Source organism: Bacteroides sp. A1C1, from assembly GCF_004328515.1.
Classification (GTDB): domain Bacteria; phylum Bacteroidota; class Bacteroidia; order Bacteroidales; family Bacteroidaceae; genus Bacteroides; species Bacteroides uniformis.
The window spans coordinates 1,960,828-2,076,170 of the sequence record NZ_CP036491.1 but is presented as its reverse complement, the minus strand read 5'-3'; the positions used below and the strand labels follow the sequence as shown (position 1 = coordinate 2,076,170).

Sequence of the window (115,343 nt, the reverse complement as noted above, 5' to 3'; positions counted from 1 at the left end):
GGCTGCTGACGGAAGCTGCAGAAGCTCTGGGTGACCCGGAGGTCATCGGGAAATGCAGGGAAGTGGCTTTGGAACTTGCAGACGCCTCCTTGAAAGAGGGCATCAACCCAATGGGCGCCATGATGTACGAACGGCATAAGGACAAAATCAGGAAGGATGCTTCCTGGTGGTGCCAGGCGGAAACTGTGGTAGGATGCATCAATGCCTGGCAGCTGACCGGTGAACAATCTTATCTGGACAGTGCCGTCCGTACCTGGAACTTCATCAAATCACGGATGATAGACAAGGAGTATGGCGAATGGTTCAGAACCGTGCTGGAAGATGGGACTCCCCGCTACAAGGAACCTAAAGCAAGTATGTGGAACTGTCCCTATCATAACAGCCGTATGGGGGTTGAGATTGATACAAGACTGAAATGACAACCTTTTATATATTTGATATAATGAAGAATTTACGAATTTTCCAGTTGGGAATGGCTGCATTGCTGTGTGGCATATTGTCTCTGCCGCTTTCTGCCCAGACGGAAGTGATGGCATGGAGCAATATCACGGGTGTCCGTGTAGACGGTGAATTGATAGACTTTGAGTCGTCCCTGCGTGTCGGAACCTTGAAAGGAGATATGGAGATTACTGGAAAGGAGAAGCAGGTCCGTCCCGTTTTCCATCGTGAAGGGGACATGCAGGAAGTGACGACTACTCTGCGAGGTATAAAGTTCCATCAGAAAGTGACGGACAAGGGAAAAGGTCTGGTGGAGATTTCTATTGATGCGCTGTCGGACAATACTCTGAACCAGTCAGCCTATTACTGTATCGCCCTAAGTCCGGAAAACTATACTGATGTCAAAGTAAGAACAAGTGGCAGGAAGCTGACCGCTACTTCGGCCAATAGGAAGTTGGAATTCAAGTTCAATAAATCTGTAAAGGCCACGGTTGAAAAAGAATCCACCGGTACCGTAGTTTATATCTCGCTGATGCCGACTCTGAAAAAGGCTGGGAGAACTGCATTGTCCATGGCACTGCATGCTTCCGGAGTGATAGATCATAGTGACGCGGAAATTATATTGGATATGCAGAATCCGGGAAGTCTGTTTACAGGCTTTGGAGGGAATTTCCGCCTGCAGAATCCTGCTGCCGACCCTAAAGTGATAGATTACTGTCTGGAAAATTTGCGTGTAGCCTATGGACGTGTGGAATTTCCGTGGAGATTGTGGCAACCGGAAGAGGAAGCCGACCCTATTGCCACCGCACAGAATGGGGGACTGAACAAGCGGGTGGAGGAAAGTCTCCTCATGGCAAAGCGCTTGAAGGCGATGGGAATGCCGGTAATACTAAGCTGCTGGTTTCCGCCTGCATGGGCCATTGACGGAGGTCCTGCAAGTTATGCTCGTCAAGGCGGTGTCATTGCTTATCGTCTGGATAACCGGAAAAAGGAGAAGATTTATAAATCCATGGCAGATTATCTGTTGTATGCCAAACAGCATTATGGTATTGAGTTCTCCATGTTCTCGTTCAATGAATCGGATTTGGGTATTGATGTCCTCCACACTCCGCAAGAACATGCAGATTTCATTAAGGAGTTCGGTGCTTATCTGGCAGGGTTGAATCTTCCTACCCGCATGCTGCTTGGCGACAATTCGGATGCCACGACTTTCGATTTTATCCTTCCTGCTTTGAACAATCCTGAGACTCATAAGTATATTGGTGCAGTATCTTTCCATTCATGGCGTGGTTGTGATGATGTTACGTTAAAGAAGTGGGCGGATGCTGCCAAAGCGATTAATGTACCACTCTTGGTTGGTGAGGGTAGTACGGATGCCGCTGCTCATGGTTATGCCGAGATATTCAATGAGTCGACGTTTGCACTTTATGAAATCAATCTGTATACGCGTATTTGTGCCATTTGCCAGCCATTGTCCATCTTGCAGTGGCAGCTTACTTCAGACTATTCGTTGTTGTGGGGAGACGGCATTTATGGTTCCAAAGGTCCTTTGCGTCCTACGCAACGTTTCTGGAATATCAAGCAACTGGCCTCCACTCCGGCCGATGCCTTGGCCATTCCGGTCAGTAGCAGCAAGAAAAACGTAAACTGTGCGGCTTTCGGAAATATGGTGCGTGGGGAATATGCCGTCCATATGGTCAATAATGGGGCAGATTGCGAGGCGGTCATCTCCGGTATCCCTGCAGAAGTGAAGGAACTGAAAGTCTATGTGACCAATACAAAAGACTGCATGAAGGAAACTGCAGTGAAAGTGGAGAATGGGCAGGTACGGGTACACTTGCCGGCCATCAGTTTCATTACCTTATTGTCTGATAAATAGTTTTGAAATAGAATAATATAAATGATTACTAAAGAATAGTGATATGAATATAACTACATGTCTGTTTACAGTTCTGGGAGGGATGGTCACTTTAGGGCATCCTTCAGAAACTATACGTTTGAATCAGTTAGGGTACTATCCCCAGCAGGAAAAAGTAGCTGTGGTGAATACCGGTGAGGTCCGTGAATTTACCATAGTAGATGCAGCCACGGGTAATCGGGTATTTTCCGGTAAGCCCGGATATATTGCTTCATCTGCTTGGTCGGATAAGAGCAGGACGATATTGGATTTCAGTGACATCACGGCACCGGGAAACTATTTTCTGATGGTTAACGGAGATTCAGTGGCATTCGAAATAAAAGAAAGAGTACTGTCCCCTTTGGCCGATGCTGCTTTGAAATCTTTCTATTACCAACGTACGGGCATGCCCATCGAAGCGACTTATGCGGGTCGGTGGAGCCGTCCGGCAGGCCATCCCGATGACAAGGTACTGATACATCCCAATGCTGCCGGGCCGGAACGTAAGGCGGGAACGGTGATTTCTTCTCCGGGAGGATGGTATGATGCCGGAGACTATAACAAGTATATTGTGAACTCCGCCTATTCCATTGGACTGATGCAGGCGATTTATGCCCGCTTTCCTGATTATTTTATCCGTCAACAGGTGAACATCCCGGAAAGCGGAAACCACACGCCCGATTTGCTGGACGAGATGTACTATAACCTGAGATGGATGCTGACTATGCAAGACCCTGCCGACGGAGGAGTCTACCACAAGCTGACTACCCCTTCGTTCGAGGGATTCATCAAGCCTATGGAGTGTAAGCAGCCTCGTTATGTGGTTCAGAAATCAGTAACGGCGGCATTGGACTATGCTGCGGCTTTGGCGCAGGCTTCTGCCTTGTTTATTCCTTACGAAGAGGATTATCCGGGCTTTTCGACAGTGGCTTTACAGGCTGCCGAACGTGCTTACGCCTGGGCAGAAGCGCATCCGCAAGCGCTCTATCATCAGGACCTCCTCAACAAGCAATATCAACCTGCCGTGGTTACGGGAGCTTACGGTGATCGTAGTGCCGATGACGAATTCTTCTGGGCGGCTTCCGAGCTCTATCTTGCTACGGGAAAGCCCGTTTACCGGGAACAAGTGAAGAAGCATCTGCCGACTGCATATAAGACTCCTTCTTGGGGCAATACCACTGCGTTGGGCGTGTTTGCCTGGCTGCAACCGGGCAGGGAATATCAGGGTGAAGACGTGGAATTGGCAAATGCCATGAAAGACCTGTTACTGGACTATGCTGTCGAGGCTGTGCGGGGTGCTGACCGCTCTCCTTTCCATGCTCCTTACGGCAACGATGCCAAAGATTTCTTCTGGGGATGCCTTGCCGAAGGGTGTGCTAACCAAGCCACTTCACTGGTTTGCGCCTATTTGCTTACGGGCGAGAAGTCGTACCTGACGAACGCCTACCGCAATATGGACTACATTTTAGGAAAGAATGCTACGGGATATTGTTATGTTACCGGTTTCGGGATGAAGAGTCCTCTGTATCCGCACCATCGTCTTTCTACATCGGATGATATAGAGGCACCTCTTCCCGGTTTCCTGGTTGGCGGTCCCAATCCTGGGCAGCAGGATGGCATTGCTTATGCTTCCAACCTGCCGGATGAGTCTTATGCAGATGTGGAGGGTTCGTATGCTTCCAATGAGATAGCCATTAATTGGAGTGCCGCTTTGGTGGCGTTGGTGTCTTCGTTGGATGCTTTGATGTCAAAATAATGTTGCTATTCAGCCTGCTGCCTTATAAATTCGGATGGGCTGATGTTGAACTCTTCTTTAAAATGTTTGGAGAATGAAGGTGTGTCAAAATGCACACCTTCATTATTTTACGTACAAAGCCCCGACTTTCACAAGCTGGGGCTTTGTTATTACCTAAAGATTCTGTATCTTTAGGCATAAGAATTTCACTATGACAAAGATACATTTTCGTCCTTACATTCCCAACCAAACCGTTCTTTTTCCTCAAAGAATTGATGAGGATATTGCAGAAAACGATCCGGTGCGCATGGTTGACGCCCTGGTTGAGGGCTTGAATCTTGAAAGTTTCAGAAAGCTGTATAAGGAATGCGGCCGCAGCCCTTACCACCCCAAGATGATGCTCAAGGTCATTCTGTATGCCTATATGAACAACATCTACTCCTGCCGGAAAATTGAAAAGCTTCTTCACCGTGACATCCATTATATCTGGCTGGCCGGATATGAGAAACCGGATTTCATTACCATCAACCGTTTCCGCAACCGGGTGAAGAAGGAAATCAACGAGGTGTTTACGCAAACCGTACTTCTTCTCTCTTCCAAAGGCTTCATCAGCCTGAATGTGGAATACATTGACGGGACAAAGATCGAATCCAAAGCCAACAAGTACACTTTCGTCTGGCGAAAAACGGTTGAGCGGAACCGTGAACGCCTGATGAAGAAGATACATGTCCTGTTAGGGCAGATAGACGATGTCATTGCCCGGGAGAAGTCATCAGAGAACAATGAGGAGGTTGAGTTCACTCCGGCCATGCTGACTGAAATGGCAGGAGAATTGCGTCATGCATTGGAACAGGTTTCCGAGCCATCCGCGAAAGAGGAAAAGACTGAACTGAAAAAGAAACGCAAACAGCTGAAGGAACTGGAAGAACACAGGGACAAACTGCAGGAATACGACTGCCATCTGGAAACACTGCAAGAGAGGAATTCCTATTCCAAGACGGACAAGGACGCTACTTTTATGAGAATGAAGGAGGATGCCATGCGCAACGGACAGACGAAGCCCGGTTACAACCTTCAAATCGGCACCGAAAATCAGTTCATCACCGATTTTGCACTCTTCCCGAACCCTACGGATACACTGACCCTGATTCCTTTCCTGCAATCTTTTTCAAACAGGTATGACCGGATGGCCCATACGGTGGTTGCTGATTCCGGCTATGGCTCCGAAGAGAATTACCGCTTCATGTCCGAAAACGGCATGGAAGCCTACGTAAAGTACAACTATTTCCACATGGAGCAGCGGCCGAGATTCAAACCGGACCCGTTCAAGGCCGAAAACTTCTACTACAATGAAGAACATGACTTCTGCATCTGTCCTATGGGGCAAAGGATGCGGAGGATAGGCACCAGGAATGTGAAAACCGCATCCGGATATGTCAGCGAAAATGCACGGTACAGAGCTGTCAGGTGTGAAGGCTGTCCCCTGCGATGCCGCTGTTTTAAAGCAAAAGGAAACAGGACGATAGAACTGAATCATAGGCTTAGACAATACAAGCGGAGAGCCAAAGAACTGCTCTGCTCAGAGAAAGGACTGAAACACAGAGGGCAGAGATGCATAGAACCGGAAGCCGTGTTCGGACAAATTAAAAACAATATGAACTACAAACGTTTCCGACATTTTGGAAAGGACAAGGTCTTCATGGACTTTGCCTTCCTAGCCATTGCCTTCAATATAAAAAAGATGTGTGCAAAACTGACAAAAGAAGGTATGAACTGGCTGATAGGATGGTTTTATGAGCTTACTGTCGCTTTATTTAGATGCTGGAGACACATAAATCAAAGAAATCTTCGAATTATCGCAGCTTGAAGAAAATAAACCGATTTATATCGGTGATAAACAAGAAAGAAGGTGCATCGTGCATTACGACACACCTTCATATGCAATTTCCGAAACTTGCATCTGGCTTTCTGTCAAGAGTTGTTGTGCACGTTTCATACGGATGGTCCTGATGAATTCGATGGGTTTCTTTCCCGTTATCTTAATCATTTTCTTGTAGAAATAGCTGCGTGATATATTCAGGCTGCTGGCCAGCTCCTCGACGGAAAACTCGGTTTCGCTGATATTGTCCTCTACAATCTGGATGGCTTTTTCCACCAGCTGCCGGTCAAGGGGAGTGATGGTGATACGGCTTGGCTCGATTTTAATGTCCTGATTGAATATTTCCTGACGTTTGACGTTCATCTCGATAATCTTGTTGATGCGCAGCTTGAGGACTTCCATATTGAAAGGCTTGGTGATATAGTCGTCTGCACCAACGCTAAGCCCTTCCAATTGGTGTTCTTCACTTGCCTTAGCTGTCAGGAGGATAATGGGGATATGGGAGTAGCGTATGTCATTCTTGATGGTTGAACATAGTTCCAGACCATCCATCTCGGGCATCATGATGTCACTGACCACTAAATCAATATCTTCCTTTTCCAGTACATTTAGTGCATGTTTTCCGTTTGTGGCTTTTAATACATGATACTGCCTGGCAAGACTTTCAGAGAGAAATTTCAAGAAGTCGTAGTTGTCATCTACGAGTAGTATGGTGAATGGATGGGATTCTTCCTTTATTTCCGGTTCTTCGACCGGTTCTCCGTTTTTGGTTTCATTACTGTTCTGGTGCAGGGGTAGGGTAATCAGGAATACAGAACCACAAGGCTGGTTATCCCTGACACAGACAGTACCCTGATGCATCTTTACGTATTCGGAAACAATGTGCAGTCCAATGCCGCTGCCTCCGTTGCTCGACTGGTTTTTGCTCGACTGATAGAATCTTTGGAATATTTTCTCCTTGGATTTATCTTCTATGCCGCAACCGGTGTCGGTAAAGGTCAGCTCAAGATTTGTGCCTCTTACGGCAATATCCAGTGAGATGCTTCCTTTATTGGGAGTGAACTTGAATGCATTTGACAGGATATTTGTGCATATCTTGCGTATCTTGTCATAGTCGAAATCCATGAATACAGAATGTTGTGGAGCGGTAAGGCTATAGCTGATGTTCCGTTTCTGTGCTATCGGATCGAAAGAGTGGAATATTTCACTCAGAATGATAAGGATGTTGTCATGTTTGCATTTCAGGGTTTCAGCCTTGGCATCCAGCTTTCTGAAATCCAGCAGTTGGTTAATCAGTTCCAGCAGATAGTCGGCATTTTGTTTGACCATATCCAGAATACCTTTACGATATTCGGGATGGTCTACGAAAAACTCTTCAAGCGGATTGATGATAAGTGACAAGGGAGTCCGCAGTTCGTGGCTTATGTTGGCAAAGAACTGTAGTTTCATATTGTTGATTTTCTGCTGCCTTTCATTTTCCATCTCGATGGCTTGCATGATTTGTTTCTGCTTTTGGCGTAAGCGCAGATTGCGGATAATGGACAGAAGGATACACAAAATGATACCGGTATATATGGTATAGGCCCACCAGGTGCGCCACCAAGGAGGGAGTATCTTTATTTTCAGTTCCTTGATGTTGGGGCTCCATATGCCTTGTGAGTTGCATGCCTTGACGGATAAAGTATAGTTTCCGGCAGTCAGCATGGATAGGTTTACTTTGTTGTTTTCGGCATAAATCCAGTTGGAATGAATCTTATAGGCATATTTTATCTTATCCGTTTCCACCAGGTCGAGAGCGGAGAAGGACAGAGTGAATGAATTTTCCTTTTCAGTGAAGGAAAGGTGTTGTGCACATTCAAGTGAGCTGCCGTTCAGGATGTCCGGATGGGGCATTCCGGATTTGAACTCAATACCGGTAAGGTAAATGTTGGCATCATAACTTGTGGTCAGGATGTCTTGTGGAATGATAGTCTGGTAACCTTGAGGAGTACCTATCAGTATATTGCCGTTCTGCAGTTTGAGGATGGCGTGGACATTGGTATCGTTGCATATCAGTCCGTCGCTTACGGAGTAGTTCACGATGGTGTATGTATCGTTTGTTATTTTGATTCGTGAGATGCCGTTGTCGGTGCCAATCCACATTTGGTTGTTGTTGTCTTCCGTGATGGCTCTGACGAGATTGGCGGCAAGCCCGTTTTTCTGGTCAAGGAAGTAGATGGAGTCGTTCTTCTGGTTCCATATGCTCAGTCCGTGTGGATGTCCTATCCAAAGAAGGTCCCGGCTGTCCTTATAGACAGTGAGCATATTGTTCTCCTTGAAACGGCTGGCTTCGGCGTATATATTATAGGCTTGGGTTTCCGTATCGATAATAATGAGTCCTCCTCTGGTTGCTACGTAAAGGGTGCTGTCTTTGTCATAGTACATATCACGGACAAAGAATTCTCCCGGACGGTACAAGATGATGTCAAACTGCCCGGTTTCCGGATTTAACCTCTGTATATATCCTTTCATGGTACCTATCCAGATGTATCCGTGTTTGTCCACCTCTACTGTATACACATTGTTTTCGAGAAGCTGGCTGTTGCTTACCGTGTATTGTTTGATTTGCCCTTTCGAGTAGCATAGCAGTCCTTTCTGGAAGGTGCCTATCCATAGGCGGTTTTTGGAGTCGATGGATAAGTCGACTACAATATTGGCGGGAGTTGCTATCTTTTCGTATGAATCGGTCACCAGTGAACGTCGGATTAGTCCCGTACCGTCTGTTCCGTAGTAAATGGATTCCTGGCTTGTGTCTTCGCAGAAGGTTAGGATATCATCATATTCCAGGGATTTGTTGCATAGTATGATTTGAGACATGGGGCTATAATAGGAAATACCGTGTTTGAAATTCCCTATGTATATGGTTCCGTCTTTGTCCCGGTAAATGGTATTCAGATTGTTGCTGGCAATGGTGTGCGGTTTCAATGGATTGTGCACCAAGTTGGTAAGAAATTTGGTCAGGGCGTTGTAAACGAACAACCCCATATGGCTGGTAAGTATCCATACGTTGCCGTCTCCCAGGTCGAGGATGCGTTGCACGCGATTGTACTGTATGTGAGTGTTATTGTTCAGGCTGATGTTCTCCCATTGCTGTGTAAAACTGTTCTTGTGCAAAAGCAGGCTGTTTTGGAAGGTGTATACCCATAGGTTTTCGTTTTGGTCTATGTAAATGTGTGGCTCATGATTCTCCAGCAAAGGTCTATAGATGGCGGGAATGGCTATTTCCTTGACTTCGGAAGTCTGCTTGCTGATACTGTATAGGATACCGTTGGAGTACATTATATAAATGAACTGGACACCTATATAGAGGCTTGAAATCTTTTCAACTGCCAGTGGATAGGCTTTGATGGAGCTGTTGTCCATGCTTCGTATGTAAAGTTTGGAATAGTCGTAGGCCCAAAATTCATTCTTGGAGGTTTTTCCCATCCTCAGAATGTTTTTACTGGGGATTTGCAGCCCATCGAGTATGGGTTTATAGTCATTGTCGAATTTACCGGTCTTATAATTATAGATACTGTAGCCGCTGGAAGTCCTTATCCATACATTGTCGTCCGGTCCTTCGAAAATTTCGCTGATGGCATCGTCCGGCAGGTTGGAGTTGTTCTGGTAATACTGCTGGAAGGAGTAGCCGTCGTATTTGTTGAGTCCTGATTCTGTCCCCACCCAGAGGAATCCCCTATTGTCTCTGTAGATGCTTCGGATACTGTTGTTGGAGAGTCCTTCTGTTGTAGAGAGCTGCTTGAACATGACAGCCGGCGGGATTTCCGTTGAGTTACTTTGAACAGTAAGGAGAAAGGTCAGGTTGCATATAAGGAATAGGAGCAGTTGTTTCATGTATTTTCTTTATTAGAAGGATTAACAATATTGTAACTGCAAACTTAAATATAATCCTCCGAACGAGCAAGGGAAGATTTGCGTATTCGCGTGGGATGATATCCTCCGTTTGGTGAAAAATAGTATGCATTTTGTTTCCAATGACCCTATATGGGTTCTATGAAACAAAACCGGATATTAAAAGACATTTTTAAGGCATCTGTGTTTCCTTTAAGAAAAATACATTTGCAGGCAAGATCATTTAAATCCTAATAGTATGAAGAAAGAACTTTTAGCAGTGGCGATGCTGTTGTTTGCCGGCGGCAATCTGTTGGCACAGCCACATGTCAATGACGGTACTTCGTATCTGATGAACCAACCTCTGGACATGAGTACCGATTTCCGTGACTTGAGTAATACTTTGTTTTTTGCAGATCACCTGGAGTCATTCGATGCCAAGTCGGGTGAAGGGCTGGTGAACTGGAAACGCGGGCATCTGATGCCCCGTCAAGCCTTCAATACCAACGGTGCACAGCCCCGTAAAATGAGAATGCTCGATTTTCCTTTCACTGCCTATGAAAATGACCCCAACCTCAAATTCAAGATTGACTTTGTAACTCCGCGTACGGTACGTATCCGTATGCTAACGACCCCGGTGGAACCTAAACCTGCCGCTTCCATCATGTTGGCAAAGGAACCGGGCAGGGATGGAAGCTGGAAAGTTGCCGAGACGAATGACAAGATTGTCTATTCCAGTGACTATGGAACCATTCAGATTAACAAGAATCCCTGGAGAATCGTCTTGAAGGATAAAGCCGGACGTATCTTGAGCCAGACTGCCGCTTTGAGTGATGCGGACTCTACGCAGGTAAAATATACACCGTTCTGTTTTGTGAAGCGGGGAAGTGACAATGCCCGCCGCATCAATCCGGTATTTACCTTGACTGCGGATGAAATGATTTTTGGTTGCGGAGAGTCTGCCACTGGGCTGAACAAGGCCGGACAAAAGGTGAACTTGTTTGTTACAGACCCACAAGGGCCTGAGACGGACCAGATGTACAAACCGATTCCTTTCTTTATGAGTAACCGGGGATATGGCATGTTTATGCATACATCCGCTCCCGTGACTTGTGATTTTGGTGCTACCTATATTGGGCTGAACAAAATGTTCATGGGTGACGAGAACCTGGATTTGTTCGTTTTCTTCGGCGAGCCGAAAGATATTCTGGACGAGTACACCGATTTGGTAGGAAAGCCGGGCATGCCCCCCTTGTGGTCTTTCGGTACGTGGATGAGCCGTATTACCTATTTCAGTGAAAAGGAAGGTTATGATGTAGCGGCCAATATCCGTAAGAACAAGTATCCGTGCGATGTTATCCATTTCGATACCGGCTGGTTTGATGTGGACTGGCAGTGTGACTATAAATTCTCCGAGAACCGTTTCCAGAATCCACAGCAGATGTTGAAGGATTTGAGGTCACAAGGTTTCCATGTATGTTTGTGGCAGTTGCCTTATTTCACTCCTAAAAATCGTTATTTCTCTGAACTGATAGAGAAAGACATGTATGTGAAAAATGGAAATGGTGAACTTCCCTACGAAGATGTGGTGCTCGATTTTTCCAATCCGGAAACCGTAAAGTGGTATCAGGACAAACTGGCGGGATTGCTGAATATCGGTGTCAGTGCCATTAAAGTAGACTTCGGCGAGGCTGCTCCACTGAACGGTATTTACGCTTCCGGCAAGAGCGGATGGTATGAGCATAACCTCTATCCGGTGCGTTATGATATGGCAGTGTCCGAGATAACCAAGAAGTTGCACAACGAGAATATAATGTGGGCACGTGCCGCATGGGCCGGTTCCCAGCGTTATCCATTGCATTGGGGCGGTGATGCTGCAACTACGAACACGGGACTGCTAGGTACGCTTCGTGCAGGCTTGTCCTTCGGCTTGTCCGGTTTCTCCTTTTGGAGCCATGATATGGGTGGCTTTGTAAAATCCACTCCGGAGGACTTGTATTGCCGCTGGATACCGTTCGGTTTTCTTACTTCCCATACCCGCGCGCATGGGGCACCTCCGACAGAGCCGTGGTTGTACGACAGCAAGCGTGTGCAGGATGTCTTCCGCAAGAGTGCAGAGATGAAGTACCGTCTGATGCCTTATGTGTATGCTCAGGCTAAGGAATGTACAGAAAAGGGCTTACCGATGCTAAGAGCCTTGTTTGTAGAATTCCCCGATGATCCGGGAGCATGGAAAGTGGATGACGAGTATCTCTTCGGTTCGCAGATTCTGGTTGCCCCCTTGCTTGAATCCGGTATGACGGGCCGCACAGTTTACCTTCCCGAAGGAAAATGGATAGACTACCAGACAGAGAAAGTCTACGAAGGCGGATGGCACCGGATTGAAGCAGGCAGTCTGCCGATAATCATGCTGGTACGTGACGGTTCGGTACTTCCTCATCTGAAGTTGGCGCAGTCCACTGCTGAGATGGATTGGAGCAAAATGAGCCTGAAGGTATACAGTGCTGACAAGAAGCAGGCGGAAGGATTGGTTTGTCTACCTGCCGACAACCGTATTCAGGTTGTGAAAGTGGATTGTGGAAAGGCCAAACCGCAACTGTTGAACCAGGTTGAAGGCACTTCCCTGAGTTTCTGAACTTAATCTTTGAAAATCTATATTGAATTCACCCCTGTCGGTATGGAAGAGAAAGGGATATAGTTACCGAAATCTGTGCCACTATGGTGGCACAGATGTGCCTTCCCAATGGCACGGCAGTGCCTCTATAGTGGCACAAAATTGTGTCGCATATCTTTTTCCCGATGTGCTTATGACCGGGGTATTTGTTAAACCTAAGTATTTAGTATTTATGAGAAATGTGATGAAGTATTTGGGTATCATGTCAGTATCGCTGGCATGTGCCGGACCTCTCTTTGCAACAAGCGTACAGCCGTTTGCAGGTGTCACTGTCGTACAGCAGAGTGTAGTTACTGTGAAGGGCCAAGTGGTGGATGAGAAAGGCGAGCCCATCATCGGTGCCAATGTCATTGTGGAAGGTACGACAAACGGTATGATTACCGATTTGGACGGTAACTTCTCCTTGCAGTGTCCCGTAGGTTCTACGCTGAAGACCAGTTACATCGGTTATCTGGCGCGAACGGTCAAAGTAACCGGGAATATGAATGCTCTGAAAATTATTTTAAAGGAGGATACCGAAACCTTGGATGAGGTAGTTGTTGTGGGCTACGGTACGATGAAGAAATCCGACCTCACCGGTTCTGTGGCTTCCGTGAATGCGGAGGAAATGATGAAGCGGAATCCGGTGAACTTGGGACAAGGTTTGCAGGGAGCTGCGGCAGGTGTATCTGTCATCCGTTCTTCCGGTGACCCGGAAGGAGGTTTCTCCATCCGTATCCGCGGTGTGGCAACCGTGAATGGCTCTGCCGACCCACTCTATGTAGTGGACGGTGTGCAGGTGGGAACTTCCATCGATTTCTTGAATCCTAATGATGTAGAGTCCATCGAAATTCTGAAAGATGCTTCGGCTACAGCAATCTATGGTACCCGCGGTGCCAATGGTGTCATTATGATTACTACCAAGAGCGGCGGTAAGGGTAAGGCAAAGGTGAACTTCTCGGCCAACTATGCCCTTCAGTTCAATTCGAATAAGATTGATGTGGCTGACGCGGACTTGTTTGCAAGCGCTGTACGTTCCGCCGTCAAGAATGACGGTATTGCCATGACCAATCTGGCGTATGGCGAGGATTACATAGGCAGACTGAACAGCATTGACTGGCAGGACGAAATGTCACGCACGGCATTACAGCAGAACTATAATCTTTCTGCTTCGGGAGGCAGCGAAAATACCCAGGCCAACTTATCTCTGGGTTACTTGAACAATCAAGGTATCGTGATTGAATCGAATTTTAAACGCTTGACGGCACGCGCTAATATCACCCACAAAGTGAAAGACTTCCTGCATGTAGGCTTGAACTTGAACTATGCGCATTCGGAAAAGATGGGAGGAGGCAACTTGAGAAACTATGCACAAGCCATTCCAACCATGGATTATGTAGAGGACGGTGTTTTCTATTCCATGCCTATTGTGTTGCCCGACGGTACTTGGGGACATTACAAGAAAGAAGGTAATGGGGATGTGAACAAGGGAGCTGACAATCTGGTTGCTGCTGCCAAGACTGCCGACAGCATCAATAAATGGGACCGTCTGCTCGCCAGTGCTTTCCTGCAGCTCGATTTGTACAAAGGATTGACTTTCAAGACCATTGCCAGCTATAATTATTATACCAGAGGTTATAATGGCTATACGGCTTACAATGACAGAACTTTTGGAACTCAAGACCGTAAGGACTCGTTCTCGCTGAATCAGAGCCAGTCTACCTCACTTGGTCTGGAAGCGTTCTTGAACTATGACTGGTCCAATGAGCACCACCGCGTAAGTGCAATGGCCGGTTTCTCTACCAGTGATACGAACGGTGCCTGGCTGAATTCCAGTGCCAACGATTTCCCGGCAGATAACATCCGCCAAATTTCATTGACCAATGATCCTTCTTCCAAGCAAACGGATGGCGGGCTGGACCTGAAGACAAGATTCCTTTCTTACTTCGGCCGTCTGACTTATACTTTGAACGACCGCTATATTGTGACTGCAACGGTACGCCGCGACGGTTCTTCGAACTTTGGTGCAGGCAATCGTTACGGTACATTCCCTTCCGCTTCTGTAGCTTGGCGTCTTTCCGAGGAAAAGTTCATTAAGGATTTGGAACTGTTCAGTAACTTGAAGTTGCGTGCCGGATGGGGACAGACTGGTAATGCGGGCAATGGTACCAACTTGTCCATTGCACAGTTGTCTTCGGCAAATGCAATGTACTGGTTCTTTAATGGTTCGAGTGTGATTAACGGTGCCGGTATCGCCCAGCAGAAAGAAATTGATACCAACTTGAAATGGGAAACCAATGAGCAGACAAATATCGGTATTGACTTTGCCTTTATGAACAATGAGCTTTCTTTCTCTGCCGATTACTTTATCCGTGACGCAAAGGATCTGCTTCTGTATCGCCAGATTCGTCCTTCTACCGGTTTCTCCAATGTCTATACTAACGCGGGACATATCCGTAACTCAGGTTTCGAGTTTACTGCTGCGTGGAACAAGAGCTTCAGCGATTGGAATATCGGCATAAGACTGAATGGGTCTACTCTGAAGAACGAGGCTATTGAAGTCGGCGATCCGATATTCAGCAAGTCAGGTTCAGCACAAGATGGCGACAACTGGGACAACCACTCCATTACACAGAACGGCTATCCTGTAGGTTCCTACTATGGCTGGAAGGTAGAAGGCATTTTTAGAACCCAGGCCGAAATTGATGAAATGAATAGGCTGGCGGTTGAAAAGGGAGTTGAAAGTGGTGTATATCAGGACAAGACTACTCAGCCCGGCGACTATAAGTTTGTTGATTTGAATGGTGACGGGCAGATTACCGATGCCGACCGTACTGTTATAGGCAATGGATATCCCAAGTTCACTTACGGAATGAACCTTACCGCTTCCTGGAAAAACTTTGATTTCTCGATGAACTTGTACGGTGTAGCCGGTATGGATATCCTTTCTTATTCTTCGGCCCGCTTGACCTCTGTCTATGCACCCGACGGCGGTTATCAGAATGTACTGAAGGAATATATCAATAATGCATGGTCATCTTCGAATACCGGTGCCAAATATCCGCGTATCACCAAGACAGACTATAATAAGAACATGCGTGTGTCCGACGCCTACATCCAGAAGGGGGATTATCTGAAGATTTCAAATATTCAGATAGGATATACATTCCCGAAGAATGTGCTGAAACCGGTGAAAATGGAAAATGCACGCGTATTTGCCAGTGTCGACAATGTATGTACCATTTCTTCGTACAATAAGTTCGGCGATCCGGAAGTCGGTGACTCCAATGTATTGTATTCGGGATTTGACGGAGGACGTTATCCGTTCCCGATGTCGGTTACTTTCGGTCTGAGTGTACAGTTCTAATACTAACGGATAAAAAATATGATTATGAAAAACTTATATAAACTGTTGATCGGTGTGCTGGCCTTAAGCACCGTAACGTCTTGTGACGATTATTTGGAAGTGGATCATTACGATATTCTTCCGGCGGATTTCATGTTTAAGACGGAGGAGAATGTCCTTTCCGGATTGAACGGACTTTATGATACCTTTTATACGGACCAGCACGGTTCCGGTGATGACGAGACATGGGGATTCAAGCCTCAGGTATTTGCTGCCAACCATTCTACGATGGACTGTCAGGCTTCCGGTTGGGATGCGGAATGGCAGCGTCATGCCTGGAAACCCGATAAGGGTTCCCTGGAGACTGCATGGCGGATGAGTTATCGTGCAGTGGACCGTGCAAACCGTTTCCTGGCTGGCCTGGAGACAGCGGATGCCTCTATATTTGCGGACAGCAATTCCAAGACCGTTTATGAAGCGCAAGCACGTGCCATCCGCGGTTATAACTACCTTTACCTGACGAAACTTTTCGGAAGGGTACCGATGTTGCTTACCGGTGAAACCTATACTACTTCGGTAGGAAAGGCACGCCCGGAATCCGTGGATGAGACTTATGCGGCTATCGAGGAAGATTTGTCTTTTGGACGCGACCATCTGGATTGGTTACCCATGAATGGTGAATACGGACGTATAACCAAGGGGTTCTGCAAAGCTTATTTGGCCGAGCTGTATATGTTGAAGAAAGACTTTACGAAAGCCAAGACGGAACTGAAGGATATAGTGGACAGTGGAACCTATTCATTGGAGCCCTGCTTCGGTAACCTTCATGCCTGGGATACACATTGGACCAAAGAGTCCGTATTTGAGGTGATGTATCATGAACAAGGATATATGGGTTGGGGAGCCGATTCGTCTTCAGATGCCATGATGTGGTACGGATATATGTGCGCGGCACCCGAATGGGGAGGCTGGGGTTCTCTCTGTCTTTCTTGGGAGTTTGTACGTTCCTTTGAACCGGGTGACAAACGCCGCCAGTACTCTGCTGTTGCCAAAGGGGATACGCATCCCATTACCGGGCAGACTGTAGGGGTGACAAGTGGTTTTGACGGTCTTTTCCAAGGCTCCGAAAATATGCCTACTGTTTATTCCTTGAAATACTGGAGATGCAAGCCAGGTGAGAACAACAAAGTATTCAATCCTATTTCATTGACTCTGAAGCGTTATGCAGGCATCATGCTCGACTATGCAGAATGTTGTTTCGAGACAGGTGACAACGCTACCGGATGGAACATGATACGTCAGATACGTAACCGTGCTTGGGGTAATTTGGAGATGGGAGCGACGATGATTGACCTACCCGCCGACATGTTGAATACCCAGACGGTGGAAGTGCCGGATGCAGAGACCTATTATACAAGCTATAAAGCAGCCAAAGGCTATACTTCTCCGGTATGGAAGGTGGCGCTGATTATAGAGCGTCGCCATGAATTCAATGCCGAGTTCTCGCTTTACCATGATTTGTGCCGTATGGGTATGTGCAAAGAATGGTTTGCCGCCGAATATCCGAAGACAGCAGCCAACTCTTCACAAGAGGCTTGTCTGCAGACTGGTGACTCATTCCGTTTCTTTGAGCACGAGGCTTATCAGGAAATCTTCCCGATTCCGACGAATGAGATTCTGACCAACCCGCTCATCAATCAGGCTGACCAGAATCCGGGATATTGATAAATTATAAATAAACACTTAATAATAAAATATTTGTGAGTGAAATGTCAGGCACCAGTAGTTGTTGTGATAGACGTCAGCGTCTGTCGTGATGAAAGCCGGTGTCTGACATGACAAACACCAGTACTTGAGACGACGAACACCAGTCTCTGATAAACGGGGAATTATACAAGGAAAAGTTTGATGGTTTTAGAGAATAATTATGGAAAGGAAGATGTTTTATTGGATAGCACTGCTGGTTGCATATTGTCTGGCAGGTTGCCGGTCGCATTTAGGGGAGACAGATATGCAGACACGCATGCGTACAGAGATTGTCACGAATGTCAGAGACAGCGTGTTGCCGTTTTGGATGGATTATGCAGTGGCTCCCGACGGCGGTTTTTATGGAACTGTATTGCGGAATGGTACTCCGGTAGTGGATGCTCCGAGAGGAGGGGTTCTGAATGCCCGGATTCTGTGGAGTTTTTCTGCCGCATACCGTACGTTTAAGGATGAGGCTTATCTGAAGCTTGCGGATAAATCGCAACGCTACTTCATTGATACATTTATAGACAAGGAACATGGTGGGGTATATTGGCTGGTCAATCCTGACGGTGAGGTGCTGAATGCTTCCAAATATACGTATGCCATGACCTACGCCATCTATGGGCTGGCTGAACACTATCTGGCAACAGGTAACAGCGAGAGTCTGGATATGGCTGTCGGTTTATATCATACCTTGGAGGAGAAAGGCCGTGAATCGCAATATGACGGTTATGTGGAATCTTTTACTGAAGATTGGAAACAACTGGATAATTATGATAACAATGCACCCAAGACTATGAATGCGCATTTGCACGTGCTGGAGGCTTATACCCTTTTATATCAATGCTGGAAAGACGACGGACTGAGGAAACGACTCAAGTTCTGCACCGGGTTGTTTATGGACCGTATTTATGACTCTTCAAGGAGGCATTTTAATTTGTTCTTTGATAATGCATGGAACAGTCTGGTTGAGATGGACTCTTATGGGCATGATGTGGAGGCGGGATGGCTGCTTTGTGAGGCTGCCCGTGTGTTAGAAGACCGGCAACTGATGGATAGGGCGAATCGGCTTGCGCTGGATGTGACGGATGCTTGCTTGGCGGAAGGACTGAGTGACAAAGGGTATATGATGTATGAAAAGAAGGGCGGAAGAACAACCGGGCATGCCTCATGGTGGGGCCAGATTGAAACGATGATAGCTTGTGTCAATGCCTGGCAAATCAGCGGGAATGACGTTTATCTGCAATCGGCCGATACGGTTTGGACTTTCGTAAAGGACTGTATGATAGACCGGGAATACGGTGAATGGTACAGTGATTGTTTTGATGGAGAACCCAAGAAGGATACTCCCAAAGTGAGTATGTGGCGTTGCCCGTATCATACGGTACGCTTGGGAGTGGAAATACATAATCGTTTAAAATAGTATTTATGAAGAAATTTATAGCAGGTGCAGCATCACTGATGCTTTGTATGGGGCTGCACGCCCAGGATTTCAGAATCAATCCATCGGGATATTTTGAGAATGGCGGGGCCAATGTGATGGTGTTCAGTGACGTCTACCCTGAAGGACACCAGGGAGGACTGACCCTTGTTTTGAATGGAGACCGCAGGGCTGCCAATGGAGATGTGCGCTTTGAAATCTCGCAAGGGCAGTGGCAGGGATTGCCCAAGATGAGAAGCCGGGTGGTGGATGAGGCTGACAATGAAATCCGTGTCACATTGAGTTATCCGGATTCGGCCAAACATATGGCAGGCTTTAATCCGATGCTTTATCCGGATTTTGTTTTTGGCTATACCATTAAGGTCAAAGGCGAGAAGGATTATCTGGTATTGACCGTTGATTTGGACCAACCGGTGCCCGAGCGGTTTGCCGGCAAGTTGGGCTTTAATCTGGAATTGGTACCTTCCACTTTGCTGGGCAAGCCGTGGATTATGGACAACCGGACGGGAGTCTTTCCCCACCAGGCGATGGGGCCCACCATGAAACAGTCTTCCAACATGGAGCATATCGGAGATTTCAACCCTGGCGGGAAAGCTGATTTGGACCAGTTGCTGTTGGATAGAAAGACTTATAACCCGATGATTGCCGATGATATCGTCTCTGCTCCTTTTGCCGAGGGGAAAAAGTTTGTACTCAATCCTCAGGATGATTTGGCAAAGATTACGATTGAAAGTGAGAAAGGAGACTTGCTGCTGTATGATGGAAGGATAAATCATAACAACGGTTGGTTTGTGCTCCGTTCGGAGTTCCCGGCAGGGACAAAGGAAGGTGCGGTGAAATGGATAATCCGTCCGACAGTCACTAAAGACTGGCGTTATGCACCGGTGGTGCAAGCCTCTCAAGTAGGTTACCATCCTGGACAGAAGAAAGTAGCTGTCATAGAGTTGGACAAACGGGATACAGACTTCAAGCAACCTGCCCTTTATCGCATTGTTGCCGATGGCAGGAAACTGGTAAAGCAGCAGGCTGCCAAGGATTGGGGAGATTTCCAACGTTACCACTATCTGCAGTTCGACTTCACGGAAGTGACGGAAGAAGGGCTCTATCAGGTGATGTACGGCGATGCTGCTTCTCCGGTGTTCCGCATTGCCAAAGATGTGTGGGACAAGGGTATCTGGCAGGCAGAGGTGGAATACTTCTTGCCGGTACAGATGTGCCACATGCGTGTGAACGAAAAATACCGTGTATGGCATGACTTCTGTCATCATGACGATGCACGTATGGCCAAAACCGATATCAACCATATAGACGGATATACTCAGGGAACCTCTACTCTTTGTAAGTACCAGCCGGGTGATTTGGTTCCAGGGCTGAATGTGGGTGGATGGCACGATGCGGGGGACTATGACTTGCGTGTGGAATCCCAGGCAGGCGAGGCCTATATACTTGCCATGGCTTGTGAGAACTTTGGTGCCTATTGGGACGAGACTTCCATAGATTTTGAAAAGAAGATAGTCGAGATTCACCAGCCGGATGGAAAGAATGACTTGTTGCAGCAGGTGGAAAACGGTGCTTTGACGATAGTGGCGGGTTGGAAGGCTCTGGGGCGTCTCTACAGAGGGATTCTGTGTCCTACCGTACGCCAGTATGCACACCTGGGTGATGCGTCGGCCCATACAGACCATGTCAGTGGGACTGCAGACGACCGCTGGGTGTTTACGGAGGACAACCCTGGTAGGGAACTTCAAGTGGCTGCCTGGCTGGCAGGTATTTCACGTGTCTTGAAGGGACATAACGATGCATTGGGAGCGGATTGTCTGGAGATAGCCCGTGAATTGTTCAGGATTACCCGCTGCGACAACAACCGGGTGCTGACAGCCAAGATACATGCTGCCGTAGAACTTTATCTGGCGACAAAGGAAGTGGAGTACCGTGATTTCGTTTTGCAGCAGCAGGATTTCATCTGCAAGAATATCCGTCAGACGGGTTGGTTCATCGGACGTTTCGACAAGGCTGTGGGAAATGCACGTTTCAGCAAGGCTGTTCGCAAAGCACTGCCGGAGTTGCAGGCTATGTATCAGGAGTATAGCAGTAAAACTCCGTATGGAGTGCCGCATGACAGAGGTAACCGTTCTTCCGGTTCATGGGAACCCCAGCATCTGGGCTACAATTACTGTTACCTGCATGCTGCCTATCCTGACTTGTTTGCACCGGACTATATTTTCAATGCTGTCCAATACCTGCTCGGTATGCATCCGGGACGTAATCAGGCAGCGTTTGTAACGGGAGTCGGTGCCGAAACGATGAAAGCTGCCTATGGTGTCAACCGTGCCGACTGGTCTTATATTCCGGGTGGAGTGTCTCCGGGTACAAATCTGATTCGTCCTGACTTGCCCGAATTACTTCATTTCCCGTTCTTATGGCAGGAGGGTGAGTACTGTTTGGGCGGACATGCTACGTGGTTTATGTATATGGTATTGGCATCTCAGAAAATATTGAATGGTAATGAACAGTAAAATAAAGGTAGATAAGTTTGTAATTGTAGCTTTTCTGCTCTGCATGGTCTGCACTATGGTCATGCAGGCAAAAGCTTATGACAATTTTAAGGTATCGGTCTATGTACGTGCCTACGAGGTAGACAAGATGAAGGACATCCATTGGCTGGATTCGACTTGGAATGTGATTTCACAACAGTTGGAAGTGGACAAGATTTATCTGGAAACACATCGTGATTTACTGATTGTGGATGACGCCACCCTGGAGCAAGCTAAGAAATTTTTCCATGACCGGGGAATAGAGACTGCCGGAGGAATTACCTACACCATCAACGAGGCAAACAGTTTCGAGACGTTCTGCTATTCCAATCCCGAGCATCGTGAGATGGTGCGAAAGATTGCAGAACATACGGCAAAGCACTTTGACGAGTTTATTCTGGATGACTTTTTCTTCACCAGTTGCAAGTCGGACATAGAGATAAAAGCCAAAGGTGCGCAGAGCTGGACGGAATACCGTTTGAAGCTGATGACTGAAGCCGGGCGCGACCTTGTGCTGAAACCTGCCAAGAAGGTGAATCCTCGTGTAAAGGTAATCATCAAGTATCCCAACTGGTACGACCATTTCCAAGGTTTGGGCTTTAATCTGGAGGAAGGTCCCCAACTCTTTGACGGTGTCTGGACGGGTACCGAAACAAGGGACCCTGCCGGCAACCAGCATCTGCAGAATTATCTAAGCTATAATATTATCCGCTATTTCGATAATCTGCGTCCGGGCTACAACGGTGGAGGATGGGTGGACTCCGGTGGACTGAATCTAGGCATGGACCGCTATGCTGAGCAGCTGCATCTGACCATGCTTGCCAAGGCTCCCGAAATCATTCTCTTTGCCTATAACCAGCTTCTGGGCGTGAAGTTGTCTCCCAGGTTCCGTACCCCTTGGCAGGGCATGGGCACCAGCTTTAATTATGATGAGATGACTGCCCCTATCCGGCAGAAGGACGGAACTTCCATAGAGCCTACCACCATGGCACGCATTGCGGATGTTGTATTGAAACAGACTGATAAACTGATAGGTAAGTTGGGTAACCCCATTGGCATCAAGTCCTACAAGCCTTTTCATGTGGCGGGTGATGATTTCTTGCAGAATTATCTGGGCATGATAGGTTTGCCGATGGATATACGTCCCGTTTTTCCGAAAGACCAACAAGTGGTGCTGCTGACTGCCCAGGCGGCTCAAGCTCCGGAGCTCATGACCGACATTAGGAAGCAATTGCAAAGCGGACGGGATGTGGTGATTACAAGCGGCTTGCTGAAAGCCATTCCTGAAAAAATTGCCGAAATAGTAGAGTTGCGTTGTACCGATTTGAAAGCTCTTGTCAATGATTTTGGCCGATACGGACAAGCCGGACGCGATTTATTGATACCGCAGGTTCAGTATTATACGAATGATGCTTGGGAAGTAGTCAGTGCGGGCCGTCCGTTGACGGGAGGAGTATCGGGGTATCCTATTTTGTTGAGAGCTCCCTATGCCGCCGGCAATCTATATGTATTGACCATTCCCGATGATATGGGAAATTTATATGATTTCCCGGCAAAAGCCTTGAATGAGATTCGCCGCATTATGAGTAAGGATATGGATGTCTATCTGGAGGCTCCCTCCAAAGTCGGATTGTTTGTGTATGACAATAAAACACTGGTGGTGGAGAACTTCAATGATGAACCGGTGGAAGTGCGTATTGTTACCGATGATGAGGTGACGAGGTTGGAAAATCTGGAGAATGGGGATATTCTGGCTCCCCTTCCTGCCGAACCCGTACAGAGCAGGCGTCCGGTGACACCAAAGAACTCTTTCCGTTTGTCATTACTGCCCCATTCGTATAAGGCTTTCCAATATAAATGACGGGTAAGAAGATTGTCGGATAGTTATTCGGAAGGGTAACGGGAGGTCGGTTCTACAATGGGCCGGCCTCCTTTGCTTCCAGTCATCCGTGAGAATGCTTGTGTTCTTTCAATATCCTGTGCGGCAGTGTCCCGTGCCCCAGCAACTCTATCGGGCAGTTGAAGTTGCGTTCCAGCCATTCTTCCGTAACGCCGGTATCGGGATGGTAGTCCAGGGTTTCGTTGACGCAGGCAATGGACTTGACTTGCTGCAACACCGTGCCGATGTCGTGGCTGACGAGAATAATGGCGCAATCCTTGTTTATCTCTGCCAGCAGTTCGTAGAGGCGGGCTTCGAAACGCTTGTCGATGTATGTGCTGGGTTCGTCGAGAATCACCACCTGCGGGTCGGAGATGATGGCACGGCCCAGGAGGGCACGTTGCAACTGTCCGCCGCTCAAAGCGCCGATGGCACGCTGCTCCATGCCTTCCAGCCCCATGCGGGCTATCACGGCAGAGGCTTTCTCGCGGTGCCGGGCGGTGAAGCGTGAAGCCAGCGGCTTCTTGCTGCTGAGTCCTGAAAGGATGACCTCCTCTACGGTGATGGGAAATTTCCGGTCGATGCTGCTGTACTGGGGCAAGTAACCCATAGATAATTGACAATTGACAGTTGATGATTGACAATTGGCAATTTCGGAGGGGGATGGGGGGCAGGAGTGATATAGAATTTCCCCGGCGGTGGGTTTCAGCAGTCCCAGTATACATTTGATAAGGGTAGTCTTTCCACCACCGTTGGGACCGATGATGCCCAGAAAATCACGTTCGTAGATAATCAGGTTTATATCATGCAGTACGGTCCGGTTATCGTATCCGGCGCTGAGGTTCTTTATCTCTATAATGGGGGATGCAGGCATAGCTTCTTCTTCGTTAAATGGACAGAATCATCGTTTACTCTTTTACAAGCGCTCTGGCGGTATTCATCATCTCCTCCTCCCAGTCGTATGAGAGGGGATTGATAGCCACCACCCGGGTTCCGGTCTGCTGGGCGATAAGGTCGGCATTGCGGCGGTCGAATTCCGGCTGTACAAAGATGATGCGTACCTTCTCCTTCTTGCAGGAGTTTATCAGGTTCTTCAGATGGGTGGGAGAGGGTTCCTTTCCACCGGCTTCGATAGGAATCTGGTGCAGGTTGTAGTCGCGGGCAAAGTAGGAAAGTGCCGGATGATAAATCATGAAGGCACGGTCGGCATTCGGACTGGAAAGCATCTGGCAGATGAGGCTGTCCGTATGCTCTATCCGCCGGATGAGTGCGTTGTAACGTTCCATGTAGGCGTTTTCATTGGCTTTGTCTATGGTGCAGAGTGCATTCAGAATGTTCCCGGCAATGATTTGGGCGTTGATGGTGGAGTTCCAGATGTGGGGTTCCACACCACCGGCGTGCGTATGGCCTTCGTGTACATGTCCGTCTTTATGGTGATGCGCATGGGTCTCGTCCAGAATAAGTTCCACATTCTCGGACATGTCGAAGAATTGCAGGTGGGGAGCATTGTCCGTCAGTTTTTCCGTCCATGTCTGTTCGAAACCGATGTAGCCGATGCGGAAATAGGCCTTACTTTGCGCGAGGTCGACGAGCTGCTGGGGCGTGGGGTCGTAGGTTTCCGGACTTGAACCTTTGGGCACCATGCTGACGACGGTGAATTCATCGCCGGCAATGGCTTCGGTGAAATACCGCAGCGGCTCGATGGTGACGGTAATCACGGGTTTATCGTCATTCTTCTTGTTCTGTTGGCCTCCTTGCTTGCACGAGAAGAGCAAGGTGGCTATGAGGAGTAAAAAACAAAACTTTTTCATTTACAATTTACTATTTACAATTTACAATTTGGCTGCGCTGTGGCAGGGGGCATCAACTATTCATTATCAACTATTCCTTATCCATTATCACTTCCTCTTTCCTTCCCCTCAGTATCTCCCGTTTCCCTCCGGGGGACCTGGGAGACGCTCTACCTTGAATCCTATGGCTTGCAGCATGCGACGTACTACTCCTTTGGCGCAGTAGGTGGTCAGCACGCCATCAGTGCTCATGGCGGCATGGATATTCCGGAAGACTTTTTCCTCCCACATTCCCGGTTGCTTTTCGGGTGCAAAGGCATCGAAGTAGACAACATCGAACGGAGATTTATTAATCATTAACAAACTGTCAATGCTTATTGTTTCGACATCTGCCTGCACTTTTCTCAGTGTGAAATAAGGAGTTATGGCAACTTCTTCTTCCCACGCAGCCCGATGCAGTTCCTCGAACAGAGGATTGTCGCTATATTTTAGCGCATCCACCTCCGGCCATGCAAGCGGATAGAGTTCAATACCGATATAGTGCACAGGTCTCTTTTCCTTTTCGGCAGTTTCCAGTGTAAGCAGGGCATTCAGTCCGGTGCCGAAACCGATTTCAAGGATATGCGGGCGGGCAGTAGCGGATGCTTTCAGTCCCATGTCGATGAAGATGTGCTGTGACTCTGTACGTGCCCCCTTTACCGAATGATAATGTTCATTCAGTTCCGGTACAAACAGTGTCGCACTTCCGTCTTCCGTCTTCTCTATGATTCGTTGCATCACTTCTGCTTTTGTTGAATGTTTTTATTTAGTTTAATTCTCTGTGATTCATCGTGTTGTTGCGCCTATATATCCAGCGTGCTGCATCTATACATCCAGCACGTTGCATCTATACATCCAACGCGTTGTATCTATACATCTATTGCTCAAACTCACTACATGTCAATAATTCATCATCGAAATGGCTCCTTGCAGTGCCCACAGCATAGCTATGTAGCGCACCAGTTTCCCTGCAAACATGGACGTGGTGGTCAGCATCAGATTACTGCGCATGAAGCCCAGTGCAATGGCTATGGCCTCTCCCACAAAAGGCAGAAAGGCGAAGAAAGCCATCAGTGCCCCTTTCCCTTGGAGGAAATGCTGCATCCGTTCTATCTTTTCCCTTTTTACCTTGAAATATTTCTCAATCCAGTCTATACGTCCCAGACGTCCCATGTAGTAGCACGTCATGCCTCCCAGCGTATTTCCCAAGGTGGCGGAGAGTACGCACAGTGCCGGGCTCAGACCGACCTTGACCAGTGCTACCATCACTATCTCGGAACTGAACGGAATGATGCTTCCTGCCAATAGGGCAGAGATGAACAGACCGACATATCCCCAGTCAATCAGCAGCTGTACGAGTGTATCTACAAAAGCGTCCATATATTGAATCCTAATAGAATGAATAATCCGATAAATGCACAAATGAAGAATATATTGGAACTGCGGCTATTTGTCAGTACAAACAAGTGTCCCGCCAGGATGCTGACACCGATGAGCAGGAAGGACATCAAGTGGACACTCAATGCCGGTTGCAGTCCGATATAGACAAAGATGCAGAAATTCAGCAGGATGAGGAAGTGTAGATAGCTCCGGGTGCGTATCTTGTCTTCATAGCCGGCAATGAGACAGTGTGCCGCGCTGACGATGAACAGAACAAGGAGATACCCAAGGGTGGCGAGTTTCCACGGCTGATAGTCGAACCGGATGGGAGCGAAGGTCACCAGCTCGCGGAAGGGCTGGCAGAAGAGTTCCATTTGCCCGTAGTAGAGGGCGTGTCCCAGCAACAGCCAGTAGGGTACGCTCCATCCTACCAAGGAAGCAAAGAAACTTTTGGGTTGGAGAGACTGGAAGTTGTAGGCGCCTATCCAGAAGATAGGGACAAACAGCATGAGCTGCGGAAAAAGCAGGCTGCCCAGTCCGATGAAGACAAAGGCGTGGAAGAGACTGCCCGTGGGCCGTGCCTGCTGGTAGCTCCTGAAGAGGAAAAACAGTGCCACCAGGAAGGAGGCGGATGCCAAGTCTCCCGCATACAGCATGTGCAGGCTGGGGCAGACGGATATCAGCAGGAAGTAGACAGAAGTCTGTACCGATGCCCGCATCCGGATGATGGCGAACGTATTGTTGAGCTGTATCAGGAAATACCCGATGACGGCATACAGAATAAAGCTGAAGAGACGGTTTGCCCAGGTGGGGATGCAGAAGTCGCAGAATGTTTCCCAAAGGGAATATCCGCTTTGCTGTGTCTCCGTCTCGGGCAACAGAACGGCAGTCAGTATCCAGCAGGATACTGAAATCAAGATAGCGGCGGGTAGTGTGAACCGCCCTGCCGTTATCCGGTTCTGGAATCTCTTCGTTCTCATTTATAAATCAAATCCTATATCTCTTCTGAAATATTTCTTCTCGAAGTCTATCATGTCGGCCACGCGGTAGCTTTTCTGCAAGGCTTCTTCCTTCGTTTCACCATAGGAGCAGACGGCGATGACACGGCCACCGGCGGTTACGGTCTGTCCGTCCTTGGTGGCTGTTCCGGCATGGAAGAGGATGCTGTCTGTTTCGGCAGCCTTCTCGAATCCGGTCATCACCTTGCCCTTTTCGTAGGCTTCCGGATATCCTCCGCTCACCAGCATGACGCAAGCGGCTGTGCGTGGGTCGAATTCCAGTGTACGCTGGTCGAGGTCGCCCTGGGCAACGCCTTCGAGTAGGTCTACCAGGTCGCTCTTGATGCGCAGCATCACACTTTCGGTTTCGGGGTCGCCCATGCGGACGTTGTATTCAATGACCATCGGTTCGCCCTTCACGTTGATAAGTCCCAGGAAGATGAAGCCTTGATAGCCGATTTCTTCTTCCAGCAGACCGTTTACGGTAGGTTCGATGATGCGGGTGCGTACTTTTTCCATAAATGTTTCGTCGGCAAAAGGTACGGGAGTAACACTGCCCATACCGCCGGTGTTGAGGCCTTTGTCGCCTTCGCCGATACGCTTGTAATCTTTGGCTACGGGCAATACCTTATAGTGGCGGCCGTCTGTCATCACGAATACGGAACACTCGATGCCGCTGAGGAACTCTTCAATGACTACCGTGGCGCTGGCATCGCCGAACATGCCGCCCAGCATTTCCTTCAGCTCTTTCTGAGCTTCTTCCAGTGTGGGGAGAATCAGCACGCCCTTGCCTGCACACAGTCCGTCGGCCTTCAGTACGTAAGGCGCTTCGAGGGTTGCGAGGAAATCGAGTCCTTCTTGTAAGTTGTCGGCGGTGATGCTCTTGTAGCGGGCAGTGGGGATGTTGTGGCGCATCATGAAGCCTTTGGCAAATTCCTTGCTACCTTCCAGTGTGGCACCTTTGGCGGTGGGGCCGATGATGTCGATATGGCAAGTGGCAGGGTCTTCCTTGAAACTGTCGAAGATGCCTTGTACCAGCGGGTCTTCGGGGCCCACAACAATCATGTCGATTTCTTTCTCAAGGGCAAAAGCCTTGAGTGCGGGAAAGTCTGTCGCCTTCAAGTTCACATTCTCGCCTGCTTCGCTTGTACCTGCATTGCCGGGAGCAATATATAGTTTCTCTACTTTCGGGCTTTGGGCAATCTTCCATGCCAGAGCGTGTTCGCGGCCACCGGAGCCTAATAATAATATTTTCATGGGTTCATTTACAATTTACAATGTACAATTTGTCTGTGCTGTGGGGCATCAGGTAAGTTGTACAGATTGTTATACTTAATGATTTATTCTCTCTTTTATTCTCTTCTTTCTTCTACCATCTACTCCCTATTTGCACGCCCGCACTGCATAGCAAATTGTACATTGTATATGGTACATTGTACATTAAAGATATTCTTCAAAATATCTTGTTATCTTCTCGTGCAGATGCACACGGTCGCGTCCCAGGACGTTGTGCTTGTGCGTGGGATAGATAAACAAATCGGGATAGGTACGGGCATCCACGCACGCCTTCATGAATGAAAGGGTGTGCTGCGGCACGCAGGTGTCGTCGTGGTCGTCGTGTATGATGAGCAGATGTCCTTTCAAGTTACCGGCAAGGTTTTTCAGATTTGTCTGCTTGTAGCCTTCCGGGTTCGCTTGCGGAGTGTCCATATAGCGCTCACCGTACATTATCTCGTAGTATCCCCAGTCGATAACCGGTCCGCCGGCAACGCCTACCTTGAAAATTTCGGGATAGCGCAGCATCAGCGCCGTAGTCATGTGTCCTCCGAAGCTCCAGCCGTGCACGCCGATACGCTCTTCGTCCACATAAGGCTGGCTTTTCAGGAATTCTACGCCCTTCACCTGGTCTTTGCCCTCTTCGATGCCCAGCTGGCGGAAGGTGGCGTTTTCAAACTCCAGTCCACGATTGCTGCTGCCACGGTTGTCGAGGCTGAATAGGATATAGCCTTTGTTTGCCATGTAGATGTCCCAGCCGCGGGCATCGTTCATCCAGCCGTTCGTTATCATCTGGGCGTGCGGGCCGCCGTATACGTAGACGATGGCGGGATACTTCTTTGCCGGGTCGAAGTCGGCAGGCTTTATCAGGCGGTAGTACAAGTCTGTCTTGCCGTCTGCGGCTTTGATGGTGCCTACTTCTATGCTGGGCATTTCAAAGCCTTCGTAGGGGTTCTTGGCTGTCAGCAGTGTGTGTTCCCGTTGTTTCTTCGGGTTGGTGGACATCAGTTTTATGATACGGGGGCAAGTGGGCGAAGAGGCATTGTCGATGAGGTAAGTTCCCATGAAGCCGGAGATTTGTGCCGAGTGCACGCCGGTTGGGTCTCCTATCAGGCTGCGTTTGCCATTCTTCAGGTTGACAGCGTAAAGGTTGCTCTGCAAAGGAGAGATTTCCGTACTCTTGATAATGAGCTCTTTCGTGTTCCGGTTAAAACCTACGATGTCTTGTACAAGCCAGGGGCCGGAGGTGAGTTGCTTCAGCAGTTCCCCTTCCGTATTGTATAGGTACAGATGGTTGAAGCCGTCACGCTGGCTTTGATAGATGAACTTGTGGCTGTCCCATGGCAGGAATAGAATGGGAGATTGCGGCTCCACATATTTGGGATGTCTCTCTTCGATGAGCACTTGTTGCAGCTTTCCGCTTTCAGCATCGTATCGGCACAGTTTGGAGTGGTTTTGGTCTCGGTTTAGCTCTATCAGATAGAGGCTTTTGCCATCCGGTGCCCAGGTGATGTTGGTGAAGTAGCGGTCTTTTGGGTCGCCCATGTCCAGGTAGATGGTCTTTTGAGTAGCCGGATTGTAGATGCCTACCTTTACCTGATGGCTGAGCATGCCGGCCATAGGGTAGCGTATTTTATCCACCAGCGCTATTCTTGCCGTGATGTCAACCAATGGATAGGGGGTGACCATGCTTTCGTTCATTCGATAGAAAGCCAGCAGGTCTCCAGCAGGATTCCAGAAAGTGCCTTTTGAAATGCCGAATTCATTGCGGTGCACACTTTGTCCGCAGACGATACCTTCCGGTTCGTTGGTGACTTTCAGGGTTTGCCCGTCACTGGTCATCACATAGAGATTATTGCCGATAGTATAAGCCAAATGGCGGCTTACCTCGTTCCAATCCTCATTTGCGGCTTGGGCGGGGCAAGGCTGGCTCCAGATGACTTTTTTCTTCTTCCAGTCGACGAGGGCACGGTACTTGCCGGTGTTCAGCAGCAGGAGTGGGTCTATTTGGACTTGAATACCCTGATTGACGCCTCGGGGTACGTTGACAGCCTTTGCAGCATGAAAGTGACGCAGTTTTCCAAGTCCTTTTTCTTCCAGCAGCGCGTTGGCTTCTTCCAATGTGATGGCAGTGAATTTCTCTCCGGGCTTGGCACCTAATCCTTTGACAGCCCATGTACCTTCTATATTGTCGATGCCAAGTTCCAGACAAGCGGCATCGCCCCACCACTGGTACCACTTGTTTTCGGCAGTATGGTAGGTTTCACCTCCGGGAATAAGGTCTTCCAGGGTCGGCTTTTTCAGTTCTTGTGCCATGACGTTTGTTGTAAACAGAGCAGGCACTGCCATTAGCAGTGCAAGAATGCTCTTACTTATTTTCTTTGCATTCATTCTCCTTGTCATTGTTCGTGTTATTCTTCTTCCTTCTTTCCCGCCTCTCTTCTTTTTCTTTCCGGGTAAGACTCACCCGACTTTGTTCTGCGTTCTCCACCGAATTCGCGTCTTTCCCTCGGTCTGAATTCCCGTTTTTCCCCGTCTTTGAACTCTCTTCTTTCACGCGGACGGAATTCTCGCTTTTCGCCGTCCTTGAATTCTCTTGTTCTGCGTTCACCGTTGAATTCGCGTCTTTCGCCACTGAATTCACATCTCTCTCCACTGAATCGGGGACGGAATTCGCGTCTTTCTCCGGGTTTGAACTCTTTCCTTTCTCCTGAAGCCGGACGAAATTCTTTGCGCTCCTTGCTCAACTCCTCGCCTTCGGCACGGAATTCCTTGTACTTTCCGTCGAAGATTTCGTACTGGCGGAATTCACATTCCAGTGCACCGTTGAATAAAGGTATCTTGGAGGTGGCTTTTAGCCCGATTTGGTCGAAGCACTCTTCGCGGTAAGATAGAACCCATGCAGTGTTGCCCGTAAAGGCGTGTTTCAGACGCTCGCCAATCATGGAGTAAAGTCCCAGCAGGTCGTTGGTAGAGATACGCTCCCCGTAGGGTGGGTTGGTGATGATGATGGATTTCTCCGCAGGTTGCTCGAATTGCTGGAAGGGTTGCAGCTTCAATACTACATCCTTGCTTACGCCGGCAGCCTTTATATTGTGTGTGGCAATTTCGTTTGCCTTCGGGCTGTTGTCGTAACCGTAAATCTTATGTGTGAATTCGCGTTCCTGACTGTCGTCATTGTATATCGTGTCGAACAGCTCTTGGTCAAAATCCACCCACTTCTCGAAAGCGAACTCCTTGCGGAATACGCCCGGAGCGATGTTGCGTGCAATCAGCGCCGCTTCGATGGGAATGGTTCCCGAACCACACATCGGGTCTATCATGTCGCATTCGCCACGCCAGCCAGTCATCAATATCATGCCGGCGGCCAGCACCTCGTTCAGCGGGGCCTCTACTGCTTCCTGGCGATAACCGCGGCGGTGCAGCGATTCGCCGCTGGAGTCGAGAGACAGCGTACATTTGGTTTCGGCAATGTGTATGTTCAGCAGCACGTCCGGTTTGTTGACACGCACGCCGGGACGTTCGCCGGTCTTCTCGCGGAAATAGTCTACGATGGCATCCTTCACCTTGTAGGAAACGAACTTGGAATGACGGAACTCTTCACTGAATACAACCGCGTCCACGGCAAAGGTCTTGTCCGTATCCAGATAGTCTTCCCATCGGATGGCTTTAATCTGTTCGTAAACCTCGTCGGCATCCTTGGCTGTGAAGTGTTTGATGGGTTTCAGTATCCGGATGGCTGTACGCAGGCAGAAGTTGGCTTTGTACATCATTTCCTTATCACCACTGAAAGATACCATGCGGCGGCCTATTTCTATTTCGTTGGCGCCCAGTGCAGTCAGCTCTTGTGCCAGTACCTCTTCCAGTCCTTGGAAGGTTTTGGCAATCATTTCAAAAGATTGTTCGCTCATCTATTTATTTACTATTTTACTGTTTTTATTCTATTGTTTATCAGTAATTTGCCTCCCGTTTGTTAGGCACTGGCGTCTGTTGGCTCAGACACCGGTGTTTGTTGTGTTGGACACTTGTGTCTGACGTGACAGACACAAGTGCCTGACAAATGCAGCAATATTGCCTTTTAAACGAGGTTTGAGGCTTCTCATTTCTTCGCCTTTGTCTGTACAATTCTCGCTCCTGCCGGAACATCCTCCGTCACCCAGATGTTGCCGCCCACAGTGGCTCCTTGTCCGATGGTGATACGTCCCAATATGGTGGCGTTGGAATAGACTATCACATTGTCTTCCAGAATGGGATGGCGGGGAATGCCCTTGATGGGCTTGCCGTCTTCGTCCAGCGGGAAGCTCTTGGCACCGAGGGTCACACCCTGGTACAGCTTTACGTTGTTGCCGATGATGCAGGTCTCGCCGATTACCACACCCGTACCATGGTCGATGGTAAAATAACCGCCTATTTCCGCTCCCGGATGGATATCGATTCCTGTTTCACTATGCGCCATCTCGGTGATGATGCGGGGAATGAGGGGGACACCCAACTTGAGCAGTTCGTGTGCAATGCGGTAGTTGCTGATGGCTCGGATGGCCGGATAACAGCTGATGACTTCGCCGAACGACTGTGCGGCGGGGTCACCATTGTAGGCAGCCTCCACATCTGTGGCAAGCACCCGTCTCATGGCCGGCAGGTTGCTGATGAATTTGGCAGCCAATAAAGCGGCTTCTTCCCGTTGGAGCTCGGTACAACAATTGCATTCGCCATCGCCTGCAAAGCAGAGTCCGGCAAGGATTTGTTCGGTCAGCAGGTCGAACAAGCGCTCCACGTTGACACCGATATGGTAAGTCACCGTGCGGCTGTTGACCGTGGAATTTCCGAAATATCCGGGGAAGATGATGGCCCGCGCCAGTTCGATGATGTCGCGCAGCGCTTTTGCCGAAGGCAGCGGATTGCCGTCCGTATGCTGGTGAAACAATCCCTTGTATGATTCGCTTTCCGATAGCTCATCGACTGCTTGTGTCAAAATGTGGGTAAAGTTGAGTGGACTCATTATGATATCCTTAAGTTTAAAAGTGGAGGCAAAGATAGGAAATACTCGTCAAATATCCTACATATCCCTCATTTATAGTACATATTTACCATATTTGTGGTATTTCCCACGAACCGATTTTGCGCTACTTTTGTCTTGTAAGAAATAACGTACCTCATTCCACTCCGGATTGTTAGTCTTTTCCCTTAGGGGGAATGAGGGTTTTTAAAACAGTTGGATTATGAAGAAGATAGCAGAACGCCTTACCGACCTGGTAGGCAACACTCCCTTGTTGGAGTTGAATAATTATAACAAGAATAAAAGTTTGAAAGCCCGTGTTATCGCCAAATTGGAATATTTTAACCCTGCCGGTAGCGTGAAGGACCGCGTGGCGCTTGCCATGATAGAAGATGCCGAGGCAAAAGGGCTGTTGAAGCCCGGTGCTACCCTCATCGAACCTACCAGTGGCAATACGGGCATAGGGCTGGCTTTTGTAGCCGCCGCCAAAGGTTACAAGCTGATACTGACAATGCCCGACACAATGAGTCTGGAGCGCCGCAACCTCTTGAAAGCTCTCGGTGCGGAACTGGTGCTGACTCCGGGTGTTGACGGTATGAAAGGCGCCATAGCCCGTGCCGAGGAACTGAAGGCCGCCAACCCCGGTTCGTTGATTTTGCAGCAATTCGATAATCCTGCCAATCCGGCAATGCACGAGCGTACTACGGGACAGGAAATCTGGCGTGATACGGACGGTCGGGTGGATATTTTTGTGGCAGGTGTAGGTACGGGAGGCACGGTGAGCGGAGTGGGCGCAGCCTTGAAAGCCAATAACCCGAAGGTAAGGATTGTGGCTGTGGAGCCCGAAGATTCTCCCGTACTTTCCGGCGGAAAGCCCGGTCCCCATAAAATACAAGGTATCGGTGCGGGATTTGTGCCGAAGAACTATAACAGTGCCGTGATAGACGAAGTGCTGCAGGTATCCAATGATGATGCCATCCGTACGGGTCGCGAACTGGCGAAGTATGAGGGATTGCTGGTCGGCATCTCTTCGGGGGCTGCCGTTGCTGCGGTTGCCCGCCTGGCAAGGTTGCCCGAAAATGAGGGCAAGACGATTGTCGCGCTGCTGCCCGATACGGGAGAACGGTATCTTTCGACGCTGTTGTATGCGTTTGAGGAATACCCATTGTAAGAGCAAACATTTCTGCCGGTTATCCGCTCCATCAATGTGGAGCAGGTAGCTGGCAGATGGTATTTATAGTTCGCTTGGTCTTAACCCGAACGACCGGCAGCTCATTTTCTCTACTTTCACTTCCCATATCTTGACATTGCGTACGGCAGGTTCGGCATATTTGCATTCATTCTCCGTGTATTGCTTCATCAGCATGTCGAGTACGCGTCGCTTCTCTTCCATGTCTTCCACGAAGTGTACTTTTCCATGGCAGATGACACTGCGCGACTTCATGCTATAGCTGCATGCCACTTGCCGGTGCATATAGACCAGTTCGTGTCCTTCGCAGAAGGTGATGCAAACTTGCGGGTGCTTTGTTATCATCTCCACTTTACTACCTTCCGGGCCGGAATGCAAGTATATCACTCCGTCTTGATAGGCAAAGTTCATGGGAACCGCATATGGGTTTCCTTCAAGGTCTGTGATGCCCACTATGCAATATGGACATTTGCGGATAATTTCCTCAATCTGTGTAGGGTCCGTAATAGTAATCGTCTTCATCGTGCAGGTCTCATCCCCGGTCTCTCTCTGAAAGAAAGGGATCGGGGATGATTTTAAATTATAGGGTTATTCTATACCAGTGCAAAATCCAGTTGTTTCTTCTCCAGATTGGCGCGTGCCACTTTGACGGTGATGGCGTCTCCCAAGCTGTATATCCGGTTTTTACGGCGCCCGCGTAGGCAGTAGTTCTTTTCGTCGAATTCGTAATAGTCATCGTCGAGGTCACGGATGGGAATCATGCCTTCGCATTTGTTTTCGTTCAGCTCCACGTAGAGGCCCCATTCCGTTACACCGGAGATGACACCGTCGAAGGTCTGTCCCAGGCGTTCGGTCATGAACTCTACTTGCTTGTACTTGATGGAGGCGCGTTCCGCGTTGGAGGCTATCTGCTCCATGTTACTGCTGTGCTCGCAGAGGGCTTCGTATTTCTGTTCGGACACGGTGCGGCCTCCCTGGTCCAAGTACTTGGTGAGCAGACGGTGCACCATCATATCCGGATAGCGGCGGATGGGCGAGGTGAAATGGGTGTAGTAATCGAAAGCCAGACCATAGTGCCCCACGTTATGTACGGAGTAGCGTGCCTTCTGCATGGCGCGGATGGAGACGGTTTCAATCAAGTTCTCCTCCTTCTTGCCCTGGATGTCATCCAGCAGGTGGTTGATGGATTTGGAAATGTCGGTCTTTGTGCCACTGGTGCGCAGCTTGTAGCCGAAACGGGCGATGAACTGTGCCAGGTTGTCCAGCTTTTCCGGGTCGGGGAGGTCATGGATACGGTAAGGCAGCACTTTGGCTTTCTTGCCTTTGGGCACACGGCCTATCTTTTCGGCTACGGTACGGTTGGCAAGCAGCATGAACTCCTCTATCAGCTTGTTGGCATCTTTCGACTCCTTGAAGTAGACGCTGACGGGTTTGCCCTTCTCGTCAATTTCGAACTTCACTTCGTAGCGGTCGAAGTTGATGGCTCCTGCCTTAAAGCGGTTCTCACGCAATATTTTGGCAAGCTTATCCAGTTGGAGCACTTCTTCCTGGAAGTCTCCTTTGCCGGTTTCTATAATCTCCTGGGCTTCTTCGTAGGTGAAGCGGCGGTCGCTCTTGATGACGGTATGTACCACGCGTGAGTTCTTCACTTCGCCTTTTTCCGTCATTTCAAAGATGACAGAGTAGGCAAGCTTCTCTTCGTCGGGGCGGAGTGAACAGATGAAATTACACAACCGTTCGGGGAGCATCGGGATGGTGCGGTCTACGAGGTAGACGGATGTGGCACGCTTCTCGGCTTCCTTGTCTATGATGCCGCCCTCTTTCACGTAATGGGTCACGTCGGCGATATGTACGCCCACTTCCCAAAGTCCCTCTTTCAGTTTGCGGATGGAGAGGGCGTCGTCGAAGTCCTTGGCATCTTTGGGGTCGATGGTGAAGGTGGTTACGCCCCGGAAGTCCTCGCGTCGGGCTATTTCCTCGGCGGAGATTTCGGCGGGTATCTTGTCAGCGGCTTTCTCTACGGCGGCTGGATAGACATAAGGCAGCCCGAATTCCGCGAGGATGGCATGCATCTCGGTGGTGTTGTCTCCGGCGTGTCCCAGGATGTCGATTACCTGACCGATGGGGTTTTTGGCTTTGTCGGGCCATTCCACCACCTTTACGATGGCTTTGTCGCCCGTTTTGCCGCCTTTCAGTTTCTCTTTGGGGATGAAGATGTCGTTGGCAAGCGTACGGTTTTCCGTTACAAGGAAAGCGTATGACTTGGCAACTTCCAGGGTACCCACGAAGGTGTCGTTGGCACGTTCCAGTATCTCGATGACTTCTCCTTCGGCTTCGCGTCCGCGGCGCTTGGCATAGAAGGCGATACGCACTTTATCATTGTTCATGGCATGTGCCGAGTTGCGTTCGGCTATGAATATCGGTTCACCTCCATCTTCGGGGATGAAGGAGTTCTTGCCATTGCTTTTGCGCTGGAAGGTTCCGGTCATTTCCACACCGTGGTTGTTCAGCTTGTACTTGTGTTTGTCCACTTCTGTGATATAGTCGTCCATTGACAGTTCGGACAAGATATCCATACACAGCATCTTCAGCGGATGTGTGGTGAGGTGAAGTTGTTCAAAGATGTATTTCAAGGATAATACTTCGTCTTGCTTTGTGTGGAAGAATTCAAGCAACACTTTGACGAGTTCTTTCTTCTTCATGCGTTTGCCGGCTTTCTTTTCTTTCTTTTTGGCCATAATGATAATGAATTAATGTGCACATTGTTCTCTCTTGCAAAGTAAACAAATAAATACGTTCCTTCGTTCACTCAGACTTCAAAATATTATCATTCTATTGAAAATAATGAAGAGACGACAGATTGTAATGGATTTATGTACTATATTTGCACAAAAAGCGAGATAGGCTGTACCTTAGACGAAAAGCAGATGGAAATGCAAACTCTGAACAAAAAAGCAGATGCCACACGGGAAAAAGACATTTACCGGGTGACGGTTGTGGGAAGTGTGGTAAACTTTCTCTTGCTTGTCTTCAAGTTCTTTGCAGGTATTGTGGGGCACAGTGCCGCCATGCTGGCGGATGCGGTGCATTCTTTGTCGGATTTCATTACAGATATTATTGTCATTGTATTTGTGCGCATCTCAGCAAAGCCCGAGGATGAGGGGCACGATTACGGTCATGGCAAGTACGAGACGCTGGCAACTGCCATTATCGGTGTCTTTCTGTTGTTTGTGGGATTCGGCATTTTCTGGAACGGGGCTTCCTCCATTTACCGTTTCCTGCAAGGCGGTTCTTTGCAGGAGCCCGGTATGCTGGCGCTGGTGGCTGCATTGGTATCCATCGTTTTCAAGGAAGTGCTTTATCAATATACCGTTTTCAAGGGTAGGAAGTTGAATTCGCAGGCGGTTGTTGCCAATGCCTGGCATCACCGGAGTGATGCGCTTTCATCCATAGGCACGGCAGTGGGGATAGGTGGAGCCATTCTTTTGGGTGACCATTGGCGGGTGCTGGACCCGGTGGCGGCGGTTATTGTCAGCTTCTTCATTATGAAGGTGGCTGTGCAATTGTTGATACCGTGTGTGGACGAACTGTTGGAGAAATCATTGCCTGCCGAGGTAGAGGATGAGATAATAAAGACAATTCTCTCTTTTCCCGGTATCAGCTCGCCGCATCACCTTCGTACGCGTCGCATCGGCAGTTATTGTGCCATCGAGGTGCATGTGCGTATGGATGGCAGCATCTCGCTGGAGGAAGCTCACGAGACGGCAACGGCGGTGGAGAACAAGTTGAAAAGGCAGTTCGGCAAAGGAACACTGGTCAGCATCCATGTGGAGCCGGTGAAGAAGAGTAACGAGGCGACAAAGTAATAAAGGAGCGCCAAGGTGACGGATTGGATGAAAAGTAATCGGATGAAAAGTAATTAGTAATTTGTAACTGAAGAAGTGGAATCGATTTTAATTACAGGAGCAAGCGGATTTATCGGAAGTTTCATCGTGGAGGAAGCGTTGAAGCGCAAGTTCGGTGTGTGGGCGGGTGTACGCTCGTCCAGCAGCCGCGAGTATCTGCGTGACCGCAAGATACATTTTCTCGAACTGGACTTTGCGCATCCCAATGAACTGAGGGCGCAGCTTTCGGGACATAAAGGGACCTACAATAAGTTTGATTATATTGTTCATTGTGCCGGTGTGACGAAGTGCGTGGACAAGAACGAATTCGATTTGGTGAATTACCTGCAGACCAAATACTTCATCGATACGCTGAGGGAGCTGAACATGATTCCCAAGCAGTTTATTTTCATCAGTACGCTGAGTGTGTTCGGTCCGGTACGCGAGAGGACCTACGACCCGATTATGGAGAGTGACCCCCCTTCACCCAATACCGCCTACGGGCTCAGTAAACTGAAAACAGAACTTTATTTGCAGAGTATTCCGGGTTTCCCCTACGTCATCTACCGGCCGACGGGTGTATACGGGCCGCGTGAGAAGGATTATTATCTTATGGCAAAGTCCATCCGGCAGCATACGGACTTTTCTGTGGGCTTCCGCCGCCAGGACTTGACGTTTGTATATGTAAAGGACATCGTGCAGGCCGTCTTCCTCGGGATAGAGAAGCAGGTGTCCCGCCGCGCCTATTTTCTGGCTGACGGGAAGGTGTATAGTAGCCGTGCTTTTTCCGATTTGATAAGGAAAGAATTGGGCAACCCGTTTGTTATTCGCCTGAGATGTCCGTTAATTGTATTGAAAGTCGTATCTTTGCTCGCTGAATTTTGGGCGAAGCGGCAGAACAAGACCAGTACGCTCAATTCGGACAAGTATAGAATAATGAAACAACGCAACTGGCAGTGTGACATCACACCGGCCGTCGAGGAACTGGGCTTCAGTCCTGAGTACGACCTGGAACGGGGTGTAAAGGAAACCATTGCCTGGTATAAGGATAAGGGATGGCTTTAGATTTATTTAAAAGGGTAGAAACCCGTAAGGGGCTTTTTGCGGTAGAGAAGATTACGCTGATATACAATTTGCTGACTTCCATTCTCATTCTGTTTCTTTTTCAGGAAATGGATCATCCGGTGCAGATGCTTGCAGACCGTGTTGTCATTGCGGGTATGACGTTCCTGCTGATGTATCTTTACCGGCTGGCACCCTGCAAGTTCTCTGCCTTTGTGCGCATAGCCATCCAGATGTCACTGCTTTCCTATTGGTATCCCGACACCTTTGAGTTCAACCGGATATTCCCCAATCTCGACCACGTGTTCGCGTCGGTGGAGCAGTGGATGTTTGGCGGACAGCCTGCTGTGTGGTTCTGTGAAAGGTTTCCGCAGATGTGGGTGAGCGAGCCGTTCAATATGGGATACTTCTTCTATTATCCGATGATTCTGCTGGTGGTGGTGTGGTATTTCCTTTATCGTTTCGACCTTTTCGAGAAGGTTTCGTTCGTCATCGTCACCGCTTTCTTCATCTATTACCTTATTTATATCTTCGTCCCCGTTGCCGGGCCGCAGTTCTACTTCCCCGCCATTGGAAGCGACCATGTGGCGCAAGGTATCTTCCCGTCCATCGGTGACTATTTCCATCACCATCAGGAACTTCTTCCCGGTCCGGGCTATGAGCACGGCTTCTTCTACAACCTGGTGGAGAGTTCCCAGCAGGTGGGTGAGCGTCCCACGGCTGCTTTTCCCAGTTCGCACGTCGGAATGTCTACGGTACTGATGATTATGGCATGGCGTGGCAGCAAGCGTCTGTTTGCCTGCTTGTTTCCTTTCTATCTGCTGTTGTGCGGGGCTACGGTCTATATCCAGGCACATTACCTGATAGACTCTATCGTGGGTTTCGTATCGGCTTTCGGCATTTATATCCTGGCCACGTGGATGTTCAAGCGATGGTTTGCGCAGCCGATGTTCCGCTAGTCGGGCACGGTGATTATCTTTCCACTGTCTGTGGGCAATACCAATGTACGCGGATAAACTTCTGCCGGAAGTGAATGCTGGAAGTTTACGATGAGCTGTTTGAGCAGTTTTTTCTTTTTCATAAAGACATATTTATGGGATTCTTTCTTTCTTGGGAAGACGAATATAGGGACTTGTTTCTTTCTGCCAAAGAAACAATGTTTTTTTTCTTGCCTCCTTGTTGGTAAGGTTTTGCCTTCCCATTGGCAAGGCTTTGCCACCGCGTTGGCAAAACTTTGCCATAGGCATGGCAAAAGTTTGCCAAGGGCAAGGCAAGTGGTTGGCAAAATTTCTTGCTGACAGACAGTGAGTTATGCGGATGGCAACAAAGCGTGTCATCTGCGTCTGAATAGCCCCCCTCTCAGAAGCTATTCAAGAAGGGGCGTGAGGATGATTGCTCAAATGTCGGACTCGATGGTAAAAATCGTATGCGGTTTTCTCCTATGGCAGCAACGGTTCTATCTCTTCGAAGATGCGGTACAGTTCCTCCTTCGTCTCTGCCCGCAGCATGGCTATCCGGGTGTCGCGGAAATTGGGAATCCCTTTGAAGAGCGGGCTTGCTGCCAGGTGGCGGCGCACGTGCAGTATGCCCCGTCGTTCATCCAGCAGGTTGACGCTGTCTTCCACTTCCTGGCGGAGTACGTTCAGCCGCCATTCGGAACTCAGCGGAGGGAGTTCTTCGCCCGTCTCCAAATAATGCTTCACTTCCTTAAAGAACCACGGGCGGCCGAAGCTGGCACGGCCTATCATGATGGCGTCCACACCGTAGAGGTCGAAGCATTCTTTGGCCCGTTGGGGAGTGGTGATATCACCGTTGCCGATGATGGGAATGTGCATGCGTGGGTTCTTTTTCACCTCGCCGATAAGTGTCCAGTCCGCCTCGCCGGTATACATCTGGGCGCGGGTACGGCCGTGGATGGTGAGGGCGGCAATGCCGCAGTCCTGCAACTGCTCGGCAAGGTCTACGATGATTTTACTGTTGGCATCCCAGCCCAGGCGGGTCTTCACGGTGACGGGAATCTTCACGGCATCTACCACGGCACGAGTGATTTCCAGCATCAGCGGAATGTTCTGTAGCATACCGGCACCGGCACCCTTGCCGGCAACGCGCTTCACGGGGCAGCCGAAGTTGATGTCCAGCGTGTCCGGATGTGCCTGCTCCACAATGCGGGCGGCTTCTACCATGGTGGCGGTGTCCCGTCCGTATATCTGTATGGCTACGGGCCGCTCTTCATCGCTGATATTCAGCTTCTGCTGGGTCTTGCCTACGGAGCGTATCAAGGCATCGGCAGAAACGAACTCGGTATATACCATGTCTGCTCCGAAGTGCTTGCACATCAGGCGGAAAGCAGGATCGGTAACATCCTCCATCGGGGCGAGGAATACGGGGCGTGGACCCAGGTCTATATCTTTAATCTTCATAATCTAAGCGGATTTGTCCGCAAAAGTACAGAAAAAAGCCTACCTTTGCATACTCTAATTCAAAAAGAAATGATGAAACACTCAATCAGTGACTTCGAAATCATGGCACCGGTAGGCTCGCGCGAATCTCTCGCAGCAGCCATACAAGCAGGTGCCGACTCCATCTATTTCGGTATCGAGAACCTGAACATGCGTGCCCGTTCGGCAAATACCTTCACTATCGACGATTTGCGGGAAATAGCCCGGACGTGCGACGAACATGGCATGAAGAGCTACCTCACCGTCAATACCATTATATACGACCATGACATTCCGCTGATGCGTACCATTGTAGATGCGGCAAAGGCGGCAGGTATCTCGGCTGTCATTGCCGCCGATGTGGCAGTGATGAGCTATGCCCGTCAGATAGGGCAGGAGGTACACCTCAGCACACAGCTCAACATCAGCAATGTGGAAGCCCTGCGCTTCTATGCGCAGTTTGCCGATGTGGTGGTGCTGGCGCGTGAGCTGAATCTGGAGCAAGTGGCAGAAATCTACCGCCATATCCGTGAGGAGAATATCTGCGGTCCCAGCGGAGAGCAGATACGTATAGAGATGTTCTGTCACGGTGCCCTTTGCATGGCAGTCAGCGGAAAGTGTTATCTCTCATTGCATGAAATGAACCACTCCGCCAACCGCGGTGCCTGCATGCAGGTATGCCGCCGCAGCTACACGGTGCGCGACAAGGAGACGGATGTGGAATTGGAGGTGGACAACCAGTACATCATGTCCCCCAAAGACTTAAAAACTATCCACTTCATGAACAAGATGCTGGATGCAGGTGTTCGTGTTTTCAAAATTGAAGGACGTGCCCGCGGACCCGAGTACGTGCGCACGGTAGTGGAGTGTTATAAAGAAGCCATTCGTTTCTATCTGGACGACACGTTCACCGATGAGAAGATTGCCCGGTGGGACGAACGTTTGAAGACGGTCTTCAATCGTGGTTTCTGGGACGGCTACTACCTGGGACAACGCTTGGGCGAATGGACCAAGAACTACGGTTCTGCCGCTACGGAACGTAAAATCTATGTGGGTAAGGGTATCCGCTACTTCTCAAACATCGGTGTGGCGGAGTTCCTGGTAGAAGCAGCCGAAGTGAGCGTAGGCGACAAGTTGCTGATTACGGGTCCCACAACGGGTGCCGAATTCGTCACTTTGGACGAGGCACGCGTCGATTTGAAACCCGTGCAGACTGTAAAGAAAGGCCAGCATTTCTCGATGAAATCGGTGAAAATACGTCCCAGCGACAAACTCTACAAGCTGGTCAGCGTAGAAGAACTGAAGAAGTTCAAAGGCTTGGATGTGGAGAAACAACGTGGCTAAGTATCAAATAGTAAATAGTCCAATAGTAAATATGAATTATATCTATGAACTTCCCATGAAGGTGCGCGACTATGAATGCGACCTGCAAGGCATCGTCAATAATGCCAATTATCAGCATTATCTGGAGCATACGCGCCATGAGTTTCTGTTGAGTGCCGGCGTCAGCTTTGCCGGACTGCACGAGCAGGGGGTAGACCCGGTAGTGGCACGTATCAATATGGCTTTCAAGACTCCCCTGAGGAGTGGTGACGAGTTTGTTTCCAAACTTTATATGAAGAAGGAAGGCATCAAGTACGTCTTCTATCAAGATATCTTCCGTGTTTCCGACGGTAAGGTCTGCCTCAAAGGCGTGGTAGAGACCGTGTGTGTAGTCAATGGCCGGTTGAGCGACAGCGAACTGTTCGACCGCCTTTTTGCCCCTTATCTCAACCCGTGTAAGTCCGTGTAATCTTTGGTGGAATGAACAGTGACGAACGGATTTGCAGTATAGCTCTCACACTTTGCCCCGGTATAGGACATATCGGGGCAAAGCGTTTAATAGAGGGTATGGGCAGTGCTGCCGAAGTATTCAGTCGGCGGAAGGAGCTTCCCGAAATCATGTCCGGTGTGAATCCGGGGGTAGTGACGGCTCTTGATTGTCCCGCTGCCTTTCTGCGTGCCGAGCAGGAGATGGAGTTTGTAGAGAAGAATCGTCTTTCCTGCCTGACGTTGAAGGATGAGGCTTACCCTTCGCGCTTGCGTGAATGTGAAGATGCGCCGATTGTACTTTTCTTTAAAGGAAACACCGATTTCAACCGCCTGCATGTCATCGATATGGTAGGTACACGTCGTGCCACCGATTACGGCAAGCAATTCTGTATCGACTTCCTGCGCGATTTGGCCGTTCTTTGTCCCGATGTGCTGGTAGTAAGCGGACTGGCCTACGGGATAGATATCCATGCCCATCGGGCCGCTTTGGCAAATCATCTCCCTACCGTTGCTGTCCTTGCTCACGGACTGGACCGCATCTATCCGTATGTCCACCGGAAAACAGCCATCGACATGCTGGCACAAGGCGGACTGCTGACCGAATTCCTTACCGGGACGAATCCGGACAAGCATAATTTCGTCAGCCGCAACCGTATTGTGGCGGGTATGAGTGATGCTACCATTGTGGTGGAGTCTGCCGCAAAGGGAGGTTCCCTTATCACTGCAGAGTTGGCGGAGGGATATCATCGTGACTGTTTTGCTGTTCCGGGACGTGTTACGGACGAATCTTCCATCGGTTGCAACCGGTTGATACGCGACAACAAGGCTGCCCTTATCCAGAATGCGGAAGAGTTTGTGCAGATTATGGGCTGGTCCGTAGCGGAGCAGCCTGCCCGGACAGAAGGTATTCAGCGTAATCTCTTCCCGGAACTGACGGAAGAGGAGGAGCTTGTTGTACGCATCCTTATGCGGCAGGGAGACCTCCATATCAATGCGATGGTGGTGGAAGCGGATATACCCGTCAACCGGATGAGTGCCTTGCTTTTTGAACTGGAGATGAAAGGAGTGGTCAAGGCAATGGTGGGCGGTGTCTATCATTTGCTGACCTAAGCGCAGCAGGTCTCTTGCCTTATATGGACGGTTGCCCGTATTTCATGATGAACTTTTCCGGATGGTCCGTCGCTATGATGTCTACCCCCAGGTCGACCGCCTTCTGGTTCTCTTCCGTCTTGTCGTCCAGCCCCAGGACAAGTGCCAGTACCTGCAGGTTGTGCTCGCGGCATTTCTTTACGAATTGCGGGGTAAGGGAGTCAATCCAGACGACAGCGATGTCGGGATGCAGTTCCTTTACGACATGCTCTATGTCCTTTTCACTTTTGATGTAGGCTTGCAGGGTTCTTACCTCGGGTGCCATTTTTCTGAAGCATTTGGCATGATACTCCTTGCTGAAGGTGAAGTTGCAGTTTTCCAGCATGCCTTCGTCCTTTATCAGATTCAGTAATTGGTGCAGACCGCCGTTGCGGTAGTCGATGGTGATTCTTAAACCGTGCTCTTTGGCCTTGCGTAGCAGGTCGGTAAGGCGTAGTACCCGTTGTCCGGCAAATCGGGGCGCAAACCAAGAGCCGGCATCCAGTGTGTCGATGTCGGCGGACAGCCATTGGGAGATGGCGCCGGTACCGTTGGTGGTACGGTCGAGGGTGGAATCGTGCAGTACGTAGAAGACACTGTCCTTACTGATGCAGACATCGCATTCTATATTGCCTACACCGTATTTGATGCACGAATCTACGGATGCCATTGTGTTTTCGGGAGCAATGGTGGCCGCACCACGGTGTGCGCTGGTCAGGGGTATCTTGGTGGTGGCAGGCCGTTGGGAACATCCTGCGGTAAGTAGGATTATGGAAAGCAATGCGAGTACCGGTTTTTTCATAATGGGCTCAAGTGGTGATGTTTTCTTCTTTAACAGTTATAAAAGCCATCGAAGATAGCTATTTTTTGTCATTCGGAGAAACGTATGGGTATAAAAAAAGGAGTACCGCCGTACTCCAACCTTTGTTAACCTTAAATCTAATACTATGAAAAAAATCACATTACAAATGTAAGGTTTCCATTGTTATCTTCCAAATTTCAGAATGATTCTGCTACTTCTTTTGTATTTCTTTCACTGAATTTTACTGTTTTCGCACACGGATTGACTTTTTGAGAGAGTATGGAAAGAATCTATTCACAGCGTCCCGGATAAGGCAAAAGTTGCAAATCTGTTTCAATCGTTTCACAGAACCTTTCAGCCTTTGAAAAGAGTGATGGAAAGTGGATTTTATTCGGTAATTATCTTCTACTTTTGTTTGTATACAACGCGAAATTATGGGAAAACGCATTCTTATATATGTTCTTTGGCTACTCCTTTTTTGCATGATGTCGGGGCAGGTAATAGGGCAGAATAAGTCGGCGGAATCTCATAGCCATACTTGTAAAACGGTGCTGGCGTTAAAAAATAATTTGCTTTACGACCTGGCCTTGGCTCCGAACATAGAAGTGGAGCTGCCATTGAGAAAGAGGTGGTCTTTGAATGTTGAGTACAAATGTCCTTGGTGGTCTGACAGCGGATGTGGTTTCTGTTATCAGTTCCTTTCGGGAGGGACAGAGGTACGTTACTGGTTGGGAAACCGCTATACGCATGGAATATTGTTCGGACATTTCCTGGGAGCATATGCCGAAGGAGGTACCTATGATTTTCAGTTGAAAAAGGAGAAGGGATACCGGGGGAAGTATTACGCTGCTGCTGGAATAACTTATGGATATGTGCGTCCACTGGCTCGGCATCTGGCGATTGAATTCAGTGTGGGTATTGGATACTTGGATACGGAGTACCGGAAATATACTTCTTATGGAAATGACTTGGTTTGGGTCAGGAGTGGAAAGTATCGCTTTATCGGGCCGACAAAAGCAAAAGTTTCTTTGGTGTGGCTTCTAACGTCGGGGAGATGAGTGGTATGAAAGATGCACGGCATATGATTCTCTGGCTGTTCTTCGGACTGTTGCCAATGCTGGGAAGCTGTGACTTCCGCGATATGCTGGATGATTATCCCGTTAGCGGAGTACAGATTAAACTGGATTGGAAAGGGGTGACGGATAAGCTGCCGCAGACCATGCGGATTATCTTCTATCCGAAAGATACTCAGAGGAGAAAGGTTGAAAGTTATCTGCCTGCCGAAGGGGGTGAGGTGAAGGTACCGCCGGGGAGGTATGCGGTGGTGGCCTATAACTTCAATACGGAGAGTATACAGATACGGGGCGACGAGAGTTATGAGACGATTGAGGCTTTTACAGGACACTGTACGGGGCTGGATATACACGAAGATATGGTTTGGTCGCCCGACCCTTTGTATGTGGTGGCTTTGGACGAGGTGGAAATAAGGCAGAGTGATGTGGCGCTTCCGTTGGACTGGAAGCCGGAAGCGGTAGTGGACCATTATTCCTTTGATATAAAGGTGGAAGGATGGGATAGAATATTGAGCATCATCTGCCATGTGGACGGCTTGAACGGAAGTTACTTTATAGGCAACCGTGCTTGCCATTTGAGCGAGGTACCTATATGTGTGAATACAAAGCGTGAAAACGGGCTTTTATGGGGGTATTTCTCCAGTTTTGTATTACTGAAAGATGCCAAGACCCGTGCGGATAGTCCTATGTTGCTGACATTGAAGATTGTGAAACGAGATAAAACGGTTCAAGAGGTGAAGGTGGATATCACGGAAGTGATTGAAACAGCTCCTCCCTCGGGAGGAGGCGAAGAAGAACCTGATGTGGGCGTTCCTGGGTCGGAAATCCATATCGAGGTTCCCGTACCGGAGGACAAGGTTGTGGTGGATGATTTGGAACCGGGAACCGATGAAGGAGATGGAGGGATTGGTGGCGATGTGGATGATTGGGATGATGAGACGGATGTGGAGCTACCGGTGAATTGATAGCAAACAGACAAATAAATATATTAACTTTAATAACAGACAATTATGAAGAAGGTTTTATTTTTGGCTTTGGCTGCAGCAGCAGTAATGAGTTGCTCGGAAAGTGAGGAGATAGAGAATGCCGGACAAAAGGCGGAGATTAAATTGGGAACAGTAGTGGGTAACACTACGAGAGCCGCAGTGACTGATTTGCCGGAATTGCAGAAGGTAGGGTTCACTGTGTATGCTTATAATACGGGAGCAACAACAATGGCCTCTGTTGCGACTTTTGATGCAATGAAGGAATTCATGGCAGATGTTAAGGTAACTTATAGTGCTCCCGACTGGAGTTTGACTGGGGGAACATATTATTGGCCAATGACGGATAACTTGCAGTTCTTTGCTTACGGGGATCCGGGTACCGGGGCCTTGACGTACAATCAACCGGCTGCTGGTGCTATATATCCTTCCATTACTTATACGGTAGCGGATGTAGTTACCCAAACGGACTTGGTAGCCGCGAAAGCGACGGATGCAACCAAGGCATCAAATGCCAGTGGGGTATCTTTGAAATTCGGCCATATACTGACGCAAATAAATTTCACTGTCAAGGCAGCCGACGCTTTGACTTATAAACTGAAAACACTTACAATATCCGGTGTGCACAATAAGGGAACTTATGGTTTTGATGATTCAACATGGAAGTCACAGGAAGGAACGGCTACTTATGCACATACGATTGACGGTGGTGCATTGGAAGTGAATACAACGGGTGTGGAAGTGAATACAGCCTGGATGTTGATGCCCCAGACGTTGGATACGAACGCCAAAATCAATGTTGTCTATGACATCTATGAGAAAGACGTTCTTCTTGATACTGTAACTTCCGCCATTGACTTGGATGGTACACAAGCCTGGGGTGAAGGCAAAAAGATACGTTATACGCTGACGCTGGCCAATAAGGCGGCAAAAGTAACCTTTGTACCTGAAGTTGGTCCGTGGAGTACGGCTGATGATACGAATGTGGAAAAATAAAAGGCAGTATCCATAATTTTGTGTAAATAGAAACGGGTACTGTCCGCAAAACTGAATTGCTTCTATTTTATTCATTCCCCGAGACTTCTTTATGAAAGTTTTCGGGGAATGTTTCTTTTATGAGTATTATTTATCTATTTTTGTCACTGCAACAAACAAACAAATCTACTTGCCGATGCCCAACTCTTCTGCTTGCGGAGGTAAAAAACAATGCGCTCAATGTCCCAAGGCTGTGGACAATGCAATAATATATGCTTCTCACCCCAGAGGATTCCATCTGCCGGCACGGAAGTGTGAGGAAAATATTGTAATTTTTCTGCTGCAAGGAGAAGTGCTTGTTAACAGTAAGGAGTATGCGGGAACTGTGTTGCATGCAGGTGAGTTCATCCTTCAAGCCATTGGTTCAAAGTACGAAATACTTGCCATGACGGATGTGGAATGTGTTTGTTACCGGTTCAGTAAGCCTGAATTCTTCTGTGAGGACCGGTATAACCATATCATGAAAGAGATTACCCCTCCATTGATATTCTGTCCTTTGACCATTACTCCCGAATTGCAGCTCTTTCTGGAAAGTTCCAAGGCCTATTTGTCCGAGGAGAAAATTTGCCGGGAAATGCTTTGTTTCAAACGGAAAGAACTTGCTTTCATTCTTGGAAATTATTACTCCGACTATGAGCTTTCCATGCTGATACATCCTCTTGCCCAGTATACTAATTCCTTCCATTACTTTGTCTTGCAGAATCATGCCAAAGTCAAGACAGTAGAGGAATTTGCCCAGCTGGGAGGATATACAGTGGCTACTTTCCGGCGTATATTCAATTCTGTTTTTCATCAACCGGTGTACGAGTGGATGATGGAACGGAGGAAGGAAAGTGTGGTTTATGAACTTCGTTATACGGATGCTTCCATATCAGAGATTTGCTATAAATATGGCTTTGAATCGCTGCCTCATTTTTCCAATTTCTGCAAAAAGAATTTCGGGGCTTCTCCCCGTAGCTTGCGTGCCGGCAATTTATCTGAAGTAAGCGGCATGTCATAAAAAAACTCCTCCGGCGGTTTCCCGGCAGAGGAGTCTCTTGTGATATTAATCAAATATAGTGAAAGCTGAGTGATAAATCTGAGCTTGCTCAAAAGGTTTATCCGAAGCGCATCCTATATTATTTGCAGAAAGACCGGATTAGTCTTTCAGTTTCGCAATGATAAAGTCGCGGTTCAAACGAGCAATGTTGCTGATGGAAACATTCTTCGGGCATTCTGCTTCGCACGCACGGGTATTGGTACAGTTACCGAAACCGAGTTCGTCCATCTTGCTCAACATAGCCTTGGCACGGCGCAATGCTTCCGGTTTGCCTTGGGGCAACAGGTTCAGCTGGCTCACTTTGGCAGAAACGAACAGCATAGCAGAACCGTTCTTACAAGCAGCCACACAAGCACCACAACCGATACAGCTGGCAGCATCCATAGCCTCGTCAGCGATGGGCTTCGGAATCAGGATAGCGTTGGCATCCTGGGGAGCACCGGTACGTACGCTGACGTAGCCGCCTGCCTGCATAATCTTGTCGTAGGCCGTACGGTCGACCATCAAGTCCTTGATAACCGGGAAACCGGCAGAGCGCCACGGTTCAACAGTGATGGTATCGCCGTCGTTGAAACGACGCATATAAATCTGGCAAGTCGTAGCGCCGGTTGCAGGACCGTGGGGGTGTCCGTTGATGTAGAGCGAACACATACCGCAGATACCTTCGCGGCAGTCGTGGTCGAATACAACCGGTTCTTTACCTTCAGAAATCAGCTGTTCGTTCAGGATATCCAGCATTTCGAGGAATGAGGTATCGCCCGGGATATCTTTCATTTGGTATGTTTCAAAAGCGCCTTTTGCTTTCGGACCCTTCTGGCGCCATACCTTGAGCGTAAATGATATATTTTTATCCATTTTCTTTAATTCTTTAAATGTTCAACTTCCCGATTAGCTCTTGTAGTTACGAGTCTGTACCTTGATTGCTTCGTAAACCAGCGGCTCTTTCAGCAATACCGGTTCCTTTTCGTCAGAACCCTGATATTCCCAGCAAGCCACGTAGAAGTAGTTTTCATCGTCACGTTTGGCTTCGCCTTCTTCAGTCTGATATTCTTCACGGAAGTGACCACCGCAGCTTTCGTTACGGTTCAGTGCATCGTAAGCAACCAGCTCGCCCATAGTGATGAAGTCGTACAGACGGATAGCCTTGTCGAGTTCTACATTCATACCTTCCTTGTCGCCCGGGATGAACAGTTCTTTCTCGAACTCCTTGCGGACTTCTTTCAGCTTCTTCAGACCTTCCTTCAAGCCTTCGGCCGTACGTCCCATACCTACATATTCCCACATAATGTGGCCCAGTTCCTTGTGGATAGAGTCTACAGACTTCTTACCCTTGATGTTCATCATCCAGTCAATCTTCTCCTGAACGGCCTTTTCTGCAGCTGCAAATTCGGGCAGGTCGGTAGAGAAACGGGGAACTGTAATCTGGTCGGCCAGATAGTTCTGGATAGTGTAAGGCAATACGAAGTAACCATCGGCCAGACCTTGCATCAGGGCGGAAGCACCGAGGCGGTTTGCACCGTGGTCGGAGAAGTTACATTCACCGATGGCGAACAGTCCCTTGATGGAGGTCATCAGTTCGTAGTCAACCCAGATACCACCCATGGTATAGTGGATAGCCGGATAAATCATCATCGGGTTTTCGTATGGGCTGACATCAGTGATTTCTTCATACATATCGAAGAGGTTGCCGTAACGTTGTGCAACGACATCTTTACCCAGGCGGTTGATAGCTTCGGAGAAGTCAAGGAATACGGCAAGACCGGTGTTGTTCACGCCGAAGCCCTTGTCGCAGCGTTCTTTGGCAGCGCGGCTGGCAACGTCACGCGGAACGAGGTTACCGAATGCCGGATAACGGCGTTCCAGGTAGTAGTCGCGGTCTTCCTCGGGAATATCTTTTCCTTGCAGTGTACCTTCCTGCAGTTTCTTGGCATCTTCCAGCTTCTTCGGAACCCAGATACGCCCATCGTTACGCAGAGATTCGGACATCAAAGTCAGTTTGGACTGCTTGTCACCGTGAACCGGAATACAAGTGGGGTGAATCTGTACGTAAGCAGGGTTGGCAAACCAGGCACCTTTACGGTAGCAAGCCATTGCAGCAGAGCAGTTACATGCCATTGCATTGGTAGAAAGGAAGTAGGTATTGCCGTAACCACCGGTAGCGATTACCACAGCGTGGGCGGCAAAACGTTCCAATTTACCGGTAACGAGGTTCTTTGCAATGATACCGCGGGCACGTCCGTCAATGAGGACAACATCTTCCATTTCGTAGCGGGTGTACAGTTTTACGGTACCTACGTTCACCTGGCGGCTCAATGCAGAGTATGCACCCAGCAACAGCTGCTGTCCGGTCTGACCTTTAGCGTAGAAAGTACGTGATACTTGGGCACCACCGAAAGAACGGTTGTCCAGTGTACCGCCGTATTCGCGGGCGAAAGGAACACCTTGTGCAACGCATTGGTCGATAATATTGTTGGATACTTCAGCCAGACGGTAAACGTTGGCTTCGCGGGCACGGTAGTCGCCACCTTTTACTGTATCGTAGAACAGACGGTACACAGAGTCACCGTCGTTTTGGTAATTCTTAGCAGCATTGATACCACCTTGTGCAGCGATGGAGTGTGCACGGCGCGGAGAGTCCTGGATACAGAAGTTGAATACTCTGAAACCCATTTCGCCCAGAGAGGCGGCAGCACTGGCACCGGCAAGTCCGGTTCCTACTACGATGATGTCCAGACGACGTTTGTTGGCAGGGTTTACTAATTTTTGGTGAGCCTTATAATTGGTCCATTTCTCAGCCACCGGTCCTTCCGGTATTTTAGAATCTATCTTAGTCATAATGCAATTTACAATTTAGTCATTTACAATTTGAATTTAGCAAGCGCCGCACAATGATTTTGCAAAGAATACGACAACTACCAGAGCGAAGCAGAGGACAACGATAGTAGAATAGATGTTGGAGATACATTTCCAACGGTTAATCCATACTTTGTTGTTCCAGCCCAAAGACTGCATGGAGCTCCAGAAACCGTGAGTGAGGTGGAACCACAATGCGCCCAGCCAAACAAGGTAAAGCACTACGAATACCGGATTGCTGAAGGTGTTCTGAATGTGATAGACACCGTTGGCTGCATATGCCAGCGTGAGGGTGTCGGCATGCATGCCCATGTTGTGCATCAACTCGGGAAGCTGCATTTTAGCCCAAAAGTTTACGAGGTGCAGGCCCAAACCTACGATTACGATGATACCCAATACGAGCATGTTTTGAGAAGCCCATTCCACAGTCTTGGGCTTTTCCGTAACGGCATAGCGTTCGCTACCACGTGCCTTACGGTTCTGCATAGTCAACCAGAAAGCGTAGATGATGTGGATGATGAATAAGGCAGCCAGACCTACCGTAGCCACCAATGCGTACCAGTTTGCTCCCAAGAACTCACAAACCATGTTGTAGCCATTAGCCGAGACTAATGCAACCAGGTTCATCGCCATGTGAAATGTCAGAAACAGGACAAGGGCGATACCGGTAACGCTCATCACCACTTTCCTTCCTACAGATGAATTACTTAACCACATAAATGATTGAATTTAAGTTATTTAATAGTTTGAAAATTTGTTCTATCAGGATACTTCTGTAAATGTTTCGCAAAAATAGGAGAAATCCAGCGATAAAGCAAGCGATTAAAGAAATAATTCCGTAATCCGGCAGGATGCGAAGTTTGCGGACAAGTAAAAGGTTTACTCGTCCTCCTGGTCTTTGCCTTGCTCTTTGCAGATAATGGAAATCTTTTCTCCGTTTGCCAAACGTTTTCTCAGGGCGCGGGGTGTGTCTCCGAAAGAGTCTTTGCAGAAGTGGGCAAAGTGGGATAGGGAATCAAAGCCATAGCGGGCGCTGATGACTGAAATGCGTTGTTTGGTATATTGCAGGTCGTTCAGAATTCCTTCGCGTTTCTTGTCCAGAATCCACTCATATACCGGGACCCCATACATGTTTTTAAACATACGGCGGAATGTGGTGGTGGTATATCCGCCGAGGTGGGCAAACTCCTCCACATTCTTCACTTTGTCGTAGTTCTGCATGACGAAATACTGGAAGCTTTCCGTATAAGTACTGATGGGGTAGAAAAATGTACTGATTTGGTGTAGTGGATAGTAGCATGTTAATATGTATGTCAGTTCCTGGCATTTCATTTCAATGTATTTGCTGCACGCATAAGGCTGCTCGTTGAGGTAGCAGGCAAGGCTTTTCAGAAGTCCTTCGAGCATGGGAATTGCTGTAAGCGGGGTGTAAATCAGAGGGGCTTCCGAGCGTTTCAGTATCTCTTTGTAACGCTCTTCGCAAATTAGGGGGAGCTCGGTGAACCAATAGACAATATATTCCACTTCGGTTAGAGCCAAGAGCTCTACTTTGGAGCCGATGGCTTGCAGGATGAGCTGGCGACTTTGGAGAGTGGTGCCCGGATATTCGTTACTGTTTACAAGTAATTCGCCTTTCAGCATAAATATCATGCAGTTCTGTGTGCACTTTTCAGCAGAGAAATGTTGTCCCTTGGGATAGTGGCGGTAAACCAATACTTCTTCTGATTTTTGAGGACATACCACACAATCAATCTGTCGGTTGCAGTAAGTTTCCAGTCTCATGAAATGATTAGCAAATTATTATAAATGTGGCAACAAAGATAGAATTTTTTTGTGAAAACTCTATCTATTTGTCCTATCTTTGCGTCAAACTAGTATAAAGGACTTATGAAAAAGGCTGTTTTTTTTGTATATTTTATCTGCCTTGTTGTATCCGGTCTTTCGGCACAGAATTGGGATATCAACACTTTGCACCGGGTTAACAGTTGGGATGGCAAGTTTGTCCGTAACTATAATAAGATAATTTCACGTTCGGAGCCCTATATTGCTGTCGGTGTTCCGGTGGCGATGGCCGTTGCCGCTTGGATAAAACATGATAAGGGTTTGCTGAAAGATGCGGTCTACGTAGGTACAAGTGTGGCGGGGGCTTTTGTTGTGACTTATGGAATGAAGTATCTGGTGGGTCGTGAACGTCCTTATGATAAATATCCCGACAGAGTACATGCGTATAGTCATGAAGGCAGCCCGTCTTTTCCTTCCGGGCATACGGCAACGGCTTTTGCCCTTGCCACCTCGCTCAGTGTGAAGTATCCTAAATGGTATGTGATAGCTCCGTCTGCCTTGTGGGCTTGTTCCGTGGGAGTTTCCCGTATGAACGAGGGAGTGCATTATCCGTCGGATGTATTGGCGGGGGCTGCAATCGGTGCAGGATGTGCTGTGGTCAATATCTATGTCAACAAGTGGCTGAATAAATGGCTGTTTGGAGAATAATTTTAGGCGCGGATTACGCGGATTTAGTTTACGTATTCCGCATAATCCGCGCCTAATGTCTGTTTCAAGCCGGCTATTGGATAATGGCACTGTAAATGTCGTCATTCAACACTTTTAGAGCTTGCTGTACGCTCTGGTTCGTGTTGTTCATCACCTGGAAGTATTCGTTCATGTCCCATAGGTCACGGGCAATCAAGGCTTTGAGTTGTGTCTTGATGAGCGGTAGGGATTGGTGGTACTGTTTCTCGTCAAACTTGATTTTCTCCTTGTCGGCAAGCGCACGTATTTCGGCAAGGAAGTTATCGTCTATCTCGAATTTCTCGTTGAAGGCTTCAAATTTCTTGTATTTGTTCTGCAGCTCCTTCCGGTGTTTCTCGATGTAGCCGGTAGTGGCTTTGATAACCACGCCTTTGGCTACGAGATTGCGGTGATAGTCTGTGTACTGGGTAGTGTCGATGGGGACGAAAAAGTCGGGCATGATACCTCCACCTCCGTAAACGGTACGCCCCATACGTTTGGTCTGCACTTTCAGGGAGTCGGCAAAATGGATACTGTCCGCATGAATCATTTCTCCATGATTGAAGCGGTCTATCAGTTCCTGATTATATTTATCCTGACTGTTTTCTCCACTCAGACGACCATCGAGGTTGGCGGTACTGTCGTAAGGCTTCTGGATGCAACGCCCCGAAGGGGTATAGTAACGGGCTATGGTCAGACGAATCATGGAACCGTCCGGCAGGTCGATAGGACGCTGTACCAGTCCCTTACCGAATGTGCGGCGCCCTACTATCACACCTCTGTCCCAGTCCTGAATGGCCCCGGTCACGATTTCGCTGGCAGAAGCGGAGTACTCGTCCACCAATACGATGAGGCGTCCGTTCTTGAAGTTGCCCGTACCTTTGGCAAAGAAATCACTGCGGCGCGAAGCCCTTCCTTCGGTGTAGACAATGAGTTCTTTTTGCTTGAGAAACTCGTTGGCAAGGTCGATGGCGGCATTCAGATACCCTCCTCCGTTTCCTTGCAGGTCGAGGATTAGGTCTTTCATCCCCTTTTTCTGCAGGCTTTTCAGGGCTTCTGCAAATTCTTCAGCAGTGGTTGCTCCAAAGCGGTTGATGCGTATATAGCCAATTTTGGGTTGTATCATGTAAGAGGCATCCAGACTGAGGATGGGAATTTTGTCACGTTTTACGTTGAAGTACAGCTGGTCTTCCACGCCACGGCGTACGATGGTCAGTTTCACTTCCGAGTCTTTCGGTCCGCGCAGGCGGCTCATAATATCTTCCGTGCTCATTTTTACTCCGGCAATGGCACTGTCGTTGACGGCTACGATACGGTCACCGGCAAGGATACCCACTTTCTCGGAAGGACCGTTGCTGACGGGTTGTATCACAAGCAGGGTATCTTCTATCATCTGAAATTGTACACCGATGCCCTCGAAATTGCCTTGTAACGGCTCGTTCATTTTCTTTACTTCTTCGGCATTGTTGTAGGTGGAGTGCGGGTCGAGTTGTGCCAGCATCTTGATGATGGCTTCTTCCACCAGCTTGTCTTCATCCACCTTGTCCACATAGAGGTTGGTGATGGCAAACTCTGCCATCTGTAGTTTGCGCAGGGCTTCATTATTCGGCTTTTGCGCTTGCGCCGTCATCGCGCATATACATATTATAATAGTAAATAGTTTCTTCATCATCTCCATTTTAATTCCTAATCCTTAATCCCTAATCTCCATTCCTTCCGGTATGAACATGCTGATGTCCTTGCCGTATTGCAGCAGTTCGCGCACAGTGGTGGAGCTGACGCAGGTAAGTTCCGGCTCGGTGAAGAGCAGGATGGTTTCTATGCCGGTCAGTTTGCGGTTGATGTCGGCAATGGTTTCCTCATATTCGAAATCCTTGACGGTGCGTATGCCGCGTATAATTAGGCTGACATCTACCTGCCGGGCAAAGTCGATGGTCAGGCAATCGTATGACTGCACAATGATGCGCGGCTCGTTCCGGTAGTAGTCCCGTATCATCTGTTCGCGCTTTTCCAGGGGGAAATACGTGTTCTTGTTTTCATTGATGCCGATTCCTATAACGATTTCGTCGATGAAAGTTAGTGCACGGCTCACTACCGAGGAGTGTCCGATAGTAAATGGGTCGAATGTTCCCGGAAAGATAGCTCTTCTCATGATGCCAAGTCTTCTTCTATAACCAAGTTGTTGATAATAAAGTTTTGCCGTTCCATGGTATTCTTACCCATGTAGAATTCCAGCAGTTCCTTTACGAGGTCTGTCTTGCGCAGCGACACTTGCTCCAGACGCATGTCCTTGCCGATGAAATGCTTGAACTCGTCTGGCGAGATTTCTCCCAGACCTTTGAATCGGGTGATTTCGGGGTTGGGACCCAGTTCTTCAATGGCTTTCACACGTTCCTCCTCAGTGTAGCAATAGCTTGTCTTCTTCTTGTTGCGCACGCGGAAGAGCGGAGTTTGCAGGATGTATACATGTCCCTTCTTTATCAGGTCGGGGAAGAACTGCAGGAAGAAGGTGATAATCAGCAGGCGGATATGCATGCCGTCCACATCGGCATCGGTGGCTACGATGACTTTGTTGTAGCGCAGTGTTTCTATGCCGTCTTCTATATTCAAGGCTGCTTGGAGCAGGTTGAATTCTTCGTTTTCATAAACTACTTTCTTGGTGAGTCCGTAGGTATTTAGCGGTTTACCACGCAGGCTGAATACTGCTTGGGTATTCACGTCACGGCTCTTGGTGATGGAGCCGCTGGCAGAGTCTCCCTCGGTAATGAAGATACAGGAATCGGTTTCCTGATCCTTGCCTTTACCGTCACTCAAGTGGTAACGGCAGTCGCGCAGCTTGCGGTTGTGCAGGTTGGCTTTCTTGGCGCGCTCGCGTACCAGCTTGTTGACGCCGGCAATGGCTTTGCGCTCTTTCTCGGAGTCCTGTATCTTTTGCAGCATCACTTCGGCCACAAGCGGGTTCTTGTGGAGGTAATTGTCCACTTCCGTCTTGATGAAGTCTCCTACGTATTTGTTTACTGTGGGGCCGGCGGGCTTGTGCTCCTGCGGCGCGGCAGGCCACATGTTGTTGCTGCCCAGTTTCGTTTTGGTCTGGCTTTCGAACATGGGTTCTTCCACGTCGATGGCGATGGCGGCTACCAGTCCGTTGCGTATGTCGGCATACTCCTGGTTCTTGTTGTAGAATTCCTTGATGGTACGGGCAATGTGTTCCTTTAAGGCAGTCTGGTGTGTACCGCCTTGGGTGGTGTGCTGCCCGTTGACAAAGGAGTAGTACTCTTCACCGTATTGATTGGTATGTGTGAAGGCAATCTCGATGTCCTCTCCTTTCAAGTGGATGATGTCGTAAAGGCCTTCGCTGGTCATGTTGTCTTTCAGCAAGTCCTCCAGCCCGTGGCGGGAGACGATGCGCTGTCCGTTGTAAATGAAGGTGAGGCCCGTATTCAGGTAGGTGTAGTTGCGCAGCAGGGTTTCTACGAACTGGTTCTGGAAGGAATAGTTGTAGAAGAGCGTGTTGTCCGGTTCAAAGAAGATATAAGTTCCGTTTTCTTCTGTCGAGTCTTCGGTCACATCACTCAACAGCGTTCCTTTCTCGAAGATGACGGTACGTACTTTGTCGTCGCGGTAGCTGCGTACCTCGAAACGGCTACTCAGCGCATTGACCGCCTTGATGCCCACGCCATTCAGTCCGACACTTTTCTTGAAAGCCTTCGAGTCATATTTACCCCCGGTATTCAGTTTGCTGACTGCCTCTACCAGTTTGCCTTGCGGGATGCCTCGTCCATAGTCGCGCACGCTGACGCGCAGGCCGTCTTCTATAGTCACTTCTATACGCTTTCCGGCACCCATCTTGAACTCGTCGATGCTGTTGTCCATCACTTCTTTCAGCAACACATAGATACCGTCGTCGTTCTGTGAGCCGTCGCCCAGACGGCCTATGTACATACCGGAACGGACACGGATATGCTCCATGTCGTCCAGGTGGCGGATGTTGTCGTCGGTATATTCTACGCTGGAAACGGGGCTCTCTGTGATATTGTTGTCTGCTTCTTCCAGCGGCAGGGTCATATTGTTGTTATCTTCCATAAGTACGTTATTCCTTCATATTGCGCATTGCGACAAAGGTAATGAGAAATTCGGGGGTTCGCAAAAAAATAATGTCTTTTATGGACTTCTGACAAGCTTATATTCTGGATTTAGAATTTATTTTATTCCCTTCACAAAGCATCTTCTCCGTTTGTGCTGTTCCGTCTTGAAGTACTCCCATTGCGCTTGTACTTTGCCGTTCAATTCCAGCTCCGGATTACTTTCGGCATACTCGAAACCAAGTTGCTGATAGACGGGGATAAGGTCGGAGAACAGCAGTGCATTGACGCCCTTGTTCTGATATTCCGGTTTTACGGCAACCAGCAGCAAGTCGAGCATTTTGGGATATTTCTTCAAGAAGATGGTCTTGGCCAGGTGATACCAACCCATAGGAAGCAGGCGCCCGTGGGCTTTTTGCAACGCTTCGGCGAGGGATGGCATAGAAATGCCTACGGCAAGCAGCTGGTCATCGGCATCGGTAATCAGTGTCACCATGCGAAGGTCGAGGATGGGCAGGTACATCTTGACGTATTGGTCAATCTGCCGTTGGCTCAGTGCAGAATAACCGTAGAGGGGCTGATAGGCTTCGTTCATCAGTTCGAAGATGGCCTGACCGTAGTCTTGGGCAATCTTCTTGGCCGATGTGTATTTCTTTATCTTGAGGTTATACTTGCGCTGGATGAGGTCGGAGATGCGCTTGTGCTTGTCGGGTATGGCATCCGGAATGTAGATTTTGTACTCCACCCAATCGGCATCCTTCTCAAATCCCATGCGCTCCATATGTTGCGGATAGTAGGGATAATTATAAATGGTGGCCATGGTGCTGAGCTGGTCGAATCCTTCGATAAGCATACCTTCGGCATCGAAGTCTGTGAATCCCAGCGGGCCTTGTATATGTGTCATTCCCCGTTCTTTTCCCCATTCTTCCACGGTGCGAATCAGGGCATCGGAGACTTCCGCATCGTCGATGAAGTCTATCCAGCCGAAGCGGACTTCTTTTTTGTTCCAGGTTTGGTTTGCCTTGTGGTTGATGATGGCAGCTACACGTCCTACGATTTTACCTTCCCGATAAGCCAGGAAATAGTCGGCTTCGCAAAATTCGAATGCAGCGTTTTTCTTCTTGTTGAAGGTGTTGAGCATGTCATCGAAAAGGTCGGGGACGGAATAAGGGTTGTTTTTGTATAGCAGGTAGTTGAAACGGATAAAACGCTCCAGCTCCCGTCTTGTGGTTACTTTCTTGATTGTAATTGCCATAGTTGTTCAATATTGAGGTGGCAAAGGTAATGCAAACTGAGAGTAGAACAAAATAAGCTTGCTTATTTTTTATGCCGAGGTGCAGCATACCTTATTTAAAGATACATGATAATCTTTAAAATACCGCGTAGGATGTCTGTAAATTTGCTGTTAGAGGTTGTATATCAGTACAACTGTGTAGGCAATGTAGCAGAGAATCAGAATACTTCCTTCCAGCCGGGTGATGATGCGTTTCCCGAAAAAGATACCGAACAGCCAAAGCAGGAGGCTGGCCCCAACAAGTACCCACAAATCGAAATTGGTGATGCCCGTCAGACGCAGTGGAGTGATGGAGGCCGAACAACCCAGCACAAAGAATATATTGAAGAGATTGCTTCCGATGACGTTTCCGATGGCTATTTCGGGGTTTTTCTTCAAGGCGGCTACGATGGAGGTGGCAAGTTCGGGCAGTGATGTGCCGCCTGCTACGAGCGTAAGGCCGATGATGGATTCGCTGACACCCAATCCGCGGGCTATGCCGCTGGCGCCGTCTACAAAGAAATTACCTCCGATGATGAGGCCGGCAAGTCCGCCGAGAATGTATAGGGTAGACTTCCACGCGGGTAACAGTCTGATTTCGTCTTCTTCCTGCAGGGGTTCCTTCATACTTCCATCCCTTTTTGCGATGGCAAAAGTATAGCTCAGGAAAATGGCAAAGAAGCATAGCAGCAACAGACCGTCGGTGATGCTGAGTATGTTCTCCCCACTGCTGTTCAGAAAGACGTCGTTGGCACAAATCAGCAATGCGATGGACGAAAGGATACAAAGAGGGATTTCGCGCTTCAGCGTATTGCGGGTGATGGCTATCGGGGCAAAAAGGGCTGTACAACCCACAATCATCAGAGTATTGAACGTATTGCTTCCCACCACATTGCCTATGGCAATGTCTGCACTGCCTTTGAGAGCAGAGGATATGCTGACGGTGAGTTCCGGTGCGGAAGTACCGAAGGCAACAATGGTGAGCCCGATGACGATGGACGGTATATGGAAACGTTTGGCAACGGATGCGGCACCATCTGTCAAGCCATTGGCACCCAAAAGAATGAGGAGCAGTCCTCCGACAAGAAACAATATATCCATAAGTATGTCAATTTTGAGTACAAAGATAATGCAAACCGGATATAGAATTTTCATGTTTGCATGAAAAAGTTATGTTGATTAGGATAGGAAGTTAAAAACATTCTGTATGTTTGGAGCATTTATTGGGTATGTTTGCATAATTAAAGAATCAAATCAAGAAGTTTATATATGAAGGTTATCCGTGCTTTCTGTCTTTGTTGGCTGTTGATGCTGGCGGACGGAGTGTCAGCTCAGTTGGTAGATAAAGTGCTCAGTGTTTTAGGTGAGGATAGTGTGGGGAGTGTTACAGTGGCAAGGACTGACTCCGATTCGATTCAGTTGTCGCTTGTCCGGCAGGAGTTGGAAACAGCCCGGCTGAATGAGGCGAACCTGCGGATGGAAATGGAGCAGATGAAGTTGGCGGGCTATGCGGCCGATTCGGTGAAGCTGGCATTGCAGAAACAACGCATTGATTCGTTGCGGACGGTGACACCGGGTATTCCGGTGGTGGTGGAGAAGGACACTTTGTTCTATCTGTATGCCAAGCGTGGAGGGCATACGCCCCAACAGCGAGCCAAAGATGTAAGCAACGTCATCGAAGCATTGGGTACGCGTTTCAATCTGCGTCCAGACTCTGTTTATTTAGAGAGTACGGATATTGTTACAGACTTGATGTATGGCGAAAAGGTCATCATTTCCTTTACCGATCAGGATGCTTTGTGGGAAAACTGTACCCGCGACCAGTTGGCCGCCAGCAAGAGGCATGTCGTGGTGGACAAACTGAAAGCCATGCAGAAGGAGCATAGCTTGTGGCAGTTGGGTAAGCGTATCTTGTACTTTATCCTGGTGCTTGTGGGACAGTTCTTCTTGTTCAAGTTTACCAACTGGCTGTTCAGAAAGCTCAAACTACGCATCCAGAAACTGAAGGATACCAAACTGAAACCGATCTCCATTCAGGATTATGAATTGTTGGATACGCAGAAGCAGGTCAACCTGCTGGTGTTTGCTGCCAATCTGGTGCGTTATGTGGTCATGCTGTTGCAGTTGTTGCTGACAGTTCCACTGTTATTCTCCATTTTCCCTCAGACCAAGAGTTTGGCTTATACATTATTCTCCTACATCTGGAATCCTATAAAGGTCATTCTGAATGGAATAACCGACTATATACCCAATCTGTTCACTATCTTTGTGATATGCTATGCGGTGAAGTATTTAGTCAGACTGGTGCGCTATCTTGCCAATGAGGTGCAGGCTGAACGGCTGAAGATAAACGGCTTCTATCCGGATTGGGCCATTCCTACCTATCACATTGTGCGCTTCTTGCTTTATGCGTTTATGATTGCCATGATTTACCCTTATTTGCCGGGTTCCAAGTCGGGAGTCTTCCAGGGAATCTCTGTGTTTGTCGGCTTGATTGTTTCGCTCGGCTCCAGTACAGTTATCGGCAATATCATTGCAGGGCTGGTCATAACCTACATGCGACCTTTCAAGCTGGGTGACCGCATCAAGCTGAACGACACTACGGGCAACATCATTGAGAAAACGCCGCTTGTCACCCGCATCCGTACCCCGAAGAATGAGGTGGTGACCATTCCGAACTCTTTCATCATGTCTTCCCATACGGTCAATTACAGCCAGTCTGCCCGTGAGTATGGATTGATTATCCATTCGGAGGTCAGTATTGGCTACGATGTTCCGTGGCGGAAGACACACCAGCTGTTGATAGAGGCTGCATTGAATACCCCTGGAGTGATAGATGATCCCCGCCCGTTTATATTGGAAACTTCCCTTCAGGATTATTATCCGGTTTATCAAGTGAATGCCTATATCAGGGATGCCAACAGCCTTAGCCAGATTTACTCTGATTTGCATCAGAATATCCAGGATGTTTTCAACGAAGCAGGCATCGAAATCATGTCTCCTCACTACATAGCTACGCGTGACGGCAGTGAGACGACCATACCCAAGGATGACTTGCGGGATAAAGGGAAATCATGATTTCCCTTTATCCCGCAAGTACAAGCTTTTTCGTATTCGGTGATAATATTACAGTTCATCTATTATCTCCTGCAAGATCCTTTTCTGTTTTGTTTTGAAAACTTTTCGATGTATTCTTCAGTGTGACTGTATTTTCTTCAACATTTCCGGATTTTCTGTCGCGAAGAGTTTAGTAGGTTATTTGCTGCGCGTCACCGTGTGCAGTACATTTCCTTTCTTGTCAATCATGCGCAGTTCCAGTGTCTTTTTGCTGGCCGATACAATGGAGAAACCCGGTTCGGGGCTGCAGAATACGGTTCCTTCGATGGGCTTCACCTTGCGGGCGAGCGAACCGGCGGAATTGGTGATATAGTCGATGTCGCTGCCTGCCACGCGTACATGCTGGAAGTTGTGGATGTGCCCGCAGATGTACATATCCACCTTGTGCTTGCGCAGAATGGGATCGAGGCGTGCCTGCATATCCGCGCGTTCGCTCTCGTCCTTCGGGGTTTCGGCATAGATGGGATGGTGTCCGGCAACGATAACCCAGTCTTCCTTGGCGGCGCTCAGTACGGAGTCCACCCAGGCAAGTTGCTTCCGGTAGTCCTGCTTGCAGGCATCGGGATAGGTATCGCTTTCATTGCGGTATTTGTCAATCATCGGGGCGGTGTCTACCCAAAGGATGCGGATAGTAGCGCCTTTATCCTCGAATGTCTTGGTATAATAACGGGCAGGCATTGTCCAGCGGCGGCTGACGTTACTGTAGTCGAGCACAGCTTGCGTATTGCCGCGGTATTCGTGGTTGCCCAGCAGGGGGAACCAGTCTATCATCAGCTCCGGATGGCTGTAGATAAGTTCGTAGTTGGTCATCCAAAGAGGGTCGTTCACACTGCGTACACCTTCAAAATGGTGTACATCGCCGGTGGCAAGTACGAATTCGGGGTCTGCGCCGTTCTCTGCCATCTGTCCCATCAGTTCGGCAATGGGTTTCTGGTCGTAGTAGCCGTTGCGGCCGAGGTCGTTGGCTACGTAGAAGTTGAACTTCTTGTCGAAGATGGAGTAATCGGTAATTTGGGCAATAGCCGCGTTGCCGAGTAGGGCAACCAATAATAAAAGGAATAGTTTCTTCATAATCAGTCATCATTAAAAATTAATCTTCACTCCTGCATTCACTTTCACGCCGTAGTATTCTGCCTGCATGGTACGGTCTTTCGTGCCCTGGTAGTAGCGTAGTGGCTGGTTCAGCAGGTTGTTGGCTTCGGCGTAGAAGGTAGTCTTGAATTTCTTTCCGAAGGTATAGCTCGCGTTTACGTCCATATAGTTCACTTTGTCGTAGTAGCGGTCGTAGAAGGTGCTTTCTCCCATTTCGTCGATGAAGTCGGAAGCGAAGTTATAGCTCAGACGCAGGTTCAGGCCGCCTTTCTCAAAGTATAGGGAAGCGTTTGCGGTATGCTCTGGAGAACCTGGCATGCTCAAGTCTTTCTCATTCTCGCGGCCTTCGAAGTTGAAGTCTTCCACACGGGAGTGGGTGTAGGTGTACGTTCCGTAGAAACCTACACATTTCAGAGCGGGGGCAATAAAGCTGAAGTCGCGCTGGTAGGATAACTCTACTCCTACCAGGTTGGCGTTGCCTGCATTCTTGGGCTGGGTGAAGCGGGTGTAGGTGTTACCCTGGTACTCGTAGTTGGTGCTCACCTGGTCTACGATGAAGTCGTCTATCTTCTTGTAGAAGATGCCGGCGCTTATCAGACCGATGCTGCGGAAGTAATAGTCGGCACTCAAGTCGAAGTTGTAGGAGACGGTAGGTTTCAGCTCCGGGTTTCCGATGGTGATTTCGTTGTCGGAACGCTTGATATTCACACTGGGCACGAGGGCCGAGTATTTGGGGCGTGACAAGGTTTGGGTAAACGAACCGCGCACTTTGAAGTCATCGTTTACATTCCACTTGGCGAGCAGCGACGGCAGGAAGTTGATGTAGCTGTTGCGCTGACGGTCGGTCTTACTGGTGAGGTCTTCGTCGGCATCGTAGGTGCGTCCCGTATAGGCAAGGTTGGTGTTCTCTATGCGGAGTCCGGTCATCAGTTCCACGTCTTTTGTCAGTTTTTGGTCGAAGCGGAGGTAGCCGGAAGTCACGGTTTCGCGGGCATCGAAGTTACCGGCAAGTTCTTCCTGCACCTGCTCTTTCTCAAAGAGGGAAGCGTTGTTCAAGTCTAAAGAGCCGGTGTATTCCTTGCTAGCGTAGATGCCTGCCTGGTATTTGTTGTCGGGCATGAAGTTCTTGTTGGTTTGGTCCACTGTATTTGCCAGGCTGTTTGTCATGAAGGCATCCTCGTCCAGAGGAGAGTATTCGTAGAAGTCCACTTCTTTATCCTTGGTCTTGCGCACCACCTTTGCGCCGAATTTCAGTTTGTTGCCGTTCTTGAAGGGAAGTTTGAAGTTGGCGGAGAACTTCAGGTCTTGCTCCTTGATGTCTTCCTGCTGTTCCGTCAGCTCTTTCAGGCTGAATTCATCGTTCAGCGTCATGGTAGAGCCTGCTTTGGGGTTGGCAAACGGTTCGCGTTCGTCGCTCAGGTCCATGTCGAACTTCTGCTTTTTCAGTTGGAAGTCGATGTAGCGTTCGTTGGGACGTTCTTCGCTGGCTTTGGCATAGCTGGCGTGCCAGTCCATGGAGAGTGAGCCGAAGAGGTGTTCGCCGCCGAGGGCAAAGTCCATGGTGCGCTGGCGTTCCAGGCGGGCGTTGCGGTTGTCCGGCGTACCGGCTTTGGTCTGTATGCGTACGGTGGCGTTGCCGTCGGCATCAAGGTCTTTCAGCGTGGTGCGGTAGCGGTTCTCCCAGTCGTTGCGGTTGTTGAAGATGCCTTTGAAGGTCAGTTTGTGGTTGGCGTTGATGTCCCAGTCCAGTGCGGCAGAGTAGCTCTGGCGTTCGCGGGTGACGTAGTATTGGCGGATTTGGTAGTCGTTGACGTACGTCTTGCCGTCATCGTCCTGCTCCCACACGAATTCGGTGTCGTAGGAGCCGGAAGGCGAGTTCTGATAGGAGGCCGATACAATCAAGCCGAGTTTGTCGTTGAAGAAACGGTCGCCGTAGGTGAATCCGAGGTTCAGTTGCGCCTTTTCGCTCACCCAGTTGTAGCCGGTTCCGGCAGTGGCGGCAATGGTGCGCTTGTAGGGGGAGTTCTTGGTGACGAGGTTGATGCTGCCGCCGATGGCGTCGCCGTCCATGTCCGCAGTGACCACCTTGTTTACTTCGATGGTCTGAATCATATCTGCCGGAATGAGGTCGAGCTGTACGTTGCGCGTATCGCCTTCGGCAGAGGGAACGCGGTTGCCGTTGATGGTGACGGAGCTGAGGTCGGCACTCGTGCCCCGCACTTGCCCGAAGCGTGCCTCGCCTTGGTCGTACTGCACGTTGATGCCGGAGATGCGTTTAAGGGCGTCACCGATGTTGGAGTCGGGGAACTTGCCTACCTGGTCGGCAGAGACTACATTTGTAATCCCCATGTTGTTTTTCTGTGAGTTGATGGCACGGCGCTGTCCCTGGAAGGCGCCGCCTACCACCACTTCCTGCAACTCCACACCTTCGTTTAGCACGACGTCTTTCTCCAGTGTGCGGCCTGCGGGGATGGTGATTTTCAGTTCTACGGGCGAGTAGCCCACGTAGCTCACCTTTACTGTATAGGTTCCCGGGTCAAGGTTAGAGAAAGTGTAGAAGCCGTTGACGTCGCTCGTCACGCCAGTGTGTAGTTTCTCGATGTAGATAGAAGCGCCCGGAAGAGTCTGTTTAGTGGCGTCAATGATACGCCCGCGTACAGTTCCTTGTTTCGTGACATTTGCTTTTTCGTCGGCCATGGCTGTATTGCCGGTGGCGGTGAATAAGAGCAGGAATAAGAATGCTCTCAAGATCTGTTTCATAATTGTTATTATCTGTTAATAATCTGCCGCAAAAGTAGGAGGTTGCCGTTACGCGGATTTTGCAGAGAGTTGAAGAACAGGTAACGATTCGGTTACAATGAAGTTACATAAGCTCTTGGAGGTAGTACTCTTTCGGCGCTATCTCTTTTTGTCGTCGTCTGGCAGACTAATGCTAAGGATGCACGAGATGCGCATCTCAGACTGCATGAGATATACATCTCGAACAGTATGAGATGTACATCTTGTGCAAGGAAAGATATAGGGTTTGGTGTCTTATCCGGTAGTCTGGCAGCGGATAAGTACCTTCTTTTCGTCTGCCAGGGTAGTGGCAAAGAGATAAGAGTCTCCCCCTTCGGCCAGTTTCAGCCGTTTGCGCAGTTCGGCAACGGTGGCGGGAAAGTTGCGTACGGTGAGGTTCGCCTTTTTCTCGGCAGCCAACATCTCTTTCATTTCTTTCTTGCTGAAGCCGCAGGAGGAGGAGATTCGGAACTTGCGGCCGGGGAAGTCGGGAAGGAGGCTGTCCGAAGTGTAGAGGTGGCTGTTGGGATGCAGCTTTTTAACCTTATATAATAAGGAAAGGCTGCGGAACGCTCCGGCTTTCAGCACGGAGGCATTCGGTTCGTAGAGGTACGATTTCAGTTGAGGAGTGTAGGGGCATGCACACTCTTTCTCTTGCCCGCGGGTGAAGACAAGGGTTTGGGGAGCCGGGGCGGAGGTGAAGTTGACGCAATGGATGGGGACGTCGTCTGTTGGCAGGCTTCCGCCTTGTCCCAGCAAGAGCAGCAGCTCCTTGCATTCGTTGCCTACGGAGACGATGTGTGCCTGGCGGACATGTTTCAAATCGTTCATGGCAAGGGTGAGGTCGAGCATGGGGGAGAGTTTTATCAGTACGTGCCGTGCCTTCCGGAGCAGCAGGTCTTCCAGGGTGGCTACATCGGGTTCGCAGTCGCCGATGGCTATGGTCTTTCCGCCGTGTCCGTCGCGGCGGGCAGGGTCTATGAATATGCAGTCTACGGGTTCCATCTCTTGCAGATGGCGGACGCTGTCTGCGTGGCAGACGGAGATGTGATTTAGGCCGAGGGCAGGAAAGTTGTGTGCGGCTATCTGGCAGAGGGCTTCCTGGCGCTCTACGTAAGTGGCGTGCCCGAAGCAGCAGGAGAGGAAGGAGCAGTCGATGCCGAAACCTCCGGTGAGGTCGGTAAAAGTGGCGGCTGGTGCAGGGGCGCTGTCCTTCGCGGGATGCTCTTGTTTTGTGCATAGCAGGTTAGCTATGATCTCCGCTTTATACTGTGCCGTTGCTTGGGAGGAGCATTGCTCCAATGAGAGGTGGGCGGGGTAGAGGATGTCGTCGTTCTTCGCCCATGCGGGTATTTTCTCTTTGGCAACCTGCCAGCCGGAAATTTGTGTGATGGCAGCGGGTATGTCTACCGAAGGGTAGCGGCGTGCCTGCAAAGCAAGGCTGCGCACGTCGTCGCGACGATGCTCGCGAATGAAACGGAGGGTGTCTTGGGATAAAGGCATGGCTTGGCTTATTTATTCTGATGCAAAGTTATCTCAAAAAGGGCAAAGTAAGGCATGAATTCGTAGCTTTCTGTCTGATTATTTTTCAGACACAGATGACGCTGATTACGCAGATTAAGAAGATTAAAATCCGTGTCATCTGCGTCAAAGCGATAGCAAAATTAAGTTTTCGGACAAGCTGGGGGTGAGAGTTAAGGGATGACCCGGTATCGCTCCTTCGCCGTCTGCCTGCCGACGCGATTGAAGTGCCACCATTCGCTGGATAGCGGGCGGAATCCGGCTTCTTTCATTACCTGCCGGAGCAGCAGGCGGTTTTCACGTTCTTGTTCCGTCAGCTTGCCTTGTGCCACGAGCGTGGCTTCTTCCGTGATGTGGGCTTCCTTGCCCAGATGGTCTATCGGGGTGCCCATGGGCAGAGGGGTTCCTTTATCGTCGAGTATGCTGATGTCCACTGCCAGTCCGTAGTTGTGCAGGCCACCGCCGCGCGAGGGGTTGGAGACATAGATGTATTTGGAGGTTCCTTTCACTACGTCCCACATCTTCTGCTGTACGGACAAGGGGCGTGCTGCGTCGTAGACGATGAGGCTGTAGCCGGGGCGCCGCTCTTTCAGCAGGCGTTGTGCCTGCTTCAGGCTTTTCATGGCATCGGGGTGCAGGTAGGCTTCTTTCAGGTCTTCGTACAATAGGGTTCCGGTGAAATTGTCGGCACGGGTGTACATCAAGTCGATGGCGATGCTGCTGTCCGCTTCGGCGATGTTGACGAAACCGAGGGAGTCCAGGTAGCGGGCTGTCAGGCTTTTGGCTGGAGCCGGAGGGACGGATGCCGCTACGGTGTCGGCGTACGGGATGGTGGCTTCCGTATCCGGGTTTTGTATCTGCTTTGGCGCTTGTTTTCCGCTACAACCGTATAGTGAGCAGCCAAGCAGCAGATATAACGAGTAAAAAAAATATCGTTCCATCTTACAAGGCGTTCTTGGCGGTAAGGATTGATTTCATCAAGGCTATGTCCGAATGTACTTCTCCCTGCATCAGGTATTTGTTTTTCCGTTGGCAGGTGGCTTCGTAAATCTCCTTTGCCTTTGCTGTGTCCTTGTCCCGGTAGAGCGCCAGGGCGCAGAGCAACCGCTGTTTGGAAGAGGTCACATCCTTGTATTGCCGGATGTAGGTATCCAGCTCATCGGTATATAATTCTTCTGCCCGTGCGGTCCTCTTTGTCACCAGTGCGGTGAAGAGCAGCTCGCAAGCGTTTTCCTTTATCAAAAGTCCGATGACTTCGTGCCGGTGACTCATTATTTTCTCGAATGCATTGTAGGCGGCTTCCCATTCTTCGCAGTCGAGCAGGCGTGAGGCGCTCATCAAGGCTATGGTGACCTGCAGGGCATCTTTGTAGTTGATGTCTTCCGTTTGGCTGAACCATTCGGCAGGCATGTCCTTAGGACGCATGCCCTCTTGCGCCAGTGCGTTGATGCGCAGCTGGGTGACCAGTGCCTGCTTGCTCTTGCTGTCCTTGAGAAGCAGGCGCATGTTGTCGGCATCATTGCCGATGCCGCCCATCTTCATGGGGATGCCGTTCATCCCTGCAAGGAGAATGCCAATTAGAGAGAGCATCAGAAGGAAGAATTTCAGCAGGTAAGGCAGCCCGTCTACGGTCAGCAGGGGGAGGAAGGCAAGGATGGCGGTCAGCAGGTTGGCAAGCACTCCACCCAGGTTGTACAAGGTGGTCGGGATATCTTCAAGAGTCCTTTCGGGTGGGGTAAGCAGGCATTGGCCTCCCGTTCCGGTAAGGCTGAAACGCTTGATGCATAATTTCCCGTCTTTCCGTATGAAGGTAAGGTTGAAGATGCGTAAGGAGACGAAGCGGTAGCCGGTTGCCAGTCCGCAGACAAGATGCCCGCCTTCGTGCAGAAGCACTTGCAGGAAGATGGAGAACAGCAGAATCAGTATGGCTAACAAGGAAACTCCTACTGTCTCCAGCATGCCGGTTTCGGCAAACTTGCTGTGTAAACCGTCGAACGAGTCTCCCAAAACTAGGACTCTTACACCTATTACTCCTACGAAACCGATGCATGCCCCGACCATGAATCCTCCGGCCAATTTAAGTACTTTCTTCATCCTGATATCTTGATAAATGTGTTTGCCGGCAAAGGTAAAGGATTTTATCTGAAATGCAACAGCTTGCCCCATGTATCATAAAAAGAAAGAGATTGTGATTGCCACAACCTCTTTCCGTCACCTAAACCCACTACGCAGGCTACAGATAGGGAATTATAGTAATATAGATACCCGTAATGATGGCTTCTTGCTTTTCTGTCCTTATCTTAGGGTATACTTTCCCAAATCTTTGTTATGTTCGTAATATTTCCGAGTATATCCTATAGATTCCATCTTCTCTTTATTGACAGTTTAATAATCTGCATTTTCGAATTCCACAATATGAGGCAGTATTGGAAATCGGTTATCATGATGCTGGTTTATTCTGTGCTTTTATCAGTAACCAACTACTGACTCGCTTTTTCAATATTTTTGCATATGATAGTTGCGTTCTTGGTATACTCTTTGTCAATCCCATTATGCTGGCAATGGTCGTTTTAAATTTCGAACATTCTGCTCCGTGCCAGCATGCAGGCCCCAACTACTCCAGCCTTGTCTTTTAGCTTGGAAACAGTCACCGTGGCGTCTTTGTTGACCAGATTCAATGAGTATTTCCTTATTGCCGTTTTGATAGGCTGCACTATATAGTCTCCTGTTGATGATAGTGTACCCCCGATTATTACTAGTTCCGGATTGAATATGCTTATTAATCCAGCTATTTGCCTTCCCAGTTTTTGGCCTATTTCTTCCACTATCTCAATGCATAGCAAGTCCTCTTTATTGACTGCGGTGATGATTTCATCCAAGGTGGGCGGATTTTCTGCAGTCCGTTTTGATAGTATGGAACTTTCTCCGCTACCGATTCTTTCCAACAGGATGCGGTGTAGTGCCGATCCTGAGGCTTCCGTTTCCAGGCATCCTTTTTTGCCGCAGTGGCACAGTATTTCATTATCGAAAACATTGACATGCCCGAATTCTCCGGAAAATCCAGATTTTCCCGTGTATACCTTCCCGTCTATGATGATGCCGATTCCGAGTCCCCAGCTTATGTTGACAAAGATGATGTCCTTTTCCCCTTTGACGCATCCTTGCATATGCTCTCCATAGGTCATGGCCCTTGTGTCGTTGTCTATGCAGACCGGGTATCCTATCTTTTCATTCAGTACATCCGCCAAAGGACGCTCTGAAAAGTTGAACATGCTGAAACTATATCCTGATTCCGGATTTACTCTTCCGGAGATGTTGATGCAGATGTTCATTATCTTCTTGTCGTTGATTTCCGTTCCCTTTATGAAGTTTCGGATGAGTGCACACAGTTCTTCCAAAGCTTCCTGTGTATTTTCGAACTTGTATGGTATGTTCATCTTGATTTCCACCATATCCCCCTTGAAATTGATCAGTCCAATGTTTATGGCAAATTTCTTAATGTCCACTCCAATGAAGTATCCTGATTCCGGGTTGAGTCCGTATAGGCTTGGATGGCGGCCGCTACTGGTCTCCAGTTTCCCATAGTCGTTTATATAGTTGTCCTCACACATTTCATTGATGAATTTGGTGGTTGTGGGCACACTCAGATCGAGTTCCTTGGCCAAATCGGTAATAGTGGAGCTCCCATTATATATATAATGTGTGATGATCCTTTTTTTTAAGAGTGCATTCTTGCTCCCGGTTTCCATTTCTTTTAATAAGTTCTGTTTCATATGTATGTATTTTTATGTTATTTACTCTATTTTGTTTATTATATTAATAAATGCGGATTTATTATTCTGAAATATTATGTATTTGATTTGTTATTATGTAAATTGTTTTGTAATTACGCGTTAATATATATTAATTGTAGGTTATATATTAATTAAATACTTTATTAAGTCTTGCAAATATAATAAATATATCTATATTTGCAGCGTGATAATTGAATAATAACAATTAATATCTAAAACAATGAAAAACATAATTGATTTTTTATCTTAAAAAAGTGTATTCGATAGGTTTAATATATAATGGTTGATCTTAATTTTATTAATAATGAAAACACGCAGGGATTTTTTAAAGAGGACCGCTTTGTTCGGTGCGTCTGCATTCATGGCCCCTTCATTGTTGGGGCGAGAGGGTGATGGGGATTGCTTCTTTTCTCAAGAGTCTGCCTCTTCCATGCTAGTTCCCATGGGCGATGCACTTAAAATTACCGGCACGTTCTTGGATGAGATATCCCATGATATTCCCCATCAGAATTGGGGGGAAAGGGAATGGGATCAGGATTTCCGGTATATGCAGAGTATTGGAATTGACACGGTCATAATGATCCGGTCGGGTTATCGCAAATTCATTACTTATCCTTCGGCGCATTTGCTGGGCAAAGGGTGTTATATGCCTTCCGTCGATTTGTTGGACATGTTCCTTCGGCTGGCGGGGAAATATCACATGAAGTTCTATTTTGGTTTATATGATTCGGGCAAGTACTGGGATACCGGTGACCTTTCGTGGGAGGTTGAGGATAACAAGTATGTGATTGATGAGGTGTGGAGCAGGTACGGTGAGAAGTACAAGAGTTTCGGCGGATGGTATATCAGTGGTGAGATAAGCCGTAAGACGAAGGGTGCCATTGATGCCTTTCATGCGATGGGCAAACAATGCAAGGATGTCTCCGGCGGTTTGCCGACTTTTATTTCTCCGTGGATTGACGGGAAAAAGGCCGTGATGGGTACAGATAAGTTGACAAAGGAGGATGCGGTTTCTGTTCAGGAGCATGAAAGGGAGTGGAATGAAATTTTCGATGGCATTCATGATGTGGTTGACGCCTGTGCTTTTCAGGACGGACATATCGATTACGATGAACTGGATGCTTTCTTTACGGTGAACAAAAAGCTGGCTGATAAGTATGGCATGAAATGTTGGACAAATGCTGAAACCTTTGATCGTGACATGCCCATCGACTTTTTGCCTATTAAGTTTGACAAGTTACGGATGAAACTGGAGGCTGCCAAGCGAGCCGGTTATGATAAGGCCATCACTTTTGAGTTTTCTCATTTTATGAGTCCTCAATCAGCATATTTGCAAGCAGGACACTTGTATAATAGGTATAAGGAATATTTCAATATTAAGTGATTATGAATTTTATGCTCAGATTGTTTTGCAGTTGTTGTCTGTTCTTGGTTGTCTCAATCATGCAGGCTGCAATTTATCCAGATCCCGTTGAAGGCGTGGTGACCTGTAAAGGCAAAGGGCTTGCTGGTGTTGTGGTGACAGATGGTTTTGACGTGGTGCTGACTGATGCTCAGGGCCGTTATGAGTTGCCGCGCAACCGGGATGCTCGGTTTGTATATCTTTCCACGCCTGCAGGTTATCTGCCGCAAGAGGGTGGTGGGCATATCGCTTTCTTTTTCCCGCTTAAGAAAGGCCGTTTAAAGTATGATTTTGAATTGAAGAGGAATCTGAAAGATGATATGAAGCATGTGTTTATGGTACAGACTGATGTGCAAGTCAGCTGTCAGGAGCATTTAGACAGTTATCGTTCTTATGTAGGTAAGGCACGAGCCTTTATGGAAAAGTATGCCAAGGAGCGTGATGCCTTCGTGTTGGATTGTGGTGACATTGTGGGTAATACTCCTGGTTTATACCCAGATTACATTCAAGTGTCTGGCGGTCTGGGATTGCCTGTTTACCGTATCATAGGAAATCATGATATGGAAATGGGTGTACGTTCTTTTGAACATTCATACAAGACCTATGAGGACTATTTTGGTCCCATTTATTATTCTTTCAATCGTGGAAAGGCACATTATATTATACTAGACAATTGTTTTTATATCAATAGGGATTATCGTTATATAGGTTACATTGATGAACGTACACTGCAATGGATAGAGAAAGATTTGGCTTTGGTGCCGAAAGATCATCTGGTATTTGTAATGATGCATATTCCTTCCAGCACTACCAAGGACATCAAGTTCAATGCCTTGCTACCCGACGAGACAAGCAATGCCAATAGTCTGTATGATTTGCTGAAAGACCATGAGGCACACCTCATTACCGGACATACCCATGTGAACGGTAACGTGGTGTTCAACGACCGGTTAATGGAACACAATACAGCTGCTGTATGTGCAGGTTTTTGGAAATCCATGCTTTGTTCTGACGGTACCCCCCAAGGCTTTGGACTTTATGAGGTAGATGGTAATCAGGTGAAGTGGCACTACAAAGCGGTAGATTATCCGCTGGAATACCAGTTTCAGGCTTATGCTCCGGGTAGTTCGAAAGAGTTTCCCGAAGAAGTGCTGGCCAATGTCTGGAATTGGGATGAGCAGTGGAAGGTAGAGTGGTTCGAGAATGGTACTTGTATGGGTGAGATGACCCGTTGTAAAGGTTTGGATCCGGCTGCTGTAGAAGCTTTTTCCGATCGTGAAAAGATGGGTGCACTCTGGGTGAATGCTTTTCCTACCAATCATTTGTTTAAGGCTGTTCCTAAAGATAAAAAGGCTCGTATAGAAGTACTGGTGACCGATCGCTTCGGTACTGTTTATAAGCAACTTGTAAAAGAATAATTTGAATTTAATCGATAATTTTTATACTATGAAATCTTCGGTCAATATTGGTTATGTAGTTTTCTTGTCTGTTGTGGCAGCTTTGGGAGGATTTCTTTTCGGATATGATACAGCAGTCATTTCCGGTACCATTGCCAAGGTAACCGCTCAGTTTAATTTAGATACCATGTCGCAAGGGTGGTATGTGGGCTGTGCGTTGATAGGTTCTATTGTAGGAGTGCTCTTTGCTGGTATTTTAAGTGACAAGCTTGGTCGTAAACGTACCATGATTCTGTCGGCCATACTCTTTTCTATGTCTGCTATCGGTTGTGCGGTATGTGCAGATTTCAATCAGTTGGTGGTTTACCGTATTGTCGGAGGTGTAGGTATCGGTGTGGTTTCCATTGTATCCCCTCTTTATATATCCGAGGTATCGGTAGCTCAGTATCGTGGACGCTTGGTATCACTTTATCAATTAGCGGTTACCATTGGCTTTTTAGGAGCTTATCTAATGAATTATCAGTTGCTTATGTATGCTGAGACCCATGCAGGAGCTGCCGATAGCTGGTTTAACTGGATTTTTGTGAATGAAGTATGGAGAGGAATGTTGGGAATGGAGACTTTGCCTGCTTTGCTGTTCTTTGCCATTGTCTTCTTTATTCCGGAAAGTCCGCGTTGGCTGATTGTCCGCAATCGTGAAGAACGTGCGGTCAATATTTTGGAGCACATTTACAGCTCTTCCAAAGAAGCGTTGGTGCAATTGAACGAAACGAAGTCTGTTCTTACTTCCGAAACCCAATCAGAGTGGTCCTTGCTTTTGTCGCCGGGTATTATGAAAGCCGTTATTATTGGTGTATGTATAGCCATCCTCGGACAGTTTATGGGAGTGAATGCAGTCTTGTATTATGGTCCTTCCATCTTTGAAGGGGCTGGCCTTTCCGGTGGCGATTCCTTGTTCTATCAGGTGTTGGTGGGGCTAGTCAATACCCTGACTACTGTACTGGCTCTTGCCATTATTGATAAAGTGGGTCGTAAGAAATTGGTGTATTACGGTGTTTCAGGCATGATTCTTTCATTGGTATTGATAGGCTTTTATTTTATTGCCGGAGAATCATGGGGTATTTCAAGCCTATTCCTGCTAGTTTTCTTTTTGTTCTATGTGTTTTGCTGTGCGGTTTCCATTTGCGCAGTCGTGTTTGTATTGCTTTCCGAAATGTATCCAATCCGGGTGCGTGGGCTGGCCATGTCCATTGCCGGTTTTGCATTGTGGATAGGTACATACTTGATTGGGCAGCTTACCCCCTGGATGCTCCAAAATCTTACCCCCGCCGGAACATTCTTCCTGTTTGCTGCCATGTGTATTCCCTACATGCTGATAGTTTGGAAACTGGTGCCGGAGACCACCGGAAAATCATTGGAAGAGATTGAACGTTATTGGATGAAAACAAAAAATTGACCTTAATAATAGATATGATGAAAATTAGAAAAATTTTATTGAGTGGTTGTTTGGTGGCAACTTTATGCTCATGTGGTGGTTCTCAAAACGAGAATTTGAATCTTACTCTATCAAAAGATGCTCTGTTTGATAAAGTAAAAGGTGCTTGGGCCGGTCAGGTTATCGGCTGTACGTATGGAGGTCCTACAGAGTTCCGCTATCTGTCTACTATGATTCCGGATTCGATAGTGATGCCTTGGGGACCGGGTGAAATTAAAAAATGGTACGATGGTGGTGGCGGCCTTTATGACGATGTATATGTCGACTTGACTTTTGTGGAGACTTTTGAAAGATGCGGTTTGGATGCTCCGGCCGATTCTTTTGCCACAGCCTTTTTGGCTAAAGAATACCCTTTGTGTCATGCCAATCAGATGGCCCGTTACAATCTTCTTCATGGCTTGACTCCTCCCGCCAGCGGGCATTGGAAAAATAATCCCCATGCCAATTGTCTGGATTTTCAGATTGAAGCGGATTTTGCAGGTATCATGGCTCCAGGTATGGTAAATAGTGCTACTGAAATTTGCGATCGTGTAGGACACATCATGGCGTATGGCGATGGCTGGTATGGTGGTGTATATGTAGCAGCCATGTACTCTTTGGCTTATGTGAGCGATGATGTTGAGTATGTTGTGACGGAGGCGTTGAGGTCTATTCCTCGGGAAAGTCGTTTTCATGCATGCATGGCTGATGTTATAAATTGGCATAAACAGTATCCAGAGGATTGGAAAAAATGTTGGGAAGAAATAGAGAAAAAATGGGGATCCAATGATATTGCTTGTCCAGATGGGGTTGAGATGCCTTTCAATATTGAGACTTATGTGAACGGTGCATATATCATTTTAGGGCTTCTCTACGGGCAGGGTGACTTTGAGAAGACGATTGATATTTCTACACGTGCCGGTCAGGATTCAGATTGTAATCCGGCTTCTTCCGGGGGAATTTTGGGAACAATGATTGGGTATAATCGCATTCCTGAGAAATTCAGAAAAGAGCTGACTGTAGTCGAAGATATTCCTTTCAATAATACAGTGAGCTTTAATAAAGGATGTGAATTGAGTTTTGGGCACGCTTTACAAATGATAGAAAAAAACGGTGGAAAAGTTGGAAGCGATGAGGTGACTATCTGTTTTCAAGAACTGGAACCTGCACAATTGGAGATTAGCTTCGAAGGCTTGAAAGTTGATAAAAAAGTGGTAGTGGAGAATTGGATTGCTAATTTCCCGACCTTCGAATTTGAAGGTGTGGGGGCTGTCATTAAAGGTGAATTGAAAGGTGAGAATGTGCCCGAAGATTACGTTGCTGAACTGGAAGTGTATTTCAATGATAGATTGATTGAGGTATGCAAGCTTCCGCTGAAGTATAATCACCGTAAGCATGAGTTGTTCTTTAATTATGTACAGTCTTATGGCAAATATACCGTGACTTGTAAATGGGTAAACCCCGTTGAAGGAGCAGATATTTGGGTAAGAGATGTAATTTCTTATACAACAGATAAATAATGTGAATGTAAAGGGCTGGTTTAGATGCATGCCGGATAAAAAACGTTCCCAGCCCTATTTAAAAAAGAATGAAGATGATGGATTTTAAGAAATTGGCGAATCAGTATAAGGACGAACTTATGAATAATGTTCTTCCTTTTTGGTTGAATCATTCCCAAGACACCGAATACGGTGGCTATTTTACTTGTCTGGATCGGGAGGGGAATGTTTTCGACACGGATAAATTTATCTGGCTGCAAGGCCGGGAAGTATGGATGTTCTCCATACTTTACAATAGGGTGGAGAAGCGTCAGGAGTGGCTTGATTGTGCCATTCAGGGTGGTGAGTTCTTGAAGAAATACGGGCACGATGGGAATTACAACTGGTATTTTTCATTGGACCGTGCAGGACATCCGTTGGTAGAGCCTTATAATATCTTTTCATACACTTTTGCAACGATGGCATTCGGGCAACTGAGTTTGGCCACCGGAAATCAAGAGTATGCAGATATAGCTAAAAAGACTTTTGACATTGTTTTGTCGAAAGTTGATAATCCGAAAGGAAAATGGAATAAGCTTCATCCGGGAACAAGAGATCTTAAAGGCTTTGCTTTGCCTATGATTCTATGTAACTTGGCATTAGAAATTGAGCATTTGCTTGACGAGGATTTTTTGGTGGAAACAATGGATACGTGCATCCACGAGGTGATGGAGGTGTTCTTGCGTCCGGAACTTGGAGGACTTATTGTTGAGAACCTAAATGGTGACAATAGTTTGGTAGACTGTTTTGAAGGACGTCAGGTTACTCCGGGGCATGCTATTGAAGCCATGTGGTTTATCATGGATTTAGGTAAGCGGTTGAAACGCCCGGAATTGATAATGAAGGCTAAGAACACGGCTTTGAAGATGTTGGAATATGGTTGGGATAATGAATTTGGCGGTATCTATTATTTCATGGATTGCAAGGGATGCCCCCCCCAGCAATTAGAGTGGGATCAGAAACTTTGGTGGGTGCATATAGAGACGCTGATTTCATTGCTTAAAGGTTATCGGTTGACCGGAGACGAAAAATGTTTGGAATGGTTTGAAAAAGTACATGGTTATGTATGGACGCATTTTAAGGATCAAGAACATCCGGAATGGTTTGGCTATCTGAATCGTAGAGGTGAAGTTCTGCTATCTTTGAAGGGTGGTAAATGGAAAGGATGCTTTCATGTTCCCAGAGGACTTTATCAATGCTGGAAGACCTTGGAAGAGATCGTTTGGGATAAGCAATAATGAAAACTAACTCAATTGTTCGATTTTAAATTCTAGTTAAAATGAAAAACAAGTATTTTTGTTGGCTATTCTTATTATTCACTTTGGTAAGTTTAGGTGCAAGTGCCCAAGTGAAGGTAGAGGGTAGTGTATTCGACGAGATGGATAATCCGTTGATAGGTGTATCTGTTTTTACAGAGAATCGCAAGACTGGTGCAGTGACAGATGTGGATGGTCATTTCACGATTACTGTGCCCAATACTAAAGTGTCGTTAATCTTTTCTTATGTGGGATATACTACTCAAAAGATTGCTCTGAAAGATAGAAAGCTTTTGAAAGTGGTTTTGAAAGAGGATTCCGAATTGTTGGATGAAGTGGTGGTGGTAGGCTATGGTACACAGAAAAAAATCAGTGTAACAGGTTCTATTGCTCAGGTTGGTAATAAAGAATTGAAAAAAGCTCCGAGTGGAACTCTTTCTAATATGTTGGCTGGTCGTCTGCCGGGTTTGATTACTAAACAGAGCAGTGGTCAGCCGGGTCAAGATGGTTCTAGTCTGTATATTCGTGGTGAAGGTGCTGGTGATGGTAGTGCGTTGGTAGTAGTGGATGGAGTGATTCAGGATTATTTCCCAAATTTCAATGCCGATGAGGTAGAATCAGTTACTATTTTGAAGGATGCTACTGCGGCTGCTGTGTATGGTGTGCGTGCAGCTGCTGGTGTTATTTTGGTTACTACTAAGCGTGGTTCTATCCAGAAACCTACTGTAACTTTGAATTCATCGGTTACATTGAGTCAAAACACTAGCTTCCCGAAGTTCTTGAATGGTCCAGATTATGCCTATTGGTACAACAAGGCTCAGTTGATGGATGGAGTAGCTGAAGAAAACCTGCGCTTTTCTCCGGAAGATATAGAACGTATCACGAATCCTGGCCCGGATGAAGAAATTTATGGTAATACCGATTGGTTTGATATGCTTTTCAAAAATGTGGCTCCTACTTATACAAATACTGTATCTGTTTCAGGCGGTAATGAACGTGTTAGGTTTTTTGCTTCTTTGGGTGCGTTCAATCAAGAAGGCGTTGTGAAGAATACTTCTTATGATAAGTATAACTTTCGTTCTAATATTGATGCCAAAGTAACAGAAAATTTGGATTTTTCATTGAACTTATCTGGTTTTGTTGATGATCAACGTTCTCCAGGTGCTTCTGTAGAGCCAAATGCATATGCAGGTGTTTTTGTGCAAGCTATGTTGTCTTATCCATATTTGAAGCCATATACCAAGGATGGTATGCCTATTGCTAGTTACAATACAGATGGACAAGGAAATAACAATCCGATTGCTGCAAGAGACTTGTCTGGTGAACGTTCAAGTAAGAGTACAAAATTCCAAGGCGATATTTCTTTGAAATATAAATTACCTTTAAAAGGTCTTACAGCTAAATTGGATGCTGCGTTTTTGAAGAGTCATTCAATGACTAAAGCCACTATGACACCGTACGATGTTTTCTCATGGAATCAAACTACGCATCAAGGTAAAGTGGAAAAAGGTCGGATTTGTTCAATGGCATCTGTCTCACATTGGTATGGTTCACAACAGCGCTACACTATCAGACCTACTCTTGAGTATAATAATAAATTTGGCAAGCATGAAGTATCAGGTTTGTTCTTGTATGAATTTGCACGGGAAGATTATGAAGGAATTTCTGCAGGTAGAGAAGACTTTCCCATAACGGATATCATGGATATGAGTTATGGTTCTAAGGTTATTGAAACATTGGTAAAAGGTAGTCATAGTATTGATAAACGCGCAGGCTATGTAATGCGGTTTAATTATGGTTATGATGAGAAGTATTTGTTCGAATTTACAGGTCGTGTCGATGCATCTACAGCTCTTCCAAAACGTAATCGTTGGGGGGTCTTCCCAGCGGCTTCTATTGGATGGCGTGTTTCTCAAGAAGATTTCTTTAAAGAAGCCGTGCCATTTATGGATAATTTGAAGATTCGTGCTTCTATAGGTCGTCTAGGAAGTGACAGTTCTATCGAAAGTACAATGACTTATTTCTCTACAGCTTCATTGTCTGCAGACCCTGTAGTTGTATTTGGAACCAATGCTTTGAAGGATATGGGTATGAGTGGTCCGATTTGTCCGGACTTAAAATGGCAGTTGACTGATACCTATAACTTCGGTATTGAATCTAGCATGTGGAATGGACTGTTAGGGGTTGAGTTTGATGTTTTCTACATGAAAACTACTCGTTCTTTGGAAACGCAGTCAGGCCTCTTTCCACCTTCTTTGGGATCTTTCTATCCTGCTTATATCAATTATGGTTCGCATGATAACCGTGGTTTTGAATTGGTATTGACTCATCACAATAAAATCCGTGATTTTAACTATCATGTAAGAGGTAATTTGTCTTGGGCACGGAATAAAATTCTGAAAGTTACTGAGGATGCTAATATCCCAACTTATAAGCGTCAGACAGGTCAGCGTTTGGGACGGTATTTGGGCTTTGTAGCTGAAGGTTTGTTCCAATCAGAGGAAGAAATTGCTCACAGTGCTGTTTTTGAAGGTTCTACTGATACCAAACCCGGTGATATCAAATTGAAGGATATCAATGGCGATGGTCAGATTACTTGGGATCAAGATATGGTGCCTATTGGTCGTAGCAGTACGCCGGAAATGATGTTTGGCTTGAGCTTAGGTGCTGAATGGAAAGGATTTGATTTTAATATGTTCTGGCAAGGTGCTGCTATGTTCGATGTGAATTTGTGCGGTATTTACGGTAGTGGTGTCCGTGATAATACTTTCTATACAAAGCCGTTTTATGATGATGGTAATACCCCATATTATTTGGTAGAAAATTCTTGGCGGCCTGATAATCCCAATGCAAAATTTCCTCGTTTAGGGATTGCATCGCGTGAAAATGGTGGTAGATTCTCCTCTTGGTGGGTGAAAGATGGTACATATTTGCGTTTGAAATCTTTGCAATTAGGATATACACTTCCTAAAAAACTAACAGAGAAAGCTGGATTTAAAAGTATTCGTGCTTATGTGAGTGGTGGTAACTTGCTTACATTCTGTGGATTGGATTATATGGATCCTGAGATGCCTGGGGTAAACCAAGGGTATTATCCACAACAGCGTACGTATGAATTTGGTTTAAATATTACTTTCTAAAAACTTGATAAGATGAAATCTATAAAGAAAATATTTACGGTATTCGCATCTACTTGTTTGATTTTATCTAGTTGTGATATTGATCCTATACTGACTAAGCAATATCCTTCTGATATTATTTTTGCCAATGAAACAAACTTGAATACCTATATAAATGGTTATTATTCATTGGTGGGTGGATATTATGGCCTAGGTGAAGAGGCTAGTACTGATATATTAAAAGTAAATAATCCTACAGACGATTATAATTCATTTGTTTTTGGATCGATGCCTATAGGAACTACAAGTAATCTTTTTGATACTTGGGAAAATGGTCATACGTGGCAATTGTCTTGTACTCGTTTTTTGGAAAATTTAGCTAAGAATAGTTCTAATTTTTCCAATGATGTACTTATTCAGGCCGAGGCTCAAGTGCGTTTTTTTCGAGCAGTAACTTGCTTTAATTTAGCAAAACGTTATGGTGGACAATACGTTGTCTATAAGCAATTACCAGAATTAGGTGAAAAGAATCATCCTCTTTGTTCTCCAGAAGAAGGTTGGCAGTTCATCTATGATGATTTGAAATTTGCTGCCGATAATTTGCCAACCAAAGAAAAAGTGGAGTTGGGGCGTTTGACTAGCGGAGCTGCATATGGTATGTTGGCACGTGCTATGTTGTATGCAGAGCGGTGGAAAGATGCTTCCGATGCTGCTGCTCAAGTGATGAGTCAAGACTATGAATTGTATGAAGATTATGGTAAGTTATTCAACAATTCTCGTCTGGAACCCGTGAAAAATAAAGAGAGTGTGATCGAATTTGGCTATTTAAAGAATAGATTCACTTATTCTTTTGACTATTATTATTGTCCACCTAGTGATGCTGGGTATGCACAGATTTCCCCGACAGAAGATTTGGTATCTTCTTATCAAATGGCCGATGGTCGTGATTTTGACTGGAATAATCCTGAAATGGCAGCTAATCCGTATGAAGGTCGGGAACCTCGTTTTTATGCCAGTATTCTTTATAATGGTTGTCAATGGAAAGGTGAAACGCTTTACACTTATGAAGGCAGTGTGGACGGTTTTGGCTTAGGCGGTGGTACTACTTGTACCGGCTACTACATGCGTAAGCTGTTGAAAGAAGGAATTCAACCTAAAGGTTGCAGTTTTTCTGATCAGTCTGATTTGACCTACTATTATATGCGTTATGCTGAAGTCTTGTTGATTTACGCAGAAGCAATGGCCATGCAAAATCAATTAGAACCAGCTTTGGATGCTTTGAATCAAGTGAGACGAAGAGCCGGATTTACTAAGGATTTGACGGCTTCAACGAAGATTGAATTCATGAAGCTTCTTCGTCGCGAAAGAATGGTTGAATTAGCTTTCGAGGGTCATCGTTTTTGGGATATTCGTCGTTGGAAACTTGGAACCACTTTGTTGAATGATGTTAATATGCATGGTGTGAGACCTATTAAAGTTGCTGAAAATCAATTTAAGTATGAAGTAGTTGATATTGATGGAGGCAAGAAAAGAGTTTGGTATGACCGATATAACAGATTTCCAATTCCTATTGAGGAGATTCAGCAAAATACGTCTATTCAGCAGTTTGATGAATGGAAGTAATAATAGTAGAGTGTATTAACAGAAAAAATAGATTACAATGAAAATATTAAGTAAGCTATCGGCAATTGTTTGTTTGTGTTGGGTGGCTATATCATCATGTGAGTCTCCTGATTACGAAACAGGTCATATCGCTCAAGTTAGTGGTCTGACAAGTGTTACCATACAGGTGCCAGGTAATCCGGCTAAGTATAATGCTACTAAGGTCGGTCCTTATGCCGAAAATGAAGAAATCATAGTCAAGGTACCTACTACGGACGAGAATCCTTTAGATGTGACTCGTCTGGTATGTACAGTAATTGTTGAACATAATTGTTATGTGACTCCTGCTGTCGGCGGAGAAATGGATTTCACAGAACCTTATCCCATTACAGTTGTAGATGCATTGGGTAACGAGCATCACAATACGATTAGGGTAGTGCCTACTCCTCCGAAGACTAAGTATGCTAAGTTGTGGGGACAGAGTGGAGAAACAATGCAGGCTACTCATAATCCTACCGGGCTAGCTTTGTGGAAAGACTATTTAGCTGTACAAGTATATGATGGTAATATTAAATTATATAATCGTGAAACGGGAGCTTTTGTGAAGGATATTGAGTCTGCAAGTTCTTTTATGATGCGTGCTCGTACTGATGATGCAGGACATCTCTTGACTAATAGAGAAAATGTGTATAGTGCAGGTTTCATGGTTTATCTTTATTCTGAAGAAACACAAGAACATATTAATATCTTAAACTATACAGCGGATGATGGTTGTCCGGATGACTTGGGACATAACTTCAGTGTCAAGGGAGATGTTACCAAAGGTATTGCTTACATTTATGGTACCTGTCCAAACAAAATGGAAGTATATTATTGGAAATTGGTTGACGGACAGTTGGAGACTCCTGCTTCTAAACCCAATATACTCCGTTATGGTCCTGCTGGTGGCAATTGGACCTCTGCTCCGATGATTGAACGTGCTACTTTGGACGATGATTCTGATCACTATATTGCTGTTAATCGTCGTAGCGGTAATCCGGAAGAGCATCCAGAACTGATGAGTAAGTTCAGTATGTTTACCTCTTCATTTGAAGTTACTAGTTTGAATCAAGATAACCACTTCTATCGTATTTTAGGATTTGATGTATTCAATGTAGAAAACGATACATATTTGGCCTTGGTCGATGAATATGCTGATCCATGGTCGGGTGGTCCGTCTACATTGCGAGTATTTGATATTACGAATCCGGAACATATGGAATTAGGACCCAATGATGCAGGTTATGATAGGTTCTGTCTCTTCAAAGGTGAAGATACCCCTGGATATACGACCAATTATAGTGACTGGGGGGATGTAGCTACCAAGATTGAACCAACTGCTACAGGTTATGATATTTACATAGCTACAGGTTTAGTTGGTTCTTCGGCTGCTGAAGCTCATGTACGTGTCTACAAGATGACTTGGTATCGTCAATGACCTTTATTTAGTAAGTAGTCAATAGGCGGGAGCTCGTCTTTTCAAGTGGGCTCTGCCTATTGATTCTTTTAAAATAGATAATGATTTTGCTTTATTGCACCTATTTATAACCGATGAAAAAATGATGTGTAAGAAAATACTTTTTTGTTTGTGTGTGTTATTCAATGTTTATACGGTTTGGTCACAACAGAATAACTTAAAATTCAATCGTGACGGAAAATTTAAGGTGGTACAGTTCACCGATGTACATTATAAATACGATGATCAGGCAAATTCCCAAAGAGCTGTCGATTGTATAAATGAAGTCTTGGATGCAGAACATCCGGATTGTGTGGTTTTTACGGGCGATGTTGTTGTTTCTAACGAAGCTTTAAAAGGCTGGGACATTGTATTGGATTTGTGTATCCGTCGTAATATTCCATACGCTGTAGTTTTTGGTAATCATGATGATGAATATGATCGTACCCGTCAGGAGTTGTATGATTATATATCCAAAAAGAAAGGTTGTCTGATGCCGGAAGGTCTTGGCGTAGATAACTCGGATTATGTTTTGCAAATTAAATCTTCTAAAGAGAAGAACAAAGATGCAGCCTTATTCTATTGTATTGACTCACACTCTTATACAAAGATAAATTCTGTTCCGGGTTATGACTGGATTAAATTTAATCAGATAGCTTGGTATCGTGAGCAAAGTAAGAAGTTTACAGAAAACAATGACAGTACCCCCTTGCCTGCATTGGCTTTCTTCCATATTGCTATTCCTGAATTTAAAGATGCATTGATGGAAGATAAAAACCGCATGTTTGGTTGCAAGGCAGAAATGGTATGCTGTCCAACTACCAATTCCGGCTTTTTCACTTCTGTAAAAGAATGCGGTGATGTAATAGGTATTTTCGTCGGGCATGATCATAATAATGATTATGCAGTTACATATAAAGATGTCTTATTAGCTTATGGTCGTTACACGGGTGGCAATACAGTCTATAATGACTTGGCTTTTAATGGAGCTCGCATTATAGTACTACATGAGGGTGAGCGTAAGTTTGATACGTATATCCGGCTTGCCAATAATGAGATTGAGTCTGCTGTAACTTACCCAAGTAGTTTTTATTGATTTAAGTATTGCAAGCCTGCGAATATAGAATGATTATTTAGAGAACAAAAGCATAAAATAATAAATTATGAAATATATATTTTTAATTCTTTTCTCATTACTGTCGGTCTTCTACACACATGCAGATGAGCGAGTGGGATTGACGTTGATTCCTCCCGGGAAAATATCAAATAAAATTAATTTGGATATCCGGGGAGGAATTGTAAACCATGGTAATTCTTTACGGACCTATCGTGTATCTTTGTATTGGGGTAAGGAAAAAACATCCGCTTTACTGTGTGATACTACTTTGCAGATAGCTGCAGGACAGTCGGACATGGTTAAAATTGTACTTCCTATGCAAGATAAAGTCGGTAAGCATAAAGTTATTCTGAAGGTTTCTGACGGAAAACGAGTGTATCGGAAGGCTCAGCATGTAGAGGTTATCAATTTGGATACTCGTTCTATACAACAGATTTCCGGTGCATGGACGGGTATTTATCATTGGAGTGAAGAGGAAGGTAAGCACTGGAATCAAGATATCAAAAAGATGACCGATGACCATTGGAGAGAGATGATTCGTTCCATGCACAAGATTGAGATGGATATGGTGGTAATTCAGGAAGTATTTCGCCATCAAGCTTATATCGGAAGTTCTACTACCGTTGAGGATTATCCGGGGAAGGCTTTCTATCCTTCTAAATTATATCCCGGCCGTATGGACATTGCAGCTGAAGATCCTATCGAAGCCATTCTCTCGGAAGCGGATAAGCAAGGAATGCAAGTATTGATGGGGGTTGGTATGTTCGCTTGGTTCGACTTTACCCCCGAGTCCTTGGAATGGCACAAACGGGTTGCCAAAGAACTGTGGGATATGTATGGGCATCATGAGTCTTTTTATGCTTTCTATGTATCCGAAGAAAGTGGTGGGGGCCTAAATAACTGGGAACCAGATCCACAACGCAGTAAGGAAAGAAAAGTTGAAATAGTACATTTCTTCAAGGAATTTAAGGAGTTTTGTAGTGCTTTAGCTCCTGAGAAACCCATAATGCTTGCCACTAATAGTTTTGATGTCCCTGTTGGGATGGATACTTATCCGGAATTATTGAAATATCTGGATATTCTTTGTCCATTCGGCTTTGCACGTATGCCGGCAACCGATATAAGCGGCAAAGAGGCTGCCGATTTGTTGCAGAAGGTTTGCGATGAGGCGAATGCGCACTTGTGGTTCGATCTTGAGGCTTTTCTATTCAATCCGGACAATTCTTTGTATCCCCGTCCTATAGAGCAGATTATTCATGATTTGAATCTGTTTGACAATTTCGAGAAGATCCTTTGCTATCAGTTCCCCGGTGTTTTCAACGATCCGGAGATGTCTATCCGTGTGGGCGAAGCGCGTACAATCAACTTGTTCAATGGGTATATGAGATATTTGAAAGAACTGAAATATAGGAATAAAACACGTAAATAAAAAGAAAGTGATGAAGCGCTGTTATCTATACCTGTTTATCCTAATAGAGATGTGTTGCCTGTCGGAGCTTGCTGCTAAGAGTTGTGGCAAGGTTTTCAAAGGGAATGATCCGGCCGTGAGATATGTTGGCAGAACGCTGGTTTCCTCGGACGGGTCGGTATCTTTCGATTGGGTGGGCACCTATTGGGAGACTCGTTTTACGGGCGGAAGACTCTCTTTGATAGTCTCTGAAACCGGAACAAGCTACTACAATGTGTTTGTGGATGATGAACTGCACCGGGTTGTAAAGGTGTGCGGGACAGATACTCTAATTAATGTGGTGTCGGGGATAGATAAGCGTCTTCATAGCTTGAGGATGCAAAAACGTTCTGAGGGAGAGTTTGGAAAGACAACCATCCACCGATTTGTGCTCTCTGCTTCGGGACAGTTGCAGGCAAGTCCTACTGTGCGTACCCGTCATATTGAGTTTATCGGCAACTCGCTTACTTGTGGGTATGGGGTGGATGGTAGGCACCGTGATGAGCCTTTTGGGGTGGAAACGGAAAACTGTAATCATGCCTTTGCAGCCATGGTAGCCCGCTATTATGATGCCGATTATACGTTGGTTGCCCATTCGGGCAGAGGAGTAGCCCGTAACTACGGTGATTCGGTGAGGGTGTCGAAAGTAACGATGAAAGACCGAATGCTAAATACTCTTGATGAAGACCTTACTGTTAAATGGAATTTCACGGGCTATCGACCGGATTTGGTGGTTATAAATTTAGGCTCGAACGATTTTTCTACAGAACCGCATCCTTACAAGAGAGAGTTTGTAAAAGCTTATATGCAGATAATAGCACAGTTGCGCGAGCATTATGGGAATATTCCTATTCTCTGCCTTTATCCGGTTGCTATGCAGGCTCCGGTGTTCAGTTATTATGAAACAATAGTGTCTGAATTGAATGATCCGAAACTCTTTCTGCTGAGGCTGGATGAAGGACTTTATAACAGGACAACAGATTTGGGTGCAGCCTGGCATCCCGGATACAGTGGACATAGGAAAATGGCTATGTGGATAATTCCTTATATCTCGACCCTCATGGGGTGGGAATTGGCTGATAAAATTATTGAGTAAAACAGAAAAAAAGAACAAGAGATGAGAAGACGTGATTTTATAAGATATTTAGGCTTGGGAAGTGTGGCTGTGACCATACCCGAAGCTATGCATGCAGTTCCTGCTGCCGCCACCACATTGTGTTCGGACAAGAAGACCAAGCCTATTTCGGGCTCTTGGTTTGAATTTCAACATTCGGCAGCCGAAGGCGGGTATTGGAATGAAGCATTGGCCCATTTTACTGCCGACCAATGGCGCAGGAAGGTGTTTGAAATCCGTGAGGTCGGTATGGAGTATTTGGTTTTGATGGGAGTGGCTCGTGCCGGCAAACCCTTCTATCCTTCTAAAATTGCTCCTCGGATTCCAATGGGGTGTGATGACCCGCTGGAAGCTGTCCTTTCTGCGGCAGATGAATGTGGTATCAAATTTTTTGTCAGCAATGATTTTTGGGGCGATTTAGATGCTTACAACATGATGTTGGACAAGGGAGTACAGACAGTTCGTTTCCAGGCGATGGAAGAGATAGCTGAGAGGTACAGTCATCATGCGTGTTTTTATGGGTGGTATTTTCCGAATGAAGCCATGCTGCAACCTTATTTTGTGGATGCTTGTGTGAACTATGTCAATGAGACTGCGGCATTTGCCCAACGCCTGACGCCCAATTGTGTGAACCTGATAGCCCCTTATTTTATCAAGGAAGCCCGTTTTGATGATCATTTTGTTCGTCAGTTGGAGAAGATGAATATTGATATCATAGCCTATCAGGACGGGGTGGGAGTGAACCATACTTCATTGGAAGACTCGGCCAAGTTCTATGAAATATTGTATAAGGCGCATGAAAAAGCTTGCAGGGCTCGTTTGTGGGCAGATGTCGAATTGTTTTATTTTGAGGATGGAACCGGTGGTAATTTGCTTCCTGCTGATTTTGGCAAACGCATTATCAGGCAGCTGGAAGCTGTGTCCCCTTATGTGGATAAGGTGCTCTGCTATCAATATTTGGGCATTATGAACAAACCTGATACAGATATTGTGGCAGGGCATCCGGATTCTATAAAATTATATGAGCAATATACAGAATGGTATAATCATTATCAAAAGAAGTGTGAATGAAAAAAGTGTTTCTCTTGACTTTATTGGTTCTGTTTGGTACCTTTGAAGTAAAAGCTGCTTTTAAAAAGAACGAAAAGAGAATTTTGTCAGAGCAAGTGCTGAAGGATAAGGTGAAAGGTGCTTGGGCCGGGCAAACGTTAGGGTGCAGTTATGGTGGTCCCACCGAATTCAAATTCCTGGGAACTATTATTCAGGATTATATTCCCATTCCTTGGAATGAACACATGGTGAAAAAATGGTACGATAGCTTTCCGGGACTTTATGATGATGTCTATGTAGATTTGACATTTGTCGAAGTCTTTGAAAGATGCGGTTTGGATGCTCCGGTGGATTCGTTTGCCGTTGCCTTTAAGCGAACGGAATATCCCTTGTGGCATGCCAATCAGGTAGCGCGCTATAACCTGCTGCAAGGAATGAAAGCTCCTCAGAGCGGGCATTGGAAGAACAACCCTCATGCCCATTGTATCGATTTCCAGATTGAGGCTGATTTTGCCGGAATTATGTCGCCTGGGATGCCCAATCAAGCGGCTGAAATTTGCGATAAGGTAGGTCACATCATGTCTTATGGCGAAGGTTGGTACGGGGGGGTGTATGTTGCAGCCATGTATTCTTTGGCCTATGTCAGTGATGATATGGAGTATATTGTGGAAGAAGCCCTTAAAATCATACCGGAGGAAAGCGATTTTCACAAGTGCATGTCCGATGTCATTCGTTGGCACAAGAAATATCCCAATGACTGGAAGCGTACTTGGTTTGAACTGCAGAACAAGTGGAGCGAAGAAATCAGTTGTCCCGAAGGCATCCACAATTCTTTTAATATCGGTACGAAAATCAACGGGGCCTACATCCTTTTAGGATTGCTCTATGGAGAGGGTGATTTTACAAAAACCATTGATATCTCTACCCGTGCTGGGCAGGATTCTGACTGCAACCCGGCATCGGCAGCAGGTATATTGGGAACCATGATAGGTTACAGCAACATTCCCGAATACTGGAAAGGGACTTTGTATGAGGTGGAAGACCGGCCTTTTTCTCATACAGACATAAGTCTGAACAAGGCTTACGAAATGACTTATAAACATGCTTGTGATATGCTCCGGAAGCATGGAAATGCGAAAATAGGGAATGCTTTTGAAATCAAGCGGGAGGATATTCGTCCTGTTGCGTTGGAAGTGGCCTTTGAGGACCTGAAAGTTAGTGGCAAACTTACTGTTGAAAAATCGATAGATGAGGTGAATTCATTCACTTTCGTAGGCACAGGTCTGGTGGTGAAGGGGTACGTCGCAGGTGCTCTTCCGACAGACTATACGGCCGAAATGGAGGTGTATATAGATGGGAAATTGCATGAGACCACTGCTTTGCCTCAGGAACTCAATCACCGGAAGTGCGAGTTGTTCTTCTGCTACGACTGTCCGGTGGGTAAGCACGCAGTGACTTTTAAATGGAAAAATCCCGTGTCCGGCGGAAAGATATGGATTACCGAAATTATAACCTATACAACGAAATGACAGCCATGAAAAAAAGAATGATTCTGGCAACCTTGTCTTCTTTGTTGCTATGTATGGCAGCTTGCAGCAATAAGCAGCTCCCCACAAGCGAGGATATCTTGACAGAAGCTCGTGCTGTGAAGACATTGAACGCTTATGATGAGATGAATTGTGTGGTGTATGATATGAAGGTAACTCCTGCCTCGCCTAAAAGTTCGATAGACCGTTTTGTCAGTGATGACTGTGTAGAAGGTGCAGGAAGTTTTGAAATCAGATACTCTTTTTCCGGCAATTCTTCCGAAGCGGAATCGGTGTATATCCAGCAAAGTGGTGGAGACTACCGCAGTGATTTATCTTTTCATCCTCTGGGACTTTCCATTTGGGTGAAGGGTAATAAGAACAACAAGGGTACATTCCGTTTTATGATAATTCAAGATGCAGGCATGTTCACCCAGGGGACACTGCACGACAAAGGGCGCTGGCAATTCTTTGAATATGTGGACAAAGAGGTGTTGACTCAAGAAGAGTGGACTCGGGTGGTGATGCCATACGAAGCCTTTACTTTTGTCAAGGGACATGATATGGGGGATAATAAACTGATGCTGAACCGCTTTGAGGGGTATCGGATAGAAGTGACCAATGATGAGGGTGTAATGTGTACCGGTTCGTTCTGCATTGACAATCTGGAGCAGTTGACTTCTTATGCTCCCGAGTTCAAAGGGACTCCAAAGTTTTCCAGTGTGTTTATTCAATTGGACGGGGTATATGAAAACACCGATTGGGATAAGGAGTTTAAAGCAAGCCAAGAGGTGGGCATTGATACCTGGATTATACAGTATGCCGAGGGGTTCAATGACCGTGCAGAAGAAAAAACTTCTTTTTATGCTCCAACAAAACTTCCTTGGGTCACGAAACAATATGATATCATGAACCGGCTGTTCGAGGCTGCCAAGCAGAATGGAATGAAGCTTATCGTAGGGCTTTATCCCGGTGATTATAGCAAAAAAGACACTGCAAGCCCCGAGCAATACGACTTCCTCGTAGAGCGGAACAAGCAGGTCTTTGATGAACTGTTTGCCCTTTGGGGAAATCATCCCTGCCTGGATGGTTGGTATATAACGGAAGAGTTTCACGATGGCTCCTATCCCGTGGGGTGGCAGCAAGAACCTTCACTCTCCATGCTGGCCAACTATTTGCAGACGGTGGCGGCTTATATAAAGTCGAAATCTCCCAAGGAAGTCTGCATCGCTCCTGCCTTGTGGCGTGGCATGCCGGCCGATCTTTGTGGGGAGTGGTTCGGTAAGATATTTGCCCAAACACCCGATATTGATGTTCTTTATCTTCAGGACATAGGCGGACGTTGTCTGGTGGACTTTGATGTGGATCTGCCCAATTGGTTTGCCGAAATAAAGAAAGCTTGCGATGCCAACGGAGTGATTTTCGGGGTAGACATCGAGTCGTTTAAGGAATGCTGGTGTCCGAAGATTACAATGCGTACCAAGCCTTGGTCAGAGTTGGAAGAACAATTAAGGGTTGCCGGAATGTTTACCGATCATATTACGAATTTCAGTTGGGCTACCTTTAAGCCGGGAACGGACACTTATGAAGGTTATAAGAGGTATATTGAAGGAAAATGACCTATTGCTGATGCAATAAAATAGCTCATTAGCGGAATTGGTAGTGTTTAATCAATAAAAAACAAATATTTTTTATGAATCAGTTCATCAAAGAAATACAAGAACAACCGGAAATGTTGGAACGTACTCTTGGCTATTATCATTCAAGAGAAGGAAAGGAGCGTTTGGATGCTGTCTGTACTCTGTGGACAACCGGTGACTATGACAAAATAGTACTTACCGGTATGGGAAGTTCTTATTTTGTATCGCAAGCTGCCGCGACCATGATGACCGCTTATAATATACCCGCTTTTGCTATCAATGCCGGGGAGCTATTGCATTTTCAGTCTTCAGTTCTGACAGAGCGCACTTTATTGGTTGCCATCTCACAGTCAGGCGAGAGCTATGAGGTGATTGAACTGCTTAAACAACTTGGTGAACGGCATCATTCACGGTTGACAGTGGTTGGGGTCACAAATGAGTCTGGAAGTTCTTTAGCGGCGATGGCTACTCTCAGTCTGCTATGTAAGGCTGGGAGGGAGGAAATGACATCTACGAAGACATTTATCACCACCTATCTGGTAGTGTATCTGCTTGCAGGAGCATTGGATGGTCGCAGGGTGGATAATGCTCTTTTAGATAGTGTCGTTCGGGAAGTCGGTCTTCAGCTTGAGAAAGGGGGGATTTATTTATCCCGTTCGGTCGCTTTTTTAAGTGGGCATCCGTTTGTTCAAGTGATAGGCAGGGGTACGGTTTTTGCAAGCGCTGCCCAAACCGCCCTGATGTTTATGGAGGCTACCAAGACTCCGGCTTCAGCTTTGTTGGGCGGTGAGTTTCGCCACGGCCCACTAGAGATGGTAGGCCCTGGCTTTATCTGTATCATTTATGCGCATTCACGGTCCGGTGTTTATCGGCAGAGCATCAGGCTTATGGCTGATGTTCTGTCTTTTAATGGTAAAGTGATCCTGGTGTCGGATATCTCCTCCGGCATTGAAAGTGTGAATTTGCTGGAAATCAATGTTCATTGCGGAGACCCTGATTTGTTTGCAATTCCGTCCATTGTTCCTGTTCAGCTGATAGTGAATGCTTGGGCGGAAGAAATGGAACTAGTGCCCGGCAGTTTTACACATGGTGCTAAAGTGACTTCAATAGAATAATGATGGGACGAAGAAAGGTAGCCATAGGAGTCGATATCGGAGGCACAAAGATCAGTGCGGGTATTGTTGGCGGAGAGGGATTGGTTTATGCTTCTCCCCGTACTATTGCAACTAATCCGAAAGAACCCGGCGAAGTAATTATTGCCAATTTGTTTTCTCTGTTGAAAAATATTCTGGCTGATGCTGCGGATTACGATATTCAGGGCATTGGTATCGGGTGTACCGGACCTCTCGATATAGGTAAAGGTATACTGCTGGATGTTGAGAATCTTCCCACTTTGAACTATTTTCCGTTGAAAGACACCGTTGAACAAGCATTTCCGTTGCGGGTGATCCTTGATAATGATGCCAATGCGCTGATTTATGCAGAGGCATTATGGGGAGCGGGTCGGAATGCCGGTTCAGTCCTGGGTTTCACTTTAGGAACGGGGATAGGATGTGCTTGGATTAATGGAGGAAAAGTATGGCGTGGGCATTCCGGTTGTGCTGGAGAAGTATGGACTTCACCTTATAAAGAAGGGATATTGGAAGATTATGTATCCGGCAATGCCGTCACCCGTCTTTATAAAGAATATACAAAGGAGGAGTTGCCGGCTTATCGTATAGCCGAACTGGCACGGTCCGGTGATAAAATGGCTTTGCAGGTATGGGATGCTTTTGCCCAGGCATTAGCTCATGCTTTGTCATGGACAGTGAATATTACCGATCCCGAAATTGTCATCATAGGCGGATCTGTTCTGAAATCTTCCGATTTATACTGGGACAAGGCAGAGTGGCTATTTCGTAAATTCATTTGTCGTTCAGCAGCCCGGCATACTACTTTGCTGCCTGCAGCCTTGGGAGACAATGCCGGATTTATTGGTGCGGCTGCATTAATATTAAAATAACAAGAAACTATGAGAAAACTCTTTTTTATACTGTTGATATGTAACATGTTGTTTGTCAATGCCCAATCTCTTGAACTGGAGAACTGGAAGATTATCAATTCTTCCGAGCTAAACGCCGGAGCTGCTGAGGTTTCGCAATTGTCTTATCCCACTGCCGGATGGTATCAGGCCACTGTGCCCACTACCGTGTTGAACGCTTTGGTGAAGGAAAACGTATATCCTGATCCGAGAATCGGCCTGAATAATTACCTGATTCCGGATGTGTCGGATGAATTTAATGCCCGGATGGATCTATCTAAATACAACTACCTGAAAAGTGGCCGTAATCCTTGGCAAGATCCATACTGGTATCGTACGGAAGTCGTTCTTCCCAAATCATATAAAGGCAAGAAGGTATGGCTGACCTTGAACGGCATCAACTACCGGGCAGATGTCTGGGTAAATGGTCGTCAGGTTGCTGATAAAAAAGATATTGTGGGTATGTTTCGTCGCTTTAAACTTGATATAACCGGATATGCCCGTGCCGGAGCCAACAATTGCATTGCGATAAAAATTTATCAGGTGGATCATCCGGGCGTCCCGACTCCCGGCACCCAGTTGAAAGTATTCGGTCCTGTACGCGGACATTCCTACGATATCTTTAAGGATGAGACATTGAAGATATCCGGTGGCTGGGATTGTGCTCCCGTGGTTCGCGACCGGAATATGGGTATCTACCAGAAAGTGATAGTGGAAGCCACGGACGAGGTGTTGATTGAAAATCCTTTTGTTATCACTACTTTACCAAAGTCCACTACCATGCCTATGAAGGTTGACACTGGGCTTGCAAAGGTCAATATTAAACTTGAAGTGAGGAATACTTCTGCAAAGCTTGTCGAGGGAAAGGTGAATGCTTGGATTACATTACTCAACGAAGTCAAATTTCCCACTTATACCAAGCATATGGAGGGATACCTCAAGCCAATCAAGCTGACGAAGAAAGTAGCCCTGCGTGCCGGTGAGAGAAAAGTAGTGGAACTGACCCCTGAGGACTTTCCTTCCTTGCTGATAGAAAACCCGTATTTGTGGTATCCGAATGGGTATGGCGAGCAATACTTGCATCACATGAAACTGTCTTTTAGCATCGGTGGAAAAGTGTCCGATACCAAAGAGTTTGATTTCGGAATCCGTGAGGTGGCAAGTGGACTGAACCGGGTGGGAGATGAATGTGGTCGTGTATATTATGTGAATGGCAAGCGGATATTCTGTAAGGGCGGTTGGATACAGCCGGACATCTTGTTGGAGGAATCTGAAAAACGTATCTATGATGAAGCCCGCTTGATGGCAGAGGCGAACATCAACCTGATTGGCAGTGAAGATATGCCGTCTCCTTCTGAAACCTGGTTTGAAAGTTTTGACAAATATGGCCTGATGTGGTGGCATGTTTTCTATCAATGTTTCCGTATGACTCCCGGAACTGAAACTGCTGACAATCCTCTGGATCATGGTCTGGCGGTGGCAGGAGTGGAAGATATGATGCTCCGCTATCGCAATCACCCTTCTATTATTTCATGGATAGGAGCCAATGAGGTCTTGATGAATGAAAGCTTGTACAAGCTGACCAAGGAGAAAGTGAGGAGTATCGATACTACGCGTGTTTATCTTCCGACTACCAGTTTTCATTGGGATGTAGACGCCTTGACTCCTTATCTGAAAGAAGATCTGCCAACAGGTACGACGGATGACGGTGCGCCCGACTATAATTGGGCGCCTTCTTCCTACTTCTTTGATAAAGTGCGTGAGGTCCATTTGCAGATGTTCCGCAATGAACTGGGGATGCCTTCCATGCCGACGTACAACAGCCTCCGGAAATTTATTCCTACCGCGGAGAGTACGGCTAATGTAAACAGCCCTATTTTCCCATTGGATAGCATTTGGGCTGAACATGGTGCTTGGGATGTAAGTAATTATTGCTATCGCTCTTATGACAATGCCATTCGCACAATGTTCGGTGATCCGAAGACGGCAAAAGAATATGCCGACAATGCCCAGTTTCTGAGTGCCGATGGTTATCGCGCTATGTTTGAAGCGGCTAATCACCGGATGTGGGATATTACTTCCGGTGTGATGATTTGGAAGATTAATTCTTGCTGGCCCGATGTGTGCTGGCAGATATACGACTGGTATCTGGCTCCCAATGCTTCTTATTATTTTGCAAAAAAAGCTATGGAACCGGTGCACGTACAGTTGAATGCGAATGATTTCAGGGTTTCTGTGATTAATGCCTCCCATCAGACACTGCAAGACGTGAAAGTGACGGCTAAAGTTATCAACAATGACATGGAAGTGGCTTGGGAGGACTCCCAGCGGATAACTGTTTCTCCCGATTGCTATCAGGAGATTGTTACGGTGCCCCGGTGTGGAAAATACTCTTATAATTACTTTGTGAAGCTGGAGCTGCATGATAAATACGGTAAACTTCTGTCCGAGAACCTATATTGGTTCTATTCCCAGCATATGGATTTCTTTTGGTTCACTTCTATGGAGAAACCGGAATTGAAGGAGGAGGTTGAAGTTACCAAAGAGGAAGGGGAATATGTCTTTTCTATTTGTTTGAAGAACGAATCGGATCGTTTGTCCCATTTCAATCATCTGACTTTGCTGGACGTCCGGGGTAAGGAGATTAATCCGGTATTCTGGAGTGACAATTTTATTACGCTCTTTCCGGGAGATGAAAAGGTAATAACGGCTCGTGTGGCAGTATCCGATGCCGGAGATACACCTCCTGTGTTCTTCCGGGCACGATGATGAATAGATTGAATTTATTTATAATATAGTGTTATGAAAAAAATTATAGTGATTGGCAGCTCCAATGTGGACATGGTGGTGAGAACTTCTCATCTGCCTGCTCCCGGTGAGACGATTCTGGGAGGGGAATTCTTTATGAACCAGGGTGGAAAAGGAGCAAATCAGGCTGTTGCAATAAAGAGATTGGGCGGCAATCTGATATTTATGGCAAAATTGGGGAATGATGTATTAGGTCGGCAATCTGTCGGTTATTTTAAAAAGGAAGGAATTGATACAAGATATATTGCTCTCGATGAAGATTCTGCTTCCGGAGTAGCTCTGATCAGCGTGGACGATCATGCGGAGAATAGTATTGTAGTGGCATCCGGTGCCAACATGTTGTTGAACGAACAAGATGTGGATAAAATGTTGGAGGAAATGTGTGAGGGAGATATCCTCTTGATGCAATTGGAAATTCCGCTTCAAACAGTGGAGTATGCTGCCAGAAAGGCTTTCGGGAAAGGAGTGAAGGTGGTGCTGAATCCGGCTCCTGCCCGCAGTCTTCCCAAAGAATTGTTCCGGCATCTGTACATGGTCACTCCGAACCGCATCGAGGCGGAGATGCTTACGGGCATAAAGATTGCCAATGATGCCGATGTTGAGAAAGTGGCGGAAGAGATTTGCGCGATGGGGGTAAAGAATGTAATTATCACTTTGGGTTCGAAAGGATGTCTTATAAGGGAAGAGGGCGTTTCTTATCGTATAGATGCTTTCAAAGTGGAGCCTATTGACACTACAGCTGCCGGAGATACGTTTAATGGGGCTTTGTGCGTAGGATTGTCAGAGGGCATGGACTTGAAACAAGCTGCTGTGATGGCTTCAAAAGCTTCATCCATAGCTGTAACCAGAATGGGAGCCCAGTCTTCTATTCCTTACCGTGAAGAGTTGTAATCATTAAAAACAATATTAAATATCACGATTATGTTTATAGTTGAAAGTTACGGATTGGCGGTAGCGTTGTGCTGGGTCACGATGTTATGCTGGGGATCATGGGGAAATACTCAAAAATTGTCAGCCCAAACATGGCGCTATGAATTGTTCTATTGGGATTATGTGATTGGTATACTTCTTTTTTCTTTGGTTTGGGGCTTGACACTGGGCAGCATTGGAGAAGGGGGACGCGGATTTATGCAGGACTTGCAGCAAGTTGGTATGGAGAATTTTTGGAGCGCTTTTCTGGGTGGCGTCATATTCAATGCCTCGAATATATTGTTGTCGGCTTCCATGTCGTTGGCTGGTATGTCGGTTGCTTTCCCGATAGGGGTGGGGTTGGCGTTGGTATTAGGCGTATTTGTCAATTACTTTAGTGTACCGAAGGGGGATCCTGTCACTCTTTTTGGGGGTGTCTTCTTGATTGTGTTGGCCATTGTTTTTAATGGGATTGCTTCCAGTAAAGTTTCTGAAGTATCAGGTCAGACTGTCCGAAAAAGAGGAGTTCTGATCGCTGTCTGCGCTGGTATTCTGATGGCGTTTTTCTATCGTTTTGTCGCCGCTGCTATGGATTTGGAAAATCTGGAATCGCCTGCTGTTGGTATGATGACTCCGTATTCTGCCTTGTTTGTGTTTGCAATAGGTATCTTTATCAGTAACTTTCTATTCAACTCTTTGTTAATGAGGAAACCTTTTACGGGGGTGCCTGTGGCTTACAGTCAATACTTCAAAGGAAATATGAATACTCATTTGGTTGGTATTTTGGGGGGTGCCATCTGGGCGTTGGGAACAGCGTGCAGTTATATTGCTGCCGGAACAGCCGGTGCTGCCATTTCCTATGGGTTGGGACAAGGGGCTACGATGGTTGCCGCATTATGGGGGGTGTTTATTTGGAAGGAATTCAAAGGGGCTTCTAAATCTACTAATCTATTGATTGCCTTGATGTTTATTCTCTTTATTTTAGGTTTGGCGTTAATTATTACGTCCGGTGGCAATTGATCTTTTATTAATTAAAAAAATGTGTATATTATGAAGAGGATTTTTCTGCCAATCCTATTGGGGGTACTGATGATATCAGCCGTACTGCCGTCGGCAGTAGTTTTTGCTGGCAATGATGTTCCTGGCCGACAGAGAAAACAGAAGGTGAAGGAATCTGTTTTGAGGGTGAAGCCCATTACTGGTACTTGGATAAATCTGGCATATAAGGATGTACGTAATAGATATACCAATCCGCAGAGTTTTGATAATACGGATCCGGAATTATGGAAAGCTAAAGTGCGGGAACTGTCAGCTATGGGCATTGAATATCTGGTATTCATGGAAGTTGCCAATGAGAGTAAGGCTTATTATCCCTCTCAATTAATGCCCTGGTGGTATGATAAAGATAAACAGAGTCCTGTGGAAGCCATTCTTGATGAGGCTGCCCGATATGACATGAAGGTTTTTATGAGTACTGGATGGGCAAAAGACCAGGATGATAATTTGCAGGATCCTGCTATCAAACAACGCCAATTGCAAATTATGGAGGAACTGGCCGTCTTTTATAAAAATCATAAAGCCTTTTATGGCTGGTATTTGCCGGTAGAGGATTGTCTTTGCCCCATTTTTGCAGAACATGCTGTACAATCGGTTAATGCATTGACCAAAAAGGCAAGAGCATTGACTCCGGATAAGAAGACACTGATTTCTCCTTATGGTATCGGACTGTCTGATTTTGATAATCCGGAGTATGAGAAACAATTGGCAAAGCTGAAAGTCGACATCATAGCCTATCAGGACGAAGTGGGCTGTGTACGCGATAAATTCATGTTGCCTCGCTTAAAGAAGACTTGGAAACGGTTGAGAGACATCCACAACCGTCTGAATATTGAGATGTGGGCCAATTGTGAGACTTTCACTTGGGAACAGGGAACCAACGACCGTTCTTCGGCCTTGATTCCTGCCGCTTATCCGCGTCTTTTATCTCAACAAGTGGCTGCTTCTGTGGCAGGGGTTGACAGGATTATCTCATTTATGGTTTGTGGAATCATAGAAAGCCCCACGTCAACTTATCAGTTGGGGCAACCGGTGTGGTCACATAAAGTATACAATGACTATATGGCCTGGAAAAGGCGGATTGGCTGCTGGCAATTGGCCGAAGCTGCCTTTATGGAGAGATTGGCTAACGGGGCTACCATTGACATGGTGTTGGGAAAAGCGGATTTGAAGGCATTGCTTGATGGCAGGGTTGCCGAGGAAGACAGTAAAGATGCCCGTTGGGTGAAATTCGAGAAAGGTTATCATGAGCTTGTGGTAGATTTGCAGAAAAAGACCAGACTACGGAAAGTCATGCTTCGTATGCTGGACTATAATTTAGATGGAATAGGTATGCCGCTGAAAGTTTATCTGTTCACTTCGTTGGATGGAAAAGAATATAGATTAGCTTCTATCAAGGATACTCCCCATTTCCCGAACAATCGGCATGATGCATGGATTGAAAACTTGTTATTTGATCAATTGGATGAAAGCATCCGTTATATGAAGGTGGCTTTCGAAGCTTCGCAACAAGTGTATATGGATGAGTTGTTTGTTAATCCGGTGATAAAATAAAGACCAGTTGAGATGAGAGTGAGTTTGTGTTTATTAACGGTGTGGCTGTTTCTTGCTTGTGTAGGCCGCGGGGAAATTGTACCAATTCCTTCTTGGTCAAAATCGATGGCAAAGGAGAAATATATCCTAACCCCCAAAGCACCTGAGGTTCCACAGATTAATAGTCTATGGTGCAGCCTTGGAAATACAGAAAAAGTCTCTGTTCGTGATTTGTGGCATCAAAAGGATTTAGGGGAGTATAAAGGGGGATTTTGGACACAAGTCCCTTATCATGGAGTTACTTTTGTAAAAAAAATCACTCTTGTAGAGTGAACTGAAACTTTAAAATAAATAGTATGGAATTTGCTTTGGATAGATGGATTACCAAGCATAATGCTTGGATTGATGTTTTTGGACCAAACTACATGAGGTGGATATTTCGTGATGTGAAAATGACTATTTTGTTTTTGGGGCAGTTTCTCTTTGGTAAAGTGTTGCAGGTGTTTAAGGCAGGTGTGTTATTGGGAGCAGTGTCTTGCATACTATTTGTGCCAGGGCTAAAGGCAGAAAATTCTAGGCCATTTGTGATACCGGCATTACAGGAGTGGAAAGGCGGGGATGGCTATTGGCGCTCATCGTGTCGGTTGGTGTTGGACCCCCGCTATGCAGCAGAACTCAATCCGGTGGCAAACACATTTGCCGAAGATTTAGCAGTGATGTTTGGCAGGAAATATAAGGTGGCGGAAGGCGTTTCTGCCTGCTCGGGAGATATTTTTTTGACTTTGGCTGGAAAAGAAACAGAAGAGAATCGGGAGAAGTATTATTTGGATGTGTCTGATCGGATGGTGTTGACGGGTGCAACGACGCAGGCAGTGTTTTGGGGAACTCGGACCATTCTTCAAATGATGGAACAGTATGATGGGGCGGTGCCGCAGGGAGTGGCTGTAGATTGGCCCAATTATCCTAAGCGTGGATTTATGTTGGATGTAGGACGTAAATTTGTCCCCATTGGCTTTTTGAGGGATTATGTGAAGATAATGTCCTATTATAAAATGAATTGTTTCCAGATTCATTTGAATGACAACGGCTTTAAAAAGTTCTATGGCAATGACTGGTCGCAAACACCCGCAGCTTTCCGATTAGAAAGTACCGTGTTTCCGGGATTGGCCACGGAGGGGGCTCATTATTCAAAAAAAGAATTTGTTGAACTTCAGATGTTAGCCGAGCAGTATGGAGTGACTGTCTTGCCGGAAATAGATGTGCCTGCGCATTCATTGGCCTTTACGCGCTATAAGCCGGAAATTGCTAGTAAGGAGTACGGAGAGGATCACCTGGATTTGTTTAATCCGGAGACTTATTTGTTCTTGGACAGCTTGTTTGCAGAGTATTTAGGTGGAGAAAATCCGGTGTTTAGGGGTAAAGAAGTGCATATTGGTACAGATGAATACGATAATTCGGATCCTAATGTTGTTGAAAAGTTTCGCTTTTTTACTGATTATTACATTAAATATGTGGAGGGTTTTGGGAAGAAAGCGGTGGCATGGGGTGCATTGACGCATGCCAGAGGAGATCTTCCTGTGAAGTCTGACGAGGTACTATTGGACATTTGGTACAATGGTTATGCCGATCCCTTTGAAATGGCCGAATTGGGATTTGGATTGGTGAATGTGGCATGTAGCCAATTGTACATAATACCATTGACGGCACTCTATTACCACGATTACCTGAATATAGAGTGGATTTTTAATAACTGGGAACCCTATATGTTTGATGATAGAATATTTAGTCGGAATGATAGGCGTGTGAAAGGGGGAATGTTTGCCGTATGGAATGATTACATTGGAAATGGGATTACTTTCAAGGACATTCATCATCGTGCGTATCCTGCTATGCAGACATTAAGCTTGAAAATGTGGACCGGTGCTGTGGATGATTTGTCTTTCGCACGGTTTGATTCTTGCCGTCGTGCTTTGTCGGAAGCTCCGGGAGTGAATATTGGAGCAAAGGTAAAAACGATGGATGGGAAAGTGCTTCAAGTCTCGAAGTTGAAAAGGAATCAAAAGCTTTTGATAGAAGAAGTAGGGTATGATTATGAAGTGGCTTTTGATTTCACTGCAAAATCCGCAGATAAGGGCAGTGTGCTTTTTAAATCTTCCAATGCCATTTTGTATCAGAGTAGCCCAAAGTCTGGAAAATTGGCATTCTGGTCAGATGGTTATTTAAATGAGTTTGATTATATGTTTCCTATCGGTCAACGGGTACAAATTGTGATTAAAGGTGACCATACCTCTACAAGTTTATACATTGATGGAAAACTACATCAGACTTTGGATAAAAAGATACTTTATAAAATTGGCGAGGAGGTGGTGTACTACCAGTCCACTCTTGTTTTTCCATTAGCTTTTACTGGAAATTTTAGTGGGCAATTGTTAAATTTGAAAGTACTGCAAAAGTAATTCGAGTTCATGTTACAAGGATCCATTTTAGGTTATTCTTTGCCTTTAATTTGTTGTAAGAATTCATTGGTGGACACTAATGCTTTTTCATCTTTGAAGCATGTGGAAGTTGAAAAAGGATAGTGATAATTCCCTGATTTATATTCAATGGTTGTAATATATCCTGACGGAGATTATGGTGAAAATATTTTGCTGGGTCATACCAAAAGGCCTGGTTGGATATAATGATTAGTGCTAAAGTGCAATTATTAAGCCTGCTTTAAATTTCACTTTTAGCCATTAGCTTGTTACAACAGATATGTAATAAGATGTAAAGTGAAACTTAAAGTAGGGCTCATTGATTATTCTACATGTTGCTTTGAAGTACTTATGCAGAAAACAACTTCTATTATATTCATTCTTCTATGCTTCTTGTCAAGTTGTAGCTTCGAATCTAAAACAGAATTTCCAGCCTTTGATAAGGAGATTAGAGTAGATGGTGAGCAATCTGATACAGAATTGCTGATTAATATGGGATGGATTGACTGTGTTGATACATTCTTGGTAATGACGCATGTCGCCCAAAATGATTTTTGCCATGTATATTCCATTCCTTCGGGTATGAAAAAAATCCATACTTGGGGTTCATTGGGAAATGGTCCTGGCGAGTTCCTACAGCCAATAATTACATACGCTCACGAAAACACCTTCGGTTTGAATGATGTCAATATACAAATGTTGGCAGTGATGTCTCTAAAAGGCAACGGAAATGCTATTGAAATTGAAGAGCTGTCCAGAAAAAAAACTCCTTATAAGCGTGTGCAAGGTGAGCTCAATCCTGCAGATTATAATTTCGTACGACTGGATGAACAGCATTTTGTCTCCCTATTGTGCGGAAAGGACGGTAGTTTCTTTTCCTTACTGGATGCCAATCTGCAGCCTTTACAGAGGTTCGGCGAATCTCCGGTGGGGAACAAAATTTCTGTCTAGTCTTCACGGATGAATTTGAAAGGTTATCTGTCGGCGCATGACGGGCATATGGTGTTTGCGCCTAGCAAACTGCCGTATCTTGCTAAATACCACCTGGAAAATGGAACCATGGTAAAAGACTGGAACTTTTATTTTGATCGGTCTTTTTATGAATGTAAAGACTATAACCTCTTGTTTAGTAAGGCAAGAAGCTTTGGGCAGGTGTTGGATTTGGCAATGGATGACCAATATATCTATATTTTGTACTTAGATCAACTTTTAAGCGAGTATGACTATAATGACCCGCAAAAATCCATGGCGAACAAGGTGCTGGTTTTCAATTACTCGGGAGTACCCATAGCCAAGTTGATATTGGATAAACGAATCTATCAGATGGCTTTGTGTACAAAATTGCATAAGATTATCGGGCTGGGGAATCTGCCAGAACCTGCATTTGTTTCGTTTGATGTCGTTTTTTAGATATATAGTCTAGTATTTCCCTTATACACTAGAAATAGGATAGCGTATAATTATATGTTTTAATTTGTATATAACTGATATCCATTAAATTACTGAAGTGTTGATTTGATATCCTTTTTAGGCATTCTACCTTTGAAGCATGTGGAAGCCGAAAAAGGATAGCGACTAATTATAGCTCAGTAGATTTTTAGTGGGGAATTATTAGCTTACTTGCCAAACACGTACTTCGCAACCTTAGTATTAGCCTTGTTCTCATTTACGAAATCACGTTCAATATAGATGTCCGTTACTTTCATTGCATCGTCAATATGGTTAAGTGCTGCATGGACTATATATTTATCAATGCCAGCTTTATTAAGTGCAATGGTAGCCCAACTATGCCTTGCTGCGTAGTATTCCAAATCGTCAATTTCTAATATTGTACAAATTTCTTTTAAGCCGTAGTTGATAGCCTTATTGAAATCCTTCTCGTCAGCATAGTATTGATAGAAATTGAAGAGACGTTTACCAGTCTTATCCTTGTACTTCTCAACAAGAGGCAGGATTAATCTGGGTATGTCAACCTTCATTTGAGCCTTATCCAATCTACGGTCTTTCGTCTTGGTACGATTATAGACGATTGTATAACCTTCCATTTCAGTGGCATTGTAAAGGTCTGCTGAATTGATTCCCATAAGACAGAATGATAGAATGAAACAATTCTTTGCCAAATTATAATGGCAGGTAGATTTGTAGCCTTTCTTCATATCTTTATAGGGTAGCTTCCATAGCTTCTTTATAATATCTGCGGATATGGCTCTCTTTCTTGTTGCTTCCTGCTTGGGTATTTCAAGTTCCATGAAGGGTGAGTTGGGGATTAGGATTAAATTCTTCTCCTTCTTATTGTATTTCTTCTTGGCTTCATTGAATAACTTCTTAATGCTTATCAAATATAGAGAGAGTGAACGATTGGAAGGTACCCGTTTACCCTGCTGCATTAATCTTTTAGTCCGTATCTCACGTTCTTTATTCAAGAATGCTTTAAAGCTTTCTAAGAAGTCAAGGGTAATCAAATTAATATCCAATTCCTCTTTACCTATGAAACGGACTAAGGCATTAATGGCAGTGGTGTAGTTAGGTGCACCTTTGATAGTGGTTGAGGCTATCCACTCACGACTGAACTTTATAAAGTCAATGGTTTGTTGCTTCTCTTGTTCTCCGTTTAAGAACTCAATTATCTCATCTAACGAATAATGATTTTGGTCTAATTGCAGTTTGAAACACTGTTCTCTGTAATAAAGTACCAGTCTATCTATCGCTCTCTTAATGGAAGTGTCCTCTTTAAATTTGAGGGATTTAGTTAGGTCTTTTGAAGTTATAAATAGATTAGTTGATAGTCTTTTAACCTTACGGTCTAAAGTAAATCTAATCTTAACATTGTACGTTCCGTCAACTTTTAGTTCACTCTTCTTGATTTCAGCTTTGATAGTCAGCATGTTAGTAATGTTTAAATCAGTCAACAATTAGTCAACAAATACCTAATACAATACTAAATATAACCAAGCAACAGACCCTTAATCGGAGGTCTCCATGAACTAAAAAAGGCTCTATCTCGTTAGAGATGAGCCTTTTAGTTTGTGGACCAGCCTGGGCTTGAACCAGGGACCTCCAGATTATGAGTCTGTTGCTCTAACCAACTGAGCTACAAGTCCGATGCATCCTTGCTTGGATAGCGGGGACAAAAGTAGCATTTTCTATTGAAATATGCAAGACTTTTGGATAAAATTCCTTATAACCTTTGTCCTTAGAACTTATAAATTCGTTTTGGATTCTTGGGAAACCAGCCTTTTTTCACTCGTTCTTCCTGCTCGAATATCTCCTTGATGGTCCAGAACGAGGAAAATGCAAAGACGCCCAAAAGGGAGGCTATCATGATGTTCTCCGTATAAAGGGAGGCAATGATGCCGCCGATGCCGAGTAAAAGGAAAATCCACCAGCACTTGGTGCCCCAATAATATTCGGCTTTCACAACTATGGGGTGAAACAAGCCGATGATGAGGAATGTGCAGATACCTATGACAAGGCCCGACAGATGATATTCGTTCAAGAAATCCATTGTTGTTCGTTATTTCTCGGGGCAAATAGGAATCTCCTTCTTGATGCTCTGTTCCAGGGAAATCAAGGTCTCGGTAGCGGTTACGCCAGGAATCTCCTGCATCTTGTTGTTCAGCAAATCCATCAGATGCTCGTTGTCGCGGGCATATACCTTGGTCAGCATGGTGTACGGACCAGTGGTGAAGTGGCATTCTACGATTTCGGGAATCTTGCCCAGCTCAGCAACTACCGTCTTATACATGGAGCCCTTTTCCAGCTTGATTCCTACGTAAGTGCAGGTTCTGTATCCAAGGGACTTGGGATTTACATGATAGCCTGAGCCAACAATAACGCCAAGGTCAATCAGGCGCTGTACACGTTGATGGATGGCAGCACGTGACACGCCACATTCAGCAGCTACGTCCTTGAAAGGGATACGGGCATTTTGGGAAATGATTTCCAGAATCTGCCGGTCAAGATTGTCTATTTTTTCCATAATAGTAAATAAGTAAAGTTCTTGTTGTTATCAAATAGTAAGCAAATATAGGACTTTATTTTAATTTATCTATAAAAAGGGACGGAAAAATGAATAAAAGTGAGGGGTAACGATAAGGCGCGGATTACGCGGATTTCACGGATTTAGTTTACCAAATCCGCGTTATTCCTCGTAATCCGCGCCTAAAAGAAGTATCAAGAGGGTTTTGCCCCTCCTTTCGGATTGTTACATTACTTCTCGATACCCAGCAGTTCCACTTCGAATATCAAAGTAGAGAACGGCTTGATTTGGCTACCGGTTTCTCTTGAACCGTATGCCAGGTCGTAGGGGATATAGAGTTCCCACTTAGAGCCGACGGGCATCATGGTGAGGGCCTCTGTCCAGCCTTTGATTACCTGGTTGGCACGGAAAGTAGCAGGTTCGTTGCGCTTGTAAGAGCTATCGAATTCTGTTCCGTCAATCAGCGTACCTTTGTAGTTTACTTTCACCTTGCTGCTGTCAGCGGGAACGGCACCGTTACCCTTGGTGATGATTTTGTATTGTAGACCGCTCGGAGTAGTTACTACACCTTCTTTAGTCTTGTTCTCAGCCAGGAACTTTTCACCGGCAGCTTTGTTGTCAGCATACTTCTCTGCAGTCGCTTTTTCTTTGATGGCATCCATCTGAGTGCGCATGTACTCTTGAGCTTTCATCATATCCATGGCACCACCCTTGCCAATGACACCTGCGACGAAACCTGCCAGCATATTTTCGCGGCTGATGCTTTGTGTAGAGTCATTACCGAAGATTTGCTGGTTGAAACCTTCTACCCATTGCTTGCTGACCATCTGGCCTACTTGCAGGCCGGTCATGTAGGCCACGTCTTTCTTATCGATTTTGGCTGCACCCTCGTTGAAACCTTTTAGGAATTCTGACATCTGGGTTGAGTCAATGCCTTGTTGTGCAAGATACTGGTCCAAACCTTCTGTACGTGCCATACCGATGGCGTAAGACAATGAATCGATGTCCGTCTTTAAATCAGCTTTCGGACTTTGAGCAGTACAAGATGCCATGCCGGCAGCTACTGCAAGAGCCATGAGAAATGTTACTTTTTTCATTTTGCTTTTACTTGTTGTTTATTTAGATAAAATTTTCTGTAATTCAACTTCGAATATGAGCGTGCTGTGGGGGGGAATCATCTCGCCGGCACCCTGCGCTCCGTATGCCAGATCACTGGGGATGTAGAGTTTCCACTTGGCACCTTCGGGCATAAGCTGAAGGGCTTCCACCCAACCGGGTATCACTTGGTTTACACCGAACGTGGCAGGCTGGCCGCGCTTGATGGAGCTGTCGAACAGCGTTCCGTCAATCAGTGTGCCTTCGTAGTGGCATTGTACCTGGTCGGTTGCTTTGGCATAGTGACCGACGTTTCCTTCTGTGATAACTTCGTATTGAAGTCCGCTGGGAAGCGTAACAACTCCCTCGCGTTTTTTGTTCTCTTCCAGGAACTTTTTGCCGGCTTCTATGTTTGCTGCGTTCATCTTCTCCTCCAGTTCGGCGAAGTACTTGTTGACGATGTCACGGGCTTCTGTGTGGCTGATTGCCGTCTGGTTGCCCTCCAAAACGTCTTTGATTGCTTGTGCAAAGTCATCTACTGCAATGCCTTTGGCACCCATGCTTAAAAGATTCTGACCTATTCCAAGGCCGATAGCATAACTGAATTTATCCATAAGATTCTTTTGTTGACGACCGGATTGGTTTCTTTTCCAGTCTATTGCAAATTTACGAATGGCAAAAGTACGTCTTTTATTTGAATGATAAGACTTTTAAGTATTTAATTTTTCTTATTTATATCACAACTTGAACATTCTTCTTATATTTGTCTTACTTTAATAAAGGAAAGGAGCAGAAAATGAAGAACTTGGTCATATTGTCGGGTGCCGGTATGAGCGCCGAGAGCGGCATCAGCACATTCCGTGATGCGGGCGGACTGTGGGACAAATATCCGGTGGAGCAGGTGGCGACTCCCGAGGGGTATGCACGTAATCCGGAACTGGTCATTAATTTCTATAACGAACGTCGCAAGCAGTTGCTCGATGTGGTGCCGAATGCCGGGCATCTGGGCGTTGCCGACCTGGAGAGGGATTTCAATGTAACGGTCGTCACCCAGAACGTAGATAATCTGCACGAGCGTGCCGGCAGTACGCACGTGATACACTTGCATGGGGAACTGACGAAGGTTTGTTCCAGCCGCGACCCTTATAATCCGCATTTCGTCAAGGAACTGGCGCCGGAGGAATATGAAGTAAAGTTGGGCGACAAGGCGGGCGACGGTACGCAGCTCCGCCCGTTCATCGTGTGGTTTGGCGAGTCGGTGCCGGAGATTGAAACTGCCATCCGGTATGTGGAGCAGGCGGACATCTTCGTCATCATCGGCACCAGCCTGAACGTTTATCCCGCTGCGGGACTGCTGAACTACGTGCCCCGTGCCGCCGAAGTGTATCTGATAGACCCCAAGCCGGTGGACACGCACGTCATGCGTCCGATACATGTCATTCAAAAGGGAGCTTCGGAAGGGGTAAAAGAGTTGAAGGCGCTGCTTGCAGCTACCCAGCCTCCTTTGCCTTAGGACTTAATCTCCTACGTCTTAGGACTTAACCCCTCACGGTATAGGACTTAATATGCAGAACATCCGGATGTCTTTCTCCAAAACACCCGGATGTTTTACCCAAAAACATGGGGATGTTTTGCCCCATTACATCCGGATGTTTTAGGTGAAAACATGGGGATGTTTTGGGTACTCACTCCTATACTGTAGGGAGCTGGGTATAGGGGGGGATTCCCACAAGGTATAGGTCTTGCGGGAACAAAGTATATTTGCCCTCGAAACTTGTGCTATTTCTTTATCACGGCCCGTAATACGAACCAGGCATGATGGGCTATGGTACTCGCCAGTCCGTAATGCCGCGCCATGATGCGGAAGCGTTCGCGCAGGGATGCTTGCCGGTTCTGGGTGGTCATTCCCTCTTCCAGATAGTCGATGAGGGTGAGATGGGTATTGTGCAAGGTCCGTGCCTTCTTCATCACCTGGATGCACCAGTCGAAGTCGGCGGAGAAGCGGTATTGCAGGTCGTAGGGTTCTACAAGGGAAGCTTTGGCAAAGAAGGCCTGATGGCAGACCAGCATGCCCTGCTTGAAGCTTCGCCAGGTAAGCACTTCCGGGGCGGCGAGGCGGCGCATGCGGATGAAGTGGCCTTCCTTGTCCACCAGCTCCGTTTCGCCGTACAGCACGTCGGGTAGTTCGTTGCCGGAGATGGAACGCACCATCTGCTGCAAGGTGTCGTCCTCGTGGAAGCTGTCGCCGGCATTGAGGAAGCAGAGGTAATCGCCGGTGGCAAGGCGGATGCCTTTGTTCATGGCGTCGTACAGTCCCTTGTCCGGTTCGCTCACGATGCGGGTGATGCGGTCGCGGTAACGGTCGATGATGGAGAGCGTGCCGTCTTTGGACGCACCGTCCACAATGATGTATTCCACGTGGTGGTAGGTTTGCGAGATAACGCTTTGAATCGTGTCCTCCAGTACCGCTTCGGCGTTGTAGGTCACGGTGATGATGCTGAATTTCGGGGTGGGGTGGTTATGCATTTCTTCCGGTCACTTTGTTGTAAAGGTCAATGTATTTCTTGGCGACGACGTTCTCCGAATAGTGGGAGATGGCTTTCCGGCAGGCTTGTTCCGAGAGGCTGGGGTAGTCGGGTTCGGTCAGCGTCCAGTAGATGCCGTTGGCAAAGTCTTCCGAGGATTTGTATTGTGCCACGTAGCCGTTGTGCAGATGGTCTATCATCTCAGGGATGCCGCCCACGTTGAATCCGACGCAGGGAATGCCGCATGCCATGGCTTCCATGATGGTGTTCGGCAGGTTCTCTTCCAGCGAGGGGGTCACGAAGATGTCCACGGCATTGTAGATGTTCACCAGTTGGTGTTCGTTGCTGACGAAGTTCAGCGGGTAGACTTTGAATGGAAGCAGGTTTTCCAGTTGTTGCGATTGGTTGCCGAAGACGACGACACCCAACTGTTCCCGGAGTTCGGGATGCTTGTCAGCCAGCAGTCGGCACGATTCTATCAGGTAGTCGATGCCTTTCCGTTTGTCCGTAATCTTCACCGAGCCGAACAGCATGAGTTTCTTGTCTTGCGGCAGTAGGCAACGGCTGCGGGCTTCCTGCCGGTTTCGGGGCTTGAAGAGATTGGTGTTGATGGGGTTGGGGATGCATGTCACGGCATGCCCGCAGAAGAGGGCGCTTGTCCGGGCACGTTCTTCCAGCCAGCGGCTGCAGGTGACGAAGTTGATGTGACGGTTGCGATACAATGCCTGCTTTTTGTGGAAGATGCGGTAGGAAAGGTCACGTTTGCCTCCACCTCCGTGGATGAAGGGGCAGTTGTGGCATTCCTGCTGGTAGTGGGTGCACTCGCGGGCATGGTGACAGATGCCAGTGCAGGGCCACATGTCGTGCATGGTCCAGACGACGGGCTTGCCCGAGGCGAGAATCTTCTCGATGTTCTTCAGCGAGAGCATCCCTTGGTTTATCCAGTGCAGATGGATGACGTCTGCTTGCTGGAATTCGGGCAGTGAGGTGATGTCTGTCCCCGTGTTGGCAATGTCTACGGCAAAGATGTTCTTCTTGTTGAAGCGGTTGGCGCTCCAGATGACGATGCGCTCCCAGACGAACTTCCACACCATGCGCCAGTTATGGTCCAGTGACACAACGGAGATTTGGTCGGTCTGCTTGTCGCGTACCAGCAGCTTGGCTTTGATGCCGTGGTTCTTGAGTGATTCCATCAGACGGCTGGCGGCGATGGCTGCGCCGCCGATGCGTTCGGATGTATTGATAAGTAGTACTCTCATGACTGTTGTTCGTTTCTTCTTTTTTGAATGTTTTTTCTTGTTACAGATGCCGGTCTTGTTTCATCCATTTCCGGATACGCTTTTGCAGCGTTTGCCATATGATGGTGAAGTTGCCGTACCGTAGGTTCAACGCCAGTTCCTCGAACGACCGTGCAATCTTTATCCAGGGATGCCGCCATGCCATGATGCGGTAAACGCTATCCTTGTAGGCTGTGTTCTCGATGACGTGACGAGGGTGCTTCAGTGGAAACTCCACTTCGTGGCGTTTCATGGTGAAGATGCGGCGGTAACCGCGCGGCATGGTGTGCACGGAGCCGGCAAAGTGGGTGGAGTCGGCAGTGGCTCCCAGATTGTTTATCATGTTGCGGGTGGGCACGATGCTCAGACCCGAATTGAACAACATGGAAGCGTGGAAGATGGTTTCGTAATAGGCTTTCCCGTGTTCGCGGTGGCGTTGGCACATGTAGATGAAGTCTTTGCGGTAGCGCCGTGTGTGGATGAGGTTCTTCAGTTGCCGCATGTTCTCCTTGTCGTCCAGGAAGGTGTAGAATTCATCCCATTGGTCCGTCACCCGCCGCCAGCTCGCCCATCCCCAGATGGAGAAGGTGGTGGCGAAGAAGTAGTCGGAAGTGATGTCGGGTGTAATCTCCTCGTTGTTGAATCCGGCAATCATGCTGATGCGTGTGTCGTGCTCATACTTGTCGAGCAGTTCCTTGCAGAAGCCGAAGAAAGAGACGGCGGGCACGTCGTCATCCTCAAGCACGATACATTTGTCCGACAAGGAGAATGCCCACTTCTGTGCCATGTATTCCGATGGGTCGCAGCCGTAGTTCTTCTCTTGGTAGTTGTGGTGTACTTCGCATTCCCAGTCGATGTCTGCCACTACTTTGCGACAAGCTTCTATGCCCGGCATGTCACGCTCGCCGCGCGGGCCGTCCTGATAGAGAAACAGTCGTGCGGGGCGTGCTTTCTTCACTTGTTCGAATACTTGCGCCAGCAGTTTGGGGCGGTTGAAGAAAAGAATCAGTACAGATACATCTACAAGGGCTGGTTTCATGGCAATTTTGTTGGATTAGGAGGTGGCTATATGGTCATTTGGTATGTTGAAAGAAAGAACTGCCGGATAATGATTGTTTATCTTGTCCT

Annotated in this window: 86 protein-coding genes, 1 tRNA gene and 2 pseudogenes (2 of these 89 only partly in view); 48 read left to right on the top strand and 41 right to left on the bottom strand. The window is 46.9% G+C overall.

Annotation, left to right across the window (positions count from 1 at the left end; translation table 11 throughout):
• The 4 genes from EYA81_RS08475 to EYA81_RS08455 all read left to right on the top strand — a co-directional run.
• Positions 1 to 419 carry the end of an AGE family epimerase/isomerase gene (locus tag EYA81_RS08475; RefSeq protein ID WP_131225632.1) on the top strand. It extends 835 nt beyond the left edge of the window, so 419 of the gene's 1,254 nt are visible here — the last part of the coding sequence; the start codon falls outside the window, past its left edge; it ends in the stop codon at positions 417 to 419.
• Positions 420 to 442: 23 nt separating this feature from the next.
• Positions 443 to 2,317: a hypothetical protein gene (locus EYA81_RS08470; RefSeq protein ID WP_242672418.1), complete on the top strand. Its 1,875-nt coding sequence runs from the start codon at positions 443 to 445 to the stop codon at positions 2,315 to 2,317.
• Between the two features lie 43 nt (positions 2,318 to 2,360).
• The gene (locus EYA81_RS08465; protein WP_131225630.1) at positions 2,361 to 4,091 is read left to right on the top strand and encodes a glycoside hydrolase family 9 protein; all 1,731 of its coding nucleotides are present in this window, start codon (positions 2,361 to 2,363) and stop codon (positions 4,089 to 4,091) included.
• Between the two features lie 190 nt (positions 4,092 to 4,281).
• Positions 4,282 to 5,937, top strand: coding sequence for an IS1182 family transposase (locus EYA81_RS08455; RefSeq protein ID WP_118434923.1), 1,656 nt, complete (start codon positions 4,282 to 4,284; stop codon positions 5,935 to 5,937).
• A 54-nt stretch (positions 5,938 to 5,991) separates the two neighbouring features.
• Here EYA81_RS08455 and EYA81_RS08450 read toward each other — a convergent pair whose 3' ends face one another.
• A complete protein-coding gene (locus tag EYA81_RS08450; RefSeq protein ID WP_242672417.1) occupies positions 5,992 to 9,822 on the bottom strand; it encodes a two-component regulator propeller domain-containing protein in 3,831 nt (1,276 codons plus the stop codon).
• A 256-nt stretch (positions 9,823 to 10,078) separates the two neighbouring features.
• Between EYA81_RS08450 and EYA81_RS08445 the strand changes: the two genes are divergently transcribed.
• The 6 genes from EYA81_RS08445 to EYA81_RS08420 all read left to right on the top strand — a co-directional run bounded on the left by EYA81_RS08445 (position 10,079) and on the right by EYA81_RS08420 (position 23,403).
• Positions 10,079 to 12,454 (top strand): TIM-barrel domain-containing protein, encoded by a 2,376-nt coding sequence (locus EYA81_RS08445; RefSeq protein ID WP_131225628.1) that lies wholly within the window; start codon positions 10,079 to 10,081, stop codon positions 12,452 to 12,454.
• Between the two features lie 211 nt (positions 12,455 to 12,665).
• The gene (locus EYA81_RS08440) at positions 12,666 to 15,839 is read left to right on the top strand and encodes a TonB-dependent receptor (protein ID WP_229078291.1); all 3,174 of its coding nucleotides are present in this window, start codon (positions 12,666 to 12,668) and stop codon (positions 15,837 to 15,839) included.
• 24 nt (positions 15,840 to 15,863) lie between these two features.
• A complete protein-coding gene (locus tag EYA81_RS08435; protein WP_008662437.1) occupies positions 15,864 to 17,543 on the top strand; it encodes a RagB/SusD family nutrient uptake outer membrane protein in 1,680 nt (559 codons plus the stop codon).
• A 202-nt stretch (positions 17,544 to 17,745) separates the two neighbouring features.
• Entirely contained in the window at positions 17,746 to 18,990 is a 1,245-nt protein-coding gene (locus EYA81_RS08430) for an AGE family epimerase/isomerase (protein WP_131225627.1), read from the top strand.
• A gap of 5 nt (positions 18,991 to 18,995) precedes the next feature.
• A complete protein-coding gene (locus tag EYA81_RS08425) occupies positions 18,996 to 21,524 on the top strand; it encodes a glycoside hydrolase family 9 protein (protein ID WP_129643477.1) in 2,529 nt (842 codons plus the stop codon).
• The gene (locus EYA81_RS08420) at positions 21,514 to 23,403 is read left to right on the top strand and encodes a hypothetical protein (protein WP_181757399.1); all 1,890 of its coding nucleotides are present in this window, start codon (positions 21,514 to 21,516) and stop codon (positions 23,401 to 23,403) included. Before EYA81_RS08425 ends, EYA81_RS08420 begins: the two co-directional genes overlap by 11 nt.
• An 82-nt stretch (positions 23,404 to 23,485) precedes the next feature.
• On the opposite strand, the gene EYA81_RS08415 is transcribed toward EYA81_RS08420, so the two are convergent.
• The 9 genes and pseudogenes from EYA81_RS08415 to epsC all read right to left on the bottom strand — a co-directional run bounded on the left by EYA81_RS08415 (position 23,486) and on the right by epsC (position 33,902).
• The gene (locus tag EYA81_RS08415; protein WP_117964995.1) at positions 23,486 to 24,295 is read right to left on the bottom strand and encodes a metal ABC transporter ATP-binding protein; all 810 of its coding nucleotides are present in this window, start codon (positions 24,293 to 24,295) and stop codon (positions 23,486 to 23,488) included.
• A 34-nt stretch (positions 24,296 to 24,329) separates the two neighbouring features.
• On the bottom strand, positions 24,330 to 25,232 hold the full coding sequence (locus tag EYA81_RS08410) for a metal ABC transporter solute-binding protein, Zn/Mn family (protein WP_117964994.1): 903 nt from the start codon (positions 25,230 to 25,232) through the stop codon (positions 24,330 to 24,332).
• A gap of 70 nt (positions 25,233 to 25,302) precedes the next feature.
• Positions 25,303 to 25,988, bottom strand: a pseudogene (gene mnmD / locus EYA81_RS08405) (tRNA (5-methylaminomethyl-2-thiouridine)(34)-methyltransferase MnmD).
• Positions 25,989 to 26,150: 162 nt separating this feature from the next.
• Entirely contained in the window at positions 26,151 to 26,630 is a 480-nt protein-coding gene (locus EYA81_RS08400; RefSeq protein WP_005830979.1) for a YqaA family protein, read from the bottom strand.
• Positions 26,615 to 27,610: a hypothetical protein gene (locus tag EYA81_RS08395; protein WP_131225626.1), complete on the bottom strand. Its 996-nt coding sequence runs from the start codon at positions 27,608 to 27,610 to the stop codon at positions 26,615 to 26,617. The genes EYA81_RS08400 and EYA81_RS08395 overlap by 16 nt, the downstream gene beginning before the upstream one ends.
• Positions 27,611 to 28,885 carry a phosphoribosylamine--glycine ligase gene (gene purD / locus EYA81_RS08390; protein WP_131225625.1) on the bottom strand — a complete coding sequence of 425 codons (1,275 nt, stop codon included), beginning with the start codon at positions 28,883 to 28,885 and terminating at the stop codon, positions 27,611 to 27,613. It abuts the gene before it with no gap.
• A 183-nt stretch (positions 28,886 to 29,068) separates the two neighbouring features.
• Positions 29,069 to 31,294 (bottom strand): DPP IV N-terminal domain-containing protein, encoded by a 2,226-nt coding sequence (locus EYA81_RS08385; protein WP_117601065.1) that lies wholly within the window; start codon positions 31,292 to 31,294, stop codon positions 29,069 to 29,071.
• Between the two features lie 20 nt (positions 31,295 to 31,314).
• On the bottom strand, positions 31,315 to 32,814 hold the full coding sequence (locus EYA81_RS08380) for a class I SAM-dependent RNA methyltransferase (RefSeq protein WP_131225624.1): 1,500 nt from the start codon (positions 32,812 to 32,814) through the stop codon (positions 31,315 to 31,317).
• 188 nt (positions 32,815 to 33,002) lie between these two features.
• On the bottom strand, positions 33,003 to 33,902 hold the full coding sequence (epsC, locus tag EYA81_RS08375; protein WP_117601067.1) for a serine O-acetyltransferase EpsC: 900 nt from the start codon (positions 33,900 to 33,902) through the stop codon (positions 33,003 to 33,005).
• Between the two features lie 220 nt (positions 33,903 to 34,122).
• Here epsC and cysK point away from each other — a divergent pair, with 220 nt between their 5' ends.
• Complete coding sequence (gene cysK, locus EYA81_RS08370; RefSeq protein WP_117601068.1) at positions 34,123 to 35,070, top strand: cysteine synthase A; 948 nt, start codon at positions 34,123 to 34,125, stop codon at positions 35,068 to 35,070.
• 63 nt (positions 35,071 to 35,133) lie between these two features.
• Here cysK and EYA81_RS08365 read toward each other — a convergent pair whose 3' ends face one another.
• Both EYA81_RS08365 and rnr read right to left on the bottom strand, forming a co-directional pair.
• Complete coding sequence (locus EYA81_RS08365) at positions 35,134 to 35,610, bottom strand: pyridoxamine 5'-phosphate oxidase family protein (protein WP_117601069.1); 477 nt, start codon at positions 35,608 to 35,610, stop codon at positions 35,134 to 35,136.
• Positions 35,611 to 35,681: 71 nt separating this feature from the next.
• The gene (rnr, locus tag EYA81_RS08360) at positions 35,682 to 37,826 is read right to left on the bottom strand and encodes a ribonuclease R (RefSeq protein ID WP_131225623.1); all 2,145 of its coding nucleotides are present in this window, start codon (positions 37,824 to 37,826) and stop codon (positions 35,682 to 35,684) included.
• A gap of 189 nt (positions 37,827 to 38,015) precedes the next feature.
• Here rnr and EYA81_RS08355 point away from each other — a divergent pair, with 189 nt between their 5' ends.
• From EYA81_RS08355 to EYA81_RS08345, 3 genes are all read left to right on the top strand, one after another.
• On the top strand, positions 38,016 to 38,954 hold the full coding sequence (locus EYA81_RS08355; protein WP_117601096.1) for a cation diffusion facilitator family transporter: 939 nt from the start codon (positions 38,016 to 38,018) through the stop codon (positions 38,952 to 38,954).
• Between the two features lie 75 nt (positions 38,955 to 39,029).
• Positions 39,030 to 40,037 carry an NAD(P)-dependent oxidoreductase gene (locus EYA81_RS08350; RefSeq protein ID WP_044468321.1) on the top strand — a complete coding sequence of 336 codons (1,008 nt, stop codon included), beginning with the start codon at positions 39,030 to 39,032 and terminating at the stop codon, positions 40,035 to 40,037.
• Positions 40,028 to 40,993 (top strand): phosphatase PAP2 family protein, encoded by a 966-nt coding sequence (locus tag EYA81_RS08345; RefSeq protein ID WP_005830954.1) that lies wholly within the window; start codon positions 40,028 to 40,030, stop codon positions 40,991 to 40,993. The genes EYA81_RS08350 and EYA81_RS08345 overlap by 10 nt, the downstream gene beginning before the upstream one ends.
• Here EYA81_RS08345 and EYA81_RS19800 read toward each other — a convergent pair.
• The 3 genes from EYA81_RS19800 to dusB form a co-directional block, all read right to left on the bottom strand.
• Positions 40,990 to 41,115, bottom strand: coding sequence for a hypothetical protein (locus EYA81_RS19800; protein ID WP_005834280.1), 126 nt, complete (start codon positions 41,113 to 41,115; stop codon positions 40,990 to 40,992). The two genes, EYA81_RS08345 and EYA81_RS19800, sit on opposite strands and share 4 nt — an antisense overlap.
• Before the next feature lie 10 nt (positions 41,116 to 41,125).
• A complete protein-coding gene (locus tag EYA81_RS08340; protein WP_153880885.1) occupies positions 41,126 to 41,371 on the bottom strand; it encodes a hypothetical protein in 246 nt (81 codons plus the stop codon).
• A 102-nt stretch (positions 41,372 to 41,473) separates the two neighbouring features.
• Entirely contained in the window at positions 41,474 to 42,454 is a 981-nt protein-coding gene (gene dusB / locus EYA81_RS08335) for a tRNA dihydrouridine synthase DusB (protein WP_005834282.1), read from the bottom strand.
• A 69-nt stretch (positions 42,455 to 42,523) separates the two neighbouring features.
• Between dusB and EYA81_RS08330 the strand changes: the two genes are divergently transcribed.
• From EYA81_RS08330 to dprA, 3 genes are read left to right on the top strand one after another with little or no spacing between them, the layout of a single operon-like run.
• On the top strand, positions 42,524 to 43,816 hold the full coding sequence (locus tag EYA81_RS08330; RefSeq protein WP_117964979.1) for a peptidase U32 family protein: 1,293 nt from the start codon (positions 42,524 to 42,526) through the stop codon (positions 43,814 to 43,816).
• A gap of 31 nt (positions 43,817 to 43,847) precedes the next feature.
• Positions 43,848 to 44,264, top strand: coding sequence for a thioesterase family protein (locus tag EYA81_RS08325; protein WP_117601073.1), 417 nt, complete (start codon positions 43,848 to 43,850; stop codon positions 44,262 to 44,264).
• Positions 44,265 to 44,275: 11 nt separating this feature from the next.
• A complete protein-coding gene (gene dprA, locus EYA81_RS08320) occupies positions 44,276 to 45,394 on the top strand; it encodes a DNA-processing protein DprA (RefSeq protein ID WP_117964977.1) in 1,119 nt (372 codons plus the stop codon).
• 19 nt (positions 45,395 to 45,413) lie between these two features.
• On the opposite strand, the gene EYA81_RS08315 is transcribed toward dprA, so the two are convergent.
• Complete coding sequence (locus EYA81_RS08315) at positions 45,414 to 46,214, bottom strand: glycerophosphodiester phosphodiesterase family protein (protein WP_117601075.1); 801 nt, start codon at positions 46,212 to 46,214, stop codon at positions 45,414 to 45,416.
• A gap of 518 nt (positions 46,215 to 46,732) precedes the next feature.
• Between EYA81_RS08315 and EYA81_RS08310 the strand changes: the two are divergent.
• The 4 genes and pseudogenes from EYA81_RS08310 to EYA81_RS08295 all read left to right on the top strand — a co-directional run.
• A pseudogene (locus EYA81_RS08310) lies at positions 46,733 to 47,272 on the top strand (DUF3575 domain-containing protein); the annotation flags it as partial.
• Complete coding sequence (locus EYA81_RS08305; protein ID WP_118696482.1) at positions 47,269 to 48,252, top strand: DUF5119 domain-containing protein; 984 nt, start codon at positions 47,269 to 47,271, stop codon at positions 48,250 to 48,252. The pseudogene EYA81_RS08310 and the gene EYA81_RS08305, both read left to right, overlap by 4 nt.
• Positions 48,253 to 48,297: 45 nt before the next feature.
• On the top strand, positions 48,298 to 49,266 hold the full coding sequence (locus tag EYA81_RS08300) for a fimbrillin family protein (protein WP_131225622.1): 969 nt from the start codon (positions 48,298 to 48,300) through the stop codon (positions 49,264 to 49,266).
• Between the two features lie 175 nt (positions 49,267 to 49,441).
• On the top strand, positions 49,442 to 50,305 hold the full coding sequence (locus EYA81_RS08295) for an AraC family transcriptional regulator (protein ID WP_117601097.1): 864 nt from the start codon (positions 49,442 to 49,444) through the stop codon (positions 50,303 to 50,305).
• Between the two features lie 138 nt (positions 50,306 to 50,443).
• On the opposite strand, the gene EYA81_RS08290 is transcribed toward EYA81_RS08295, so the two are convergent.
• The 4 genes from EYA81_RS08290 to EYA81_RS08275 form a co-directional block, all read right to left on the bottom strand.
• Positions 50,444 to 51,199: a succinate dehydrogenase/fumarate reductase iron-sulfur subunit gene (locus EYA81_RS08290; protein WP_005830925.1), complete on the bottom strand. Its 756-nt coding sequence runs from the start codon at positions 51,197 to 51,199 to the stop codon at positions 50,444 to 50,446.
• A 33-nt stretch (positions 51,200 to 51,232) separates the two neighbouring features.
• Positions 51,233 to 53,179: a fumarate reductase/succinate dehydrogenase flavoprotein subunit gene (locus EYA81_RS08285; protein ID WP_117601079.1), complete on the bottom strand. Its 1,947-nt coding sequence runs from the start codon at positions 53,177 to 53,179 to the stop codon at positions 51,233 to 51,235.
• 36 nt (positions 53,180 to 53,215) lie between these two features.
• On the bottom strand, positions 53,216 to 53,914 hold the full coding sequence (locus EYA81_RS08280; protein WP_005830923.1) for a succinate dehydrogenase/fumarate reductase cytochrome b subunit: 699 nt from the start codon (positions 53,912 to 53,914) through the stop codon (positions 53,216 to 53,218).
• 162 nt (positions 53,915 to 54,076) lie between these two features.
• On the bottom strand, positions 54,077 to 54,979 hold the full coding sequence (locus EYA81_RS08275; protein WP_131225621.1) for an AraC family transcriptional regulator: 903 nt from the start codon (positions 54,977 to 54,979) through the stop codon (positions 54,077 to 54,079).
• Positions 54,980 to 55,084: 105 nt separating this feature from the next.
• Here EYA81_RS08275 and EYA81_RS08270 point away from each other — a divergent pair, with 105 nt between their 5' ends.
• The gene (locus EYA81_RS08270) at positions 55,085 to 55,687 is read left to right on the top strand and encodes a phosphatase PAP2 family protein (protein ID WP_117601081.1); all 603 of its coding nucleotides are present in this window, start codon (positions 55,085 to 55,087) and stop codon (positions 55,685 to 55,687) included.
• Between the two features lie 73 nt (positions 55,688 to 55,760).
• On the opposite strand, the gene EYA81_RS08265 is transcribed toward EYA81_RS08270, so the two are convergent.
• From EYA81_RS08265 to EYA81_RS08245, 5 genes are all read right to left on the bottom strand, one after another.
• Entirely contained in the window at positions 55,761 to 57,374 is a 1,614-nt protein-coding gene (locus EYA81_RS08265; RefSeq protein WP_165491406.1) for a S41 family peptidase, read from the bottom strand.
• A gap of 24 nt (positions 57,375 to 57,398) precedes the next feature.
• On the bottom strand, positions 57,399 to 57,857 hold the full coding sequence (gene coaD / locus EYA81_RS08260; RefSeq protein WP_131225619.1) for a pantetheine-phosphate adenylyltransferase: 459 nt from the start codon (positions 57,855 to 57,857) through the stop codon (positions 57,399 to 57,401).
• Positions 57,854 to 59,788: a DNA topoisomerase IV subunit B gene (locus EYA81_RS08255; RefSeq protein ID WP_370293406.1), complete on the bottom strand. Its 1,935-nt coding sequence runs from the start codon at positions 59,786 to 59,788 to the stop codon at positions 57,854 to 57,856. Before EYA81_RS08255 ends, coaD begins: the two co-directional genes overlap by 4 nt.
• 117 nt (positions 59,789 to 59,905) lie before the next feature.
• Entirely contained in the window at positions 59,906 to 61,042 is a 1,137-nt protein-coding gene (locus EYA81_RS08250) for an N-acetyltransferase (RefSeq protein ID WP_131225618.1), read from the bottom strand.
• 150 nt (positions 61,043 to 61,192) lie between these two features.
• Positions 61,193 to 62,161 (bottom strand): calcium/sodium antiporter, encoded by a 969-nt coding sequence (locus tag EYA81_RS08245; RefSeq protein ID WP_174646595.1) that lies wholly within the window; start codon positions 62,159 to 62,161, stop codon positions 61,193 to 61,195.
• A 168-nt stretch (positions 62,162 to 62,329) separates the two neighbouring features.
• Between EYA81_RS08245 and EYA81_RS08240 the strand changes: the two genes are divergently transcribed.
• Positions 62,330 to 64,138 carry a mechanosensitive ion channel family protein gene (locus EYA81_RS08240; protein ID WP_131225616.1) on the top strand — a complete coding sequence of 603 codons (1,809 nt, stop codon included), beginning with the start codon at positions 62,330 to 62,332 and terminating at the stop codon, positions 64,136 to 64,138.
• 177 nt (positions 64,139 to 64,315) lie between these two features.
• On the opposite strand, the gene EYA81_RS08235 is transcribed toward EYA81_RS08240, so the two are convergent.
• The 6 genes from EYA81_RS08235 to EYA81_RS08205 all read right to left on the bottom strand — a co-directional run bounded on the left by EYA81_RS08235 (position 64,316) and on the right by EYA81_RS08205 (position 73,341).
• Positions 64,316 to 65,248 carry a metallophosphoesterase gene (locus EYA81_RS08235; RefSeq protein ID WP_165491369.1) on the bottom strand — a complete coding sequence of 311 codons (933 nt, stop codon included), beginning with the start codon at positions 65,246 to 65,248 and terminating at the stop codon, positions 64,316 to 64,318.
• 12 nt (positions 65,249 to 65,260) lie between these two features.
• Positions 65,261 to 68,029 (bottom strand): TonB-dependent receptor, encoded by a 2,769-nt coding sequence (locus tag EYA81_RS08230; protein WP_131225615.1) that lies wholly within the window; start codon positions 68,027 to 68,029, stop codon positions 65,261 to 65,263.
• 273 nt (positions 68,030 to 68,302) lie between these two features.
• Entirely contained in the window at positions 68,303 to 69,550 is a 1,248-nt protein-coding gene (locus tag EYA81_RS08225; RefSeq protein ID WP_131225614.1) for a class I SAM-dependent methyltransferase, read from the bottom strand.
• A gap of 191 nt (positions 69,551 to 69,741) precedes the next feature.
• Positions 69,742 to 70,509: a M15 family metallopeptidase gene (locus tag EYA81_RS08215; protein WP_131225613.1), complete on the bottom strand. Its 768-nt coding sequence runs from the start codon at positions 70,507 to 70,509 to the stop codon at positions 69,742 to 69,744.
• 1 nt (position 70,510) lies between these two features.
• Positions 70,511 to 71,662, bottom strand: a complete 1,152-nt coding sequence (locus EYA81_RS08210; RefSeq protein ID WP_242672416.1) for a hypothetical protein — start codon at positions 71,660 to 71,662, stop codon at positions 70,511 to 70,513.
• A gap of 476 nt (positions 71,663 to 72,138) precedes the next feature.
• Positions 72,139 to 73,341 carry an ROK family transcriptional regulator gene (locus EYA81_RS08205; RefSeq protein ID WP_035447319.1) on the bottom strand — a complete coding sequence of 401 codons (1,203 nt, stop codon included), beginning with the start codon at positions 73,339 to 73,341 and terminating at the stop codon, positions 72,139 to 72,141.
• A 325-nt stretch (positions 73,342 to 73,666) separates the two neighbouring features.
• Between EYA81_RS08205 and EYA81_RS08200 the strand changes: the two genes are divergently transcribed.
• From EYA81_RS08200 to EYA81_RS19545, 24 genes are all read left to right on the top strand, one after another.
• Positions 73,667 to 74,746, top strand: coding sequence for a DUF4434 domain-containing protein (locus EYA81_RS08200; RefSeq protein WP_117713773.1), 1,080 nt, complete (start codon positions 73,667 to 73,669; stop codon positions 74,744 to 74,746).
• A gap of 11 nt (positions 74,747 to 74,757) precedes the next feature.
• Positions 74,758 to 76,182 carry a calcineurin-like phosphoesterase C-terminal domain-containing protein gene (locus tag EYA81_RS08195; RefSeq protein WP_172793031.1) on the top strand — a complete coding sequence of 475 codons (1,425 nt, stop codon included), beginning with the start codon at positions 74,758 to 74,760 and terminating at the stop codon, positions 76,180 to 76,182.
• Positions 76,183 to 76,210: 28 nt separating this feature from the next.
• Positions 76,211 to 77,617 carry a sugar porter family MFS transporter gene (locus tag EYA81_RS08190; protein ID WP_057281458.1) on the top strand — a complete coding sequence of 469 codons (1,407 nt, stop codon included), beginning with the start codon at positions 76,211 to 76,213 and terminating at the stop codon, positions 77,615 to 77,617.
• 17 nt (positions 77,618 to 77,634) lie between these two features.
• Entirely contained in the window at positions 77,635 to 79,155 is a 1,521-nt protein-coding gene (locus tag EYA81_RS08185; RefSeq protein ID WP_057281532.1) for an ADP-ribosylglycohydrolase family protein, read from the top strand.
• Between the two features lie 77 nt (positions 79,156 to 79,232).
• Complete coding sequence (locus tag EYA81_RS08180) at positions 79,233 to 80,411, top strand: AGE family epimerase/isomerase (RefSeq protein ID WP_131226426.1); 1,179 nt, start codon at positions 79,233 to 79,235, stop codon at positions 80,409 to 80,411.
• A gap of 41 nt (positions 80,412 to 80,452) precedes the next feature.
• The gene (locus tag EYA81_RS08175; protein ID WP_131225611.1) at positions 80,453 to 83,569 is read left to right on the top strand and encodes a TonB-dependent receptor; all 3,117 of its coding nucleotides are present in this window, start codon (positions 80,453 to 80,455) and stop codon (positions 83,567 to 83,569) included.
• 12 nt (positions 83,570 to 83,581) lie between these two features.
• On the top strand, positions 83,582 to 85,171 hold the full coding sequence (locus EYA81_RS08170) for a RagB/SusD family nutrient uptake outer membrane protein (protein WP_131225610.1): 1,590 nt from the start codon (positions 83,582 to 83,584) through the stop codon (positions 85,169 to 85,171).
• Positions 85,172 to 85,208: 37 nt separating this feature from the next.
• Complete coding sequence (locus EYA81_RS08165) at positions 85,209 to 86,627, top strand: DUF5018 domain-containing protein (protein ID WP_131225609.1); 1,419 nt, start codon at positions 85,209 to 85,211, stop codon at positions 86,625 to 86,627.
• Positions 86,628 to 86,748: 121 nt separating this feature from the next.
• On the top strand, positions 86,749 to 87,741 hold the full coding sequence (locus EYA81_RS08160; RefSeq protein ID WP_131225608.1) for a metallophosphoesterase family protein: 993 nt from the start codon (positions 86,749 to 86,751) through the stop codon (positions 87,739 to 87,741).
• A 67-nt stretch (positions 87,742 to 87,808) separates the two neighbouring features.
• Positions 87,809 to 89,191: a DUF4434 domain-containing protein gene (locus EYA81_RS08155; protein ID WP_131225607.1), complete on the top strand. Its 1,383-nt coding sequence runs from the start codon at positions 87,809 to 87,811 to the stop codon at positions 89,189 to 89,191.
• Between the two features lie 10 nt (positions 89,192 to 89,201).
• On the top strand, positions 89,202 to 90,305 hold the full coding sequence (locus tag EYA81_RS08150) for an SGNH/GDSL hydrolase family protein (RefSeq protein ID WP_035447306.1): 1,104 nt from the start codon (positions 89,202 to 89,204) through the stop codon (positions 90,303 to 90,305).
• Between the two features lie 21 nt (positions 90,306 to 90,326).
• On the top strand, positions 90,327 to 91,394 hold the full coding sequence (locus tag EYA81_RS08145) for a DUF4434 domain-containing protein (RefSeq protein WP_035447304.1): 1,068 nt from the start codon (positions 90,327 to 90,329) through the stop codon (positions 91,392 to 91,394).
• Complete coding sequence (locus EYA81_RS08140) at positions 91,391 to 92,902, top strand: ADP-ribosylglycohydrolase family protein (RefSeq protein WP_131225606.1); 1,512 nt, start codon at positions 91,391 to 91,393, stop codon at positions 92,900 to 92,902. Before EYA81_RS08145 ends, EYA81_RS08140 begins: the two co-directional genes overlap by 4 nt.
• A 5-nt stretch (positions 92,903 to 92,907) precedes the next feature.
• The gene (locus EYA81_RS08135) at positions 92,908 to 94,518 is read left to right on the top strand and encodes a DUF4434 domain-containing protein (RefSeq protein ID WP_131225605.1); all 1,611 of its coding nucleotides are present in this window, start codon (positions 92,908 to 92,910) and stop codon (positions 94,516 to 94,518) included.
• A 74-nt stretch (positions 94,519 to 94,592) separates the two neighbouring features.
• A complete protein-coding gene (locus EYA81_RS08130) occupies positions 94,593 to 95,654 on the top strand; it encodes an SIS domain-containing protein (protein WP_035447300.1) in 1,062 nt (353 codons plus the stop codon).
• Positions 95,654 to 96,541: an ROK family protein gene (locus EYA81_RS08125; RefSeq protein ID WP_227186983.1), complete on the top strand. Its 888-nt coding sequence runs from the start codon at positions 95,654 to 95,656 to the stop codon at positions 96,539 to 96,541. The genes EYA81_RS08130 and EYA81_RS08125 overlap by 1 nt, the downstream gene beginning before the upstream one ends.
• A gap of 9 nt (positions 96,542 to 96,550) precedes the next feature.
• Positions 96,551 to 99,328, top strand: coding sequence for a glycoside hydrolase family 2 (locus EYA81_RS08120; protein ID WP_035447296.1), 2,778 nt, complete (start codon positions 96,551 to 96,553; stop codon positions 99,326 to 99,328).
• Between the two features lie 33 nt (positions 99,329 to 99,361).
• Positions 99,362 to 100,258, top strand: coding sequence for a ribokinase (gene rbsK, locus EYA81_RS08115; protein ID WP_117601550.1), 897 nt, complete (start codon positions 99,362 to 99,364; stop codon positions 100,256 to 100,258).
• A 30-nt stretch (positions 100,259 to 100,288) separates the two neighbouring features.
• Positions 100,289 to 101,296, top strand: a complete 1,008-nt coding sequence (locus EYA81_RS08110) for a GRP family sugar transporter (RefSeq protein WP_057281451.1) — start codon at positions 100,289 to 100,291, stop codon at positions 101,294 to 101,296.
• A gap of 30 nt (positions 101,297 to 101,326) precedes the next feature.
• The gene (locus EYA81_RS08105; RefSeq protein ID WP_131225604.1) at positions 101,327 to 102,886 is read left to right on the top strand and encodes a DUF4434 domain-containing protein; all 1,560 of its coding nucleotides are present in this window, start codon (positions 101,327 to 101,329) and stop codon (positions 102,884 to 102,886) included.
• A 105-nt stretch (positions 102,887 to 102,991) separates the two neighbouring features.
• Positions 102,992 to 103,198: a hypothetical protein gene (locus tag EYA81_RS19555; protein WP_035447288.1), complete on the top strand. Its 207-nt coding sequence runs from the start codon at positions 102,992 to 102,994 to the stop codon at positions 103,196 to 103,198.
• 23 nt (positions 103,199 to 103,221) lie between these two features.
• Complete coding sequence (locus EYA81_RS08095) at positions 103,222 to 105,321, top strand: family 20 glycosylhydrolase (protein ID WP_227186982.1); 2,100 nt, start codon at positions 103,222 to 103,224, stop codon at positions 105,319 to 105,321.
• 315 nt (positions 105,322 to 105,636) lie between these two features.
• Positions 105,637 to 106,290, top strand: a complete 654-nt coding sequence (locus tag EYA81_RS19550; RefSeq protein ID WP_227186981.1) for a hypothetical protein — start codon at positions 105,637 to 105,639, stop codon at positions 106,288 to 106,290.
• A gap of 9 nt (positions 106,291 to 106,299) precedes the next feature.
• Positions 106,300 to 106,749, top strand: coding sequence for a hypothetical protein (locus tag EYA81_RS19545; RefSeq protein ID WP_227186979.1), 450 nt, complete (start codon positions 106,300 to 106,302; stop codon positions 106,747 to 106,749).
• 206 nt (positions 106,750 to 106,955) lie between these two features.
• On the opposite strand, the gene EYA81_RS08080 is transcribed toward EYA81_RS19545, so the two are convergent.
• The 6 genes from EYA81_RS08080 to EYA81_RS08055 form a co-directional block, all read right to left on the bottom strand.
• A complete protein-coding gene (locus EYA81_RS08080; protein WP_117713772.1) occupies positions 106,956 to 108,224 on the bottom strand; it encodes a phage integrase SAM-like domain-containing protein in 1,269 nt (422 codons plus the stop codon).
• A 142-nt stretch (positions 108,225 to 108,366) separates the two neighbouring features.
• Positions 108,367 to 108,440: transfer RNA gene (locus EYA81_RS08075), tRNA-Ile, on the bottom strand.
• 92 nt (positions 108,441 to 108,532) lie between these two features.
• Entirely contained in the window at positions 108,533 to 108,844 is a 312-nt protein-coding gene (locus EYA81_RS08070; RefSeq protein ID WP_005834338.1) for a DUF4491 family protein, read from the bottom strand.
• 9 nt (positions 108,845 to 108,853) lie between these two features.
• On the bottom strand, positions 108,854 to 109,318 hold the full coding sequence (locus EYA81_RS08065) for an Lrp/AsnC family transcriptional regulator (protein ID WP_005830846.1): 465 nt from the start codon (positions 109,316 to 109,318) through the stop codon (positions 108,854 to 108,856).
• 230 nt (positions 109,319 to 109,548) lie between these two features.
• On the bottom strand, positions 109,549 to 110,415 hold the full coding sequence (locus EYA81_RS08060) for an FKBP-type peptidyl-prolyl cis-trans isomerase (protein ID WP_119961463.1): 867 nt from the start codon (positions 110,413 to 110,415) through the stop codon (positions 109,549 to 109,551).
• Between the two features lie 18 nt (positions 110,416 to 110,433).
• Complete coding sequence (locus EYA81_RS08055) at positions 110,434 to 111,027, bottom strand: FKBP-type peptidyl-prolyl cis-trans isomerase (protein WP_138346247.1); 594 nt, start codon at positions 111,025 to 111,027, stop codon at positions 110,434 to 110,436.
• A gap of 182 nt (positions 111,028 to 111,209) precedes the next feature.
• On the opposite strand from EYA81_RS08055, the gene EYA81_RS08050 reads away from it, so the two are divergent.
• Entirely contained in the window at positions 111,210 to 111,926 is a 717-nt protein-coding gene (locus tag EYA81_RS08050) for an NAD-dependent deacylase (protein ID WP_117601410.1), read from the top strand.
• Between the two features lie 266 nt (positions 111,927 to 112,192).
• On the opposite strand, the gene EYA81_RS08045 is transcribed toward EYA81_RS08050, so the two are convergent.
• The 4 genes in view from EYA81_RS08045 to EYA81_RS08030 are tightly spaced (at most 40 nt apart) and all read right to left on the bottom strand, a layout consistent with a single transcriptional unit that may run on beyond the window.
• Complete coding sequence (locus tag EYA81_RS08045; RefSeq protein ID WP_117964630.1) at positions 112,193 to 112,939, bottom strand: glycosyltransferase family 2 protein; 747 nt, start codon at positions 112,937 to 112,939, stop codon at positions 112,193 to 112,195.
• Positions 112,932 to 114,197, bottom strand: coding sequence for a glycosyltransferase family 4 protein (locus EYA81_RS08040; protein ID WP_008662500.1), 1,266 nt, complete (start codon positions 114,195 to 114,197; stop codon positions 112,932 to 112,934). Before EYA81_RS08040 ends, EYA81_RS08045 begins: the two co-directional genes overlap by 8 nt.
• 40 nt (positions 114,198 to 114,237) lie before the next feature.
• The gene (locus tag EYA81_RS08035) at positions 114,238 to 115,254 is read right to left on the bottom strand and encodes a hypothetical protein (protein ID WP_016272354.1); all 1,017 of its coding nucleotides are present in this window, start codon (positions 115,252 to 115,254) and stop codon (positions 114,238 to 114,240) included.
• A gap of 15 nt (positions 115,255 to 115,269) precedes the next feature.
• Positions 115,270 to 115,343 carry the end of a phosphorylcholine transferase LicD gene (locus tag EYA81_RS08030; protein ID WP_005834345.1) on the bottom strand. Its footprint extends 796 nt past the window's final position, so only the last 74 of its 870 coding nucleotides appear in the window; its start codon lies beyond the right edge, outside the window; its stop codon occupies positions 115,270 to 115,272.

Excerpts from the sequence above, each read along its gene's own strand:
- EYA81_RS08470 (WP_242672418.1), top strand. The coding sequence starts at position 443 with ATGAAGAATTTACGAATTTTCCAGTTGGGAATGGCTGCATTGCTGTGT.
- EYA81_RS08465 (WP_131225630.1), top strand. The coding sequence starts at position 2,361 with ATGAATATAACTACATGTCTGTTTACAGTTCTGGGAGGGATGGTCACT.
- EYA81_RS08455 (WP_118434923.1), top strand. The coding sequence starts at position 4,282 with ATGACAAAGATACATTTTCGTCCTTACATTCCCAACCAAACCGTTCTT.
- EYA81_RS08450 (WP_242672417.1), bottom strand. The coding sequence starts at position 9,822 with ATGAAACAACTGCTCCTATTCCTTATATGCAACCTGACCTTTCTCCTT.
- EYA81_RS08445 (WP_131225628.1), top strand. The coding sequence starts at position 10,079 with ATGAAGAAAGAACTTTTAGCAGTGGCGATGCTGTTGTTTGCCGGCGGC.
- EYA81_RS08440 (WP_229078291.1), top strand. The coding sequence starts at position 12,666 with ATGAGAAATGTGATGAAGTATTTGGGTATCATGTCAGTATCGCTGGCA.
- EYA81_RS08435 (WP_008662437.1), top strand. The coding sequence starts at position 15,864 with ATGAAAAACTTATATAAACTGTTGATCGGTGTGCTGGCCTTAAGCACC.
- EYA81_RS08430 (WP_131225627.1), top strand. The coding sequence starts at position 17,746 with ATGGAAAGGAAGATGTTTTATTGGATAGCACTGCTGGTTGCATATTGT.
- EYA81_RS08425 (WP_129643477.1), top strand. The coding sequence starts at position 18,996 with ATGAAGAAATTTATAGCAGGTGCAGCATCACTGATGCTTTGTATGGGG.
- EYA81_RS08420 (WP_181757399.1), top strand. The coding sequence starts at position 21,514 with ATGAACAGTAAAATAAAGGTAGATAAGTTTGTAATTGTAGCTTTTCTG.
- EYA81_RS08415 (WP_117964995.1), bottom strand. The coding sequence starts at position 24,295 with ATGCCTGCATCCCCCATTATAGAGATAAAGAACCTCAGCGCCGGATAC.
- EYA81_RS08410 (WP_117964994.1), bottom strand. The coding sequence starts at position 25,232 with ATGAAAAAGTTTTGTTTTTTACTCCTCATAGCCACCTTGCTCTTCTCG.
- EYA81_RS08400 (WP_005830979.1), bottom strand. The coding sequence starts at position 26,630 with ATGGACGCTTTTGTAGATACACTCGTACAGCTGCTGATTGACTGGGGA.
- EYA81_RS08395 (WP_131225626.1), bottom strand. The coding sequence starts at position 27,610 with ATGAGAACGAAGAGATTCCAGAACCGGATAACGGCAGGGCGGTTCACA.
- purD (WP_131225625.1), bottom strand. The coding sequence starts at position 28,885 with ATGAAAATATTATTATTAGGCTCCGGTGGCCGCGAACACGCTCTGGCA.
- EYA81_RS08385 (WP_117601065.1), bottom strand. The coding sequence starts at position 31,294 with ATGAATGCAAAGAAAATAAGTAAGAGCATTCTTGCACTGCTAATGGCA.
- EYA81_RS08380 (WP_131225624.1), bottom strand. The coding sequence starts at position 32,814 with ATGAGCGAACAATCTTTTGAAATGATTGCCAAAACCTTCCAAGGACTG.
- epsC (WP_117601067.1), bottom strand. The coding sequence starts at position 33,902 with ATGAGTCCACTCAACTTTACCCACATTTTGACACAAGCAGTCGATGAG.
- cysK (WP_117601068.1), top strand. The coding sequence starts at position 34,123 with ATGAAGAAGATAGCAGAACGCCTTACCGACCTGGTAGGCAACACTCCC.
- EYA81_RS08365 (WP_117601069.1), bottom strand. The coding sequence starts at position 35,610 with ATGAAGACGATTACTATTACGGACCCTACACAGATTGAGGAAATTATC.
- rnr (WP_131225623.1), bottom strand. The coding sequence starts at position 37,826 with ATGGCCAAAAAGAAAGAAAAGAAAGCCGGCAAACGCATGAAGAAGAAA.
- EYA81_RS08355 (WP_117601096.1), top strand. The coding sequence starts at position 38,016 with ATGGAAATGCAAACTCTGAACAAAAAAGCAGATGCCACACGGGAAAAA.
- EYA81_RS08345 (WP_005830954.1), top strand. The coding sequence starts at position 40,028 with ATGGCTTTAGATTTATTTAAAAGGGTAGAAACCCGTAAGGGGCTTTTT.
- EYA81_RS19800 (WP_005834280.1), bottom strand. The coding sequence starts at position 41,115 with ATGAAAAAGAAAAAACTGCTCAAACAGCTCATCGTAAACTTCCAGCAT.
- EYA81_RS08340 (WP_153880885.1), bottom strand. The coding sequence starts at position 41,371 with ATGACACGCTTTGTTGCCATCCGCATAACTCACTGTCTGTCAGCAAGA.
- dusB (WP_005834282.1), bottom strand. The coding sequence starts at position 42,454 with ATGAAGATTAAAGATATAGACCTGGGTCCACGCCCCGTATTCCTCGCC.
- EYA81_RS08330 (WP_117964979.1), top strand. The coding sequence starts at position 42,524 with ATGATGAAACACTCAATCAGTGACTTCGAAATCATGGCACCGGTAGGC.
- EYA81_RS08325 (WP_117601073.1), top strand. The coding sequence starts at position 43,848 with ATGAATTATATCTATGAACTTCCCATGAAGGTGCGCGACTATGAATGC.
- dprA (WP_117964977.1), top strand. The coding sequence starts at position 44,276 with ATGAACAGTGACGAACGGATTTGCAGTATAGCTCTCACACTTTGCCCC.
- EYA81_RS08315 (WP_117601075.1), bottom strand. The coding sequence starts at position 46,214 with ATGAAAAAACCGGTACTCGCATTGCTTTCCATAATCCTACTTACCGCA.
- EYA81_RS08305 (WP_118696482.1), top strand. The coding sequence starts at position 47,269 with ATGAGTGGTATGAAAGATGCACGGCATATGATTCTCTGGCTGTTCTTC.
- EYA81_RS08300 (WP_131225622.1), top strand. The coding sequence starts at position 48,298 with ATGAAGAAGGTTTTATTTTTGGCTTTGGCTGCAGCAGCAGTAATGAGT.
- EYA81_RS08295 (WP_117601097.1), top strand. The coding sequence starts at position 49,442 with ATGCCCAACTCTTCTGCTTGCGGAGGTAAAAAACAATGCGCTCAATGT.
- EYA81_RS08290 (WP_005830925.1), bottom strand. The coding sequence starts at position 51,199 with ATGGATAAAAATATATCATTTACGCTCAAGGTATGGCGCCAGAAGGGT.
- EYA81_RS08285 (WP_117601079.1), bottom strand. The coding sequence starts at position 53,179 with ATGACTAAGATAGATTCTAAAATACCGGAAGGACCGGTGGCTGAGAAA.
- EYA81_RS08280 (WP_005830923.1), bottom strand. The coding sequence starts at position 53,914 with ATGTGGTTAAGTAATTCATCTGTAGGAAGGAAAGTGGTGATGAGCGTT.
- EYA81_RS08275 (WP_131225621.1), bottom strand. The coding sequence starts at position 54,979 with ATGAGACTGGAAACTTACTGCAACCGACAGATTGATTGTGTGGTATGT.
- EYA81_RS08270 (WP_117601081.1), top strand. The coding sequence starts at position 55,085 with ATGAAAAAGGCTGTTTTTTTTGTATATTTTATCTGCCTTGTTGTATCC.
- EYA81_RS08265 (WP_165491406.1), bottom strand. The coding sequence starts at position 57,374 with ATGAAGAAACTATTTACTATTATAATATGTATATGCGCGATGACGGCG.
- coaD (WP_131225619.1), bottom strand. The coding sequence starts at position 57,857 with ATGAGAAGAGCTATCTTTCCGGGAACATTCGACCCATTTACTATCGGA.
- EYA81_RS08255 (WP_370293406.1), bottom strand. The coding sequence starts at position 59,788 with ATGGAAGATAACAACAATATGACCCTGCCGCTGGAAGAAGCAGACAAC.
- EYA81_RS08250 (WP_131225618.1), bottom strand. The coding sequence starts at position 61,042 with ATGGCAATTACAATCAAGAAAGTAACCACAAGACGGGAGCTGGAGCGT.
- EYA81_RS08245 (WP_174646595.1), bottom strand. The coding sequence starts at position 62,161 with ATGGATATATTGTTTCTTGTCGGAGGACTGCTCCTCATTCTTTTGGGT.
- EYA81_RS08240 (WP_131225616.1), top strand. The coding sequence starts at position 62,330 with ATGAAGGTTATCCGTGCTTTCTGTCTTTGTTGGCTGTTGATGCTGGCG.
- EYA81_RS08235 (WP_165491369.1), bottom strand. The coding sequence starts at position 65,248 with ATGAAGAAACTATTCCTTTTATTATTGGTTGCCCTACTCGGCAACGCG.
- EYA81_RS08230 (WP_131225615.1), bottom strand. The coding sequence starts at position 68,029 with ATGAAACAGATCTTGAGAGCATTCTTATTCCTGCTCTTATTCACCGCC.
- EYA81_RS08225 (WP_131225614.1), bottom strand. The coding sequence starts at position 69,550 with ATGCCTTTATCCCAAGACACCCTCCGTTTCATTCGCGAGCATCGTCGC.
- EYA81_RS08215 (WP_131225613.1), bottom strand. The coding sequence starts at position 70,509 with ATGGAACGATATTTTTTTTACTCGTTATATCTGCTGCTTGGCTGCTCA.
- EYA81_RS08210 (WP_242672416.1), bottom strand. The coding sequence starts at position 71,662 with ATGAAGAAAGTACTTAAATTGGCCGGAGGATTCATGGTCGGGGCATGC.
- EYA81_RS08205 (WP_035447319.1), bottom strand. The coding sequence starts at position 73,341 with ATGAAACAGAACTTATTAAAAGAAATGGAAACCGGGAGCAAGAATGCA.
- EYA81_RS08200 (WP_117713773.1), top strand. The coding sequence starts at position 73,667 with ATGAAAACACGCAGGGATTTTTTAAAGAGGACCGCTTTGTTCGGTGCG.
- EYA81_RS08195 (WP_172793031.1), top strand. The coding sequence starts at position 74,758 with ATGCTCAGATTGTTTTGCAGTTGTTGTCTGTTCTTGGTTGTCTCAATC.
- EYA81_RS08190 (WP_057281458.1), top strand. The coding sequence starts at position 76,211 with ATGAAATCTTCGGTCAATATTGGTTATGTAGTTTTCTTGTCTGTTGTG.
- EYA81_RS08185 (WP_057281532.1), top strand. The coding sequence starts at position 77,635 with ATGAAAATTAGAAAAATTTTATTGAGTGGTTGTTTGGTGGCAACTTTA.
- EYA81_RS08180 (WP_131226426.1), top strand. The coding sequence starts at position 79,233 with ATGGATTTTAAGAAATTGGCGAATCAGTATAAGGACGAACTTATGAAT.
- EYA81_RS08175 (WP_131225611.1), top strand. The coding sequence starts at position 80,453 with ATGAAAAACAAGTATTTTTGTTGGCTATTCTTATTATTCACTTTGGTA.
- EYA81_RS08170 (WP_131225610.1), top strand. The coding sequence starts at position 83,582 with ATGAAATCTATAAAGAAAATATTTACGGTATTCGCATCTACTTGTTTG.
- EYA81_RS08165 (WP_131225609.1), top strand. The coding sequence starts at position 85,209 with ATGAAAATATTAAGTAAGCTATCGGCAATTGTTTGTTTGTGTTGGGTG.
- EYA81_RS08160 (WP_131225608.1), top strand. The coding sequence starts at position 86,749 with ATGATGTGTAAGAAAATACTTTTTTGTTTGTGTGTGTTATTCAATGTT.
- EYA81_RS08155 (WP_131225607.1), top strand. The coding sequence starts at position 87,809 with ATGAAATATATATTTTTAATTCTTTTCTCATTACTGTCGGTCTTCTAC.
- EYA81_RS08150 (WP_035447306.1), top strand. The coding sequence starts at position 89,202 with ATGAAGCGCTGTTATCTATACCTGTTTATCCTAATAGAGATGTGTTGC.
- EYA81_RS08145 (WP_035447304.1), top strand. The coding sequence starts at position 90,327 with ATGAGAAGACGTGATTTTATAAGATATTTAGGCTTGGGAAGTGTGGCT.
- EYA81_RS08140 (WP_131225606.1), top strand. The coding sequence starts at position 91,391 with ATGAAAAAAGTGTTTCTCTTGACTTTATTGGTTCTGTTTGGTACCTTT.
- EYA81_RS08135 (WP_131225605.1), top strand. The coding sequence starts at position 92,908 with ATGAAAAAAAGAATGATTCTGGCAACCTTGTCTTCTTTGTTGCTATGT.
- EYA81_RS08130 (WP_035447300.1), top strand. The coding sequence starts at position 94,593 with ATGAATCAGTTCATCAAAGAAATACAAGAACAACCGGAAATGTTGGAA.
- EYA81_RS08125 (WP_227186983.1), top strand. The coding sequence starts at position 95,654 with ATGATGGGACGAAGAAAGGTAGCCATAGGAGTCGATATCGGAGGCACA.
- EYA81_RS08120 (WP_035447296.1), top strand. The coding sequence starts at position 96,551 with ATGAGAAAACTCTTTTTTATACTGTTGATATGTAACATGTTGTTTGTC.
- rbsK (WP_117601550.1), top strand. The coding sequence starts at position 99,362 with ATGAAAAAAATTATAGTGATTGGCAGCTCCAATGTGGACATGGTGGTG.
- EYA81_RS08110 (WP_057281451.1), top strand. The coding sequence starts at position 100,289 with ATGTTTATAGTTGAAAGTTACGGATTGGCGGTAGCGTTGTGCTGGGTC.
- EYA81_RS08105 (WP_131225604.1), top strand. The coding sequence starts at position 101,327 with ATGAAGAGGATTTTTCTGCCAATCCTATTGGGGGTACTGATGATATCA.
- EYA81_RS19555 (WP_035447288.1), top strand. The coding sequence starts at position 102,992 with ATGGCAAAGGAGAAATATATCCTAACCCCCAAAGCACCTGAGGTTCCA.
- EYA81_RS08095 (WP_227186982.1), top strand. The coding sequence starts at position 103,222 with ATGGAATTTGCTTTGGATAGATGGATTACCAAGCATAATGCTTGGATT.
- EYA81_RS19545 (WP_227186979.1), top strand. The coding sequence starts at position 106,300 with ATGAATTTGAAAGGTTATCTGTCGGCGCATGACGGGCATATGGTGTTT.
- EYA81_RS08080 (WP_117713772.1), bottom strand. The coding sequence starts at position 108,224 with ATGCTGACTATCAAAGCTGAAATCAAGAAGAGTGAACTAAAAGTTGAC.
- EYA81_RS08070 (WP_005834338.1), bottom strand. The coding sequence starts at position 108,844 with ATGGATTTCTTGAACGAATATCATCTGTCGGGCCTTGTCATAGGTATC.
- EYA81_RS08065 (WP_005830846.1), bottom strand. The coding sequence starts at position 109,318 with ATGGAAAAAATAGACAATCTTGACCGGCAGATTCTGGAAATCATTTCC.
- EYA81_RS08060 (WP_119961463.1), bottom strand. The coding sequence starts at position 110,415 with ATGAAAAAAGTAACATTTCTCATGGCTCTTGCAGTAGCTGCCGGCATG.
- EYA81_RS08055 (WP_138346247.1), bottom strand. The coding sequence starts at position 111,027 with ATGGATAAATTCAGTTATGCTATCGGCCTTGGAATAGGTCAGAATCTT.
- EYA81_RS08050 (WP_117601410.1), top strand. The coding sequence starts at position 111,210 with ATGAAGAACTTGGTCATATTGTCGGGTGCCGGTATGAGCGCCGAGAGC.
- EYA81_RS08045 (WP_117964630.1), bottom strand. The coding sequence starts at position 112,939 with ATGCATAACCACCCCACCCCGAAATTCAGCATCATCACCGTGACCTAC.
- EYA81_RS08040 (WP_008662500.1), bottom strand. The coding sequence starts at position 114,197 with ATGAGAGTACTACTTATCAATACATCCGAACGCATCGGCGGCGCAGCC.
- EYA81_RS08035 (WP_016272354.1), bottom strand. The coding sequence starts at position 115,254 with ATGAAACCAGCCCTTGTAGATGTATCTGTACTGATTCTTTTCTTCAAC.